General features: G+C 64.9%; 117 protein-coding genes, 2 tRNA genes and 1 pseudogene (1 of these 120 only partly in view). 77 read left to right on the top strand and 43 right to left on the bottom strand.

From position 1 onward, the window contains the following. From ABRZ00_RS13345 to ABRZ00_RS13330, 4 genes are all read left to right on the top strand, one after another. Window positions 1–414 carry a PTS sugar transporter subunit IIA gene (locus ABRZ00_RS13345; protein WP_368641678.1) on the top strand — a complete coding sequence of 138 codons (414 nt, stop codon included), beginning with the start codon at window positions 1–3 and terminating at the stop codon, window positions 412–414. Between the two features lie 12 nt (window positions 415–426). Beyond that, the gene (locus ABRZ00_RS13340; protein ID WP_343835354.1) at window positions 427–696 is read left to right on the top strand and encodes an HPr family phosphocarrier protein; all 270 of its coding nucleotides are present in this window, start codon (window positions 427–429) and stop codon (window positions 694–696) included. A gap of 17 nt (window positions 697–713) precedes the next feature. Beyond that, the gene (gene ptsP, locus ABRZ00_RS13335; RefSeq protein WP_368641679.1) at window positions 714–2,468 is read left to right on the top strand and encodes a phosphoenolpyruvate--protein phosphotransferase; all 1,755 of its coding nucleotides are present in this window, start codon (window positions 714–716) and stop codon (window positions 2,466–2,468) included. A gap of 148 nt (window positions 2,469–2,616) precedes the next feature. Then, window positions 2,617–4,638 carry a diguanylate cyclase domain-containing protein gene (locus tag ABRZ00_RS13330; RefSeq protein ID WP_368644333.1) on the top strand — a complete coding sequence of 674 codons (2,022 nt, stop codon included), beginning with the start codon at window positions 2,617–2,619 and terminating at the stop codon, window positions 4,636–4,638. Here the strand turns inward: ABRZ00_RS13330 and ABRZ00_RS13325 are convergent. Both ABRZ00_RS13325 and ABRZ00_RS13320 read right to left on the bottom strand, forming a co-directional pair. Continuing rightward, window positions 4,626–5,855, bottom strand: coding sequence for an ammonium transporter (locus tag ABRZ00_RS13325; protein ID WP_368641681.1), 1,230 nt, complete (start codon window positions 5,853–5,855; stop codon window positions 4,626–4,628). The two genes, ABRZ00_RS13330 and ABRZ00_RS13325, sit on opposite strands and share 13 nt — an antisense overlap. A gap of 23 nt (window positions 5,856–5,878) precedes the next feature. Continuing rightward, entirely contained in the window at window positions 5,879–6,217 is a 339-nt protein-coding gene (locus tag ABRZ00_RS13320; RefSeq protein WP_343835350.1) for a P-II family nitrogen regulator, read from the bottom strand. A 390-nt stretch (window positions 6,218–6,607) separates the two neighbouring features. On the opposite strand from ABRZ00_RS13320, the gene ABRZ00_RS13315 reads away from it, so the two are divergent. The 9 genes from ABRZ00_RS13315 to ABRZ00_RS13275 all read left to right on the top strand — a co-directional run bounded on the left by ABRZ00_RS13315 (window position 6,608) and on the right by ABRZ00_RS13275 (window position 13,998). Continuing rightward, window positions 6,608–6,982 (top strand): hypothetical protein, encoded by a 375-nt coding sequence (locus ABRZ00_RS13315; RefSeq protein WP_343835349.1) that lies wholly within the window; start codon window positions 6,608–6,610, stop codon window positions 6,980–6,982. 109 nt (window positions 6,983–7,091) lie between these two features. Continuing rightward, window positions 7,092–8,609, top strand: coding sequence for a YifB family Mg chelatase-like AAA ATPase (locus ABRZ00_RS13310; protein ID WP_368641682.1), 1,518 nt, complete (start codon window positions 7,092–7,094; stop codon window positions 8,607–8,609). Between the two features lie 101 nt (window positions 8,610–8,710). After that, window positions 8,711–8,956, top strand: coding sequence for an accessory factor UbiK family protein (locus ABRZ00_RS13305; protein ID WP_368641683.1), 246 nt, complete (start codon window positions 8,711–8,713; stop codon window positions 8,954–8,956). Window positions 8,957–9,146: 190 nt separating this feature from the next. Then, entirely contained in the window at window positions 9,147–9,344 is a 198-nt protein-coding gene (gene rpmI, locus ABRZ00_RS13300; protein WP_343835344.1) for a 50S ribosomal protein L35, read from the top strand. A 13-nt stretch (window positions 9,345–9,357) separates the two neighbouring features. Continuing rightward, complete coding sequence (gene rplT / locus ABRZ00_RS13295) at window positions 9,358–9,717, top strand: 50S ribosomal protein L20 (RefSeq protein WP_343835342.1); 360 nt, start codon at window positions 9,358–9,360, stop codon at window positions 9,715–9,717. Between the two features lie 78 nt (window positions 9,718–9,795). Next, window positions 9,796–10,818, top strand: coding sequence for a phenylalanine--tRNA ligase subunit alpha (gene pheS / locus ABRZ00_RS13290; protein WP_368641684.1), 1,023 nt, complete (start codon window positions 9,796–9,798; stop codon window positions 10,816–10,818). A 34-nt stretch (window positions 10,819–10,852) separates the two neighbouring features. Beyond that, window positions 10,853–13,258: a phenylalanine--tRNA ligase subunit beta gene (gene pheT / locus ABRZ00_RS13285; RefSeq protein ID WP_368644332.1), complete on the top strand. Its 2,406-nt coding sequence runs from the start codon at window positions 10,853–10,855 to the stop codon at window positions 13,256–13,258. 12 nt (window positions 13,259–13,270) lie between these two features. Further along, the gene (locus ABRZ00_RS13280) at window positions 13,271–13,579 is read left to right on the top strand and encodes an integration host factor subunit alpha (protein WP_343835337.1); all 309 of its coding nucleotides are present in this window, start codon (window positions 13,271–13,273) and stop codon (window positions 13,577–13,579) included. Further along, the gene (locus ABRZ00_RS13275) at window positions 13,576–13,998 is read left to right on the top strand and encodes a MerR family transcriptional regulator (protein WP_343835336.1); all 423 of its coding nucleotides are present in this window, start codon (window positions 13,576–13,578) and stop codon (window positions 13,996–13,998) included. The genes ABRZ00_RS13280 and ABRZ00_RS13275 overlap by 4 nt, the downstream gene beginning before the upstream one ends. Before the next feature lie 97 nt (window positions 13,999–14,095). On the opposite strand, the gene ABRZ00_RS13270 is transcribed toward ABRZ00_RS13275, so the two are convergent. Both ABRZ00_RS13270 and ABRZ00_RS13265 read right to left on the bottom strand, forming a co-directional pair. Beyond that, complete coding sequence (locus ABRZ00_RS13270) at window positions 14,096–14,569, bottom strand: hypothetical protein (protein WP_368641686.1); 474 nt, start codon at window positions 14,567–14,569, stop codon at window positions 14,096–14,098. Then, window positions 14,566–15,093, bottom strand: coding sequence for a sigma factor (locus tag ABRZ00_RS13265; protein WP_343835333.1), 528 nt, complete (start codon window positions 15,091–15,093; stop codon window positions 14,566–14,568). The genes ABRZ00_RS13270 and ABRZ00_RS13265 overlap by 4 nt, the downstream gene beginning before the upstream one ends. Before the next feature lie 133 nt (window positions 15,094–15,226). Between ABRZ00_RS13265 and ABRZ00_RS13260 the strand changes: the two genes are divergently transcribed. The 19 genes from ABRZ00_RS13260 (at window position 15,227) to ABRZ00_RS13170 (ending at window position 37,122) form a co-directional block, all read left to right on the top strand. Continuing rightward, window positions 15,227–17,038, top strand: coding sequence for an ABC transporter ATP-binding protein/permease (locus ABRZ00_RS13260; RefSeq protein ID WP_368644331.1), 1,812 nt, complete (start codon window positions 15,227–15,229; stop codon window positions 17,036–17,038). Window positions 17,039–17,155: 117 nt separating this feature from the next. After that, window positions 17,156–17,668, top strand: coding sequence for an SUF system Fe-S cluster assembly regulator (locus ABRZ00_RS13255; protein WP_343835330.1), 513 nt, complete (start codon window positions 17,156–17,158; stop codon window positions 17,666–17,668). Next, entirely contained in the window at window positions 17,665–19,113 is a 1,449-nt protein-coding gene (gene sufB / locus ABRZ00_RS13250; RefSeq protein ID WP_343835328.1) for a Fe-S cluster assembly protein SufB, read from the top strand. The genes ABRZ00_RS13255 and sufB overlap by 4 nt, the downstream gene beginning before the upstream one ends. Window positions 19,114–19,124: 11 nt before the next feature. After that, window positions 19,125–19,910, top strand: a complete 786-nt coding sequence (gene sufC / locus ABRZ00_RS13245) for a Fe-S cluster assembly ATPase SufC (protein WP_368641688.1) — start codon at window positions 19,125–19,127, stop codon at window positions 19,908–19,910. Beyond that, the gene (gene sufD / locus ABRZ00_RS13240; RefSeq protein WP_368644330.1) at window positions 19,907–21,217 is read left to right on the top strand and encodes a Fe-S cluster assembly protein SufD; all 1,311 of its coding nucleotides are present in this window, start codon (window positions 19,907–19,909) and stop codon (window positions 21,215–21,217) included. Before sufC ends, sufD begins: the two co-directional genes overlap by 4 nt. Beyond that, window positions 21,214–22,494, top strand: a complete 1,281-nt coding sequence (locus ABRZ00_RS13235) for a cysteine desulfurase (protein WP_368641690.1) — start codon at window positions 21,214–21,216, stop codon at window positions 22,492–22,494. The genes sufD and ABRZ00_RS13235 overlap by 4 nt, the downstream gene beginning before the upstream one ends. Window positions 22,495–22,497: 3 nt before the next feature. Then, a complete protein-coding gene (sufU, locus tag ABRZ00_RS13230; protein ID WP_368641691.1) occupies window positions 22,498–22,950 on the top strand; it encodes a Fe-S cluster assembly sulfur transfer protein SufU in 453 nt (150 codons plus the stop codon). 23 nt (window positions 22,951–22,973) lie between these two features. Beyond that, the gene (gene sufT, locus ABRZ00_RS13225; RefSeq protein WP_343835321.1) at window positions 22,974–23,531 is read left to right on the top strand and encodes a putative Fe-S cluster assembly protein SufT; all 558 of its coding nucleotides are present in this window, start codon (window positions 22,974–22,976) and stop codon (window positions 23,529–23,531) included. 155 nt (window positions 23,532–23,686) lie between these two features. Then, window positions 23,687–25,543 (top strand): GGDEF domain-containing protein, encoded by a 1,857-nt coding sequence (locus ABRZ00_RS13220; protein WP_368647769.1) that lies wholly within the window; start codon window positions 23,687–23,689, stop codon window positions 25,541–25,543. A gap of 28 nt (window positions 25,544–25,571) precedes the next feature. Continuing rightward, window positions 25,572–25,648 (top strand) — tRNA-Pro (locus ABRZ00_RS13215). Window positions 25,649–25,863: 215 nt separating this feature from the next. Beyond that, complete coding sequence (locus ABRZ00_RS13210) at window positions 25,864–26,538, top strand: DUF3313 domain-containing protein (protein ID WP_368641693.1); 675 nt, start codon at window positions 25,864–25,866, stop codon at window positions 26,536–26,538. A gap of 305 nt (window positions 26,539–26,843) precedes the next feature. After that, a complete protein-coding gene (tehB, locus tag ABRZ00_RS13205; RefSeq protein WP_368641694.1) occupies window positions 26,844–27,407 on the top strand; it encodes a tellurite resistance methyltransferase TehB in 564 nt (187 codons plus the stop codon). A 739-nt stretch (window positions 27,408–28,146) separates the two neighbouring features. Then, entirely contained in the window at window positions 28,147–29,523 is a 1,377-nt protein-coding gene (locus ABRZ00_RS13200; protein ID WP_368640758.1) for a substrate-binding protein, read from the top strand. A 92-nt stretch (window positions 29,524–29,615) separates the two neighbouring features. Then, window positions 29,616–30,470 (top strand): branched-chain amino acid ABC transporter permease, encoded by an 855-nt coding sequence (locus tag ABRZ00_RS13195; protein ID WP_368640759.1) that lies wholly within the window; start codon window positions 29,616–29,618, stop codon window positions 30,468–30,470. Then, a complete protein-coding gene (locus tag ABRZ00_RS13190; protein ID WP_368641695.1) occupies window positions 30,467–32,377 on the top strand; it encodes an ATP-binding cassette domain-containing protein in 1,911 nt (636 codons plus the stop codon). The genes ABRZ00_RS13195 and ABRZ00_RS13190 overlap by 4 nt, the downstream gene beginning before the upstream one ends. Continuing rightward, a complete protein-coding gene (locus ABRZ00_RS13185; protein WP_343835304.1) occupies window positions 32,374–33,078 on the top strand; it encodes an ABC transporter ATP-binding protein in 705 nt (234 codons plus the stop codon). The genes ABRZ00_RS13190 and ABRZ00_RS13185 overlap by 4 nt, the downstream gene beginning before the upstream one ends. Before the next feature lie 77 nt (window positions 33,079–33,155). Beyond that, window positions 33,156–35,135 (top strand): acetate--CoA ligase, encoded by a 1,980-nt coding sequence (gene acs / locus ABRZ00_RS13180; protein ID WP_368644329.1) that lies wholly within the window; start codon window positions 33,156–33,158, stop codon window positions 35,133–35,135. Between the two features lie 99 nt (window positions 35,136–35,234). Beyond that, window positions 35,235–35,984: an AraC family transcriptional regulator gene (locus tag ABRZ00_RS13175; protein WP_368640762.1), complete on the top strand. Its 750-nt coding sequence runs from the start codon at window positions 35,235–35,237 to the stop codon at window positions 35,982–35,984. A gap of 274 nt (window positions 35,985–36,258) precedes the next feature. Then, window positions 36,259–37,122 (top strand): serine hydrolase, encoded by an 864-nt coding sequence (locus ABRZ00_RS13170; protein ID WP_368644328.1) that lies wholly within the window; start codon window positions 36,259–36,261, stop codon window positions 37,120–37,122. 46 nt (window positions 37,123–37,168) lie between these two features. Here the strand turns inward: ABRZ00_RS13170 and ABRZ00_RS13165 are convergent. Further along, window positions 37,169–37,486: pseudogene (locus ABRZ00_RS13165) on the bottom strand (YnfA family protein). After that, complete coding sequence (locus ABRZ00_RS13160) at window positions 37,483–38,454, bottom strand: zinc-binding alcohol dehydrogenase family protein (protein WP_368644327.1); 972 nt, start codon at window positions 38,452–38,454, stop codon at window positions 37,483–37,485. The pseudogene ABRZ00_RS13165 and the gene ABRZ00_RS13160 overlap by 4 nt, the downstream one beginning before the upstream one ends. 111 nt (window positions 38,455–38,565) lie before the next feature. Here ABRZ00_RS13160 and ABRZ00_RS13155 point away from each other — a divergent pair, with 111 nt between their 5' ends. Next, complete coding sequence (locus ABRZ00_RS13155; RefSeq protein ID WP_368641700.1) at window positions 38,566–39,426, top strand: PAS domain S-box protein; 861 nt, start codon at window positions 38,566–38,568, stop codon at window positions 39,424–39,426. A 4-nt stretch (window positions 39,427–39,430) separates the two neighbouring features. On the opposite strand, the gene ABRZ00_RS13150 is transcribed toward ABRZ00_RS13155, so the two are convergent. Genes ABRZ00_RS13150 through ABRZ00_RS13140 form a run of 3 tightly spaced genes read right to left on the bottom strand, consistent with a single transcriptional unit; the run spans window position 39,431 to window position 42,812 of the window. Further along, complete coding sequence (locus tag ABRZ00_RS13150; protein ID WP_368641701.1) at window positions 39,431–40,210, bottom strand: hypothetical protein; 780 nt, start codon at window positions 40,208–40,210, stop codon at window positions 39,431–39,433. A 29-nt stretch (window positions 40,211–40,239) separates the two neighbouring features. After that, the gene (locus ABRZ00_RS13145) at window positions 40,240–41,460 is read right to left on the bottom strand and encodes an ABC transporter substrate-binding protein (protein WP_368641702.1); all 1,221 of its coding nucleotides are present in this window, start codon (window positions 41,458–41,460) and stop codon (window positions 40,240–40,242) included. Between the two features lie 59 nt (window positions 41,461–41,519). After that, window positions 41,520–42,812, bottom strand: coding sequence for a hydroxymethylglutaryl-CoA reductase, degradative (locus tag ABRZ00_RS13140; protein ID WP_368641703.1), 1,293 nt, complete (start codon window positions 42,810–42,812; stop codon window positions 41,520–41,522). Between the two features lie 148 nt (window positions 42,813–42,960). On the opposite strand from ABRZ00_RS13140, the gene ABRZ00_RS13135 reads away from it, so the two are divergent. The 3 genes from ABRZ00_RS13135 (at window position 42,961) to ABRZ00_RS13125 (ending at window position 46,068) form a co-directional block, all read left to right on the top strand. After that, complete coding sequence (locus ABRZ00_RS13135; RefSeq protein WP_368641704.1) at window positions 42,961–45,024, top strand: helix-turn-helix domain-containing protein; 2,064 nt, start codon at window positions 42,961–42,963, stop codon at window positions 45,022–45,024. A 58-nt stretch (window positions 45,025–45,082) separates the two neighbouring features. Beyond that, a complete protein-coding gene (locus tag ABRZ00_RS13130; RefSeq protein WP_368641705.1) occupies window positions 45,083–45,280 on the top strand; it encodes a hypothetical protein in 198 nt (65 codons plus the stop codon). 527 nt (window positions 45,281–45,807) lie between these two features. Continuing rightward, window positions 45,808–46,068 carry a zf-TFIIB domain-containing protein gene (locus tag ABRZ00_RS13125; RefSeq protein ID WP_343835899.1) on the top strand — a complete coding sequence of 87 codons (261 nt, stop codon included), beginning with the start codon at window positions 45,808–45,810 and terminating at the stop codon, window positions 46,066–46,068. Between the two features lie 164 nt (window positions 46,069–46,232). Here the strand turns inward: ABRZ00_RS13125 and ABRZ00_RS13120 are convergent. Further along, a tRNA-Ile gene (locus ABRZ00_RS13120) sits at window positions 46,233–46,309 on the bottom strand. A gap of 293 nt (window positions 46,310–46,602) precedes the next feature. Between ABRZ00_RS13120 and ABRZ00_RS13115 the strand changes: the two genes are divergently transcribed. From ABRZ00_RS13115 to ABRZ00_RS13095, 5 genes are all read left to right on the top strand, one after another. Next, on the top strand, window positions 46,603–52,563 hold the full coding sequence (locus ABRZ00_RS13115; RefSeq protein ID WP_368641706.1) for an alpha-2-macroglobulin: 5,961 nt from the start codon (window positions 46,603–46,605) through the stop codon (window positions 52,561–52,563). Beyond that, window positions 52,563–54,848 carry a penicillin-binding protein 1C gene (gene pbpC, locus ABRZ00_RS13110; protein ID WP_368641707.1) on the top strand — a complete coding sequence of 762 codons (2,286 nt, stop codon included), beginning with the start codon at window positions 52,563–52,565 and terminating at the stop codon, window positions 54,846–54,848. The genes ABRZ00_RS13115 and pbpC overlap by 1 nt, the downstream gene beginning before the upstream one ends. Window positions 54,849–54,903: 55 nt before the next feature. Next, window positions 54,904–55,491 carry a hypothetical protein gene (locus ABRZ00_RS13105; RefSeq protein WP_368641708.1) on the top strand — a complete coding sequence of 196 codons (588 nt, stop codon included), beginning with the start codon at window positions 54,904–54,906 and terminating at the stop codon, window positions 55,489–55,491. Window positions 55,492–55,525: 34 nt separating this feature from the next. Then, window positions 55,526–56,302: a class I SAM-dependent methyltransferase gene (locus tag ABRZ00_RS13100; protein WP_368644326.1), complete on the top strand. Its 777-nt coding sequence runs from the start codon at window positions 55,526–55,528 to the stop codon at window positions 56,300–56,302. Window positions 56,303–56,471: 169 nt separating this feature from the next. After that, complete coding sequence (locus ABRZ00_RS13095) at window positions 56,472–57,764, top strand: aspartate carbamoyltransferase (RefSeq protein WP_343835283.1); 1,293 nt, start codon at window positions 56,472–56,474, stop codon at window positions 57,762–57,764. A 77-nt stretch (window positions 57,765–57,841) separates the two neighbouring features. On the opposite strand, the gene ABRZ00_RS13090 is transcribed toward ABRZ00_RS13095, so the two are convergent. The 6 genes from ABRZ00_RS13090 to ABRZ00_RS13065 form a co-directional block, all read right to left on the bottom strand. Then, window positions 57,842–58,747, bottom strand: coding sequence for a recombination-associated protein RdgC (locus tag ABRZ00_RS13090; RefSeq protein ID WP_343835281.1), 906 nt, complete (start codon window positions 58,745–58,747; stop codon window positions 57,842–57,844). Window positions 58,748–58,817: 70 nt separating this feature from the next. Further along, the gene (gene rfbC / locus ABRZ00_RS13085) at window positions 58,818–59,366 is read right to left on the bottom strand and encodes a dTDP-4-dehydrorhamnose 3,5-epimerase (RefSeq protein ID WP_368641710.1); all 549 of its coding nucleotides are present in this window, start codon (window positions 59,364–59,366) and stop codon (window positions 58,818–58,820) included. Next, window positions 59,363–60,241, bottom strand: coding sequence for a glucose-1-phosphate thymidylyltransferase RfbA (rfbA, locus tag ABRZ00_RS13080; protein ID WP_368641711.1), 879 nt, complete (start codon window positions 60,239–60,241; stop codon window positions 59,363–59,365). Before rfbA ends, rfbC begins: the two co-directional genes overlap by 4 nt. A gap of 196 nt (window positions 60,242–60,437) precedes the next feature. Then, entirely contained in the window at window positions 60,438–62,066 is a 1,629-nt protein-coding gene (locus ABRZ00_RS13075; protein WP_343835898.1) for an MFS transporter, read from the bottom strand. A 50-nt stretch (window positions 62,067–62,116) separates the two neighbouring features. Next, entirely contained in the window at window positions 62,117–63,565 is a 1,449-nt protein-coding gene (locus tag ABRZ00_RS13070) for a sensor histidine kinase N-terminal domain-containing protein (RefSeq protein WP_343835278.1), read from the bottom strand. Between the two features lie 13 nt (window positions 63,566–63,578). Next, on the bottom strand, window positions 63,579–64,280 hold the full coding sequence (locus ABRZ00_RS13065; protein WP_343835277.1) for a response regulator transcription factor: 702 nt from the start codon (window positions 64,278–64,280) through the stop codon (window positions 63,579–63,581). 251 nt (window positions 64,281–64,531) lie between these two features. Between ABRZ00_RS13065 and recA the strand changes: the two genes are divergently transcribed. Beyond that, complete coding sequence (gene recA, locus ABRZ00_RS13060; protein WP_343835276.1) at window positions 64,532–65,593, top strand: recombinase RecA; 1,062 nt, start codon at window positions 64,532–64,534, stop codon at window positions 65,591–65,593. Next, window positions 65,583–66,116, top strand: a complete 534-nt coding sequence (gene recX / locus ABRZ00_RS13055; protein WP_368641712.1) for a recombination regulator RecX — start codon at window positions 65,583–65,585, stop codon at window positions 66,114–66,116. The genes recA and recX overlap by 11 nt, the downstream gene beginning before the upstream one ends. 3 nt (window positions 66,117–66,119) lie before the next feature. Here recX and ABRZ00_RS13050 read toward each other — a convergent pair whose 3' ends face one another. Continuing rightward, the gene (locus tag ABRZ00_RS13050; protein ID WP_368641713.1) at window positions 66,120–67,034 is read right to left on the bottom strand and encodes a LysR substrate-binding domain-containing protein; all 915 of its coding nucleotides are present in this window, start codon (window positions 67,032–67,034) and stop codon (window positions 66,120–66,122) included. Between the two features lie 102 nt (window positions 67,035–67,136). Here ABRZ00_RS13050 and metE point away from each other — a divergent pair, with 102 nt between their 5' ends. From metE to ABRZ00_RS12995, 11 genes are all read left to right on the top strand, one after another. Beyond that, window positions 67,137–69,434 carry a 5-methyltetrahydropteroyltriglutamate--homocysteine S-methyltransferase gene (gene metE, locus ABRZ00_RS13045; protein WP_368641714.1) on the top strand — a complete coding sequence of 766 codons (2,298 nt, stop codon included), beginning with the start codon at window positions 67,137–67,139 and terminating at the stop codon, window positions 69,432–69,434. 107 nt (window positions 69,435–69,541) lie between these two features. Continuing rightward, window positions 69,542–70,111: a DUF2889 domain-containing protein gene (locus ABRZ00_RS13040; RefSeq protein ID WP_368641715.1), complete on the top strand. Its 570-nt coding sequence runs from the start codon at window positions 69,542–69,544 to the stop codon at window positions 70,109–70,111. Window positions 70,112–70,206: 95 nt separating this feature from the next. Then, window positions 70,207–71,367 carry an ADP-forming succinate--CoA ligase subunit beta gene (gene sucC / locus ABRZ00_RS13035; protein WP_343835271.1) on the top strand — a complete coding sequence of 387 codons (1,161 nt, stop codon included), beginning with the start codon at window positions 70,207–70,209 and terminating at the stop codon, window positions 71,365–71,367. Window positions 71,368–71,385: 18 nt separating this feature from the next. Beyond that, the gene (gene sucD / locus ABRZ00_RS13030; RefSeq protein WP_343835270.1) at window positions 71,386–72,267 is read left to right on the top strand and encodes a succinate--CoA ligase subunit alpha; all 882 of its coding nucleotides are present in this window, start codon (window positions 71,386–71,388) and stop codon (window positions 72,265–72,267) included. Window positions 72,268–72,377: 110 nt separating this feature from the next. Next, window positions 72,378–73,088, top strand: coding sequence for a TerC family protein (locus ABRZ00_RS13025; protein WP_368641716.1), 711 nt, complete (start codon window positions 72,378–72,380; stop codon window positions 73,086–73,088). Window positions 73,089–73,176: 88 nt separating this feature from the next. Continuing rightward, window positions 73,177–74,127, top strand: coding sequence for a hydroxymethylbilane synthase (gene hemC / locus ABRZ00_RS13020; protein ID WP_368641717.1), 951 nt, complete (start codon window positions 73,177–73,179; stop codon window positions 74,125–74,127). Window positions 74,128–74,158: 31 nt separating this feature from the next. Next, on the top strand, window positions 74,159–74,902 hold the full coding sequence (locus ABRZ00_RS13015) for a uroporphyrinogen-III synthase (RefSeq protein ID WP_368641718.1): 744 nt from the start codon (window positions 74,159–74,161) through the stop codon (window positions 74,900–74,902). An 18-nt stretch (window positions 74,903–74,920) separates the two neighbouring features. Further along, window positions 74,921–76,174 carry a uroporphyrinogen-III C-methyltransferase gene (locus ABRZ00_RS13010; protein ID WP_368641719.1) on the top strand — a complete coding sequence of 418 codons (1,254 nt, stop codon included), beginning with the start codon at window positions 74,921–74,923 and terminating at the stop codon, window positions 76,172–76,174. Between the two features lie 12 nt (window positions 76,175–76,186). Next, a complete protein-coding gene (locus tag ABRZ00_RS13005) occupies window positions 76,187–77,668 on the top strand; it encodes a heme biosynthesis HemY N-terminal domain-containing protein (RefSeq protein ID WP_368641720.1) in 1,482 nt (493 codons plus the stop codon). Window positions 77,669–77,700: 32 nt separating this feature from the next. Continuing rightward, window positions 77,701–78,240: an inorganic diphosphatase gene (gene ppa / locus ABRZ00_RS13000; protein ID WP_343835263.1), complete on the top strand. Its 540-nt coding sequence runs from the start codon at window positions 77,701–77,703 to the stop codon at window positions 78,238–78,240. Between the two features lie 8 nt (window positions 78,241–78,248). Further along, window positions 78,249–78,947: a fumarylacetoacetate hydrolase family protein gene (locus ABRZ00_RS12995; protein WP_368641721.1), complete on the top strand. Its 699-nt coding sequence runs from the start codon at window positions 78,249–78,251 to the stop codon at window positions 78,945–78,947. A gap of 484 nt (window positions 78,948–79,431) precedes the next feature. Here the strand turns inward: ABRZ00_RS12995 and ABRZ00_RS12990 are convergent, their stop codons facing one another. From ABRZ00_RS12990 to ABRZ00_RS12910, 17 genes are all read right to left on the bottom strand, one after another. Continuing rightward, on the bottom strand, window positions 79,432–80,409 hold the full coding sequence (locus ABRZ00_RS12990) for a tyrosine-type recombinase/integrase (RefSeq protein ID WP_368641722.1): 978 nt from the start codon (window positions 80,407–80,409) through the stop codon (window positions 79,432–79,434). After that, complete coding sequence (locus tag ABRZ00_RS12985) at window positions 80,387–80,638, bottom strand: DUF4224 domain-containing protein (RefSeq protein WP_368641723.1); 252 nt, start codon at window positions 80,636–80,638, stop codon at window positions 80,387–80,389. Before ABRZ00_RS12985 ends, ABRZ00_RS12990 begins: the two co-directional genes overlap by 23 nt. 67 nt (window positions 80,639–80,705) lie before the next feature. Continuing rightward, entirely contained in the window at window positions 80,706–81,089 is a 384-nt protein-coding gene (locus tag ABRZ00_RS12980; protein ID WP_368647768.1) for a hypothetical protein, read from the bottom strand. Window positions 81,090–81,196: 107 nt separating this feature from the next. Beyond that, window positions 81,197–82,327 carry a hypothetical protein gene (locus tag ABRZ00_RS12975; RefSeq protein ID WP_368647767.1) on the bottom strand — a complete coding sequence of 377 codons (1,131 nt, stop codon included), beginning with the start codon at window positions 82,325–82,327 and terminating at the stop codon, window positions 81,197–81,199. 177 nt (window positions 82,328–82,504) lie between these two features. After that, window positions 82,505–82,819, bottom strand: a complete 315-nt coding sequence (locus tag ABRZ00_RS12970) for a hypothetical protein (protein ID WP_368647766.1) — start codon at window positions 82,817–82,819, stop codon at window positions 82,505–82,507. After that, complete coding sequence (locus ABRZ00_RS12965; RefSeq protein WP_368647765.1) at window positions 82,816–83,151, bottom strand: hypothetical protein; 336 nt, start codon at window positions 83,149–83,151, stop codon at window positions 82,816–82,818. Before ABRZ00_RS12965 ends, ABRZ00_RS12970 begins: the two co-directional genes overlap by 4 nt. Further along, entirely contained in the window at window positions 83,148–83,345 is a 198-nt protein-coding gene (locus ABRZ00_RS12960; protein WP_368647764.1) for a hypothetical protein, read from the bottom strand. The genes ABRZ00_RS12965 and ABRZ00_RS12960 overlap by 4 nt, the downstream gene beginning before the upstream one ends. 27 nt (window positions 83,346–83,372) lie before the next feature. Next, window positions 83,373–83,660 (bottom strand): hypothetical protein, encoded by a 288-nt coding sequence (locus ABRZ00_RS12955; RefSeq protein WP_368647763.1) that lies wholly within the window; start codon window positions 83,658–83,660, stop codon window positions 83,373–83,375. Then, entirely contained in the window at window positions 83,657–83,848 is a 192-nt protein-coding gene (locus tag ABRZ00_RS12950) for a helix-turn-helix domain-containing protein (protein WP_368647762.1), read from the bottom strand. Before ABRZ00_RS12950 ends, ABRZ00_RS12955 begins: the two co-directional genes overlap by 4 nt. Then, the gene (locus tag ABRZ00_RS12945; protein WP_368647761.1) at window positions 83,845–84,192 is read right to left on the bottom strand and encodes a hypothetical protein; all 348 of its coding nucleotides are present in this window, start codon (window positions 84,190–84,192) and stop codon (window positions 83,845–83,847) included. Before ABRZ00_RS12945 ends, ABRZ00_RS12950 begins: the two co-directional genes overlap by 4 nt. Before the next feature lie 72 nt (window positions 84,193–84,264). Further along, window positions 84,265–84,591, bottom strand: coding sequence for a hypothetical protein (locus tag ABRZ00_RS12940; RefSeq protein ID WP_368647760.1), 327 nt, complete (start codon window positions 84,589–84,591; stop codon window positions 84,265–84,267). After that, on the bottom strand, window positions 84,588–85,493 hold the full coding sequence (locus ABRZ00_RS12935; RefSeq protein WP_368647759.1) for a recombination-associated protein RdgC: 906 nt from the start codon (window positions 85,491–85,493) through the stop codon (window positions 84,588–84,590). The genes ABRZ00_RS12940 and ABRZ00_RS12935 overlap by 4 nt, the downstream gene beginning before the upstream one ends. A gap of 1 nt (window position 85,494) precedes the next feature. Beyond that, a complete protein-coding gene (locus ABRZ00_RS12930; protein ID WP_368641732.1) occupies window positions 85,495–85,815 on the bottom strand; it encodes a helix-turn-helix domain-containing protein in 321 nt (106 codons plus the stop codon). A gap of 30 nt (window positions 85,816–85,845) precedes the next feature. Then, a complete protein-coding gene (locus ABRZ00_RS12925) occupies window positions 85,846–87,516 on the bottom strand; it encodes a YqaJ viral recombinase family protein (protein ID WP_368647758.1) in 1,671 nt (556 codons plus the stop codon). After that, complete coding sequence (locus ABRZ00_RS12920; RefSeq protein ID WP_368647757.1) at window positions 87,513–88,307, bottom strand: recombinase RecT; 795 nt, start codon at window positions 88,305–88,307, stop codon at window positions 87,513–87,515. The genes ABRZ00_RS12925 and ABRZ00_RS12920 overlap by 4 nt, the downstream gene beginning before the upstream one ends. Next, complete coding sequence (locus ABRZ00_RS12915) at window positions 88,304–88,462, bottom strand: hypothetical protein (RefSeq protein WP_368641735.1); 159 nt, start codon at window positions 88,460–88,462, stop codon at window positions 88,304–88,306. Before ABRZ00_RS12915 ends, ABRZ00_RS12920 begins: the two co-directional genes overlap by 4 nt. Before the next feature lies 1 nt (window position 88,463). Continuing rightward, entirely contained in the window at window positions 88,464–88,691 is a 228-nt protein-coding gene (locus ABRZ00_RS12910) for a hypothetical protein (RefSeq protein ID WP_368647756.1), read from the bottom strand. A gap of 1,171 nt (window positions 88,692–89,862) precedes the next feature. Here ABRZ00_RS12910 and ABRZ00_RS12905 point away from each other — a divergent pair. Both ABRZ00_RS12905 and ABRZ00_RS12900 read left to right on the top strand, forming a co-directional pair. Next, a complete protein-coding gene (locus ABRZ00_RS12905; protein ID WP_368647755.1) occupies window positions 89,863–90,777 on the top strand; it encodes a DNA/RNA non-specific endonuclease in 915 nt (304 codons plus the stop codon). 141 nt (window positions 90,778–90,918) lie between these two features. Then, window positions 90,919–91,179 carry a hypothetical protein gene (locus tag ABRZ00_RS12900; RefSeq protein ID WP_368647754.1) on the top strand — a complete coding sequence of 87 codons (261 nt, stop codon included), beginning with the start codon at window positions 90,919–90,921 and terminating at the stop codon, window positions 91,177–91,179. Window positions 91,180–91,558: 379 nt separating this feature from the next. On the opposite strand, the gene ABRZ00_RS12895 is transcribed toward ABRZ00_RS12900, so the two are convergent. The 5 genes from ABRZ00_RS12895 to ABRZ00_RS12875 form a co-directional block, all read right to left on the bottom strand. Beyond that, complete coding sequence (locus ABRZ00_RS12895) at window positions 91,559–92,527, bottom strand: hypothetical protein (RefSeq protein ID WP_368647753.1); 969 nt, start codon at window positions 92,525–92,527, stop codon at window positions 91,559–91,561. Between the two features lie 123 nt (window positions 92,528–92,650). Then, a complete protein-coding gene (locus ABRZ00_RS12890; protein WP_368647752.1) occupies window positions 92,651–92,827 on the bottom strand; it encodes a hypothetical protein in 177 nt (58 codons plus the stop codon). Window positions 92,828–92,867: 40 nt separating this feature from the next. Next, window positions 92,868–93,005 carry a YHYH domain-containing protein gene (locus ABRZ00_RS12885; RefSeq protein WP_368647751.1) on the bottom strand — a complete coding sequence of 46 codons (138 nt, stop codon included), beginning with the start codon at window positions 93,003–93,005 and terminating at the stop codon, window positions 92,868–92,870. A 107-nt stretch (window positions 93,006–93,112) separates the two neighbouring features. Beyond that, complete coding sequence (locus ABRZ00_RS12880) at window positions 93,113–93,283, bottom strand: hypothetical protein (protein WP_368647750.1); 171 nt, start codon at window positions 93,281–93,283, stop codon at window positions 93,113–93,115. Between the two features lie 50 nt (window positions 93,284–93,333). Continuing rightward, window positions 93,334–94,242 carry an XRE family transcriptional regulator gene (locus tag ABRZ00_RS12875; RefSeq protein WP_368647749.1) on the bottom strand — a complete coding sequence of 303 codons (909 nt, stop codon included), beginning with the start codon at window positions 94,240–94,242 and terminating at the stop codon, window positions 93,334–93,336. An 82-nt stretch (window positions 94,243–94,324) separates the two neighbouring features. Here ABRZ00_RS12875 and ABRZ00_RS12870 point away from each other — a divergent pair, with 82 nt between their 5' ends. Further along, a complete protein-coding gene (locus ABRZ00_RS12870; protein ID WP_368647748.1) occupies window positions 94,325–94,987 on the top strand; it encodes a KilA-N domain-containing protein in 663 nt (220 codons plus the stop codon). Window positions 94,988–95,133: 146 nt separating this feature from the next. Here ABRZ00_RS12870 and ABRZ00_RS12865 read toward each other — a convergent pair whose 3' ends face one another. From ABRZ00_RS12865 to ABRZ00_RS12855, 3 genes are all read right to left on the bottom strand, one after another. After that, on the bottom strand, window positions 95,134–95,604 hold the full coding sequence (locus ABRZ00_RS12865) for a hypothetical protein (protein ID WP_368647747.1): 471 nt from the start codon (window positions 95,602–95,604) through the stop codon (window positions 95,134–95,136). A gap of 276 nt (window positions 95,605–95,880) precedes the next feature. Continuing rightward, window positions 95,881–96,102 carry a hypothetical protein gene (locus ABRZ00_RS12860; protein ID WP_368647746.1) on the bottom strand — a complete coding sequence of 74 codons (222 nt, stop codon included), beginning with the start codon at window positions 96,100–96,102 and terminating at the stop codon, window positions 95,881–95,883. Between the two features lie 127 nt (window positions 96,103–96,229). Continuing rightward, window positions 96,230–96,394 carry a hypothetical protein gene (locus ABRZ00_RS12855; RefSeq protein WP_368641740.1) on the bottom strand — a complete coding sequence of 55 codons (165 nt, stop codon included), beginning with the start codon at window positions 96,392–96,394 and terminating at the stop codon, window positions 96,230–96,232. Between the two features lie 100 nt (window positions 96,395–96,494). On the opposite strand from ABRZ00_RS12855, the gene ABRZ00_RS12850 reads away from it, so the two are divergent. After that, window positions 96,495–97,064: a hypothetical protein gene (locus ABRZ00_RS12850; protein ID WP_368647745.1), complete on the top strand. Its 570-nt coding sequence runs from the start codon at window positions 96,495–96,497 to the stop codon at window positions 97,062–97,064. 2 nt (window positions 97,065–97,066) lie between these two features. Here the strand turns inward: ABRZ00_RS12850 and ABRZ00_RS12845 are convergent, their stop codons facing one another. Further along, window positions 97,067–97,705 carry a DUF4145 domain-containing protein gene (locus ABRZ00_RS12845; RefSeq protein ID WP_368647744.1) on the bottom strand — a complete coding sequence of 213 codons (639 nt, stop codon included), beginning with the start codon at window positions 97,703–97,705 and terminating at the stop codon, window positions 97,067–97,069. On the opposite strand from ABRZ00_RS12845, the gene ABRZ00_RS12840 reads away from it, so the two are divergent. The 19 genes from ABRZ00_RS12840 to ABRZ00_RS12750 form a co-directional block, all read left to right on the top strand. Continuing rightward, window positions 97,704–97,910, top strand: a complete 207-nt coding sequence (locus ABRZ00_RS12840) for a hypothetical protein (protein WP_368647743.1) — start codon at window positions 97,704–97,706, stop codon at window positions 97,908–97,910. The genes ABRZ00_RS12845 and ABRZ00_RS12840 overlap by 2 nt on opposite strands. Beyond that, a complete protein-coding gene (locus ABRZ00_RS12835) occupies window positions 97,903–98,859 on the top strand; it encodes a hypothetical protein (RefSeq protein WP_368647742.1) in 957 nt (318 codons plus the stop codon). The genes ABRZ00_RS12840 and ABRZ00_RS12835 overlap by 8 nt, the downstream gene beginning before the upstream one ends. After that, window positions 98,856–99,539, top strand: a complete 684-nt coding sequence (locus ABRZ00_RS12830) for a hypothetical protein (RefSeq protein ID WP_368647741.1) — start codon at window positions 98,856–98,858, stop codon at window positions 99,537–99,539. The genes ABRZ00_RS12835 and ABRZ00_RS12830 overlap by 4 nt, the downstream gene beginning before the upstream one ends. Beyond that, window positions 99,536–99,784, top strand: coding sequence for a hypothetical protein (locus ABRZ00_RS12825; protein ID WP_368647740.1), 249 nt, complete (start codon window positions 99,536–99,538; stop codon window positions 99,782–99,784). Before ABRZ00_RS12830 ends, ABRZ00_RS12825 begins: the two co-directional genes overlap by 4 nt. Before the next feature lie 101 nt (window positions 99,785–99,885). Then, window positions 99,886–100,395 carry a RusA family crossover junction endodeoxyribonuclease gene (locus tag ABRZ00_RS12820; protein WP_368647739.1) on the top strand — a complete coding sequence of 170 codons (510 nt, stop codon included), beginning with the start codon at window positions 99,886–99,888 and terminating at the stop codon, window positions 100,393–100,395. Further along, window positions 100,392–100,775, top strand: a complete 384-nt coding sequence (locus ABRZ00_RS12815; protein ID WP_368647738.1) for a hypothetical protein — start codon at window positions 100,392–100,394, stop codon at window positions 100,773–100,775. The genes ABRZ00_RS12820 and ABRZ00_RS12815 overlap by 4 nt, the downstream gene beginning before the upstream one ends. Next, window positions 100,772–101,143 carry a hypothetical protein gene (locus tag ABRZ00_RS12810; protein WP_368647737.1) on the top strand — a complete coding sequence of 124 codons (372 nt, stop codon included), beginning with the start codon at window positions 100,772–100,774 and terminating at the stop codon, window positions 101,141–101,143. Before ABRZ00_RS12815 ends, ABRZ00_RS12810 begins: the two co-directional genes overlap by 4 nt. A gap of 338 nt (window positions 101,144–101,481) precedes the next feature. After that, window positions 101,482–101,727, top strand: coding sequence for a hypothetical protein (locus ABRZ00_RS12805; RefSeq protein ID WP_368647736.1), 246 nt, complete (start codon window positions 101,482–101,484; stop codon window positions 101,725–101,727). A gap of 24 nt (window positions 101,728–101,751) precedes the next feature. After that, complete coding sequence (locus ABRZ00_RS12800) at window positions 101,752–102,288, top strand: terminase small subunit (RefSeq protein ID WP_368647735.1); 537 nt, start codon at window positions 101,752–101,754, stop codon at window positions 102,286–102,288. Further along, on the top strand, window positions 102,257–103,633 hold the full coding sequence (locus ABRZ00_RS12795) for a PBSX family phage terminase large subunit (RefSeq protein ID WP_368647734.1): 1,377 nt from the start codon (window positions 102,257–102,259) through the stop codon (window positions 103,631–103,633). Before ABRZ00_RS12800 ends, ABRZ00_RS12795 begins: the two co-directional genes overlap by 32 nt. After that, window positions 103,630–104,961, top strand: coding sequence for a DUF1073 domain-containing protein (locus tag ABRZ00_RS12790; RefSeq protein ID WP_368647733.1), 1,332 nt, complete (start codon window positions 103,630–103,632; stop codon window positions 104,959–104,961). Before ABRZ00_RS12795 ends, ABRZ00_RS12790 begins: the two co-directional genes overlap by 4 nt. Continuing rightward, window positions 104,942–105,721 carry a minor capsid protein gene (locus ABRZ00_RS12785; protein WP_368647732.1) on the top strand — a complete coding sequence of 260 codons (780 nt, stop codon included), beginning with the start codon at window positions 104,942–104,944 and terminating at the stop codon, window positions 105,719–105,721. Before ABRZ00_RS12790 ends, ABRZ00_RS12785 begins: the two co-directional genes overlap by 20 nt. Beyond that, window positions 105,718–106,809, top strand: coding sequence for a DUF2213 domain-containing protein (locus ABRZ00_RS12780; protein WP_368647731.1), 1,092 nt, complete (start codon window positions 105,718–105,720; stop codon window positions 106,807–106,809). Before ABRZ00_RS12785 ends, ABRZ00_RS12780 begins: the two co-directional genes overlap by 4 nt. 4 nt (window positions 106,810–106,813) lie before the next feature. After that, a complete protein-coding gene (locus ABRZ00_RS12775; protein ID WP_368647730.1) occupies window positions 106,814–107,314 on the top strand; it encodes a hypothetical protein in 501 nt (166 codons plus the stop codon). 5 nt (window positions 107,315–107,319) lie between these two features. Further along, a complete protein-coding gene (locus ABRZ00_RS12770; RefSeq protein ID WP_368647729.1) occupies window positions 107,320–108,333 on the top strand; it encodes a DUF2184 domain-containing protein in 1,014 nt (337 codons plus the stop codon). 51 nt (window positions 108,334–108,384) lie between these two features. Then, entirely contained in the window at window positions 108,385–108,705 is a 321-nt protein-coding gene (locus tag ABRZ00_RS12765; RefSeq protein WP_368647728.1) for a hypothetical protein, read from the top strand. After that, a complete protein-coding gene (locus tag ABRZ00_RS12760; protein ID WP_368647727.1) occupies window positions 108,705–109,118 on the top strand; it encodes a DUF4054 domain-containing protein in 414 nt (137 codons plus the stop codon). Before ABRZ00_RS12765 ends, ABRZ00_RS12760 begins: the two co-directional genes overlap by 1 nt. A 5-nt stretch (window positions 109,119–109,123) precedes the next feature. Then, the gene (locus tag ABRZ00_RS12755) at window positions 109,124–109,585 is read left to right on the top strand and encodes a hypothetical protein (protein ID WP_368647726.1); all 462 of its coding nucleotides are present in this window, start codon (window positions 109,124–109,126) and stop codon (window positions 109,583–109,585) included. Next, window positions 109,585–109,817, top strand: partial view of a hypothetical protein gene (locus tag ABRZ00_RS12750; protein ID WP_368647725.1) — the 5' portion only. It continues 160 nt past the right edge of the window; 233 of the gene's 393 nt are visible here — the first part of the coding sequence; the start codon lies at window positions 109,585–109,587; its stop codon lies off the right edge, out of view. Before ABRZ00_RS12755 ends, ABRZ00_RS12750 begins: the two co-directional genes overlap by 1 nt.

The following is a 109,817-nucleotide window of genomic DNA, read 5'->3' as shown; positions in this document are numbered from 1 at the left end:
ATGAGCACCCGCATCGCCCTGGTCATGCACGACCCCCTGGGTGCGGCATTCCAGGCCTGCGCCCGGCACGTGCTGGGCCGCCGGCCGGACTTGACGGTCTTCGATATCGTGCCCGATGCCGATCCGGCGGACCAGGCCGCGCGCATACTCGACTGGGTGCGCGCAGACGGCGCGCAAGAGCCAGTCCTGATGCTGTGCGACCTGTACGGGGCGACGCCGTTCAACATCGCCGTCCAGGCACGGCGCCAGGCGCTGGAAAACGGCTACATGGTGCATTTGCTGACCGGCACCAATGCGTGCATGGTTCTCAAAGCCTTGACAGACCAGCAGGAAAACCCCGAATCTTTCAGCGAACGCGTGCGCCAGGGGGCGTTGCGCGGTATCGTGAATGCAGAACCCCCGTGTGATTGCTAGGAACACATCTTCATGCCTTCCATCGATCTGGTGATTTCGAACAAACTGGGATTGCATGCGCGTGCGGCGGCCAAGCTGACTCAGCTCGCAGGGCGGTATCGCAGCGACATCTTCATTTCGCGGGGGGCTCAGCGCGTCAACGCCAAGAGCATCATGGGCGTGATGATGCTGGCTGCGGGCTTGGGCGTCACTGTCCGGATCGATGCCCAGGGCGAAGACGAAGCCCAGGCCTTGTCCGACATTCGGGCGTTGTTCGAGAGCCGCTTCGGAGAAACCGAGTAAGCCAGGCCGCATCCCGCATGAATCCGCCGGAACCCGCTACGCCCACGCTCTCTTCCACCTTGTGCCTGTACGGGCAGGGCGTGGTGCGCGGCTATGCCATCGGCCGGGCCGTCGTCATGAGCGCGGCCTCGCTGGAGGTCGCTCACTACCGCATTGCCGAAGAAGACATCGAGTCCGAGCAGCAGCGTTTCACGCAGGCTGTGGAGGCCACTGTGCGCGACCTGGGGCAGATGGCCGAGGATCTCCCGGCCGATGCGCCGCGCGAGCTCGGCGTCTTGCTTTCCGTGCACGCCATGCTGCTGCAGGATCCCATGCTGGTGCAGTCGGTCTGCCAGCTCATCGCGGAGCGCCAGTACAACGCCGAGTGGGCGTTGACGGCCCAGGGCCATATATTGGTCGAGCAATTCTCTCTGATGGAGGATGCCTATCTGCGGGAGCGGGGCGCCGATGTGCGCCAGGTGATCGAGCGCGTCCTGCGGGTGCTGTCCGGTTCCGTGCACTGGCTTCCGAATCTCGATGCGGTGGCCGCCGACGGCAGTCTGATCGTGGTGGCGCGCGATATCTCGCCGGCCGATATGATGCGGTTGCGCGGGGGGCGCTTCGGGGCCTTTCTGACCGACCTGGGCGGCGCCACCTCGCATACGGCCATCGTGGCGCGCAGCATGAATGTTCCGGCCGTGGTCGGCATGGGGCTGGTGCGCACGCTGGTGCGCGATGGCGACCAACTGGTCGTCGATGGGCTGAATGGGCACGTCCTGGTGAATCCCTCGGAATCCGTGCTGCGGGAATACCAGACGCGGCAGGCCGCTTTCCTGCGCGAGCGTGACGAGCTCAAGGCGCTGCGTTTCGCGCCGGCCGTGACGCTCGACGGGGTCCGTATCCGCATGGAGGCCAATATCGAGCTGCCGGACGAAGCCGCCGATGCGCTGGCGGCCGGAGCCGAGGGTATCGGGCTGTTCCGCAGTGAATTTCTGTTCATGGGGCGGCCAGACCTGCCCGGCGAGGAAGAGCAGTACCAAGCCTATGCCTCGGTCGTGCGCGCCATGGCGGGCAGGCCGGTGACCATCCGCACACTGGATATCGGCGCCGACAAGACACTGGATGGCGAAGCGACCGTGGCCACCAACCCGGCGCTGGGTCTGCGCGCGATCCGTTATTGTCTGGCCAATCCGGACATGTTCAATACGCAATTGCGGGCGTTGCTGCGCGCCGCCGCGCACGGGCCGATCCGGGTGCTGTTTCCCATGGTGTCCCACATGCACGAGATCCACGCCGCCCGCCGCGCACTGGCGAGGGCCGCCGCCGAACTCAGCGCGGAGGGCCTGCCGCATGATGCCGGCGTGCAGGTGGGCGCCATGGTCGAGATTCCCGCCATCGCCATCGCCATCGAACCTTTTGCCGAGGCGTTGGATTTCCTGTCCATCGGCACCAATGATCTGATCCAGTACGTCCTGGCGATCGACCGGGGGGACAGCGAGGTCGCTTCTCTGTACGATCCCATGCATCCGGCGGTGCTGCGCCTGATTGCGCATACCATCAATGCCGGCGAACGGGTGGGCAAGCCCGTGTCGATCTGCGGCGAGATGGCGGGCGACGTCCGCGTCACCCGCATGCTGCTGGGGCTTGGGTTGACCGGATTCTCCATGCATCCACAGCAGTTGCCGGACGTCAAGAAAGAAATCCGCAAGGCGCATTCCAATGCCCTTCGCGTCAAGGTCGCGTCCGCCCTGAATCGCGCCGAGCGTATCGATTTGTCCACGCTGGACGCCTGAAAAGCCTTTGGAATCTTTCCGGGTATCCGGTCTGGCGGTTCGTTGGTAGAATCATCCGGCGGCAATACCCCGGTTTCCGACCCCGATATTCCCAGGCCTCTCCTTGCGACTCAATCTTCTTCCCCGTACCGTTCGGCAGAAGGCCCTGGTGGCTTTAAGCTTGGTCATCCTGCTGGCCATCGGCAACGTTTCCATCGTTCAGTTCTTGCTGCGGGAAAGCGACGGCACGGCCGCCACGTTGAACGTCGCGGGCAAGATGCGCATGCTCAGCCAGCGTATCAGCCTTGAGGCGCTGGCCGGGCATCGGGATCCGGCGCCGGGGGATTCCGCCACGGAGACCCTGGCGGGGGCCTTCGAAGCGGTGCACGAGGCGCTGCGCCTCGGCGGCCATGTCTTCGATCTGGACATCCCGCCGGTGCCGGCGGCGCTGGCGCCGCAGTTGCAAAACGTGCATCGGGCCTGGGTGAGCCATCGCGGCGCCGTGACGGCTTTGGCCGCGGCTCCGGCAGACGACGGCGCCGCCGTGGCGAGGTTGATGCGGACCGGCGCCGATCTGTTGATGCACGCCGAGGCGTTCATGGACGGACTGGTTTCCGAGGCCCGGCTCAGCCAACAGCGGGCGCTCTACGGCGCCTACGCCTTGTTTCTTCTGGATCTCTTGCTGCTGGCGCTGGCCGGCTGGGTCGTGTCCCGGCAGATTCTGAGGCCCATTCAAGGGCTGGTGCGACAGTGCCGTTCCCTGGCGGTGGGCGACTATGCCGCCCGCTCGGCCTTGCCGCCCGGAGACGAACTGGGCGAACTGGGCCGGGCCTTGAACGATTCGGCGGCGCACATCGAGCAACTGCTGCGGGATATCGAGAAAGAGCATGCGGCGCTGGCCGATGCGCAGTCCATGTTCAAGGGCCTGTCGGACAATACGGTGGCCGGTATTTTCATGCTGGATGAGAACCTGCGTTTCATTCACGCCAATGCGCGGATGGCGGACATGCTGGGGTATTCGCAGGCCGAACTGGTGGGCGGGCTTGCTCTGGATCGGGTCTTTGCCGGCGAAGCCTACGAAACCGTCAAGGCGCGGGTGCAGGACCGGTTCTCGGGATTTGCGGCCCGGGCGCGGCATGAGGCCTCGGCGCAGCGCGGCGACGGTTCCGTGATCGAACTGGAACTATTCGGCTCGCTGATGTCCCTGCACGGCCGCCCGGCGCTCATTGGGCTCATGTTCGACATTACCGAGCGCAAGCGCGCCGAGGCTTCGGCACGGCGGGCCTCGCTGGTCTATGCCAATACCAGCGAGGCCATGGTCGTCACCGACGCCGATGGCGTCATCCAGGACATCAATCCCGCCTTCACGGCGGTGACGGGCTACAGTGCGCAAGAAGTGGTCGGGCGCACCATGAGCGTGCTCAGCTCCGGTCGTCACGGCGAGGACTTCTACCGGGCAATGTGGGCCCGGCTGGTCGAAACCGGCCGCTGGAGCGGCGATATCCACAACCGGCGCAAATCGGGCGAGGAGTACGTCGAACGCCTGTCGATCAATACCTCTTACAACGCGGACGGCACCGTGAATTGCCGCATCGGCCTGTTTTCCGACGTCACGGAAAAGCGGCGCCGCGAGGCCTCGATCTGGCATCAGGCGCATTATGATCTCCTGACCCAACTGCCCAACCGCCAGATGTTCCAGGAAAACCTGCGCCTCAGCATTGAGCAGTCCCGCTCGGGTGGTCTGCCGTTCGGCCTGGTGTTCCTGGATCTGGATTACTTCAAAGAGGTCAACGACACATGGGGCCACGAGGCCGGCGATCAATTGTTGCGCCTGGTCGCCAGGCGGCTGAGCGAGTGTGTGCGCAGTTCGGATCTGGTGGCGCGCCTGGGCGGCGATGAATTCACGCTCATCATCCGAGACATCCAGGATCCGGATGATCTCTTCCCGGTCGCCGATAAAATCCTGGAGTCCCTGTCCCAGCCTTTCGCACTGGGGGATCGCACGGTCCGGATTTCCGCCAGCATGGGAGCGGCCTTCTACCCGCGTGACGGCCAGAGCGACGGCGAACTGTTGCGGGCCGCCGATCTGGCCATGTATGCCGCCAAGGAAGAGGGTCGCAATCATTTCCGGATCTATTCGGCGGGGATGCGCGAGCCCTCGGCGGGAAGCGATGCGCCTCAGTCCGGATAGGCGGTCTCGCCATGCTCCGAGGCGTCCAGGCCCTGGCGTTCTTCGTCAGGCGCGGCCCGCAGTCCAACCAGGAGATCCACCAGCCAGGCGCAGATCACGGCGCTGATCGCAGCCCAGGCCATGCTGACCAGGACGGCCTCGACCTGCAGCCAGGTCTGATGCAGCAGCGCCGCCAGGCCGGCGGGGCCGGGGCCGCCGAGATCGGCGCAATAGAAAACGCCTGTCAGGATCGCGCCGACGATACCGCCCACCGCATGGATGCCGAAGACGTCGAAGGCGTCATCGATGCCCAGACGGCGCTTGAGACTGCCCACGCCGTAGAAGGCGGCCCAGGAAGCCAGCACGCCAATGACGAGCGAGGCGCCCGGGGCGACCAGGCCTGCGGCCGGCGTGATGCCTACCAGCCCCGCGATGGCGCCGGAGGCGGCGCCCAGCAGCGAGGCCCGGCCCTTCAGCATCCGTTCGGCCAGCGCCCAGGCCAATACACCGCTGGCGGCGGCCAGCAGCGTGTTGGCCACGGCCAGGACGGCTTGCTCATTGGCGGCCAGCGCCGATCCGCCGTTGAAGCCAAACCAGCCGATCCACAGCAGCGCGGCGCCGGTCAGGTTCATCGGCAGGCTGTGGGGCAGCATGGCCTCCCGGCCGTAGCCCAGGCGGGGGCCGACCCAGCGCGCGCCCACCAGGCCGGCCACGCCGGCGCTGATGTGAACCACGGTGCCGCCGGCGAAGTCGAGGGCGCCGCGCAGATGCAGCCAGCCGTCGCCGGCCCAGACCATGTGTGCGATCGGCATGTAGCCCAGCGTGAACCACAGGCCGGCGAAGGCCAGCGCCGCACCGAACCGGGTGCGCTCGGCCATGCTGCCGGTGATCAGGCCGCAGGTAATGGCCGCGAACGTCGCCTGGAACAGAGCGAACAGCAATTCGGGGATCGTGCCGAGCAGAGGCAGCGCGCTTTCCGCGCCCGCCTGGTGCAGTCCGGCCAGCCCCAGACGCGTCCACCCGCCCAGTCCGCCGAAGCCTTCGGTGAACACCAGGGAATAGCCGTAGGCGAACCACAGCACGATCACCAGCGTGCAGACGCCCAGCGTCTGGGTCATGACGGACAGCGCATAACGCTTGCGCGCCAGGCCTCCGTAAAACAGTGCCAGGCCGGGCACGCACATCAGCCAGACCAGCAGGGTCGAGGTCATGGTCCAGACCAGATCGCTCTTGTCCATGTCGGGAACTCCTTTTTTGAGGGTCAGAGGGCGGCTTCGCCGGTTTCGCCGGTGCGGATGCGCACGACGTGCTCGAGGGGCGTGACGAAAATCTTGCCGTCGCCGATCTTGCCGGTGCGGGCTGCCTGGCTCAGGCATTCCACGGTCATTTCGACCAGGGCATCCGGCACTGCGACCTGGATCTGCAGCTTGGGCAGGAAGTCGACCTGGTATTCCGCCCCCCGGTAGAGTTCGGTGTGCCCTTTCTGGCGGCCGAATCCCTTGGCTTCCGTGACCGTCATGCCTTGGATGCCGGCCGCTTCCAGGGCGGCATGGGTTTCCTCCAGTTTGAAGGGCTTGATGAGTGCGGTGACGAGCTTCATGAATACTCCTTTGCAGTGTGCAGGCAGGGGAAATAAAGCAAAAGCCATGCCAACTGCGGCAGGAAGGGGTATCGGGCGGGGAGGGAAGCGGGGCGAGGCGGGTGCGGACGGGATGCACCGCGTCGGTGCAGGCATGCCCCGAAAGAGGGCTTTTGTGTCCAGTTGTTGACCGCGCGACGCACGGCAACGCCCCTGTTTGAAGCGGTTTTCCCTGTGGATGGATGAGGGCAGGGGATGAGGATGTCTGTTGTTGCGCGGACATCAGTCATTACATGTCAGGGTTTACCCCCTATCCCAGGCCGCTAGAATTGTAACCAAGCCGGTTGTAACAAGCCGGCCTTCGACAATGATCCGCCATTTCATACAGCGGAATTTTGCATAGGGAAGATCATGAATATGACGCGTAAAACGCTGACTCTGGCCGCCATGGTGGCATCGCTGAGCCTGCTGGCCGCTTGCTCCAAGAGCGATGATGCTTCTGCGCCGCCTCCGGCGGCTCCCGCGCCTTCGACGGCGCCGACCCCGGCTCCCGTGCCTCCCGTCGCACCCGCGCCGCAAGAAGAGCAGAGTGCTCCGGCTGATCAGCAATCCATGCAGGACAAAATCAAGGATTCGGCCGAAGCGGTCAAGGAAAAGGCCGACGAACTGGCCAAGGATGCCGGCGAAGCCGCCGAAAGCGCCCGCGAATCCGTGAAGGAGGGCGCGGCCAAGGCCGACGCCGCCATTCAGGGCGCCATCGGCAACTCGGGTGGCGAGTCGAAGTAAGGCCATTTGATCGGGCTCCGGCGCGTGGGGCGAATTCATCCCGCAAGCCGCCCGCGCGACCTTCTCCGCCCCTATAGTGGGGGCGGAGTAGCGCGCCCGGGAGGAGCCGATGTCGCTTGCCGTTCTGTCCAGCCGGACCTTGTTTGGATTGCAGGTCCGGCCCGTGCAGGTCGAAGTCCACGTGGGCTGCGGCCTGCCTTCTTTTTCCATTGTCGGCTTGCCGGGTGCGGGCGTGCGCGAAAGCCGCGAACGGGTCCGGTCGGCGTTGCTCAGCAGCGGCTTCGAGTTTCCCGCCGGGCGCATCACGGCCAACCTGGCGCCCGCTGATCTTCCGAAGGATTCTGGCCGTTTCGATCTGCCGATCGCGCTGGGCGTGCTGCTGGCCTCGGGCCAGATCGCCGATGCACGGGGGCAGGTGCCCGAGGTGCGGCACTATGTGCTGGCGGGCGAATTATCCCTGACTGGAAGCATCATGCCCGCGGATGCCGCACTGGCGATCGCGCTGTCGGTGGCCCGGGATGACCCGCAGGCCATTCTCATCATGGCGCCGGCGGCGGCCGGTGTTGCCGCCCGGGTGCCCGGCTTGCGGGTGCTGTCGGCCGGAGGGCTGAGCGAAGTCGTGGCGCATTTCACCGATCGGGCGATGCTGCCCAGCGCCACGCCGGCAGGCCATGAGCCGGCGGACGAAGCGCCGGCGCCGTGCCTGTCCGATGTGCGGGGGCAGTCGGCCGCCCGGCGCGCTTTGGAACTGGCGGCCGCCGGTGGGCACGGGCTGCTGCTCAGCGGCTGTCCCGGTGTGGGCAAAAGCATGCTGGCCCGGCGTCTGCCCGGCCTGCTGCCTCCTTTGACCCCCGACCAGGCCTTGGAGGTGGCCGCAGTGCACGGTCTGGCGAGGTCCCGTCCCGCATGGTCCCGGGTGCCGCCATTCCGTGCCCCGCATCATGGGGCATCCATGCCGGCGCTGGTGGGAGGGGGCGCCCGTCCCCGGCCTGGGGAAATCAGCCTGGCACATCACGGGGTGCTGTTTCTGGATGAACTGCCCGAATTCGGCCGACAGGCCCTGGAGGCCCTGCGCGAACCCCTGGAGACCGGCCACGTCACAGTGGCCCGGGCGGCCGGCAGTTGTACCTTTCCCGCCCGTTTCCAATTGGTGGCCGCGATGAATCCGTGTCCTTGCGGCTGGCACGGGCATCCTCATCCGCGTCGCGACTGCCGCTGTTCCCGGGAGGCGGTGGCGCGATACCGGGCGCGGATTTCAGGACCTCTGCTGGACCGGATCGACCTGCATGTCGGTTTGAGCGTGGAATCCGCTTGGCTGGAGGCGCCGCCGGGAGAGCCTTCCGCCCCGGTCCGGGCGCGCGTACTGGCTGCCCGGAACCGGCAACTGTCGCGCCAAGGCTGCTTGAACGCCGAGCTGGACGGCGTCTTCCTGGACCGTCACGGCGAGCCCGATGCCGGTGGCCGTGCGTTGCTGATGCGCGCCGTCGCGACCTGGGGCTGGTCGGCGCGCGCCGCGCGGCGGTCGCTGCGCGTGGCGCGGACGCTGGCCGACCTGGACGGCTGCGACCGGGTCGAAGCCGCCCATATGGCTCAGGCGATCCAGTACCGCCCGGAAGAATCGGCGTGAACCGGGCGTCCCGCAATCCGGTCCGTACCGCGTGCCGGTCCGGGCGCAGCCGATGGGGCGGGTAGAATGATGAATTCACCATTTCATGGCAGGAGGCCGCGATGATCGCTCCCAACCAATTGTTCGACGACTTCCAGAAGAACATGTCGGAGTTCCTGGCCAAGACGCCGGCCGCCGACATCGAACGCAACATGAAAGCCTTCATGATGCAGGCTTTTGCCCGCATGGATCTGGTCACGCGGGAAGAATTCGACATCCAGGCCGATCTTCTGGCCCGTGCGCTGGAACGTGTCGAATCTCTTGAGGCGCGTCTTCAGGCGCTGGAGACGAATCCGGACGGGGAGTAGCCGGCTGGACAAGTCTTGATAATTCGCCCTATAATCAAGGGCTTTTCTCAATGGGGGAAAACCCATTGTGGAATCAGGGTTCGCGCATGCAGGTTGCGCATGCCGGATCCGAACCGTTTTGCAAATACCAGGTTTGACAAGCGCCCGGATCCCGGGCCACCTGGATTTGCCAAGTCAACAGAGTATCGTCATGCCCAAGATGAAGAGCAAAAAAGGCGCCTCCAAGCGCTTTAAGGTGCGCGGCAGTGGTTCCATCAAGCGCGGCCAGGCTTTCAAGCGTCATATCCTGACCAAGAAAACCACGAAAAACAAACGTCAGCTGCGCGGTTCGACTGCTGTCCATGAATCGGATGTCGCCTCGGTGAAGGCGATGCTGCCTTTCGCCTGATCGGAGAATACACATGCCTCGCGTCAAACGCGGCGTCACTGCTCGTGCACGCCATAAAAAAGTCATCAAGGCCGCCAAGGGCTACCGCGGCCGCCGCGGCAACGTCTTCCGGATCGCCAAGCAGGCGGTCATGCGCGCCGGCCAATACGCCTATCGCGACCGCCGCAACAAGAAACGCACCTTCCGCGCCCTGTGGATCACTCGCATCAATGCGGGCTGCCGCGAATTGGGCGTGACCTACAGCGTCTTCATCGCCGGCCTCAAGAAGGCTTCGATCGAACTCGACCGCAAGGTCCTCGCCGACATGGCCGTGCGCGACAAGGCTGGCTTCGCAGCCATCGTGGCCCAGGCGAAATCCGCGCTGGCCGCCTGACCGACACAGTTTCGTTTCCGATTCTGTATCATCGCAAACGGAGCTCCATCGGGCTCCGTTTGCGTTTTGGAATGCACCATGGACTCATCGCTCGACGAATTGATTGCCCAGGCCCGCGACCGCTTCGCCCAGGCCGGGGACGCCGCCACGCTGGAAAACGAAAAAGCCGCTTTCCTCGGCAAGCAGGGTTCCCTGACGGCGCTGCTCAAGGGGCTCGCGTCCCTGCAAGGTGAGGAAAAACGCACGCGCGGCGCGCAGATCAATCTGGCCAAGCAGCAGGTTGAATCCCTGCTGAACGCGCGGCGATCCGAACTGGCCCAGGCCGTGCTGGATCAACGCCTGGCGGCTGAGACCATCGATGTCACCCTGCCGGGCCGGGGGCGCGGCGCGGGCGGCATCCATCCGGTCATCCGCACGTGGCAGCGCGTCGAGCAGATCTTCCGCTCCATCGGCTTCGATGTGGCCGACGGCCCGGAAATCGAAAACGATTGGACCAACTTCACGGCGTTGAACAATCCGGAGAATCACCCGGCGCGCTCCATGCAGGACACGTTCTACGTGGACATGAAGGATGCGGACGGGCTGCCGCTGGTGCTGCGCACCCACACCAGCCCCATGCAGGTGCGCTATGCGCGCATGAACAAGCCTCCCATCAAGGTCATCGCCCCGGGGCGCACCTACCGCGTCGACAGCGATGCCACACATTCGCCGATGTTTCACCAGGTCGAGGGCCTGTGGATCGCCGAGAATATCTCCTTTGCCGACCTCAAGGGCGTCTACACGAATTTCCTGCGGGCCTTCTTCGAGACCGATGACCTGACTCTGCGCTTCCGGCCCTCGTTCTTTCCGTTCACCGAACCCTCGGCCGAGATCGACATGATGTTCACCTCGGGCCCCAATCGGGGCCGCTGGCTCGAAATCTCCGGCTCGGGCCAGGTGCACCCCCAGGTCGTGCGCAATTTCGGGCTGGACCCGGAACGCTACATCGGCTTCGCTTTCGGCTCGGGGCTGGAGCGCCTGACCATGTTGCGCTACGGCGTGAACGACCTGCGCCAGTTCTTCGAGGGCGACCTGCGCTTCCTGCGCCAGTTCAACGACTAGGCCCGCCAGGCCTCAGCGACACGGAATCCGAATCATGCAATTTCCCGAATCATGGCTGCGCGCCTGGGCCGACCCCGACATCGACGGCCAGGAACTCGCCCATCGGCTGACCATGGCCGGCCTCGAAGTCGAGGACGCCGATCCGTACGCGCCGCCGTGCTCCGACGTGGTGGTCGCGCGCATCGAGTCGATCGAGCCGCACCCCAACGCCGACAAGCTGCGCGTCTGCCAGGTCGATGACGGCTCGGGCGAACGGCAGCAGATCGTCTGCGGTGCCCCCAATGCGGCGGCGGGGCTGGTTGTGCCCCTGGCGCGCATCGGCGCCGAACTGCCCGGCGGCCTGCGCATCGGCCCCGTAAAAATGCGCGGCGTCGAGTCGAGCGGCATGCTGTGTTCGGCCCGTGAGCTGGGCCTGTCCCAGGATCATTCCGGCCTGCTCGAACTGGCCGCCGAACTGCAGCCAGGCCAGGATCTGCGCCAGGCGCTGAACCTGGACGACACGATCTATACGCTCAAGCTCACTCCCAATCGGGCCGATTGTCTGTCCATCCTGGGGGTGGCGCGCGAAGTCGCGGCGCTCACCGGCTGCGCGCTGCGCCTCCCGCAGGCGCCCCGGGTGGCGGTGACCATTGACGACCGCCTGCCCGTGAACGTGCAGGCGCCGGATTTGTGCGGCCGTTTCGCCGGTCGCATCGTGCGCGGCGTCAATGCGCGCGCCGCCACGCCCGACTGGATCAAGTCGCGCCTGGAACGCGCCGGTCAGCGGCCCGTGTCGGCGCTGGTGGATATTTCCAACTACGTCATGCTGGAATTGGGCCGCCCCACCCACGTCTTCGATCTCAAGCGGATCGAAGGCGGCCTGACGGTGCGTTGGGCACGGGACGGCGAGTCGCTGACGCTGCTCAACGACCAGACCGTCGAGCTGTCGGCCGATGTCGGCGTGATCGAGGCCGGCGGGACGCTGGAAAGCATGGCCGGCATCATGGGCGGGCAGGCCTCGGCCGTGACGCTGGACACGACCGACGTCTACCTGGAGGCGGCCTTCTGGTGGCCGGAGGCCATCATGGGCCGCCCGCGCCGCTACAAGCTCAATTCCGAGGCGGGCCATCGCTTCGAGCGGGGCGTGGATTTCTCCACCATTCCCGAGCATCTGGACCTCATGACGGCCCTGATTCTGGACATCTGCGGCGGCCGGGCCGGTCCGCTGGACGACCAGATCGTGAACCTGCCCGCGCGCGAACCGGTGCGCATGCGCCTTGAGCGCTGCGCCCGTGTCCTGGGCATCCGTCTGGACAGCGAGGAAGTCGGTGCCGTCTTTGCGCGCCTGGGCTTCGTCTACGAGCGGCAGGGCGACGATTTCATCGTGACGCCGCCCGCCGCCCGCTTCGATCTGATGATCGAGGAAGACCTGATCGAAGAGGTCGCCCGTATCCATGGCTTCGACCGCATTCCCGACCGGCCGCCGCTGGCGCCGGCCCTCATGCGGGTGCCGCCTGAAACGCTGTACGGTCCGCATGCGCTGCGCGCCGCCCTGGCCGCGTGCGATTACCAGGAAGTCATCAATTTTTCCTTCGTCGAGGAAGCCTGGGAACGGGACTACTGCGGCAATGCCGATCCCATCCGCCTGCTCAACCCCATCGCCAGCCAATTGGCGGTGATGCGCTCCAGCCTGATGGGCGGCCTGCTGGCCAACATCGCCCACAATGCCAAGCACCGCCAGACGCGCGTCCGGGTTTTCGAGCTGGGCCGCGTGTTCGCCCGAGATCCTTCGGTGACCGATGGCGGCCTGGCCGTGGCGGGCGTGGACCAGCCGACCCGCCTGGCTGCGGCGGCCTGGGGGCCGGCCTTGGCCGAGCAGTGGGGCGAGCAGACCCGTCCGGTGGATTTCTTCGACGTCAAGCGCGACCTCGAGACTTTGCTGGGCGCCCGCGCGGCCGGCCTGCGTTGCGAGGCCGCCGGGCATCCCGCGCTGCATCCGGGCCGCAGCGCCCGCCTGCGGCTGGACGGCCGCGCGATCGGCTGGCTGGGCGAGATCCATCCGCGTTGGGCCCAGGCCCTCGATCTGCCGCATGCGCCCGTCGTATTCGAACTCGATGCCCAGGCCGTCTCCGAGCGTGTCTTCCCCGCGCCTCAAGAGCAATCCCGCCAGCCCGTGGTGGTGCGGGATCTGGCGATCTGGGTGGACGCGGGCGTGCCCTGGCAGTCGCTGCTTGATACACTGAAACAGCGGATTGCGGCCGATGATGCCCTCTCCGTGGTCAAAGACATTAAACTGTTCGATATCTGGCGCGAAGCCGCGACCGCCCAGCAGCGCAGCTTGGCGTTGCGCCTCTGGTTCCAGGGCCGCGATGCGACGCTGGAAGACCGCCAGGTCGAGCATTGCGTGCAAAGCCTGCTCGACGCCCTGACCCAGGAACACGGCGCGCGCCTGCGCTCATAGGAGAAATCGCCGGTGAATACGGATCGGACGCTCACCAAAGCCCACCTGGCCGAACTGCTGTTCGAGCGCGTGGGTCTGAACAAGCGGGAAGCCAAGGACATCGTGGATACGTTCTTTTCCGAAGTCCGCGACGCCCTGGTCCAGGGCACCGAAGTCAAATTGTCGGGTTTCGGCAGCTTTCAGGTGCGCAACAAGCCGCCGCGGCCGGGCCGCAATCCCAAGACCGGCGAGGTCATTCCCATCGCCGCCCGCCGGGTGGTCACGTTCCATGCCAGCCAGAAGCTCAAGGACGGCGTGGTCGCCGACGGAGGCGCCGCATGACGTCCGCCACGCCTGCGGTGGCGCTGCCGCCGATCCCCGCCAAGCGCTACTTCACCATTGGCGAGGTCTCCGAGCTGTGCGGGGTCAAGCCGCATATCCTGCGCTACTGGGAACAAGAATTCGCCCAGCTCAAGCCGGTCAAGCGGCGGGGCAACCGCCGCTACTACCAGCATCATGAAGTCCTGCTGGTGCGCCGCATCCGCGATCTGCTCTACGAGCAGGGCTTCACCATCGCCGGGGCGCGCAACCGTCTGGGCGACAGCAACGACGCACCGCACGATCAGGATGCCGCCGTGCGCCTGAGCGGCGCCGAACTGCAGGCGTTGCGCGCCGACCTGGTGGCCGCGCGGGATCGCCTGGCGCAGGCGCTGGAGGGCAATCACCAGGCCCATCAGGCGGCGGGGCTGCTGGACCTCTGACGTCGCCCGGGTCTGGCCCGGGATCGCAAAACACCAGGCGCGAGACGCCGGCTTGCATGCCCCGCAGCCGGCGTTTTTCATGTGTCGCCAGCCCCGTTCAGTGACGGTCCAGGTGTACGGGTTGCTGGATGATCGTGCCGGTGGGCGGCGGCTGCAGGCTTGCCCAGAGCGCCAGGGCAGCCAGGCACAACGCCACGCCGATCCCGGCCGCCAGGGCCACTCGCCCGCGTCTGAGCCGTCGCGGGCCCGGCCGGGTCCGGTGGCGCGGCTGATTGTCGGCGGGGTCGGCATGCGGGTTGTCGCCGGCCGGCCGGGCCTCGCTCACGACGGGCGGTTCTTCCGCGTCCATGCCCAGGCTCTGGCGGATGCGGTCCAGCACCGCGTCGGGCGGCGGCTGGACGGGCAGGGCGTCGACGATGCCCAGGAAATAGGCTTCCCACTTCAGGGCGCGCGCCGCCGCCGCGTCATCGTGGGCCAGGCGCGCCTGGATGTCCGCCGTGCGCTCGGGCATGTCCAGCCCCAGCACATAGCGGGCGATCTCGTGGTCGGAGTAGGAGCGGTGTCTGGTCATGCGCACACGGCCTTGTCGATGTGCGCCAGGGCGGCATCCAGAGAGGCTTCGATATCGGGCTCGGAGCGATCCAGGCGGGCGGCGATGCGGGCCGGATCGCCGCCATGCAGGTAGGCCTGCAACAGGGCGTCGAGCTGCGGTCCGGGCAGGCTGGCCAGCGCGCCGGCGACCGAGCCGGGCGGGGCATCCGCCGGCAGGCGCAGTTGCGGCAAAGGCGTGTTTTCCGCCGGATGGCGGCCTTCGGAGCGCATCTGCCGCGCATGGGCCGACGCACGGTAACGCAGGATGCTGTAGAGCCAGGCGCGCGCGGTTCCGATCGCCGGGCTGTAGCCGGCCGCATTGCGCCAGATCAGGACGAATGTTTCGTGCAGCACGGCGTCGGCCGCGCCGGGGTCGTCCAGCATGGCCAGCGCCAGGGCGCGCATGGCGGGGGATTCCTGGCGGTACAGCGCCAGGAAAGCGGCGCGGTCGCCCGCTGCGCAGGCACCCAGCTCCGCCTCGAAATCAAAAACAGAAACAGTCATACAATCTTTTCCGTTCACCGGGTCTCGGGACGCATCGGCCAGGGCGCGCGTCCTCCAGGGATAGCATCATTGTATGCGGACCCGCCGAAATGCTTCCCGGCATTTGCCGCTCGCCTGTTTTCCGGATGTTTCCATGCGCTTCTCTCATACCGGCCCCGCGCCCGCGCGGCGCGACGACTGGCTGACCCTCAAGACCCTGTGGCCGTATGTCTGGGCCTTCCGGGGCCGGGTCACACTGGCCTTTGTGTGCCTGGTCGCGGCCAAGGTCGCCAATGTCGTCACGCCGGTCTGGCTCAAGGATATTGTCGATGCGCTGGGCGTCGCACCGACCGTGCTGGCCGTGCCGCTGGCGGCGCTGTTGGGCTACGGCCTGTCGCGGCTCGCCACATCGATCTTCGGCGAACTGAGGGACGCCTTGTTCGCGCGCGTCACTCAGGGCGCCATCCAGCGGGTCGCCAGCCAGGTCTTCCGCCATTTGCTGGCCCTGTCGCTGCGCTTTCACATGGGGCGGCGCACCGGCGGCCTCACGCGCGACATCGAGCGCGGCACCAAGGGCATTGGGTTTCTGCTCAATTTCATGGTCTTCAACATCGTTCCCACGCTGCTGGAGATCGCCATGGTGACGGGCGTGCTGCTTTGGCGCTACGACTGGATCTTTGCCGCATTGACCCTGGGCACCATCGCCGCCTATGTGCTGTTCACATTGAAGGTCACCGAACGCCGCATGGTGTACCGCCGCACCATGAATTCCCTGGACAGCCAGGCCAATGGCCGGGCGGTCGATGCGCTGCTGAACTATGAAACCGTCAAGTACTTCGGCAACGAAGGGTACGAAAGCCGTCGTTATGACGCCGACATGACGCGCTGGGTGGATTCGGCCGTGCGCAACCAGGTGTCGCTGAACCTGCTGAACATGGGGCAGGGTGTCATCATCACCCTGGGCATGACCGCGCTGCTGTGGCAGTCGGCGCGCGGTGTGGTCCATGGCCAGATGACCGTGGGCGACGTGGTGCTGGTCTCGGCCTATCTGACCCAGTTGTACGCGCCGCTGAATTTCCTGGGCTTCGTGTATCGTGAGATCAAGCACGCCCTGGCCGACATGGAACGCATGTTCGATCTGCTGGCCAACCGCCAGGAAGTGGCTGATCGTCCCGGCGCCATCGAACTGCGGGCGGACCGGGCCAGCGTGGATTTCGAGGCGGTGGATTTCGCCTACCAACCCGATCGCCAGATTCTGCACAAAGTGAGTTTCAGCGTGCCGGCGGGCGGTTCCCTGGCGGTCGTGGGGGCCTCGGGGGCCGGTAAATCGACCTTGTCGCGCCTGTTGTTCCGTTTTTACGACCCGACGGGGGGCGGTATCCGGGTGAACGGCCGCGACATACGCGACTATACCCAGGCCAGCCTGCGCGCTCATATCGGCATCGTGCCGCAGGATACGGTGCTGTTCAACGATACCATTGGCTACAACATCGGCTATGGTCGGCCCGATGCCACCCAGGAAGACATCGAGCAGGCGGCACGGGCCGCCCACATCCACGACTTCATCGCATCGCTGCCGCAGGGCTACGACACGCCGGTCGGCGAGCGTGGGTTAAAATTGTCCGGCGGCGAAAAACAGCGCGTCGCGATTGCCCGCGCGCTGCTCAAGTCGCCCCCGATCCTGGTTTTCGACGAAGCGACCAGCGCGCTGGATACCCGCACCGAACGCGCCATTCAATCGCAACTGGAGCGCATCGCCCAAGGGCGCACCACGCTGATCATCGCGCATCGCCTCTCCACGATCGTTCATGCCGATCTCATCCTGGTGATGGAAGCCGGCAGGGTGGTGGAGCAGGGCACCCATGCGGCGCTCCTGGCTCAAGACGGGCGTTATGCCCGCATGTGGCATCTGCAGCAATCCAGGGCAAGTCCTGACGACGCCATCCAGCCCCCGCGGGCGGACTGATGCCGGGCGAATCCGGGCCCGTCTGTACGCGGCGAGACCAATAAGCAATGCGGGTTTGACCTATATGGTACCAAAGAGGTACTATTTGGTTTTCAACGCCCACCTTTGGAACAGCCGATGCTGCGGATCAGCAAGATCGTCGATTACGGAATCCTCGTGCTCACGCACATGGCTTCCCGTCCGGCGCATGTCTGCAGCGCAGCCGAATTGGCAGGCGACCTGGGCCTGGGCCAGCCCGTGGTCAGCAAAGTCCTGAAGCTGCTTGCCCAGCGGGGCCTGGTCGCCAGCACGCGGGGTGCGCGCGGCGGTTATCGCCTGGGGCGCGATCCGGGGCAGATCAATGTCGCCGAAATCATCGACGCGCTCGAAGAGCAGCCTTTCGGCCTGACCGAATGCACCGCGCTCCCGGGCGCCTGCAGCGTCGAGGACGCCTGTCACATCCGCTCCCACTGGCAACGCATCAATCGTATCGTGCGCCGCACGCTGGAATCCGTCACCGTGGCCGACATGCTCGACGGCGAAGACGCCGGCGCGCCGCGCTCGCCCGCTTCCCCGGTCCTGGTGCCCGCGCCCGAACCCGGCTCCCGCAGGGCCATTCCGAATATCACGAACTGGAGTCTGTCCAAATGAGTACCGTCAACGACAAGCTCGATTCCTTTCTCGACCGCGACTACGAGGCAGGCTTCGTCACGCAGATCGAGTCCGAGACCTTTCCCAAGGGGCTCGACGAGGATGTGATTCGCCGCCTGTCCGCCATCAAGCGCGAGCCCGAATTCATGCTCGAATGGCGCTTGAAAGCGTATCGAGAATGGCTCAAGATGAGTCTGCCCAAATGGGCCAAGGTCCATTATCCGGATCCCGATTTCCAGGACATCAGCTACTACTCGGCGCCCAAGTCCAAGAAGGACGGCCCCAAGAGCCTGGATGAGGTCGACCCCGAGCTCCTGCGCACCTACGAAAAGCTGGGCGTGCCGCTGCACGAGCGCGCCAAGCTGGCCGGGGTGGCCGTGGATGCGGTGTTCGACTCGGTGTCCGTGGCCACCACGTTTCGCAAGCAACTGGCCGACGTCGGCATCATCTTCTGTTCTTTCTCCGAGGCGGTGCGCTCGCATCCGGACCTGGTGCAGAAATACATGGGCACGGTCGTGCCGCCCGGCGACAACTTCTACGCCGCATTGAATTCCGCGGTGTTCTCCGACGGCTCTTTCGTCTACATCCCCAAGGGCGTGAAATGCCCGATGGAGTTGTCCACGTATTTCCGCATCAACAACGCCGATACCGGCCAGTTCGAACGCACCCTGATCATTGCCGACGAAGGCGCCAGCGTCAGCTATCTGGAAGGCTGTACGGCGCCCATGCGCGATGAAAACCAGTTGCACGCCGCCGTGGTGGAGCTGGTCGCGCTGGACGATGCCAAGATCAAGTATTCCACGGTGCAGAACTGGTACCCCGGCGACGAGAACGGCGTGGGGGGCATCTTCAATTTCGTCACCAAGCGCGGCGACTGCCGCGGGGCGCGTTCGCGGATTTCCTGGACCCAGGTGGAGACCGGTTCGGCCATCACCTGGAAATATCCCAGCGTGATCCTGCGCGGCGATGATTCCACCGGCGAGTTCTATTCCGTGGCGCTGTCCAATCACCGCCAGCAGGCCGACACCGGCACCAAGATGATCCACATGGGGCGCAATACGCGCAGCACCATCATCTCCAAGGGGATTTCCGCCGGCCACGGCAGCAACACTTTCCGCAGCCTGGTGCGCATGACGCCCAAGGCCGAGGACGCGCGCAACTACACGCAGTGCGACTCGCTGCTGATCGGCAGCAAGTGCGCCGCGCATACCTTCCCCACCATGGAAGTCCAGCACCCCAGCGCCAGCGTCGAGCACGAGGCCACGGCTTCGCGCATTGCCGAAGACCAGTTGTTCTATGCGATGCAGCGCGGCGTGTCGGCCGAGGATGCGGTATCGATGATCGTCAATGGCTTCTGCAAAGAAGTCTTCAAGGAATTGCCCATGGAGTTCGCCGTCGAAGCACAGAATCTGCTCGGCGTGAGCCTGGAAGGCAGCGTAGGTTAAGGAGCCCTCTCATGCTGAAAATCGACAATCTGTACGCCTCGATCGAGGACAAGGAAATCCTCAAGGGCCTGAGCCTGGACGTCAAGCCGGGCGAGGTTCACGCCATCATGGGGCCCAACGGCGCCGGCAAAAGCACGTTGTCCCAGGTGCTGACCGGCCGCGAGGCCTACAAGGTCACCGCCGGCACCGTCGAGTTCGAGGGCCGCGATCTGCTGGAGCTCAACGTCGAGGAACGCGCCCGCGCCGGCATTTTCCTGGCCTTCCAGTACCCCATCGAAATCCCGGGCGTCTCCAATGCCTACTTCATGCGCGCCTCGGTCAACGCCATGCGTCGCGAACGCGGCCTGCCCGAACTCGACGCCATGGATTTCGTGAAGAAAGCCAAGGCCGAGATGAAGCTCGTCGGCATGCGCGACGAATTCCTGTACCGCTCGGTCAACGAAGGCTTTTCGGGCGGCGAAAAGAAGCGCAATGAAATCCTGCAGATGGCGCTGCTCGAACCCAAGCTGGCCATCCTGGACGAAACCGACTCCGGCTTGGACATCGACGCCCTGAAGACAGTGGCCGATGGCGTCAACCGCCTGCGTTCCCCGGAGCGCTCCATGATCGTCATCACCCACTATCAGCGCTTGCTCGACTACATCGTGCCCGACTACGTGCATGTGCTGGCCCATGGCCGCATCGTCCGTTCGGGCGGGCGCGAGCTCGCTCTGGAGCTCGAAGAAAAGGGCTACGGCTGGATCGAGGGCGCCAGGCCCGCCGGCGCCAAGCCCGCCGCCCGGGGGGCTGCGGCATGAGTGCGGATCTGCAAGCCTGGGCCGATACGTTCGGCCGGCGCGCCGGCGGTCTGCCTGGCGCCGGGGTGCCCTGGCTGGCCGAGGCCCGCCGCCAGGCACTGGACCGCTTCATGAGCGAAGGCTGGCCCACGCCGCGCATCGAAGCCTGGCGCCATACCTCGCTGGCGCCGCTGGCCGCCGCCGCGTTTGAAGACGGCGGCGTCCAATCCGTGGCTGAACGCATCGCCGCGCTCAAAGCTGGCGAAACGGGGCACTGGCTGGTATTCGTCGATGGCGCCTTCGACGCAGACTTGTCCGACGTCGGCGCTTTGCCGGGCGGGGCTACGGTCCTGCCTCTGTCGCAGGCCTGGAGCGAGCACGCCGAGGCCATCCGTTGCGCTTACGGCGATGCGGCCGACGGCCACAGCACCAGCGCCCTGAATCTGGCCCTGGCCAGCGACGGCGCCTGGATCCACCTGGTTCGCGGCGTCGCGGTCGAGCAGCCCATCCATCTGGTCTGCGCGGCGGCTTCGCCGCGCGCGGCGCACTTTCTGCGCCACCTGATTCAGGCCGGGGCCGGGTCCCAGGCGACGGTGGTCGAGCATTACGTCGGCGTGCCTGATGCGGCAAACTTCCGCCATGCGGCCACGCGGCTGCGGCTCGACCGGGACGCGCGCATCACCCACCTGAAACTGCAGCAGGAATCCGGGCAGGCCTGGCACCTGGGCGACATCGACGCCACTCAAGGGCGCGGTTCGATATTCACCTCGCACTCGGTGTCCCTGGGCGCGCGGCTGGCGCGCCACGATATCGCCACGCATTTCGCCGACGAGCGTTGCGAAACCCTGCTGAACGGTTTGTATTATGTGGACCAGCGCCGCCACGTCGACCACCACACGCTGATCGGACACGAAAAACCGCACTGCGTCAGCCATGAATCCTATCGCGGCATCATGGCCGACGCTGCGCACGGCGTCTTCACCGGGCGCATTCTGGTGGCGCCGGGCGCTGACGGCACGGATGCCATCCAGCGCAACGACAGCCTGCTGCTCTCGCGCCTGGCAAAATCCGATGCGCGGCCCGAACTGGAGATCTATGCCGACGACGTGAAGTGCGCCCATGGCGCCACCGTCGGCCGACTCGACGCCGACAGCCTGTTTTATCTGCGCTCGCGCGGCCTGGACGAGGTCCATGCCCGCGACATCCTGATTTATGCCTTCGCCGCCGCCAGCGTGGCAAAGATCGAATCCGAGCCCTTGCGCCGGCGGGTCGAGCTCGCCGTGCGTGCACTGCTGCCGGGCGGCGCCGCCCTGGAGGAAGCCGCATGAATGCGCCGCTGACCTCTCAACACAGCGCCCAATTGGCGGCCGACTCCGGTGGCGATTCTCCCCTGGCTTCGCCTTGGGCCGGCGATTTTCCGATCCTGGCACGGCCTGTGCGCAAGCGCCGTCTGGCCTATCTGGACAATGGCGCCACAACGCAGAAGCCGGGCGCCGTCATCCAGGCGCTGGAAGCGTTCTATGAGCAGTCCAACGCCAACATCCATCGCGGCGTGCATTGGCTGTCCCAGCATGCGACCGACCTGTACGAAGAGGCCCGCGAGCGCGTGCGCGTGCTGCTGAACGCTCCCGACAGCCAGGACGTGGTCTTCACGCGCGGCACCACCGAGGCCATCAATCTGGTCGCTCAGTCCTGGGGCCAGAATGTCTTGCGCGCCGGTGATGAAATCCTGGTGACGGGCATGGAGCACCACTCCAATATCGTGCCCTGGCAGCTCTTGTGCGCGCGCACGGGCGCCGTGCTGCGCCATGCGCGTATCACCGATACCGGCGAGCTGGATCTGGACGACTTTCGCGCCCAGTTGAACCCACGCACGCGCCTGGTGGGCATCGCCCATGTGTCCAATGCCCTGGGCACGGTCAATCCGGTGGCCGAACTGGTGCGCCTGGCGCATGAGGCCGGCGCCCTGGTGCTGGTCGATGGCGCCCAGGCTGTGGCCCATGCCCCAGTGGACGTGCAAGCCCTGGATTGCGATTTCTACGCCTTTTCAGGCCATAAACTCTACGGCCCCACCGGCATCGGCGCCCTCTACGTGCGTGGCGCGATCCTGGCCGGGATGCCGCCCTGGCAGGGCGGCGGCGACATGATCCGCACGGTCAGTTTCGAAGGCAGCACCTGGGCGGCCGGCCCGCAGCGCTTCGAGGCGGGCACGCCCAATATCGGCGGCTCGGTGGCCCTGGGCGCCGCCATCGACTACGTCCTGTCCATCGGCCTGGAGCGCATCGCCGCGCACGAGGCTGCGTTGCTGGCTGAGGCCACCGAGCGCCTGCGGGCGCTGCCGGGTGTGCGCCTGGTCGGCACGGCCGCGCACAAGGCGGGCATTCTGTCGTTCCTGGTGGACGGCATCCATCCGCACGACTTGGGCACGATCCTGGATACCGAGGGTGTGGCCATTCGTGCCGGCCATCATTGCGCCATGCCCCTGATGTCGCATTTCGGCATTCCAGGCACGGCACGCGCATCTTTTGCTCTGTACAACGACGGGCGCGACATCGACGCCTTGGTCGCGGGCGTGCGCAAGGCACAAAAACTGTTTGGGGTATAGCCGATGAGGGACAACGACGACGGCCTGCGCGATCTCTACCAGGAGGTCATCTTCGATCACAACCGCAAGCCGCGCAATTTCCATGCGATGGACGATGCCTCGCATCGCGCCGACGGGCACAACCCGCTGTGCGGCGATCAGTTGACCGTCTATGCCCGTGTCGGCGGCGGCATCGTCCAGGAAGTGAGTTTCATCGGCCATGGCTGTGCCATTTCGACCGCGTCCGCATCGCTGATGACCGAGGCCGTGCGCGGCCAGCCGGTCGAGCAGGTCGAGGCGCTGTTTCGCAACATCCACGCCATGCTGACCGAGGCCCACCCGGATTGCGATCTGGGCAAGCTCGAAGTCTTGTCGGGGGTGCGTGAGTTTCCCTCGCGGGTGAAATGCGCCACGCTGGCCTGGCATACGCTGCATAACGCCATCACCCGGGCGGGCGACACGGCCGTCACCGAATAACGCGATGAATCAAAGGTAACATCATGAGCTTCAATCGTCAGGAAGTGATCGTCAATCGGGACTGCCCGGCGGTCACCGTCCCTTACGGCTCGCCCGTCACCATCGAGGCGGGCTGCGAGGCCGTCATCACCCAGCAGCTAGGGGGCACCTATACCGTTATGGTCGAGGGCAACCTCTATCGCATCGAGGGCAAAGACGGCGACGCCCTGGGCTTCGAGCCGACGGAAGAAGTCAAACACGTCCACGAGGGGCCCGCCACCGCCGAGTCCGTCGAGGATGCCGCCTGGGCCATGCTGTCCACCTGTTACGACCCGGAAATCCCCGTGGACATCGTCAACCTGGGCCTGGTGTACGAATGCAACGTCATGCCGGCCAGCACCCAGGACCGCTTCCGCATCGAGGTCAAGATGACCCTGACGGCGGCCGGCTGCGGCATGGGCACCATGATTGCCGACGAGGCCCGCAACAAGCTGCTCAACATCGAAGGCGTCGATGAAGCCACGGTCGACCTGGTCTGGGATCCGCCCTGGAGCCGTGAGATGATCAGCGAGCCTGCGCGGCTGCAATTGGGCCTTTTGTAGTGTGCCCCACGGCGCAGCCGGGCGAGGGCGGGCGCCGAGCGGCCTGGCAAAGCCCGAAAGCTTGATTTACTGCAGCATGGCCGCGCACGGGGTCATCCTCTTGTCATGAATCTCATTTAAGGTATGGCATTGCCGCGTGCTTTTTGTCGCCTTTCATGTCATTTGACCTGGATCCCGTGTGGTGCGAGCCCCCCATGATCGATCAAGCGCATCCCGAAGGACTGGATGATGTCTCCGAGCTGCTGCTTCGCGCAGAGCTGAGCGCCGTTTTCCAGCCTATCCTCTGGATGCACGACGACATGCTGCTGGGGTACGAGGGGCTTATCAGGGGGCCGCAGGGCAGCCCGTTGCGGACGCCGGACCGCCTGTTCGAGGCCGCCCGCGCCCGCAGCCTGGACATCCAGGTTGAACACCGCGCCTGCCAGGTCGTGATCCAGCGCTTTGCGGCGTTGAATCTGCCGGGCCGCCTGTTTCTGAACGTCAGCCCGATGGCCTTGCTGCATGCGGCCGACGGTGCGCTGGACCTGATTGCGCTGCTGGCCGAAACCGGGCTGAATCCCGATCGCCTGGTGATCGAGATCACCGAGCAGGACCACGGCGGATTCTGGGCCGATCTGCCGCCAGCCGTCACCCGGCTGCGAGCCAAGGGCGTGCAATTCGCCATCGACGACCTGGGATCGGGTTTTTCGAACCTGGGGCGCTGGCTGGATTTGAGACCGGAGTTCATCAAGACCGACAAGATGTTCACTGCCGGCATCCAGGACGACCTTCTGCGCCAGCAGATTTTGCGTTCGATTTGCGACATCGCCATCATTGCCGGCGCCGTCGTCGTCGCCGAAGGCGTCGAAACCCTGGACGAACTGGCCTGTGTCGCCGATCTGGGCGTGGCGTGCGCCCAGGGCTACTACATCGAGCGGCCTGTGGCGCAACCCCATCGGACCCACTGGTCGGAGCTCTCGGCCCGTCTGGCCGAGCGCCGGTTGGCCGATACGCAAGAAGGGCTGGAGCCCGGCGGCGCATGCGACGGAACCGAGGGGCGGGCCTTGCGCCTGTTGCGGCGCACCCCCTGCGTGGCGCCGTCCGTCTCGAACGAGGCGGTATTCGAGCTCTTTCGCCAGCATCCGGAACTGCACACCATTCCGGTCGTGGACGACGATGTTCCGGTGGGCGCGCTGACCCGCTCGAACTTGATCGAGCGCTTTTCCCTCCCGTATCAGCGCGAACTGTATGGCGCCAAGCCTTGCCGCCTGTTCATGAATGCCGCGCCGCTGATCATCGACATGCATACGCCATTGATGACGCTCAGCCGCTGGTTGGCCGAGTCGGAGGGCCATGGACTGGTCCATGACTTCATCATCACAGGGCAGGGGCGGTATTTGGGCATCGGTACCAGCCAGGATCTGTTGCAGGCGCTCAACCTCTTGCAGCAGCGTGCCGCCCAGCATGCGAACCCGCTGACGCAGTTGCCGGGCAATGTGCCCATCGATCGGCAAGTCAAGCGGTTCCTGGCCGATGGCCAGCCGTTTGCCGTTTGCTATGCCGACCTGGACGACTTCAAGCCTTTCAACGACGCGTTCGGCTATCGCCGCGGCGACGACGTCATCCGGCTGCTGGGCCGGACCCTGTCGGCCTATGCCGAGGCTGGTCAGGATTTCCTGGGCCACATCGGTGGAGACGACTTCATCCTGCTGTTCCGCAGTCGCGACTGGCGGGAGCGGTGCCGGCGGATTCTGGATGACTTTTCCAAGGGAATGATCCAATTGCTGGCCGAGCAAGGGCAGGCGGCCGATGGAGGCTACGAAGCCCAGGATCGACGGGGCGAGCGCAGGCGCTACGGCCTGCCGACTCTGTCGCTGGGTGCTGTCCAGGTCGAGCCCGGCGTTTACCAATCACATCACCAGATCGCCCAGGCCGCCAGTGAGGCCAAGGCCCAGGCCAAGAAGCAGGCCGGGCCGTGTTTGTACGTCGAGCGCCGCCAGCCGGAACAGCAGCCAGCAACGCAAGCGGCATGAAAATTTCTATGCTAGAATTTCGTTCTTTCGGGGCGTAGCGCAGCCTGGTAGCGCACTTGCATGGGGTGCAAGGGGTCGCGAGTTCGAATCCCGCCGTCCCGACCACGAAAAAAGCAGTAAAGACAAGGGCCTACATACTTCGGTGTGTGTAGGCCCTTGTCCTTTGTTGCGGAAGTGAATTCATTTTTGCCCCGCTGAGTTTTTTCGCCCTTGCCTTGCTCTGACTCGCGTTGACACCCCTCGGCCTTCCCTTTAAATTTCAATATCTTTTGTCATAAGAATACATATTGGTATAAGAATACATATTGGTGGGGGAAGAGATGATGAAGATGCTTGCCGCAGCGGCATGTTTGGCCCTGCTGACTGCCTGTGCAGCCCCGCAGCCGTCGCGGGCGCCCTCCGAGACGCAGTCGGGTTTTTTGCATGACTACAGCTTGTTGATGCCTGATCCGCAGGAGCCGGGGTTTCGGCACTACACTGCGCCGGATCTCCGTCCGGGGCAGTATCGCAGCTTCCTCGTCGAAGATCTGTCATTCATCATCAATACCGGCCAGGACTACCAGGCGCTCGATACCGCTCGTTTGAGAGAGCTGTCCGACTATTACACGTCTCAAATGACGGCGATGCTGCAAGCTCGGCAGTACAAGATCGTCAAGGCCGCTGGGCCGGGCGTCGCACGCCTGAGGGTGGCCGTAGTGGGGCTGGCTCAGGTGGCGCCGCAGTTCAAGGTGACGGACCTGGTCCCGGCGAAAATGCTGTTCAATGTCGCGCGGATGGCCACTGACACGAGTCCGCACATATTGCGGATGTCGATCGAGGGCGAGGTGCTGGACAGCGTTTCTGGCCGGCTACTGGGAGCGACGATCGATGGCCGTGAAAGCGGCGCGACCGTTGCAGGACGTACCGCCGCGCCCTCCGCCGACCAGGTGCATGAGCTCATCGATTTTTGGGTGTCGCGCTTCGGTGAGCGTCTGGACCGCGTTGCAATGCGTTAAGGAGGCTGGCGCGCCCCCGACGGGGGCGTAGGGGGGGGCTACTGTTCCGACCAGCCTTGCCAAGGGCCTGCAGAGCGCGCTCTGTGGGCCCCTTGTTCTTTTGCGGGGGATCTGTCCCGGCGTTTTCAGGCAGGAGACGAAGCACTGGGACCATGCCGGCCCAAAAGACGGCAGGCGGGGAAATAGGGTCTTTGGAAGTGTTGCCGTCGCAGTTTGCTACCATCGCCGTGTTTATGAAAAGCACCGGGCGCGCCGTCGTGACGGCTCGGTCGCCCAGGGTGTGCGAATCGATGGGATTTCTGCCAATGGAAGATCTGAATAGCCGCTACGGCCTGAACCAGGCCCACAGCGAAGTCGTGAAGGCATGTGAAATCATCGCGCCGTGCGATGCGTTCGACATGGGGTGCTCGAGCGGGCGCAATGCCCTGTATCTCAGCCAGCAGGGTTTCAAGGTTACCGCCGTCGACGCAAATCCCCAGGCCATCGCCACGCTGCAGTCCATCATCCGCCAGGAAGGCATCGGCACGATCACGCCCCGGGTCTACGACATCCAGCAAGCCCGCATCGAAGCGGATTACGGCCTGATCGTCTGCACCGTGACGCTGATGTTCATCGACCCGTCGCGCGTGGAGGCGGTGCTGTCCGACATGCGCCGGCGCACGCTTCCGGGCGGCTACAACCTGATCGTCTGCGCAATGGACACGGCAGATTATCCGTGTCCCATGAATTTCCCGTTCACCTTGGCGTCGGGCGAACTCAGCACGCACTACCGGGATTGGGATCTCGTCAATTACAACGAAGACCTGGGCACCATGCACAATGGGGCGCAACTGCAGTTCGCCACCATGCTGGCGCGCAAGCCTGGATAAGGCAGGGCTCGGGGCAGAAGGGCGGGGTCGATCGGATCGACCGTGGTTTCCGGCCGCGCGGCAGGCTGGGTTTTGTGCCCATGTGGTGCCGTGCGGCGCAGAAGCGGCTGGCTGCCGGGCACGGACACGCGCAAGGGCCGGGTGCGCTCCGTGCCGGCGCCCGAATCCCAGGCGTAGCGCGCCGACCCCCGTTTTGCTGAAAAACGACGCCCGGTCTTTGTTGTAAGTTTGGTGTAAGAAACGAATGCTATCAATAGCAGTGTGGGGTATTTCGACCAGATTTTTTATATATACTTTTTGATTATCTCGCGGGGTTTGCGGCATATTGCCGGAGACCGCCGTATTTCATATGCTTTCCCTTGATCGCGCGCCTCTTTCGGCGGCGCCCGGTATTTCCTTAAGGCTTGCAAGATTTTGTCTTGCAAGCCTTTTTTCTTGCGCCTTTCGCACATTTTGGTGTTTTCCCTAGCCGGCCTCAAAAAGTCATAAACGAGTGTTTTCGTGTCAGAAACGAGGCGGTTTTTAAAAATCCGCTTTGATAATCTACGACTGCATTTTTGAGTTTCAAATAATTAGAATCTCCGGCCCGGAAAATAGAAATAACAGCGGTTTTATTTCTATTTTTTGGTTTCGGAGCAATATGGCGGCTTGTTTGGATATCGAATATTCATATTCGCCATTCATCACGATCCGCACCCTTGTTTTACCCCGCCCATCATAGGAAACAGGAGACATCATCGTGAAACACCAGGATCGACGCATCGAAACGCCATACTCGGCCAAACGCCGCAGTTTTCTCAAGACTTCCGCCGGCGCCGCCGGCGCTCTGGCCGTCCCGGCTTTTTATGGCAAGGCGGCTCTGGCCCAGCAAAAGGATTATCCGAAGCTCGGAAACTATCCGGACGGCGTGGCCGGGGATACCGTGACCGCCGGCCTCACCCTGGATTTGACGGGGCCGTATTCGGCCGAGGGCAATGGCCAGAAACGCGGCTTCGAACTGGCCGCCGAGTTGATCAACAACGGCGATCCGCGCGTGCGCAAGATTTCCCCGTTGACCAAGCAGGGCATCCTGGGCAAGAAACTGGTGCTGGCCATCGGCGATGCCGAAACCAAGCCCAACAGCGCCGTGCAGGCGGCCACGCGTTTCATCCGCCAGGACAAGGCCATGATGATCGCGGGCAGCGTCAGCAGCTCGGTGGCGATTGCGCTGCAGAACACCTGCGACCGCGCCAAGACCTTGTACTTTCCCATCATCAGCGGCTCCAGCGACACGACCGGCAAGGATTGCCGCCGCTACGGCTTTCGCCTGTGCCATCACGCCTACACGGCTTCCAAGGCGATCGCGCCGGTGCTGGCCGAAGCCTACGGCAAGAACATGAAAGCCATCCACCTGGTGCCGGACTACAACTACGGCCACTCCATCCACGAGTTCATGAAGAAATTCACCGAGGAGCAAGGCTGGACGACCATCGATACCCCCCAGATCCATCCCCTGGGGGCGACCGACTACAGCGCCTACATGCTGAACATCGCCAATAGCGGCGCCGACATCCTGATCAATCACGACTACGGGGCGGACGCCGTCAATTCGGCCAAGCAGGCGCACCAGTTCGGCGTGCTCAAGAACATGAAGATGTGCGTGCCCTACATGCCCGCCTACATGCTCGAGGAAGTCGGTCCCGAGATCATGGAGGGGGTCTACGGCACGATGGTGTTCTGGCATGCCTATTCAGAGCAGAACGAAATCGCGCGCGATTTCGTCGAGGCCTACGAGGCGAAGTTCGGCGCCAAACCCCGCGACCCGGAGCACAACGCCTACATGACCACCTTGCTGTGGGCCGATGCCATCGAGCGCGCGGGCACCTTCCACCCGGCCGAAGTCGTCAAGGCGCTCGAGGACAGCATCAACCACAAGCGCCCGTACACCATGGGCGGAGAGGCGTACTTCCGCGCCGAGGATCATGACGGCGCTGCCAACTTCACCATTGTGCGCGGCAAGAAACCTTCGGACATCAAGGACAAGGACGATCTGGTCGACATCGTGGCCATCGCCGACGGGGTCGCGACCCTGCCGCCGGTCGGCTATGCCGGCTGCAAGATGACCGACTACACCTAGGCGCCGTTGCGCGGCACCCAGGCCGGGAAGGCGTGGGTGCCGGCTCCATTCAATTGTGAAAAGGGGGGAATATGCCTGGACTCGGCTTGTTCATGTCTCAGGTCTTCAATGGGCTGGCGCTGGGGATATTGCTCGCCCTGATCGCCGCCGGCCTGACCATCATCTATGGCACTTTGGGCCTGATCAACTTCGCGCATGGCGCGTTGTTCGTCGTCGGCGCGTACGCCGGATTCTCGACGTACCTGGCAACGGAATCCTTCGTCCTGAGCATTGCCGCAGGCGCATTGGCGGCCATGGTCGTGGGGCTGGTGCTCGAACGCGGCCTGATCCGCAAATTCTATAGCCGGCCGGTCGAGGATCAGATCCTCGTGACCTTCGGCATCAGCATCGTCGTGGTCGAGATCATCCGCGCCATCTACGGCGGCATTGGCCAGCGCGTGCCGGTGCCGTCCTGGGGCGAAGGCGTCGTGGACATGGGATTCGTGACCTATCCCCTGTACCGGATCGAGATTCTGCTGATTGCCGCCGTGGCGCTGGGCCTGTGCTGGCTGGTGCTCTACCGCACCCGCCTGGGGCTGATCGTGCGTTCGGGCATCGAGGATGCGCTGATGGTGCGGCTGCTGGGCATCAATATCCAGCGCGCCTTTCTGGTGGTATTCGGCGTGGGGGCGGCGGCGGCCGGCTTCGCCGGCATGATCTATGCGCCGATCGTCTCGATCGTGCCCGACATGGGTTTTCGGGTCCTGATCCAATCCTTCGTGGTGGTGGTGTTGGGCGGTGTCGGTTCGTTTCCGGGCGCGGTGCTGGGCGGCCTGGTGGCGGGCCAGATTCTCAGCCTGACGTCGCTGTTCAATCCCGTTTATTCCGATGTCATGCTGTTCGCGGCCATGGCATTGATCCTGATCGTTCGGCCTCAAGGGCTGCTGGGTGTGGAGGGCAGGGCATGAGCAGGCATGATGATTCCGTGGCGATCCAGCCGGGCGCGGTGGCGACCCAAGACGGCGGGCCGGCCGTGCATCCCGCAGCGGGTGTGCGGCGCCGCTACAAGGCTGAGAGTCTGACCATTGCAGTGCTGGCCGTGGCGCCGTTTCTCGCGCCGCTGGTGGGCGCCGGGCCCGATCTCCTGGGCCGGGTGCTGATCTGGGGCCTGTTCGGCCTGGGGTTCGACCTGTTGTTCGGCTATGCGGGGCTGCTGTCCTTCGGGCAGGCCGCCTTCTACGGCACGGGCGCGTTCGTGACGGCCTACCTGATGACCAGCGGCATCGTCGAGAACATGCTGCTGGCGCTGATCCTGTCGGTGGCGGTGGCCGCCGTGCTGGGCCTGGCGATCGGATACCTCACGCTCAGGCGCAGCGGCATCTATTTCGCGATGAGTACGCTGGCCTTCGCCGAGATGATCTATTTCCTGGAGTTCGGCCCGTTGCGCGACTGGACGGGGGGCGAGAACGGGATTCCGGGGATTCCGGAGGCCTCGATCGACCTGGGCTTCTTCAGCTATGTCATCGCGCCGGGCTGGCCCATGTACACCTTCCTGGCTGTCATGTTCTTCATCGGCTTCGTGCTCGCCCGGCGGATTTCGTTCTCTCCGTTCGGGGTGATTCTGACGGCGATCCGAGACAATCCCCAGCGCGCCATGGCCGTGGGACACAGCATTCAGTCCTACAAGCTGGCGATCTTTGTGGTCGCGGCCGGCTACGGCGGCATTGCCGGCGGCCTGCTCGGGTTGTTCCAGGGGTACATGCCGCCTGACGCCTTCAACATCCATACGTCCGCCGAGGTGGTCATCCAGACTGTGATGGGCGGCGCGGGGACGTTGTTCGGCCCGCTGCTGGGCGCCCTGATCTGGCTGTACCTGTTCGAGGTGCTTCAGTTCGTGGAGGCGGTGGGCTCGTATTGGCGCCTGATCCTGGGGGTGATCTTTGTGGTGCTGGTGACGGTGTTCCGTCGCGGGATCTGCGGCGAGTTCATCGCCTGGCAGGCCCGGCGGGCCGCCCGGCGGGTGGCCGCGGCCGTCGGTTCGACCGGCGCCGCCACCGGGTCGTCCGCGCGCTCGGGCCGCCATCCGTTGCTCATGCGTGAATCGGCGCCCCTGCCCGAAGGCAGGCCGATCCTGCGCGCGGACAACATCGCCAAGCATTACGGCGGCCTGAAGGCGGTCAAGGGCGTATCGATCGAAGTCCAGGAAGGCGAGCTGCGCGGCCTGATCGGTCCCAATGGCGCGGGCAAATCGACGTTCTTCCGCATGCTGGCGGGTGAAATCCAGCCCACCTCCGGTTCCGTATATCTGCGCGAGTCCGAGATCACCGGCGCCGGCGTCACCCGGGTCTGCCAATTGGGCATGAGCAAGTCCTACCAGGTCAATGAGCTGTTCGATGCCCTGACGGTGCGCCAGAACATCCTGATGTCGGTCCTCGGGCAGAAGCGCGGTCCGTTCCGCTTCGATGCGCTGGCGACGATCGAGGGGGTGAAAGGATGCCATGAGCAGGTCGAGGCGGCCATCGAGATGGTCGAGCTCACCGCGCGGGCCGACATCCCCATCCATGAGCTGTCCTATGGGGAAAAGCGCCGCGTCGAGATCGGCCTGGCCCTGGCCACGGGCGCCAATGTGCTGCTGCTCGATGAGCCGCTGGCGGGCATGAGCCCCGAAGAGCGCGTGCATGCGGTGGCCTTGCTCAAGACCATCCGCAAGGGCCGCACGGTGCTCATCGTCGAGCACGACATGGACGCCATGTTCGAACTGGCCGATCGCATCACGGTGCTGTACGACGGCAATTTCCTGGCCGAAGGCACGCCCGAGGAAATCAAGGCCAACACGTCCGTGCAGGACGCCTACCTGGGAGGATTCGGACAATGAGCCTGCTGAGCGCTGAGCGCATCAATACCTACTATGGGGATTCCCACATCCTCTTCGATGTGTCGGTCGAAATCCATGAAAACGAGGTCGTGGCCCTGCTGGGACGCAACGGCGCAGGCAAATCGACCCTGCTCAAGACGCTTGCGGGCGCCTTGAGCCCGAAATCGGGTTCGATCGAGTTCGCGGGTATGCCCATCCACGACAAACCCGCCCACGAGATCGCCCGGCAGGGCCTGCAGCTCGTCCCCGAAGAGCGCCGCGTCATCGGGGGGATCACGGTGCACGAGAACCTCAAGCTCGCCACCATGACGGCCGCCAAGCCGTTGAGCTACGAGGAAATCTACCGCACCTTTCCGCGCCTGTACGAGCGGCGCAACAACAAGGGGCGCGAACTGTCCGGCGGCGAGCAGCAGATGGTGGCGATTGCCAGGGCGATGATCCGCGATGCGCGGCTCATTCTCCTGGACGAGCCTTTCGAGGGGCTGGCGCCTCTGATCGTGCGCGACCTGATGCAGGTCTGCCAGGAACTGGCCAAGCAAGGCCGCACGATTCTGGTGGTCGAGCAGAACGTCGCGGCAGCCTTGTCGATGGCCAGCCGCTGCTACCTGCTCAATACCGGGCATATCGTCTTTGGCGGGACCAGCGAAGAGCTGCGTGCCCGTCCCGAGATCATGAACCGGTATCTGGGGGTCGCCGCCTGAACGGCGCCCCGGCGGGCGTGCCGGAGCCGACGGCCCGGCACGCACCCACTCATGCCTACGATCAAAGGAGGTCGGCAATGTCAGGAGCGATCGATTCCATCCTCGTGGAAAAGCGGGTGTTCGACCCCGCGCCGGAATTCAAGGCCGCAGCGGCGGTTTCGGGCATGGAGGCCTATCAGGCCTTGCGTGAGCGGGCCCGGCGCGACCCGGACGCGTTCTGGGGAGAGGCGGCCCGCGACATGCTGGTATGGCGCAAGCCTTTCACGCGGGTGCTCGATGAATCCGATGCGCCGTTCTACCGCTGGTTCGACGACGGCGAACTGAATGTCTCGGAAAACTGCCTCGATGTCCATTTGAGCAATGGCAATGCGGACAAGCCGGCCATCGTGTTCGAAGCCGACGACGGCCGGGTGCAGACGGTCAGCTTCCGCGAGCTGCATGCGCGCGTCTGCCGCATCGCCAATGGAATCGCGGGCCTGGGCTACCGCAAGGGAGACCGCGCCATTCTCTACATGCCGATGTCCATCGAAGCCATCGCCTGCATGCAGGCGTGCGCCCGACTGGGCATCACGCACTCGGTCGTGTTCGGCGGTTTTTCGACCAAGAGCCTGCATCAGCGCATTGTCGATGTGCAGGCGAGCCTGGTGATCACCGCGGACGAGCAGATGCGCGGGGGGCGGGCCATCCCCTTGAAGGCGGCGGTGGACGAGGCGCTGGCCGGGCCCGATACGGAACGGGTGCGCCAAGTGATCGTCTACCGCCGCAGCGGCGGGCGCGTGGACTGGCGCGACGGCCGCGACCACTGGCTGCACGAGATCGAGGACGGCCAGGCCGACACCTGCGCGCCGGTATCGGTGGAGGCCGAGCACCCCTTGTTCATCCTCTACACCTCGGGCTCCACGGGCAAACCCAAGGGGGTCCAGCACAGCTCGGCGGGCTATCTGCTGTGGGCGAAAATGAGCGCGCAATGGGTGTTCGACGCCAAGCCCGATGATGTGTTCTGGTGCACGGCGGACATCGGCTGGGTGACCGGCCACAGCTACATCGTCTATGGCACCATGGCGGCTGGCCTGACGCAGATCGTCTTCGAGGGCGTGCCCACCTATCCGGATGCCGGGCGGTTCTGGGACATGATCCAGCGCCACAAGGTCACGATTTTCTATACGGCGCCGACCGCCATTCGTTCACTGATCAAGGCCTCCAGCGCGGCGCCGGAGACGGCGCCGGCGAACTACGACTTGTCCAGCCTGCGGCTGCTGGGTTCGGTGGGAGAGCCCATCAACCCCGAGGCCTGGGTCTGGTACCACCAGCAAGTCGGCGGCGGGCGCTGCCCGGTGGTCGATACCTGGTGGCAGACCGAGACCGGTGGGCATATCCTCGCTCCGCTGCCCGGCGCGACGCCGCTCAAGCCGGGTTCCTGCACCTTGCCGCTGCCGGGCATCGAGATCGACGTGGTCGATGAGGCCGGTCGCGGTCTGCCCGAAGGCAAGGGCGGCTATCTGGTCATCACCCGTCCCTGGCCCGCCATGATCCGCACGGTATGGGGCGACGCTGAGCGCTACGTCAAGAGCTATTTTCCGCCGGAACTCGGCGGTGCCTACCTGTCGGGAGACAGCGCCCAGCTCGACTCCGACGGCTATTGCTGGATCATGGGACGCACCGACGATGTGTTGAGCGTGTCGGGGCATCGCCTGGGAGGCACCGAGATCGAATCCACCCTGGTGGCCCATGAAGCGGTCGCGGAGGCGGCGGTGGTGGGACGGCCCGATCCGGTCACCGGCGAGGCCGTGGTGGCCTTCGTGGTGCCCAAGGACGAGTTGCCCGGCGAGGCCGATGCGCCCGCTCTGGCGGGGGCTTTGAGAGACTGGGTCATGCGCGAGGTCGGGCCGATCGCCAAGCCGCGCGAGATCTGGTTCGGCCATGCCATGCCCAAAACGCGATCAGGAAAGATCATGCGGCGTTTGTTGCGCATCGTCGCTGAAAACGGGGAGATCACGCAAGATACGTCAACGCTGGAAAACCCCGACGCTTTAAATCGCCTGCATGGGCCATACTGAGCTCAGGCAGTTCCGTTCAAGGTGGGATGCACGCCGCATTCGCGGCGCCGATTTTACGTTGAGGGCTGTGCCATGCGATTCGATCCAGGTGCTCATTTCATGTTGAGTAGTGCCGTCCAGACCTTTCCGGATGCGGCCGTGGTCACCGACCCGGAGTGCGGCCGCTCGCGCCTGATCTTCCCGGTCACCGGCGTCCTGCTGGCGTCCGGGGCGGACGGCCATTGGGTGGTGTCTTCGTCGTGCGCCCTCTGGCTGGCGGGCGGCGGTCGCCGCCACCATATCCGCGCTCTGGGCAACGTGCGGATGAAATCCTTCGAGTTCGAGGCGCATGGCCCTCTCAATCTGCCCGAACGCAGTTGCATGCTGCACGTCACGCCGCTGCTGCGCGAGGTCATGCGTTCACTGACGCGCTATGGCCCACAGCCTCCCGCCAGCCGCAAGGTCGCCCTGCTCAAGGAATTGCTGCTTGAAAAGATCATCGACCGCCCGGATGTGCCGATCGAGTTGCCCGAACCCCGCGATCGGCGCCTGGCCGCCATTTGCGCGCATATCCAGTTGCATCCGGATGACGCCACCACGCTGGGCCAGTTCGCAGCCGAGATGGGGTGCAGCGAGCGCACGCTGCATCGCCTGTTCCTGCAGGAAACAGGTATCAGCTTCACGGTCTGGCGCCATCATGCCAAGCTGCGCCTGGCGCTCGCGTGGCTCGAGCAAGGCCGCTCGATCCTGGACATCGCCCTGGACCTCGGCTACCAGAACCAGGGGGCTTTCACCGCGATGTTCCGCAAATACCTCGGGGTGGCGCCCAGCCAGTACGCCCGGCCGGCGCTCGAACCCCTGGCCGTCTGAGCGGGCGGCAGGGTACGGGCGGTCCTTGAAGCATGAAAAGTCTTGCGCGGTCTGTGTACAAAAGGCACACTTGAGCAGCATTCCTTTACATCCGGCCCGCCGCTGATCGGGCGCGGCGGGCAGTGAGCTTTTTGCGCCAGGGGACCGGATCATGCGATGGCGGCACTTGTGGGGGGCATTCGGCGTTGCGGCGATTGTCCTTGCGGGCGTTGGCGGGCCGTCTCGCGCACCTGCCCAGACGGCCAATTTCCATCCCTGCAATGCCCAACCGGCCTTGCCGATCTGCCAGCATGGCTACGGGCGGCGCGTCGCGGCGGCACGCTGGGGAGCGGCGCCCGCGCCGCTGGATCCGGATGCCTCCGCCCAAGCGCCGCTGGTCACGCGGGATCCGGCCAAGGAAATCGAGAAGCTCAAGTCCGCCGCAATTTTCGTGAAAGACATGGATACGTCAGACGTCCTCTTCGCCCGGGGCGAGGATGTCGTGCGGCCGATCGCCTCCATCGTCAAGTTGATGACGGCGCTGGTGGTGGTCGACGCGGGCCTGACCATGGACGAGCTGATCGCCATCGATGCCGGCGACGTCGACGTGCCCAGCGAACTGCCATCGCGCCTGGCCGTTGGCGCACGCTTGAGCCGGGCCGACCTGCTGCACCTGGCGCTGACCTCGTCCGAGAACAGCGCGGCCCATGCGTTGGGGCGCACCTACCCGGGCGGCATGGAAGCGTTCGTCGAGGCGATGAATGCGCAGGCGAAGGCGCTGGGCATGGAGGATTCCCGCTTCGTCGAGCCTATCGGCTTGTCCAATGAGAATGTTTCGTCGGCCCGGGATCTGGCCCGGTTGATTCATGCGGCGTCCGGGCGGGCGCTGATCCGGGCGTTCACCACCGATGCCCGGTACAGTATCGAGGGCCGGACGTTTCGCAACACCAACATGCTGGTGGGCAGGCCTCACTGGGAGATTCTGGCTTCCAAGACGGGCACGACGCGCGAGGCCGGCGACTGCCTGGTGATGATGGTCCGGCTCGGCGGCCGCAACCTGGCCATGGTGCTGCTCGATGCGCAGGGCATGAGCGGTGCGCGCTTCGGCGATGCGGTGCGCCTGCGGCGCGTCCTTGATAGCCGGATGGCGGCGAAATAGGGCGGCCGGTGCGGCGGTATCGGTCAGCGCCCGGCGTGCCGGCCCGCTACCGGGGCTGGAATGCGATCAGGCCCATGCCGGCCAGTGTGACGGCGGCGCCGCCGATGTCTCAGGCGGTGGGTCGTACGCCATCCACCATCCACAGCCAGAGAATGGCGGCGCCGATGTACACCCCGCCGTAGGCGGCATAGACGCGGCCTGAAGCGGCTTCGTGCAACGTCAGCAACCAGGCGAAGGCCGCCAGACAGAGGGCGGCGGGCAGCAATAGCCAGGCCGAACCGCCCTGGCGCAGCCAAAGCCACGGCAGGTAGCAGCCCGCGATTTCCGCGAATGCCGTGGCCAGATAGAGCAGAAAGGTCTTCATGCCTCGCCCGCCACGATCTTGCCCAACTGTTCGTTCGATTCCATGCGGGCAATGGCGTCCTGCAGTTCGTCGAAGGGGTATGTCCGGTCGATTGCGGGCGTCAGCCTGCCGCTGGCATACAGCGGCAGGATCCGGTCGGCGACGCCCTGGACGATGCGCCGGCGCTGTTCCGGCCCGTAGCCCTTGCTGGAAACACCGAAGATCATCAGGCGCCTGGCGTGTAGGGCGGCGAGGTCGAGCCGGGCCTCCCGCACGCCGTCCAGAGCGCCGACCGCCGCCAGGCGGCCTTCGAAGGCCAATGAACGGAGGCATTCGCCGAAGACCGATCCGCCGGCGATGTCGACGATCAGGTCGGCGCCGCGGCCGCCGGTTGCGGCCATGACGGCCTCGTGGAAGTCGGGCGCCCGGGTGTGCAGCCCCGCATCCAGGCCGAGCCGCTCCAGCGCCGCCAGTTTCCGCGTGGAGCCCGAGGTGCCGATGACCCGTGCGCCCAAAGTCTTGGCCAATTGCAAGGCGGTCACGCCCACCCCCGAGGAAATCCCCGTGATCAGCAGCCATTCTCCGGCGGCCAGGCGGCCCTGGCCGATCAGCATGTCGTAGACAACCATGGCGGCGATGGGAAGCGCGGCGGCCTGCGGCCAGGACAGGCGCTCGGGGACTGCCATGGCGTCGTGCGCGTCCAGCAGCGCATAGTCGGCAAAGGCGGCGCGGCAGCGTCCCATGACCCGGTCGCCTGCCCGAAAGGGCCGGGCATCGGCTCCGGCCCGGACGACTTCTCCGGCCGCCTCGATGCCGAGAACAACCGGCTCTCCGGGCAGCTGCTGGCGCAGCGACAGGATTTCGCCCCGGTTCAGGCCGGCGGCGTGTACGCGAACCAGCAGTTGCCCGGGCCCCGGCTCGGGCAGGGGGATGTCCTGCGTCTCGATCAGGATGCGGTCATCAACGAGCCGGGCTGTGTGGGCGCGCATGCGGGCAGTCTTGCAAAGTGGGAGAGGAGAATACGGTAGCATGCGCGGCGCGCGGCTTCATGCCGTCCGTGCCTTCGTGCGCTACAGTGGTGCCTGTGGAGGGGTATCTGCATGACGGGTAAAACGATCAATATCGCATTCACATCCGACGACTGGCGCGGGGTGGCGCTGTCCAATTTCAGCCTGTCGCCGTTTCGGTTGGATGGGGTGACACTGGCGTCCGTAGAGGGTTTCATCCAGGGCATCAAATTTCCGCCCGCGCATCCGGCCCGGGGCCGCGCCTTCGAGTCGTGGGCCTGGGAGGCCAAGCAATGCGGCCAGGGAGCGGACAAGCGCTGGGCCTACTGGGGTGAAACCCGCATCGAGTTCGGCTCTCCGGACCATCACCGTCTGGTCGAACGGGCCCTCCGGGCGCGTTTCGCCCAGAATGAAGGGCTGCGCGGCGTGCTGCGCGCCACGCGGGGATTCGATCTCGTGCATCGGACGGGCGAAGGGCCTGAGCCCGAGCGCACGTCGCTGCCGGCGGCTCTGTTCTGCCGCATCCTGAGCGATATCCGCGATATGCCCGCCGCGCCGGATCTGGCTGAGCGGATCATCGAGCAAACGACCGATGCCCTCATCTACGCGGACCGGACTGGCCGGATCGTGCGTTGGAACCAGGCGGCCGGCCGCTTGTTCGGCTTTTCCGGAGACGAGGCGCTGGGCGCCAGCCTGGATCTGATCATTCCCGAGCATTTGCGCACCGCCCATTGGGCCGGCTACGATGCCGCGCTGGCCAGCGGCCGCACGAAACTCGAAGGCCGCCCGACCCTGACGCGGGGCGTGAAGAAGGACGGCGGCAAATGCTATGTGGAAATGACCTTTGCGCTGGTCAAGGACGAGACTGGCGCGGCCATCGGCTCGGTCGCCATGGCGCGCGACGTGACGGCGCGGGTCGAGGCAGAGCGCGCGCGGCGCGCCGGCGCGCAATGAACGTTCAGCCCGGGGGCCTGGGTTCGCCCGCGAACACCATGGCCTTGCATGCCAGGTGCACCATCTCCAGGCCGTCCAGCCTGAAAAAGCCCGCCTCCCAGGGGTTCTTGAGCACGAAGGCGGTGCGGACCTGCTCATAGACCGGCGAGGCCGGCGGAACCCTGTGCGCCCGGGTTTCCAGAATGGTGTAGTTCCACTCGATGGCTTGCTCGAAGGTGAACTTGGCGCGTTCGTCGATGATGAAGAAGCAGCGCGGATCGCGCTGAAGCAACTGCATCTTGAATGTGTCGGGCGTCGAAATGACGAAGACGTCGTCCGCCTCCGTGTTCAGGAAGGCCAACACCGTGGTGTGGGGCTGGTCCCGGGCCATCGTGGTGAGGATGCCGACCTTGTTGTGGTGCTCTTTTTCCTGGATCGGACCGAGCTGCTCGAGCGGGGAGTCCGGCAGGCGGACGGCCGCACGCGTGTCGGAGGGGAATTCGTAGCCGGGTGCGCGCCGCTCGTCCACGACCCTGCTGCCGTGGATGAGCATGTATTCGATGGGTTCGAGGGTGATCCAGCTTTCGTCGCTGTGGATGACCCTGCCTTTGTAGGATGTCCGGTACACGCGCAGGTCGGCGTCGATTTCGTCCACGCCGGTGCGGTTGTCCAGGTGCAGCGTCACCCGCGAACCGGGCCCCAGCGTGTGGCCCTTGGGAATGAAGACCTGCAACTGGTCGCCCCGGCGCGGATAGACGACGCCGATATGGTGGACGATGCCTTTGGGCTGATCGGGCGCTTCCATTGGGGGAGGCGTCCCGGCCCGGTGCCTGATCAGCCGGCCTTTTTCATGAGCGGGCAGGTCGAGTCTTGAGGACGGGTGAAGGCCTCCTCGCCGGGAATCGTGGCGACCGTTTTCATGTAATCCCAGGGGCCTTTGGACTCCTCGGGCGTCTTCACCTGCATCAGGTACATGTCGTGCACGTAGCGGCCGTCCGCGCGGATGAAGCCTTTGCTGTACATGTCATCGAGCTTCATGCTCTTGAGCTGCGCCATGACCTTGTCGGCGTCGGTCGTTCCAGCCGCCTGCACCGCCTTCAGGTAGGTGGTCGTGGCCGAGTAGGCCGCTGCCTGGTGCGTACTCGGCATTTTGTGCATGGCCTGCTCGAAACGCCGGGCAAAGGCGCGGGTGGCGTCGTTCTTGTCCCAATACCAACTGTCGGTCATCAGCAGCTTCTGGGCGACGGGCAGGCCCAGGCCGTGGATGTCATTGATGGTCATCAGCAGGCCGACCAGTTTCATCTTGTCCGCCAGGCCGAAGTCGTTGGCGGCCTTGATCGAGTTGATGGTGTCGGCTCCGGCATTCGCCAGACCCAGAACCTGGGCGCCCGAAGAAGCCGCCTGCAAGATGTAGGAGGACATGTCGGGCGAGGTGGGCGGATGCTTGACCGAACCGATCACGGTGCCGCCGTTCGCTTTGATGACCGCGCTGGTGTCGGCTTCCAGGGAATGGCCGAAGGCGTAGTCCGCCACGAGGAAATACCAGGATTTCCCGCCCTGTTTGACCACGGCGGATCCGGTGCCCTTGGCCAGGGCGACGGTGTCGTATTCGTAATGGACCGTATAGGGGGTGCAATCTTCGTTGGTGAGCCGCGCGGTGGCCGCGCCGATATTGATGTAGGGGACGCGCTTTTCGTTGATGATCCCGTTCATCGCCAGGCCGGCAGCCGAGTTGACGCCGCCGATCAGCATGGAAAGGCTCTGCTGGTCGATCCATTCCCGGGCGCGCGCGGAGGCGATTTCGGGTTTGTTCTGGTGGTCGGCCGAGAGGATTTCGATTTTCTTTCCGAGGATGGTGCCGCCGGCGTCCTGCACGGCCATGCGGATGGCTTCGAGACCGCCGGGGCCGTCCGTGTCGGCGTAGGGGCCGGACATGTCGGTGATGAAGCCGATGCGGACGACGTCCGGATCGGTCGCCGCCTGGGCCGCACCGGCAGCGATCAGGCCGAGCAGGGCGGTGGCGATGAGCGTGTGGCGGGGAATGCCTGTTTTCATGAGTCGTCTCCTGGTTGATGGTATGCCCGGCTCGCCGGCCGGTTGTGTTGTTGTGATGATCAATCGGCCGGGGCGGAGGCGCGCCGTTCCTGCAGCAATTTGCGGGCGAGGTCCGCGCGCACGTCGCCGGCCTCGACCATCCGGGCGCTCACCCAGGCGATCTCATCGCCTCGGGCGCCCGCGTTCAAAGCGATGTTGCGGGCATGCAGGGACATATGGCCGCGTTGAATGCCCTCGGTCGCAAGGGCGCGCAGCGCCGCCATATTCTGCGCCAGACCCACGGCGACGATGATTTCTCCCAATGCCTGGGCCGTGCGCACGCCCAGAATCCTGAGCGAAAGCTGGGCGAGCGGATGGGTCTTGGTGGCGCCGCCGACCAGGCCGACGGGCATGGGCATCTCGAGCGTGCCGACCAGGTCGCCGTTGGCGGCGATCTCCCAGTTCGACAATGAGGTGTAGCGCCCCTGGCGGCAGGCGTAGGCATGCGCGCCGGCTTCGACGGCGCGCCAATCGTTTCCCGTGGCCACGACGACCGGATCGATGCCGTTCATGATGCCTTTGTTGTGCGTGGCCGCCCGGTAGGAATCGACGGCGGCGAATTCGCACGCGTCGACGATCCCCTCGACCACATCCTTGCCCGGCTGGCCGGGGCGCTCGAACGCCAGGGCGGGGATCCGTACGCTGGCGCGGGAAAGGCGCAGGTCGGCCAGGTTCGACAGGATGCGTAGCCGGACCTGGCCGCCGCTGATCCGTTCAATGCGGCTCGCGACGGCCTCGGCCATGGTGTTGACGGTATTGGCCCCCATGGCGTCGCGCACGTCCACCAGCAGATGGACGATGACCATGGCGCCGCGCGCCGTGTCCGGGAATACGTGCACTTCGATGTCCTTGCAGCCGCCGCCCAGCCCCGTCAGGATGTAGTCGCGGCTGTTGGCGTGATCGATGATCTCCTGGCGATGCTGCAGGATGGCGTGGCGCGCGCCGTAGGGATCGGAGACTCCCAGGACCTGAACCTGCGCCCGCATGATGGGCCCTGTGCTGGAGGTCTGAAAGCCGCCGTGCCCTCGTGCGATCTTGGCCATGTGCGAGGCCGCCGCCACGACGGAGGGCTCCTCGACCGCCATGGGGACGAGCACGTCCGCGCCATTGACCTGGAAATAGCCCGCGACCGCGTAGGGCAGTTCGAAGGTTCCGAGCACGTTCTCGATCATGCCGTCGGCGGTTTCGAGGGGCAGGGCGCCCGGCCGGGCCAGACGGTGGACATCGCCGGCGTCCAGGCCGGCCTTGAGGGCCACGGCCTCCAGGCGCTGCGCCGGAGTGAATGAACGGAAATCGGGAATCTGGGAATCCATGCCGCTGTGTCCTGGAAGGGGGCGATGAAGGCCGGCGGGGGAAAAAGCCGGGGCGATGAAAGAAGTGTATAGACCAGCGGACAGTCGATATATAGTTGAATAAAACATTTATGGATTTAATTCATGTTCTGTTCGTCCACTTCATTTCATGATGGATAGTACGGCCGAGCGATCCGCCGGCGCCCGCGAGGCGGGCGCCGGGGCGCGCTCCGAGCCCGGTGATCCGCGCGCGCTCGAAGGCGAGGTGGTCCGCCTTCTGCATCGGGATGCAGAGCGCCAGGCGCTGGAGGCTTTGCGCGATCGTCTGACCGGGATGCCGGACGGGGCGGACAAGGTCCGCGCGTCGGAGACCTTGTCCATGGGGTTGACGGTCAAGGACCGTCTCGAGCAGCACCAGCAGCGCGAGCGCGGCCTGATGGCGGTCATCGAGACCGCGCAGGATCTGACCCGGATCGTCGATATCGATGAGGTATTGCGGGTCATCGTGAGGCGGGCCAGGGCCTTGCTGGGGTGCGACGTCGGCTACTTGTCCGTCTACGATCCGGAACGCCGTGATTTTTACGTGCGGGCCACCGATGGTGCGTTTTCCGAACGGTTTTGCACGATCCGCGTCGGCCTGGATACCGGTGTGTGCGGCTATGTGGCGCGGCACCGCAGCCCTTATTCTTCCTCGGATTATGCGGGCGATGGCCGCTTCAACCATTCCAGATTCATCGACGACGCCATGCGCGGCGAGAACATCGCCTCGATCCTGGGCGTGCCGCTGCTGAGCGCCGACGAAGTTTCCGGCGTGCTGTTCGTGGGCGACCGCTATGTGCGTGCGTACACGGCCTGGGAAATCTCGATCTTGTCGACCCTGGGCGCCCAGGCCTGCGTGGCCATCGGCAATGCGCGCCTGTTCGAGCAGGCGCGGGATGCGCTGGCGCGGGCCGAAGAAACCAACGAGCGGTTGTCCCAGCAGACGGCCAATACGCGTGCGGCTGCCGAGGCCCATGAACAACTGACCGCGCTCGTGGCGCGTGGCGGGGATCTGTCGGATCTCTGCGAAATGCTGGCGCGCCGCCTGGGAGGCAGGGTCGCCGTCTGCGATGAGGGAGGCCGGGAAATCGTGGCGGCCCATGCCGAGCGGGGCGTCGAGGCGCCGGCGCCGGAGGGGCGCTGGATCGAGGATGCGGCGTATGCCGCCTTGGGGGAAAGCCGGCGCACCGGGCGCTCGGTGACGTACCGGAAGCTGCGCACTGTCTGCGCCATCGTCGGCGGCGAGGGGCCGCTGGGCGGGCTGGTGCTGCACACGCCCCGGCCCCTGAGCGAGGTGGCCGCCCGCATCTTCGAGCGCGGCGCCATGGTGACAGGCGTCGTGCTGCTGCTCAAGGCGCAGCGTACCCTGTCCCTGATGTCCGACGCGCCGGCCGTGCTGCACGGCTTGGTCCACGAGCCTCGAGGCCGGTCCGAGCGGTTTGCGCAGCAAGCGGAAAAGTACGGTGTCGACATCCACCGGCCGATGACCCTGCTGCTGGTCCGGACGGGAAAGGACGGTTGCGCCTCTTTATGCCGGCAGTTGACGGACCGCCTGGGGACGTCGAGCGCCTTGTTCGACGAGGCCGGGGACTCTCTCATCGTGCTGGCCAACACCTTGCGGATGGAGCCGGTCCGGGCGGCGCTTCAGGCTTGCCTGCGCCGTCATCGCGAGACGTTCGTGGGAGTCGTGGGCGATGCCGTCGGGCACGCCGACGGTCTGCCGAAGTCGTTCGAGCGCGCGCAGTGCTGCCTGGACCTGCTCGATGCGCTGGGCCGGCGCGGCGAACTCTTCGACGAAAGCCGGCTCGCCTTGTACGTCCCGCTCTTCAATCGCGCCGATGCAGCCGCCATCGAAGGGTTTTTCACGGCCACGCTGGGAAAGTTGTATGCCGGCCCGGCCACGCACGACACGCGCCGCACGATATTGGCCGGCACGCTGCTGGCTTACCTGGATTGCGGCTATAACGCGGCCGAAGCCGCGAGAAGCCTTTCCCTGCACATCAATACGCTGCGCCAGCGCCTGGAGGCGATCCATGCGCTGTTGGCGGATTGGCGCGAGGCGGGGCGTGCATTGGAGATCCACGTGGCTTTGCGCCTGTGGCGGCTGCGCGATCCACAGCGGTTCGCCGCCCTGGACACCCAGGCTGTGAAGGAGCGGGAGCCTTTCGACAAGCACGCCGCGCCCGGCAGGTAGGCGGCGGGGCGCTTTGCCTTTCTGGCATACTGGTGTCGTTCACAAAACGGAGGCTCGCATGTCGGAAGCTCTGGACAGAATCAAAGAAAGCAGACTCAGCAAGAAGCATCGTGCGCGCGCGGCAAACGTCGTCGGGCAGTTTCTCGCGATCAGGGACGGCCTGAAGGCAGCCGAGGCGGAGGGCGGCAAGATCGACGACCTGGATGAGGTTGCCGCCCAGCTCACCGTCGCCGCTTTCAAACCCGCAAAGCGATAGGGAAGGGCCGAATCCGGTTCTTGTCGGCCCCGTTTTGAAACCTCCGTTGTAGGAGGCGGCAGCGTTCAGACCCAGTGTGGTTTTCTACCTCGGTCAGAAAGGCGCCTTCAAATTTTTCGGTGATGCCGGACAGCTTGTTGAATGTGGCGCCGATACCGGCCGTTGTCCCGAATCTGACACGCTTGACAACGCCTCCCCCTTCAAAACCTCCGCCATTCCAGCAGGTGTATTGAACAGCGGATGATCATGTCGCCTCTTGAGGGTGCATTGAAACGGGCCGCACAGGCCCAGGCCGGCACAGGCGGGGATGCGCCGATCGGCGGCGCGTGCGCCCCGACGCCTGAAGCCCGCGATGGATCCAAGGTAATCCTCATGATCCGCCCCATCAATCCGGGTTTCTCAGAAGCCAGAGCCGGCCTCGCAAGCGGAGCGGCCCGGGCGGTTACAAATCTCGTCCGAAACCACGGAACTAAAAATGAGGCTTGGCGGTCAACCTTACTTCTACCTGAACAGCAGAAGGATGACCTATGAAGTGCCCTGTATGCAAAGACATGGATCTGACAATGTCATCGCGTCAGAACATCGAGATCGATTATTGTCCTCAGTGTCGCGGGGTGTGGCTGGACCGTGGGGAACTCGATAAGTTGATCGAGCGTAGCGCCCAAGAAGTCTCGCCGGCGCCCCAACCTCAGCAGCCGTCATACCCGGCTCGCGACTACGACAGATCCTATTCCGGTTACGACAAACGGTACAAAAAGAAATCGTTCTGGCATGAAATCTTTGATTGACGCAAGCGCCCGGTGAGCGATCCGGGCGGCCGATGGCCCACATGCAGGTCAACGGGCCCCGCATCATCAACCGTGTCTGGTGAATGCCCGTCCCCCGTTTGTGGGGTAGAGCCCACCGTACTTGATGAGTGCCCTTCCCCCGATTATGGGGAAGAGCCCAAAGATGGTGGGCCCAGCAGGACTTGAACCTGCAACCAACGGATTATGAGTCCGCTGCTCTAACCAATTGAGCTATAGGCCCTTTTTGCTTTTTTGATGGGGCGGAAGGGTGGCCGCCCCGCTCAATTCTGCCTCGCCGATCTGGCCTCGATCAGTGGATTATGAGTCCACTGCTCTAACCAGGCATGAGCTAGAGGCCCGCTTCGGGCACGGGCATGTGGTCGCCTGGCGCCGGAAGACCCGGATTATCGCATAGCGCGCTTCACATGGGCACGGTGCCGGTCCGCACCCCGGGCGGCATGATGGTCGCGTCTGCGCGTGAATGGTAATCTGGCTCCCGGGCATCACAACAGCCATGATCCGGGGGGATTCTTCATGCGGTCTCGTCTCTTGCGCATCGCCACAGCGGCGCTGGTTCTGTGCGGCCCGACGGCTGCATCGGCCTTGTCGGTGACGCATTTTTCCCCTGAAGGCATGATGGCCCGGATCGCCCGGGTGCAGGCGGATTTCGATGTCCCCGCCGTGGCGCTGGGCGATGGGGCGGCCGATCCCTTCCTGATCGCTTGCGAGGGCGGGACGGCCAAGGGCTCGGGCCGCTGGACCGACCCGCAACACTGGGTCTATACCTTCGACAAACCTCTGTCCGGGGCCGTGTCGTGCCAAGCGCAGCCCAATCCGGATTTTCGCGATCTGCAGGGCCAGCCTCTGGTTGGCGATGTGCGCCGTTTCGCCACCGGCGGGCCGCGTGCCCGGCTGGTCCGGCCCTGGAGCCGCACCATTTCCGAAGATCAGGTCTTCGTGCTGCGCTTCAACGCTTCGCCGGATACGCAATCCTTGCTGGACCATGCTCATTGCGAGATCGAAGGCCTGGGCGAGGCTGTGCCTGTTCGCCTGGTGACCGGCCCGGACCGTGCGCAGATTCTCAAGGCGGTGGCTGGCGTCAACGAGGCGGATGGCTGGGACGATGCCCGTCTGTTGCAATGCAAGCGGTTGCTGCCGCCCAAGGCGCGCGTGCGGCTGGTGGTGTCGCCCGGCGTGCGCTCCGCAGGGCAGGCGGGCCGGCCAGGCGTGCCATCGTCCGTGGGCTTGGCCGAAGACTTCGAAGTCCGCACGGCGTTCAACGCGGTCATGAGCTGCACGCGCACGCACGCTCAAGCGCCGTGCTCGCCCTTGTTTCCCATCCTGGTCGCGTTTTCCCGGCCCGTTCCCCGGGATCTGGCGGCGCGCGTCACGCTGGAGTCTTCCCAGGGGCTGCGCACGGCCCGGCAGTTCGGGCCCGAGGCGGATGATCCGTCGGGCGATGCGATCGAGACCTTGCAATTCGACCCGCCCTTTGATGAGCGATCGGCGCTGACGCTGTCCTTTCCTGAAACGCTGCGCGACGATATGGGGCTGCCGCTGGCCAACGCGGATCGTTTTCCCTTGACGATCCAGATGGATGCCATGCCGCCGCTGGTGAAGTTCGCCTCTGGCGAATTCGGCATCGTCGAGCGTTTTGCCGAGGGCGCCCCCGGCGAGGATCGGCCCGTCCTCGCACCGCTTGCCTTGCGGCGGGTCGAGCCCGGATTGCAGACCCGGGATCTCGTGCTGTCCGCCGGACGGGTCCGCGACCAGGTGATCACGGACGATGTCCAGGCGCTTCAGTGGTATGCGCGCGTGCGCAACCTTCAGGAAGGGTCGTTGACGGCCGGGCAGTTCGCTGATCGGCTGGCGCTGCGTGCGCCGCGTGAGGCCCGGGAAGGCGAGCCGCGCATCGACGTGCGGTCGCGTTCCGTGTTCGGGCCCGAGGATCCGGTCCGGATGCTGGATCTGCCCGGGCTTCAGGATACAGAGGGTCAGCATATCGAGATGGTCGGGATTCCCCTGGACGAGCCCGGCCTGCATGTGCTGGAAGTCGCCTCGCCCCGGCTGGGGGCTGCCCTGCTGAAGCGCGCCGGCGCGACGGCGGACGAGCAGGTCATGCATGTGCGGTCGGCGGTGCTGGTCACGAATCTGGCGGTTCATCTGAAGGCCGGGCGCGACGATACCCTGGTCTGGGTGACGACGCTGGACCGGGGCGTGCCGGTGGCCGGCGCCCGGGTGTCGGTGCTCGATTGCAACGGCCGGCGCCTGCTGGGCGGTGAAACCGACGCGCAGGGTCTGTGGCATGCGGATACGCCCGTGCCCACGGATGCGTACTGCGAGGGCGTGGAGCAGTCGGGCGTGTTCGTCACGGCGCGGATCGCCGCCGATCACGCCTTGGCCCATGGAAAGGCGGATTTCTCCTTTGCATGGTCCAGTTGGAGCCGGGGCATCGAGCCTTGGCGTTTCGATGTGCCGGCAAGCCGGTCCCGGGATCCCGATCTGGCGGCTCACGCCGTGCTGGACCGCACGCTGCTGCGGGTGGGAGAGACGGTCTCCATGAAGTTGTTTCTGCGCCGCCTGAGCCGCCACGGTGTGGAAAACCTGCCTGCCGACCGCTTGCCCGCCCAGGTGCGTCTGTCGCATGACGGCTCGGGAGAAGCGCAGACCCTGCCTCTGGCATGGAGGACCACCCCCAGCGGAGGGCAGTACGCCTTGCTTGACTACACGATACCGCGCAAGGCCCGCCTTGGCCGGTATTCGATCGAGTTGCAGCCGGTGGGGGGCGCGGAAGATGACTGGGCCCCCTGGCTGTACGCCGGCGATTTCCGGGTCGAATCCTTCAAGCTGCCGCTGTTGGCCGGATCGTTGAAGATTGCCGCCGATGGGGCGCCGGCCGCCGGCCCCTTGGTGGCGCCGCAGGGGGTGCAGGCCGACCTGCAGTTGTCCTGGATTTCGGGCGGTCCGGCGCGCGATCTGCCCGCCACGCTCTCGGCGGTGGCGCGGCCCCTGACGCCCAGTTTTTCCGCCTACGGGGATTTCAGCTTCGGTCTCCAGGGCGTGACCGATGAGAGTCCGCAGTCCGGTGAGGCCGAATCCGCCGGACTGCGGCGGCTGATTCTGGACCGGCACGCCTTGCGCCTGGATGCGCACGGCGGGGCGCGGGTGAACCTGAGCGATCTGCCGCGCCCGTCAGAGCCCCAATCATGGCTGTTTGAGGCTTCCTTTGCCGATCCCGCCGGCGAAATTCAGACCCTGGCCCAGACGGCGCAGGTCTGGCCCGCGGCGGTGGTGGTGGGCCTGCGCACGGGGCGCTGGATGTCGCGCGGCGAGCAGTCGACGGTCACGTTGCTGGCGCTGGATACGGCCGGGCGGCCGCAGGCGGGCGTGCCGGTTCAGTTGGATGGGCGCGTGCGCACGACCTACAGTACCCGCAAGCGCCTGGTGGGCGGGTTCTACGCCTACGATTCTCATGAGCAGGTGGCCTCTCTGGGCACGCTGTGCCAGGGCGAAACCGATGCCGAAGGCATGCTGGAGTGCACGGTCAGCCTCGATCGGGACGGCCAGATCGAATGGTTCGCGCAAGCCTGGGATGCCCAGGCGCGTGTGTCGCGCGCTTCGGCCTCGATCTGGGTCTGGGGGGATGAAGCCTGGTTCGGCGAGGGCAACGACGACCGGATCGACGTGATTCCCGCCAAAGCCGATTACAAACCCGGTGAAACCGCCGAATTCACGGTGCGCATGCCGTTTCGCCAGGCCCGTGCGCTGGTGGCGGTGGAGCGCGAGGGTGTGCTGGAGACGCACGTGGTCGAGTTGGATGGCGACGAGCCTGTCGTGCGTCTGCCTGTGCAAGCGGGGTGGGGGCCGAACGTCTACGTCTCGGTGCTGGCCGTGCGCGGCCGGATTCGCCAGGTGCCCTGGACTTCGTTCTTCGATTGGGGCTGGCGCCATCCGCTGAACTGGGTCAAGGCGCGCGCCGTGCAGTCCGGCGAGGCTCCGACGCCTTCCGGGCGGGTGGATCTGGCCAAGCCGGCATTCCGCTTTGGCTTGGCGAGAATCCGGGTGCAGAGCGAAGCCGACCGGCTGCAGGTCCGGGTCGAGGCTGACCGGGATACGTATCAGGTGCGCCAGCACGCCCGGGTCCGTATCCAGGCGGCGTTGCCCGACGGGCGGCCCGCGGCCGGCGCCGGGGTGGCCTTTATCGCTGTGGATGAGGCCTTGCTGGAGCTGCGCGACAACGACAGTTGGGATCTGTTGCGGGCCATGCGGATGGAGCGCGACTACGGCGTGGAGACCGCCACCGGCCAGGGCGAGGTCGTCGGCCGGCGGCATTATGGCCGCAAGGCCGTGGCGGCAGGCGGTGGCGGCGGCTTCAACGCCACGCGGGAATTGTTCGACACGCGCTTGTTGTGGCGTGGAGACCTGACGCTGGATGCGCAGGGCCAGGCCACGCTGGAGGTGCCGTTGAACGACTCCTTGACGCGCTTTCGCCTGGTGGCCGTGGTTGACCAGGGCGAGGGGCGCTTCGGCACGGGCTTTGCCAGCATCGTCAGTACCCAGGACTTGCAAGTGGTGTCGGGACTGCCGCTCGTGGCGCGCGAAGGGGACCGCTATGAGGCCCGGGCGACCGTGCGCAACCGCACATCCCGGCCGATGGTGCTGTCCTTGTCGGCCGGCGTGACTGCAGCCGATGGCGCCAGGGTGTCTTTGCCTGGGCAGGCGTTGCTGCTGGAGCCAGGCGCGGCGCACACGGCCGCCTGGCCGGTGAGCGTGCCGCTCTTGTCCGGCGGGGCGGACACCGAGACGCTGCGCTGGCATTTCGAGGCGCGGACGACCGAAGGCGAGGCGGCTTCGGACCGGATCGCTGTGGAACAGACGCTGCTGCCCGCCGTGCCGATCACGGTGCGCCAGGCGACGCTGCTGCAGGTTCCGGACGGCGTGCCGCAACGCGTGCCGGTGGACGCCTCGGCGCGGGCGTTGCTCGATGCCGAGGGCGTGCCGCGAGGCGGAGTGCGGGTCAGCCTGCAGTCCAGCCTGGCGGGTTCCCTGCCGGGCGTCAGCGCCTGGCTGCAGGCCTATCCCTATACCTGCATCGAGCAGCTCAGCGCCAAGGCGCTGGGAGGACGCGATCCCGTCGCGTGGCAGGCCCTGATGCACCGCCTGCCCGACTACCAGGCCGAGTCCGGGCTGTTGTCCTATTTCCCGGGCGGGCGCGGCAGCGTGGCCCTGACGGCGCATTTGCTGGAAATTTCCGTGCGCTCGCAAGAGGCCGGCGCAGGCTACGCCCTGCCGGGCGAACCCCGTGAACGGATGCTGGCGGCGCTGCAGGACTACGTCTTCGGGCGCCTGACCGAGGATGGCTGGGCGCCTGTGCGGGATGAGTTCTGGCGCAAGCTGATCGCGATCGATGCGCTGGCGCTGGCGGGCGCCTGGCAGCCAGGCATGCTGGACAGCTTTGCGCAGGATGTCAGCGATTGGCCGACGCCCGCAGTGGTGACCTGGTTGTCGATCCTGCGGCATGCCCCCGGCCTGGCCGATCGGGAAGCCTTGTCGGGCCAGGCCGAGGCCGTCTTGCGTGCCCGGCTGTCCCGGCAGGGCGCCTCTCTGACGCTGGCCGACGATACGGTCGATTCAGGCTGGTGGTTGATGAGCAGCCCCGCGACCGCCCAGGCCCGCCTGTTGATGACGGTATTGGATCGGCCCGCTTGGCGCGCCGACCTGCCGCGCCTGTTGGCCGGCCTGCTGTCGATGCAGCGGGACGGCGCCTGGCCCACGACCACGGCCAATGTTCTGGGCGTGCTGGCGGTGGACCGGTTCGCCCGCCGGGCCGAAGCCCACGCGGGCGAAGGCGCAGTGCGCATCGCATTGCCGCCGGAAGCGCCGGCCGAGCTGCGCTGGGCCGGCATGCCGCAAACCGGCGATGGCGTCCATCGCGAGGTCCTGGATCTGCCCTGGCCGCGCGGCCGCCAGGGCGTGCTGGAAATCGCCCAGCAGGGGCGGGGCGGCGGCTGGGCCACGGTCGCTGCGCGTGCCGCCGTGCCGGCGCTGCGCGCCGTCGACGCCGGCCTGCAGGTCGAACGCACGGTGATTCCGGTTTTCCAGGCATACGCCGACCGCTGGTCGGCAGGCGATGTCTATCGCGTCCGCTTGCGCATCCGGGCGCGGGAAACGCTGGCCTGGTCCGTGGTCAGCGATCCGGTGCCGGCGGGGGCTTCGATCCTGGGAGGCGGCCTGGGCCGGGATTCCAGCTTGGCCGCATCGGGCGGGAATCAGGAAGCGTGGTGGCATCAGCCCAGTTTCGTCGAGCGCCGCGCGGGCCTGTTCCGGGCGTACTACGAGGTCATGGAGCCGGGCGAGCGGACGTTGGAATACACAGTGCGGCTGAATGTGCCGGGGGATTATCAGTTGCCGCCGACGCGCGCCGAGGCTTTGTACCAGCCAGACGTGTTCGGTGAGGCGCCCAACCGGCCCTTGCGCGTGGAGCCGCTGCCCTGATGGCGATTGCGGGCCGATGCCTCGGGGGCGCCGTGCTGGCGGCGGGGCTGTGGCTGGCCCCGGCGGCCTGCGCGCAGTCTGCCGCCGATGTGAGCGGCCACACCTTGGCATCCGTGGGCTTTCCGCCGGAGTATGCGGCTGTCAGGGCGGCCTGGCGCCCTTCGGATGTGCGCGTGCTGGCCGCGGACGGGCAGGAGCTGCAGCGTCTGCGCGCGGATTTTTCCGCGCGGCGCGGTGACTGGCTGCCTCTGGCCGAGGTGTCGGCGGCCTTGCAACGGGCCGTGGTGATGTCGGAGGACCGGCGCTTCTATGCGCATGACGGGATCGACTGGCTGGCGAGCGCCTCGGCGGCCTGGGCGTCCGTCTGGAACCCCGGGGCCCGACGGGGCGCTTCCACGCTGAGCATGCAACTGGCGGCCTTGCTGGACCCGGCGCTCAGGCGCGGGCCGGGCGGGCGCGGCATCCTGCAGAAGTTCGACCAGATGCAGGCGGCCCGGGCGCTCGAAGCCCGCTGGAGCAAATCCGAGATTCTGGAAGCCTATCTGAACCTGGCCGCCTGGCGCGGCGAACTGGTCGGGGTCGATGCGTTGTCGCGCGTGCTGTTCCAGAAGCACGCCTCGGGCCTGACGCTGCGCGAGGCCGCCCTGGCCGCCGTGTTGCTGCGCGGGCCGAATGCGCCGGTGCCGGCGCTGGTCCAGCGCGGCTGCGCCCTGCTGCAGGCGCTGGGCCGGCCCGGTGAGTGCCAGGGCCTGCGCGATTTCACGCAAGCGGCGCTGTCGCGCACCCGGGAAGTGCGTTTCGATGCGCCGGCGTTGGCGCCTCATTGGGCGCGTGTGTTGTGGGATGCGGGCCTGGCCGATGGACATGGCGAGATCCGTTCGACGGTGGATCGCGGATTGCAGGAGGCGACGGTGCGTGCCGTGCGGCGTCGTCTGAGCGAATTGCGCGGCACGGGCGTGACCGATGCGGCCGTGGTGGTGCTGGACAATCGCAGCGGCGCCGTGCTGGCCTACGTGGGATCATCCGGCGTCTTGTCCGAAGCCGCCGACGTGGATCACGCGCGCGCCCTGCGCCAGGCGGGTTCGACGCTCAAACCCTTTCTGTACGGTCTGGCGCTGGATCAGCGGCGCCTGACGGCCGGTTCGCTGCTGGACGACAGCCCGGTGGACCTGGACGGGGGGGGCGGGCTCTATGTGCCCGACAACTATGATCACCGGTTTGGCGGTTGGGTCAGCGCCCGTACGGCGCTTGCGTCCTCCTTGAATGTGCCCGCGGTGCGCACCCTGATGCTGGTCGGCACCGATGCGTTCGCCAGCCGGCTGGTCGAGCTGGGCCTGCCCTTGACCCAGGGCGGGGATTACTATGGCTACAGTCTGGCGCTGGGCTCGGCGGACGTGACGCTGCTGTCCCTGAGCAATGCTTATCGGGCGCTGGCGCGCGGCGGTGATTACGCGCCGGTCAATCTGCGCGCGCAGCCGGGCGCTCCGGCCCAGGCAGGCACTCGCGCGTATTCGTCCGGAGCCGCCTGGATCGTGGGCGACATGCTGGCCGACCGTCCGGCGCGCGCCCGGACTTTCGGCCTGGACAGCCCGCTGACCACGCGTTTCTGGACGGCGGTTAAGACCGGCACCAGCCGCGATATGCGCGACAACTGGTGCGTGGGCTGGTCGGCCGACTATACGGTGGGCGTCTGGGTGGGCAACAGCGCCGGCGCCAGCATGCGGCACGTTTCGGGCGTCAGCGGCGCCGGCCCCATCTGGCACGATGTTTTCGATTGGCTGTACCGGAACCATGCCCCCGCGTCGCCGCCCAGGCCTGCCGAGGTCGAGGCGCGGACGGTCGTTTTCGGCGATGGGCTGGAGCCGGCCCGGACCGAATATTTTCTGGGCGACACGGCTCAGGCGCGCTTCTCGCCGCCCGATGCCCGGGCGGATCCGGGCCGGCCGCGCATCGCCGAGCCCGTGGACGGCACCGTTTTGGCCCTGGATCCCGACATCCCGCAGGGCCGGCAGCGCCTGCGTCTGCGTGCGGTGGATGCCGGCGGCCGGATGGTCCTCGACGCGCGCTGGTTTCTGGATGGTCGGCCCTACGATGCGGGCGGCGAGCCGGATTGGGCTCCCGAGCCGGGCGCGCACGTGTTCGAATTGCGTGACGCCCAGGGCGTGGCGCTGGATCGGGTCAGGGTCATCGTCCAGGCGGGACGGTTCGTTGCCGGGGAGGCGGGGCCCGGCGCTTCCGCTGGCCCGAAGGGCGGGAACCATCCTGTTCCTCAGGGTCAACATTGATTACCTGGAAATGTGCCATCATTCAGGCATGAGTGGGAAGAAAAGGAGTCGGTGCATGCGCAAACCGAACTTTCAAATCAATATCCGGATGAAGGCCCTGACAGGGGCCGCGCTGATGGTTCTGGCGGGTTGCCAGGCCGTGCCCGGGGCAAAAAATGCGGGAAACGAGACGGCCGCCGCCGCACCTGAACGGCCGCAAATGCAGACCACCCATCCCCGGCATGTCATCGCCGAAAATCGGCAAGCGCTGGATCTGCGGCTGTTTCTGGCCGATACGCAGCCCCGGCCGGGCTGGACGCCCGTCAGCCTCAAGCCGTCCGGCATGCTGTATGTGCGGCCCGACGAGGTAATCGGCCGCGACGATCTGATCGGCATCCAGGCGGCGACCGACCAGAAGGGCGAGGGCATCCTGGTCCTGATCCTGGGCGACGAGGGCTTGCGCAAGCTGCGTGCGGCCACGGCGGCCAATCCGGGGCTGCGTCTGGCCCTGGTCGTGGGCCACACCATGCTGGCCGCGCCCGGCTATGCCGCGCCGATTTCTCAGCAGCAGCTTGCCTTCGGCGTGGGTTCGGCGCGCAACGCCGAGCTGGCCGCCCGCTCGGTGGCGGGGGTGGATGCCGCGCCGCCTGCGGGCGGGTTCTGAACTGCCGGTCCGCACTTCCTGACGGCCGTTCGCCATGTTCAAGCCTCCAGCGGCATCCTTCGGGGCGGCGGCGCCCCGCAACTGGTTCGATCAGGGCGGTAAGGCCTACGCACGCTTTCGTCCGGAATATCCGCCGGAGCTGGCGCAGTTCCTGGCGTCCGCGGCGCCGGGCACGGCGTTGGCGGTCGACGCGGGCTGTGGCAATGGCCAACTGACCGTCCATTTGGCCGCGCATTTCCACCGGGTACAGGGGGCGGACCCCAGCGCGGACCAGATTGCCCACGCCGTGGCGCACCCCCGCGTGGCATACGCCTGCGCCCCGGCGGAAGCACTGCCCGTCGCCGATCATGAGGCCCAGCTCATCACGGCCGCCCAGGCCGCGCACTGGTTCGATCTGCCGCGCTTCTACGCGGAGGTGCGCCGCATCGGTGCGCCGCGCGCCGTGCTGGCGCTGATCAGCTACGGCGTCCCGCAACTGGATCCGGCGCTCAATCCGCGTTTCAGCCGTTTCTACTGCGATGAAATCGGCCCTTTCTGGCCTGCGGAACGCGCGCTCGTCGATACGGGCTATGCAGATCTGCCGTTCCCTTTTGAAGAACAGAGCGTACCGGCCCTGGGCATTTGCAAGACGTGGAATCTGGAGGCGCTGCTGGGCTATCTGTCCACCTGGTCCGCCGTGCGCAGCGTGCGCGAGGCGGCGCGCGAAGACATTCTGCAGTGCTTCGCCGCCGACCTGACGGCGCTGTGGGGCGATCCGGCGCAAAGCCGGGAGATACGCTGGCCCATCAACATGCGCGTGGGAACCTTGTGAGCCGGCGCCATTCATGCGGTCTTCGCGCCCGGCTGACCCGGGGGCGGCCGCGCTTTCAGAGAGGGGGCCCCAGTGCCTGTGGCGAGAATGTCGCGAAACGGCATGTTTTTCTTGCACGGTGGGCGCTGAATCAGTAAAAATATGCGCATTGCGTATATTGGATCTGCTCATGGCGATTTCCCAACAAGTCTTCCTGCGCGACGCGATGCGTCGCCTGAACCTGACCCGCGATGTGTTTGCGGCCCGCATCGGCGTCAAACGTCGCGCGTTGGATACGTGGCTGCTTCCCGAGGGCTCCCAGGAAGCCCGCTCGATGCCGGAAGTTGTTTCCCGTTTCGTCACTGAGATCGTGGAAAACAGCACGCTGATGGAAAAATATGCGCAAAGCGCACAATCCGGCCCCTTGCGCGACCGAATCGCGGCCGACAATAAACATCAGCTCTTGTCCGTGGATCAGTTCACGCGTGAGTCCGTGGAGGAATTGTTTCGCGTGGCCGACCAGATGCAACCTATTGCTCGCCGGCAGAAAGTGTCCCGCGTCCTGGAAGGTGCGGTGTTGGGCAACCTGTTCTTCGAAGCCAGCACCCGCACACGGGTCAGCTTCGGCGCGGCCTTCTGCCGCCTGGGCGGTTCGGTGTGCGACACCACCGGCTTCACTTTTTCGTCCATGGCCAAAGGCGAATCCATCTACGACACCAGCCGCGTGATGAGCGGCTACGTGGATGCCATGGTGATCCGCCATCCCGAAAAAGGTTCCGTGGCCGAATTCGCGGCGGCGACCAATATTCCCGTGGTCAACGGCGGCGATGGCGCGGGCGAGCATCCCAGCCAGGCGCTGCTGGATCTCTACACCATTCTGACGGAGTTCTCGCGCCTGGGCAAACTCTTGGATGGTGCGCACATCGTCATGGCCGGCGACTTGAAATACGGCCGCACGGTGCATTCGCTGATCAAGCTGCTGGCCTTGTATCGCGGCATGAAATTCACCTTGGTATCCCCGCCGGGTCTGGAAATGCCGGACTACCTGCTGGAGCAGGCCAGCCGCAACGGCCACGTCATCGAGCAGACCCACGACCTGGCGGCGGGTCTGAAAGGCGCCGACGTGGTCTACGCCACCCGGGTGCAGAAAGAACGTTTCTCAGGCGAAAACCTGGAGGGGTATACGGCCGATTTCCAGGTCAACCGCGCCATCGTCGATGCCTGCTGCGGCCCGGACACGATCGTGATGCACCCGCTGCCGCGCGACAGCCGCGAAGGCGCCAATGATCTCAGTACCGATCTGAATCACGATCCCCGTCTGGCGATCTTCCGCCAGACGGACAACGGCATTCCGGTGCGCATGGCGATCTTTGCCGTGCTGATGGGCGTCGAGAGTCTGGTGCAGCATTCGCTGCGCGACGTCACCTGGATGCCGCCATCCCATATCGGGCCGGACGACAGCGTGTTTCACGGGATCGACTGAGGCGCCTTCCGTCTTCCGCTTCGCGGCGCGCAAGCCGCCCGGAGCGCGCCGGCGCCGAGCCGTCCGCGGGCGGCAGGCTACTTGGTGTCCGAGCGCATCCCGCCCAGCGCGGCGACCAGGTCGTCGAGCATGCGCGCCAGTTCGCCCGCCATCAGGGCGAAGTCGGCCTCGAACTGCTCGGCCTCGTTGGCGGCCTGGGCGTCCTGGTGCTCTTTGAGCACATCCAGCGGCGCGACGCGCTTGATGTCCAGGTTGTCGGTCAGCACGAAGGACACGCGGTCATTCCAGGTCATGGCCAGGCGCGTGCACTGCTTGCCCGCCTGGATGTGGCGGCGGACTTCGTCCAGTTCGACCGTCTGGCGCACGTAGCGCACGGTGGCGCGCGACTCCCCGGTGGAGCGCAGCTCGGTGTCCTGGTCGATCGTGAAACCGGCGGGGGCCTCGTCTTCCGACAGCCACAGCGTCATGGCGGCGGCGGGCGACATCTCCACGTGCAGCGGCACGATGGGAAAGGGCGTAAGCGTCTTGGCGAGCAGGCCCAGAACCTCGTCGCTGCGCGCGGCGGCCGCGGCGTCGATCGCCACCCAGCGGTTCACGGTGTCGATCCAGACGCGCGTGTCGTGGGCGATGACGAAGGCGCGCGGCAGCAGCTCCATCGTCATCTGCTCCTTGATCTCCTTCATCTGCTTGCGGCCGGGCTTGTAGCCCTGCTGCTCCTCCATCTGCAGGGCGCGCGCGCGGCTGGCCTGGTTGACGACCGTGGCCGGCAACAGTTTCTTCTCCGTTTGCAGGCGCAGCAGGATCTGGCCGTGCTGCGCGTAGGCCAGGCCGCTGTCCTCGCGCGGCGGCAGCCATCCCGACACCTGGCTGTCCTGGCTGCCGCCGGGCTGGAAGGCGAGGGGCTCCAGGGCCGCTTCAAGGTCGGCGGCGGTCAGAGAGGCGTTAGGGGCGAGACGATAGAGTTTGAGATTCTTGAACCACATGGTCTTGTCAGGCGGGCCGGCGACGGCGGTGAAAAAGGGATTTGATTGTACGCGGTAAAAATTCGATCGCTCAGCGCGCCTGTGCCCGCGCCCATTCCCGCAGTCCCGGGTGTCTCCGGTCTTTGTCCGACAGGATGGGGGCTTCGATCGGCCAGGGGATCGCCAGTTCAGGGCAGTTCCAGGCCAGGCCGCCCTCATCGGCGGGATCGTAGTAGTCGGTGCATTTGTACTGGAAAATCGCGGTGTCGCTGGTGACGCAGAAGCCGTGCGCGTAACCGGGCGGAATCCAGATCTGGCGATGGTTGTCGGCCGACAGTTCCACCGCCACGTGTTGCCCGAAGGTGGCGGATTGGGGATCGATGTCCACCGCCACGTCGAAGACCGCGCCTTCGACCACCTGTATCAGCTTGCCTTGCGGGCGCGTGCGCTGGAAATGCAGGCCGCGCAGCACGCCGCGCGCGGAACGGGAGACGTTGTCCTGAACGAAATCGGATTCGATGCCGGCCGCTTCACGGTAACGGCGGGCGCTGAACGATTCCAGGAAAAAGCCGCGCGCGTCGCCGAAGACCTGCGGCTCGATGATGCGTACGCCCGGCAGGGCGGTGTCGATGACCTTCATGACCTGCCGTCTTCGCCGGCCAGGGCCAGCAGATAGCGCCCGTAGTCGGTCTTGGCCAGCCGCATGCCGCGCGTTTCGAGTTCGGCGCGATCCAGCCAGCCGTTGTTGAAGGCGATTTCCTCCAGGCAGGCGACTTTCTGCCCCTGGCGATGTTCGATAGTCTGCACGTAGGTGCCGGCCTCCAGCAGGCTTGCGTGCGTGCCGGTGTCCAGCCAGGCGAAACCCCGGCCCAAGCGCTGGACGTGCAGGTCGTTGCGTTGCAGGTAGGCGTTGTTCACGTCGGTGATTTCCAGTTCGCCGCGCGCCGAGGGGCGCACCCGGCGCGCGATGTCCACCACGTCGTTGTCGTAGAAGTACAGGCCGGTGACGGCGTAGGGGGATTTGGGGTGCGCCGGCTTTTCTTCGATGGAGACGGCACGCCCGGCGGCGTCGAATTCCACCACGCCGAAGCGTTGCGGATCGGCCACCCGGTAGCCGAAGATCGTAGCGCCCGAGGATCGCTGGGCCGCCTCGCGCAGCATGCCGCTGAAGCCGTAGCCGTAGAAGATATTGTCTCCCAGCACCAGGCAGACGCGGTCGTCGCCGATGAAGTGCTCGCCGATCAGGAAAGCCTGGGCCAGGCCGTCGGGCGAGGGCTGCTCGGCGTAGGACAGCGCGATGCCGAAATCGGATCCATCGCCCAGCAGGCGCCGGAAGCCTGGCAGATCATCGGGCGTGGAGATCACCAGCACGTCGCGGATGCCGGCCAGCATCAGCACCGACAGCGGGTAGTAGATCATCGGCTTATCGTAGATGGGCAGCAGTTGCTTGGACACGCCGCGCGTGATGGGGTGCAGCCGCGTACCCGAGCCGCCGGCAAGGATGATGCCTTTCATGGATGACGGGGAAGGACTTGGACAGACGCCAGTGTAGCGGGGAACGCGGGGATGCGATGCGGAGAGCTGGCGGCGGTTTCCGGGAGACGGGACGGATCGGCGGCCGCCGTCGCGGGGCACGCTCAGGCTTTCCGGGCCGGGAGGGTGATGGATCAGGAAGCGCAGGATGTCCCCCGCGCCCTGCCCGGCATGGGGGTCAGGGCGCGTCCAGATCGTTGTGCCGGGTTTCCTTGACGAACAGCAGGCCGATGACCAGCGTCATCGCGCATACCGCGATCGGATACCACAGGCCATCGTACATGTTGCCGGTGGTGGCGACCGTGGCGAAGGCCACCGGGGGCAGGAAACCGCCGAACCAGCCGTTGCCGATGTGGTAAGGCACGCTCATGGAGGTGTAGCGGATGCGTGTCGGGAACATTTCCACCAGCATGGCGGCGATTGGGCCGTAGACCATGGTCACCTGGAAGACCAGGAAGAACAGCAGCAGGAGCACCATGGTGAAATTGATCTGGGACGGATCGGCATAGGCGGGATAGCCGTGGTCCCGCACCGCCTGGCGCAGCGCGTCCTGCAGCGCGGCGTTGCGGTGGGCGAATTCGGCGCGTGGCAGCGCCGTGCCGTCGAAGGAATCGATGCGTTGATCGCCCACCAGCGCGTAGGCCACGATGCCTTCGGGCGCGGGCTGGTTGGTGTAATGGACCGAATGGCTCGCCATGAACGCCTTGAGCAGGTCGCAGGCGCTGGTAAAGGATGCAATGCCCACCGGGTTGAACTGCAGCGAACAATCGTTCGGGTTGGAGACGACGTAGACGGGAGCCTGGGTCTGGGCGCGTTCCAGCGCCGGGTTGGCGTAGTGGGTCAGGCCTTTGAAGACGGGAAAATAGCTCAGGGCGGCGATCAGGCAGCCGGCCATGATGATGGGCTTGCGGCCGATCCGGTCCGAGAGCGCGCCGAACACCAGGAAGAAGGGGCAGGCCAGCAGCAGGGCCAGGGCCACCAGGATGTTGGCGATATTGGCTTCGACCCCCAGGGTTTCGGTCAAGAAATACAGGGCATAGAACTGGCCGGTGTACCAGACTACGGCCTGGCCGGCCGTCAGGCCGATCAGGGCCAGCAGGATCAAGCGCAGGTTCTTCCAGCGGCCGAATGCTTCCTTGATGGGGGCGCGCGAGATCAGGCCCTCGCTTTTCATGCGTGTGAAGGCGGGCGATTCATGCAGGCGCAGACGGATCCAGACCGAGATCACCAGCAGCAGCACGGAGATCAGGAAAGGCACCCGCCAGCCCCAGGCGTCGAAGGCCTCCTGGCCCAGCGTGGCGCGGGTGCCCAGGACGACGACCAGCGACAGGAACATGCCGGTGGTGGCGGTGGTCTGGATCCAACTGGTGAAGAAGCCGCGCCGGCCTTGCGGCGCATGCTCGGCCACGTAGACGGCGGCGCCGCCGTATTCGCCGCCCAGGGCCAGGCCCTGCAGCAGGCGCAACAGCAGCAGGATCATGGGCGCGGCCGTGCCGATCGAAGCCGAGGACGGCAGCACGCCCACCAGGAAAGTGGACAATCCCATCACCAGGATTGAAATCACGAAGGCGTACTTGCGGCCGACCATGTCGCCGAGCCGGCCGAACACCAGGGCGCCGAAAGGCCGCACGGCGAAACCCGCCGCAAAAGTCAGCAGGGCGAAGATGAAGCCGGCCGTGGGGTTCAGGCCGGAGAAAAAATGCTGGGCGATGACGGCCGCCAGGGAGCCGTAGATGTAGAAGTCATACCATTCGAAGACGGTGCCCATGGAAGACGCCAGAATGACGCGGCGCTCTTCGTGAGTCATGGGACGGTGGGCTTCGTCCATCGGATCGTGCGGCATGGGTCGGGCTCGGTTCATGAACGGGTCCTCGGCGCATCGTCGCGGGGGAATGAAACACGCAGCCGGGTGCCGGCGCTGACCGGGTCCCGGTGGTTGCCGGGCGGCAGGAACGCAATGGTGGCGTGGTGGTGCTCGGCCACCTCGCGTACGATCGCCAGGCCCAGGCCGCTGCCCTCGGCGCCATGGCCAAGGATCCGGTAAAAGCGGTCGAACACGCGGGATTGTTCCTCGGGGGGGATGCCTGGGCCGGAATCCTGGACTTCCAGGCAGACCCGGTCGCCCTCGGGCAGGGCGCGCACGGTGACCCGGCCGCCCCGGGGCGTGTAGAGCAGCGCATTGTCGATCAGGTTGTTCAACAGTTCGCGGACCATCACCGCATTGCCGAAGATCGGCAATGCTTCGCCGGGCGACTCAAAGCCCAGGTCGATGTGTCGTTGCAGGGCGGTTTCGACCCATTCGAGGGTACAGGACTCGGCCAGGCGCAACAGATCCAGCAGCTCGGTGGTGCGGGACTGGGTGGGATCGAGAGACTCCGCCTGAGCCAGCAACAGCAACTGGTTGACCAGACGGGTGGCGCGCTGGGAGCCAGTGATGAGCTGCTGCAGGCTGTCGCGCATGCGTTCGGGCTCTTGTTCGCGCAAGGCCAGCTCGCATTGCGTGCGGATGCCGGCCAGCGGGGTTTTGAGCTGGTGGGCGGCGTTGGCGACAAAGCGCCGCTGAGATTCGATGGAGTCGGACAGGCGCTGCAGCACGTTGTTCATGGACGCGATCAGCGGCACGATTTCGGCCGGGGCGAGGTCGTCGCGCAGGGGGGACAGATCGCTGGGCTTTCGGCGGCGCATGTGCTCCTGGAGCAGGCTGAGGGGCTCGAGGCCCTGGGTCAGGCCCAGTCCGGCCAGCATCGCGGCCAGGGGCAGGATGATGAGTTGGGGCGTCAGCATGCCGGTCAGGATCTCCTGCTGCAGCGTGGCGCGCGCCTCGGCGGGTTCGGCCACGACCGTCAGGAAGCCGGTGCCATCCTGATCGCGTCCGCCCCAGACGTAGGCCATGCGGATGGCCTGATGATCCAGGGATGCGTTGCGAAAGCGGATCTGATCGATGTCGTAGCCCCAGTTTTCCGGCGTGGGGATGCTGGGGTCGCCAGCCAGCAGATTGCCGTTCGCATCCAGGATCTGCCAACTGGTGGAGGGCTCGTCCGCGCTGCCCGCCAGCACCGTGCGAGCGGATTCGGACAGCGCCACGCTGCTGGCCAGCCGCTGTTGCTCGACCTCGTGGCGCAGCAGGCGCAGGTGGCTTGCCAGTGTCCGGTCGTAGGGCGAATTGGCGATGTTGAGAGAAATGAAGTAGGTGATGACGATGCCGATCGACCACAGGACGAACAGCGGCACGATCATCCACAGCAGGATGCGGCCCAGCAGGGTTGCGCGGCGGCGGGCTCTGCGCGGGGCCGGATTCGAGAACATGTCTGGCGAGCCGTCAGCCAACGGCGGCCGTATCGGCGGACATGGCGCGACTATCGGGTTCCAGGCAGTATCCCAGGCCGCGCACGGTCAGGATGTGGACGCCCGCGGGCTCGATCTTTTTGCGCAGCCGGTGGATGTAGACTTCGATGGCGTTGGTGGTGACCTCTTCGCCCCATTCGCACAGCAGGTCGACCAACTGATGCTTGCTGATCATGCGGCCGCTGCGCGACAGGAAGATTTCCAGCAGGCTGGTTTCGCGGGCGGACAGTTCGACGGTGGCTTCGTCGATGGAGGCGACCCGTCCGTTGAGATCGAAGGAGAGGCGGCCATGATGCAGCACGGATGCGCGGCCGCCGCCGTGCCGGCGGATCAGGGCGCGCACGCGGGCCTCCAGTTCGCTGAGGGCGAACGGCTTGGACATGTAGTCGTCGGCGCCCAGATCCAGGCCTTCGACGCGCTGTTCGACGGAGTCGGCGGCGGTCAGGATCAGGACGGGCAGCGGTGTGCCGCGCTGGCGAAGCTTGCGCAGCACGGACAGGCCATCAAGGCGCGGCAGGCCCAGATCCAGGATCAGGAGGTCGAAGGTCTGCAGTTGCAGGGCGGAATCGGCGCTGGAGCCGTCACTCACGACATCCACGGCATAGCCTTCGTAGCGCAGTGATCGGGACAGCCCGTCCGCGAGAATGCTGTCGTCCTCGGCAATCAGGATACGCATGGCGGAATTGACGTTCAGGAGGAAGCGGGCGCCGGAGCGCCCGGACTGCTGCCATTGTGGCACGCGCGCCCTGGCCCGGTCATTTAGGGTAAACGATGGGCGAGGCAGGGTCGGCTGCGATGGAATCAACACATCTGTATTTTCATACAGTATAATTTAATGCCATAATTTCTCGAATCCCGCCGCAGGCGGCCCGGCCGACCCGCGGCCGCGGTCCCGACGGCTCATCAATCACGATAGGAACTTCCCCCATGGATGAACGCTCCGGCAAGGCCAACCCCGAACGCGCCAAGGCGCTGGCTGCCGCGCTGTCTCAGATCGAAAAGCAGTTCGGCAAGGGTTCCGTCATGCGCTATGGCGACAACCAGATCGAACACGACATCCAGGTCGTCTCCACCGGTTCGCTGGGGCTGGACATCGCCCTGGGCGTCGGCGGCCTGCCGCGCGGCCGGGTGGTCGAAGTCTACGGGCCCGAATCCTCCGGCAAGACCACGCTCACGCTGCAGGTCATCGCCGAAATGCAGAAAATTGGCGGCACCTGCGCCTTCATTGACGCCGAGCATGCGCTCGACGTCCAGTACGCCTCGCGCCTGGGGGTCAACCTCGAAGACCTGCTGATCTCCCAGCCCGATACGGGCGAGCAGGCCCTGGAAATCACCGATGCCCTGGTGCGCTCGGGGTCGGTCGACCTGATCGTCATCGACTCGGTCGCCGCGCTGGTGCCCAAGGCTGAAATCGAAGGCGACATGGGCGATTCGCTGCCCGGCCTGCAAGCCCGCCTCATGAGCCAGGCCTTGCGCAAGCTCACCGCTACGATCAAGCGCGCCAACTGCATGGTGATCTTCATCAATCAGATCCGCATGAAGATCGGCGTCATGTTCGGCAACCCCGAGACCACCACGGGCGGCAACGCGCTCAAGTTCTATTCCTCCGTGCGCCTGGACATCCGCCGCATCGGCTCGATCAAGAAGGGCGACGAGGTCGTCGGCAATGAAACCCGGGTCAAGATCGTCAAGAACAAAGTCGCGCCGCCGTTCAAGCAGGTCGAATTCGACATCATGTACGGCGCCGGCATTTCCCGCGAGGGTGAAATCATCGATCTGGGCGTCCAGGCCGGCGTGGTCGACAAATCCGGCGCCTGGTACAGCTACAACGGCGAGCGCATCGGCCAGGGCAAGGACAACGTCCGCGAGTACCTGAAAGAACATCAGGACATGGCCTTCGAGATCGAGAACCGCGTGCGCGAGCAACTGGGCATCACCGCCCGGGCCGTACCCGCCGCTTCGGCCGCCCCCGCTGCCGATGGGGAATGACGCCGCCGACGCGACCGATCCGCCGTCCGGCGGCAACGGCCCGTCCGGGCGCAGGCCCGGCCTCAGCCTGAAGGCCCGGGCCGTCGCTTATCTGTCCAGGCGCGAACATTCCCGCCAGGAACTGCGCCGCAAGCTCTCGGCCTGGTGCGATGATCCCGCCACCATCGAGGCGGTGCTCGATGACCTGGCGCGAGAGCACTGGCAATCCGACCAGCGCTATGCCCAGGCGTACGCCCATCGCGCTGCGAGCCGCCAGGGCGCGCAACGCATTCTCGGCGCCCTGCGCCAGCAGGGGCTGGCCGATGAACAACTGGCCGATCTGCGGGAAACCCTGCGCGCCACTGAAGCGGATCGTGCGCTCGCCGTCTGGCAGCGCAAGTTCGGCCGTCCTCCCGCCGACCCGCGCGACTACGCGCGGCAGTATCGTTTCATGGCGGGCAGGGGGTTTTCCGCTGACTGCATCCGGCGGCTATTGAGCGCGCGGACGGATGCCGGGGACGCATCGACGCCCGATTCCGAATAGCGCCTACCCTGGGGCGCGGATGCCCGGCAGGGCTTCGAAGCAGGTGCGCCGGGCCTGCTCCAGGAACGCCTGCACGTAGGCGGTTTCAGCATCTTCGGCACGGATGCCGGCTTGCAGCGTGCGCCAGATTCCCACTCCCAACCGGCAGATTCTCAGCCCCGGCAGGTTCTTGTACTCATCCAGCGCCCAACTGGGCAGTGCCGCCACGCCCCGACCGCTGGCGACCAGTTGCACGATCATGGGGGTCAGCTCCGCCGTGCGCACGGCGACGGGTTCCACGCCGGCCGGATCCAGGAACGCGGTGTAGACGTCCAGCCGGGCCCGGTCGACGGGGTAGGTAATCAGAACCTGATCGGCCAGGTCTTCCGGCTGGATCGGGCCGGCGGCGCCGAGCGGTCCCCGGCTGGCCACCGCCAGGACCAGTTCGTAGGCAAACAGCGGGGTGTAGCGCACCGTTTCCAATGGTTCGGGATCCGATGTGATGACCACATCCAGGTCGCCGCGGGCCAGGGCGGGCAGGGGGGCGAAGGAAAAAGCCGCTGTCAGATCCAGGGAGACTTCCGGCCAATCTTTGCGGAATGCGTCCAGCGTCGGCATCAGCCACTGGAAGCAGGAATGACAGTCGATGGCGACGTGCAGGCGGCCGGCGCGGCCGGCCGCCAGGCGGCGCAGTTCCTGTTCCGCCGCGCGCACGCGCGGCAATACGTCTTCGGCCAGCGCCACCAGACGCAGGCCCGCCGTCGTCAAGCGCGCGGGCCGGGTGCGACGGTTCAGCAGCGGGGTCTTCAACCGTACTTCCAGGTCGCGAAGCTGGTGCGAGAGGGCCGACTGCGTCAGATGCAGGCGTTCGGCGGCTTCCTGCAGGCTGCCGCCTTCGCGGATGGCCAGCAAGGTTTCCAGGTGGCGTAACTCAATCATGAATTTTTCTCATATTATGGGTGCAGGATTTGATTTTTTATTTCTGTTTCTCCCAGGCAGAATGTCGTTCATTGAATAATTTTAATGTTATCAGGATTAATCATGACGATCATTCATAATTTGGGATTCCCCCGGATCGGCGCGGATCGCGAACTGAAGCGGGCCCAGGAAGCCTATTGGGCCGGCAAGAACAGTCTGGACGGCCTGCTGGCGACGGGCCAAGCGTTGCGGGCCAGGCATTGGGCGATCCAGGCCGAAGCCGGCGCGCACTGGGTGCCGGTCGGCGATTTTGCCTGGTATGACCATATCCTGGAATGGACCACGCTGCTGGGCGCCGTGCCCGCGCGTTTCGGCCAGGCTGAGGATGCCCCGGTCGAACTGGATACGCTGTTTCGCATGGCCCGTGGCCGAGCTCCGTCGGGCACGCCGGCGGCGGCTTGCGAAATGACCAAGTGGTTCGATACCAACTATCACTACATCGTGCCCGAACTCCACCCCGGCCAGACTTACCGGATTGCGCGGGAATCACTGTTCGAGCAGGTGGCCGAGGCCCAGGCGCTGGGTCACCGCGCCCGGCCGGTGATCCCCGGACCGCTGACTTGGCTGTGGCTGGGCAAGGGAGACGCCTATACGGGCGGTGCAGCCGACGCAGCCAAGCTGGATCTGCTGCCCGGCCTGCTGGCGGTCTATGAGCAGGTGCTGCAACGTCTGGCCGCGCAAGGCGTGGAATGGGTGCAGATCGACGAACCCATCCTGGTGCTGGATTTGCCGCCGGCGTGGCGTGAGGCGCTGGCCGGCGTTTACGCCCGGCTGGCGGAGCAGGGGCTCAAAGTGCTGCTGGCCACGTACTTCGGCGGCGTCGAGCACCATCTGGACGAGATCCGGCGCCTGCCGGTTCAGGGGTTGCACGTGGACCTGGTGCGTGCGCCCGGCCAGCAGGCGGCCGTGTTGGCTGCGTTGCGCGACGATCAGGTGCTGTCCCTGGGCGTGATCGATGGGCGCAACGTATGGCGCGCCGATCTGGATCGTGTGCATGAGCAGGTGCGCGCGGCTGCCCAGCGCCTGGGCGGGCGGCTGTGGCTGGCGCCTTCGTGCTCGTTATTGCATGTGCCCATCGACCTCGGCTTGGAAACCGACTTGGATAATGAACTGCGTAGCTGGCTGTCGTTTGCCGTACAGAAGCTCGACGAGTTGCGCCTGCTCCGGGCCCTGGCGGATGACAAGGCGGATGAGGCCGATCAGCGCGCCTTGGCCGCGGCCCGCCAGGCCGTGCGCAGCCGCGCCGCGTCGAGCCGCATCCATCGCCGCGACGTGGCCGAGCGCTTGACGCTCTCGGATGCGGTGCGCCGCGAACGCACGCCGTTTGGCGAGCGCATCGCCGCCCAGCAGGCGCGCTTGGGGTTGCCGCGCTATCCCACCACCACCATCGGTTCTTTTCCGCAGACGCCGGAGATCCGCGCCTTGCGCCACGACTGGCGCACCGGGGCGCTGGGGGATGCCGCCTACGAAAAGGCGATTCGCCAGGAAATCGAGCGTGTCGTGCGCTTCCAGGAGGAAGTCGGACTGGACGTGCTGGTGCACGGCGAGCCCGAGCGCAACGATATGGTCGAGTATTTCGGCGAACTGCTGGCTGGCTTCGCCTTCACCGCGTACGGTTGGGTGCAGAGCTACGGTTCGCGTTGCGTCAAGCCGCCCCTGATCTACGGCGACGTGGCGCGCCTGGCCCCCATGACCGTGGCTTGGTCGTCCTATGCGCAGTCCCTGACGGACAGGCCGGTCAAGGGCATGCTGACCGGACCGGTGACGATTCTGCAGTGGTCGTTCGTGCGCGATGATCAACCGCGCGAGCAGACCTGCCGCCAGATCGCCCTGGCCTTGCGCGACGAGGTCCAGGATCTGGAGCAGGCCGGCGTGACTGTGATCCAGATCGACGAGCCTGCCTTTCGCGAAGGCCTGCCGCTGCGGCGCGGCGACTGGGCCGCCTATCTGGACTGGGCGGTGGACAGTTTCCGCCTGTCCACTGGCGGGGTGCGAGACGATACGCAGATCCACACCCACATGTGCTATTCGGAATTCAACGATATCATCGAGGCGATCGCGGCGATGGATGCGGACGTGATCACCATCGAGACCTCGCGCTCCAATATGGAACTGCTGGGCGCCTTCGAAGCCTTCTCCTATCCGAACGACATCGGCCCGGGCGTCTACGACATCCATTCGCCCAATGTGCCGCGCGAAGATTGGATGGTGGATCTGATGCGGTGCGCTGCCACGCGCCTGCCAGCGGAGCGGCTCTGGGTGAACCCGGACTGCGGCCTGAAGACCCGCGGCTGGCCCGAAACCCGCGCCGCGCTGCAATCCATGGTGCAAGCGGCCCGGGTGCTGCGAGAAGCCGCCTGACCGCCGGAGGCGGACCGCAGAGGGGTATAAGCCGCCGATATAATCGGGGGCTTATACACGGTATATAATCGAAAGGTTTCACGAATTCCGGCCTTTCCGTCCCCCTCATGCCTTTGTCCGATCCGGCGAGTCCACGCCGTCCCGTTCACACGCGCTCCATTCGCGTCGAATCCTATGCTCGGGATGACGGGCTATGGGATCTCGAGGCCGAACTCGTCGACACCAAGGCGTATGACTTTCCGATTCGCGGGGGCGGGCATCATCCGGCGGGCGCGCCGGTGCATCACATGCGGCTGCGCGTCACCATCGACGACCGCTTCAACATCACGGCCTCCGAGGCCGTCTACGAGGCCGCCCCCTATGGCGAGTTTTGCAGCGCCATCGCGCCTGAATACGGCCGGCTGGCAGGCCTGAATCTGCTCAATCAATTCCGCAGACATGTGCGCGAACGTTTCGGCCGCACGGCCGGCTGCACTCATGTGACGGAACTGACCAACGTATTGCCCACCGTGGCGATCCAGACCATGGCTGGTCGCCAGGCCCAGACCCAGTCCGGCCACGGCGAGCGGCCGTTTCAACTGGATGGCTGCCATGCCCTGCGCGTGGACGGCCCCGTGGTGCGTGCGCATTATTCACCCTGGTATGTCCCCGCCGAGGCGTCCGCCAATGAAAGCTAGCGCTCTTCGGACCGCCGGCCGGATGGCGGCTCCCGGGCAGGCTCGTCGAAACGGCAGGCCGGCGGCTTTCTTTTTCCTTCACTGACAGGTAACTCATGAAAATTCACGAATATCAAGGCAAGGAATTGCTGAAGAAGTTTGGCGTGACTGTCCCGCGCGGCATTCCCGCGTTCTCGGTCGAAGAGGCCGTGGCGGCAGCCGAAAAACTGGGGGGTCCTGTCTGGGTCGTCAAGGCGCAGATCCACGCTGGCGGGCGCGGCAAGGGCGGCGGCGTGAAAGTCGCCAAGTCGCTGGACGACGTCAAGGCGCTGGCCGGCCAGATCCTGGGCATGCAACTGGTCACGCATCAGACCGGCCCCGAAGGCCAGAAGGTGCGCCGCCTGTACATCGAAGACGGCGCCGACATCCAGAAGGAATACTACCTGTCCGTCGTGACTGACCGCGCCACGCAGAAAGTGGCTTTCATCGCGTCAAGCGAAGGCGGCATGGACATCGAGGAAGTCGCCCATTCGACGCCCGAAAAAATCATCACCGTGCAGATTGACCCCCTCAAGGGATTTTCCCAGGCCGACGGCGAGACGCTGGCCAAGGGTGTGGCCATGCCGGCGGATTCCGTGGCCCAGTTCATCGACGTGTGCCAGAAGCTGTATACCTGCTACATGGAAACCGACGCCTCGCTGGTCGAGATCAACCCCCTGAACCGGGACAGCAAGGGCAATATCGTCGCCCTGGACGCGAAGTTCAACTTCGATTCCAACGCACTGTTCCGCCACCCCGAAATCGTCGCCTACCGCGACCTGGATGAAGAAGATCCCGCTGAAATCGAAGCCAGCAAGTTCGACCTGGCCTACATCCAGCTCGACGGCAACATCGGCTGCCTGGTGAACGGCGCCGGTCTGGCCATGGCGACGATGGACACCATCAAGCTGTTTGGCGGCGAACCGGCCAACTTCCTGGACGTCGGCGGCGGCGCCACCGCGGAAAAGGTCACCGAAGCCTTCAAGATCATGCTCAAGAACGACGGCGTGAAGGCCATTCTGGTCAACATCTTCGGCGGCATCATGCGCTGCGACGTGATTGCCGAAGGCGTGATCGCCGCCTGCAAGGCCGTCAACCTCAGCGTGCCGCTGGTGGTCCGCATGCGCGGCACCAACGAAGCACAGGGCAAGCAGATGCTGGCGGCCTCGGGCCTGCCCATCATCAGCGCCGACACCATGGCCGAGGCCGCGACCGCCGCCGTCGCCGCCGCGAAATAAGCATCTCAGGGAATAAACATGTCGATTCTGATCAATAAGGACACCAAGGTCATCACCCAGGGGATCACCGGCAAGACCGGTCAATTCCACACCCGCATGTGCCGCGAATACGCCAATGGCCAGGCCGCCTTCGTCGCCGGGGTGCATCCGAAGAAAGCCGGCCAGGATTTCGAAGGCATTCCCATCTACGCCTCCGTCAAAGAGGCCAAGGAGGCGACCGGCGCCACCGTGTCGGTGATCTATGTGCCGCCCGCAGGCGCGGCCGCCGCCATCTGGGAGGCCGTCGAGGCCGAGGTGGACCTGGCCATCTGCATCACCGAAGGCATCCCCGTGCGCGATATGCTCGAAGTCCGCAACCGCATGCGCGCCGAAAACCGCAAGACTTTGCTGCTGGGCCCCAACTGCCCGGGCCTGATCACGCCGGATGAAATCAAGATCGGCATCATGCCGGGGCATATCCACCGCAAGGGCCGCATCGGCGTGGTCAGCCGCTCCGGCACCCTGACCTACGAAGCCGTGGCGCAAGTCACGGAACTGGGCCTGGGCCAGTCCAGCGCGGTCGGTATCGGCGGCGATCCGATCAACGGCCTGAAGCACATCGATGTGCTGAAGATGTTCAATGACGATCCCGACACCGACGCCGTCATCATGATCGGCGAGATCGGCGGCCCCGACGAAGTCAACGCCGCGCAGTGGGCCAAGGACAACATGAAAAAGCCGGTGGTCGGCTTCATCGCCGGCGTCACCGCCCCGGCGGGCAAGCGCATGGGTCATGCGGGCGCCCTGATCTCGGGCGGCGCCGACACGGCCGACGCCAAGCTGGAAATCATGGAAGCCTGCGGGATTCGCACCACGCGCAATCCTTCGGAAATGGGCAAGCTGCTCAAAACCGTGCTGTAATGACTGACCGGCGCGGGGGTCGCACCTGCGCGCCGCTCGGCCAGGCCCCCGGCGTGGGGGTTTTTTTTCGTTTTTTCGTTTCGCTGCATTGATCGGGGGGTAGGCGCGGCATGTTCGAATGGCTCGGACAGATGCATTGGGGCGCGGTCTTCCAGATCGTCCTGATCGACATTCTGCTGGGCGGCGACAACGCCGTCGTCATCGCGCTGGCCTGCCGCCGGCTGGAGCGCCGCCGGCGCCTGCAGGGCATCCTGTGGGGTACGGCGGGCGCCATCGCCATGCGGGTGATCCTGATCGCCTTCGCGCTGACGCTGCTGACCTTTCCCGGGCTGAAAATCGTCGGCGCGCTGCTGCTGCTGTGGATCGGCATCAAACTGCTGTTGCCCGAAAAAGGCGCGCAAGACGAAATCCAGAGCGCCAGATCCGTGTGGGCCGCCGTGCGCACCATCATCATTGCCGATTTCGTCATGAGCCTGGACAATGTCATCGCCATTGCGGGTGCGGCCCAGAACACCATCCCCGATCACCGGCTGGCCTATGTCGTCTTCGGGCTGCTGCTGAGCGTGCCCATCATCATCTGGGGCAGCACACTGGTGCTGAAACTGATCGATCGCTATCCCCTGGTCGTGACGCTGGGCGCAGGCCTGCTGGGATGGATCGCCGGAGGGATGCTGGTCACCGACGCCGCCCTGGCCGCCTGGCTGGGCGCTTTGCCCGAATCCGTCCGCCTGTTTGCCGAGATCTTCGGCGCGCTGTTCGTCATGGGCCTGGGCACCTGGCTGGGCCGCCGCGCATCGACCGACACACGGACCATGCCATGAAATTGAAACGTCCCACCCTGCTGCAAGGCCTGGCCATTCTGGCTGCACTGGGCCTGTTGCTTCGCCTGTTGCTATCGAGGTATACCGCATGACCGCCGCTTCGGCTCCCCAACACCTTGTGATCGCCACCCGGGCCAGCCGCCTGGCGTTGTGGCAGGCGCGCCACGTGCAGTCGCGCCTCCAGGCCCTGTATCCCGGCTGCCGCGTGGAACTGCTGGAAATGACCACGCGCGGCGACCAGATCCTCGATCGCACGCTGTCCAAGGTCGGCGGCAAGGGGCTGTTCGTCAAAGAACTCGAAACGGCGCTGCTGGACGGCCGTGCGGATTTCGCCGTGCATTCTCTCAAGGATGTGCCGGTTGATCTTACACGGCCATTCGCCTTGTCCACCATCCTGGAGCGGGCCGATCCCTGCGACGCCCTGGTGTCCAACGAGGCGGCCTCGCTGGACGAACTGGCCGCCGGCGCCGTCGTCGGTACTTCCAGCCTGCGCCGCGAGGCCCAGTTGCGCGCCCGCTATCCCCATCTGGTGATCAAGCCCTTGCGCGGCAATCTGGACACCCGCTTGTCCAAACTCGACCGAGGCGACTACGCCGCCATCGTGCTGGCCGCCGCCGGTCTGCGCCGCCTGGATCTGGCCGCGCGAATTCGCGCCGTCCTGCCGGCGGAGCTCAGCCTGCCGGCAGCGGGGCAGGGCGCCCTGGGCATCGAGATCCTCGCCGACCGGACTGAACTGCGCGACTGGCTGGCCCCGCTGGCCTGCGCTGAAACCACCGCCTGCGCGCTGGCCGAACGCGCCGTATCGCGTGCGCTCGGGGGGTCTTGCCAGGTTCCCCTGGCGGCGTATGCGATTCAGAAAAACGGCGTGCTGAGTCTGCGCGCCCTGGTGGCCGAACCGGACGGTAGCCGCATCCTGCGCGCGCATGCCGAAGGCGGATCCGAGGCGGCCGAGGCGCTGGGGGCTGCCGTGGCCCAGGATCTGCTCGGCCAGGGCGCGGATGCGATCCTGGCCCGGTTGTCCGATCCCGCCGCTTCCTGACGCCCTGCGGATGGACCCGCGGACTCCGGTCATGCTCACGCGCCCTGCGGGGCGCAATGAGTCCCTGGCCCGCGCCTTGCGCGCGGCCGGTCTGGCCGTGATCGAGGCGCCGGCCCTGGCGATCGAGCGCCTGGACGCCGCCGTTCCCGCCCTCCAGGCGGGCGACCTCTGCGTCTTCGTCAGCCGCCAGGCGGTGGAGGCCTATTTTTCCGGCTCCCCGGCCGCCTCATGGCCGGCCGCCGTTCATGCGGCGGCCGTGGGGGCGGCGACCGCCCGGGCGTTGCGCGCGCACGTGCCGGCGGACTGGATCCTGTCGCCGGCCGACGGCCAGCCCCCTGATTCCGAATCCTTGCTGGCCGTCATCGAAGCCGCGAATCTGGCGCCGGGCCGTGCACATGTTTTCCGGGCGCAGCGCGGCCGGGACTGGCTCGCGCGGCAACTCCAGGCGCGCGGCTGGCGCGTCGCCTGCCATGCCGTCTATCGGCGCGGTCCCATCGTCTGGGATCGCGACACGTGCGCCTTCCTGGCCGGCTCGTCCGCCTGCACAGTGCTGCTGACCAGCCTGGAAGCCGTCGACGCCGTGGATGACAGCCTGCGCCTGCACGCGCTGGATTGGCCGGAGGTCCTGCGGGCCGTCACACTGCACGAACGGATCGCGCGACGTTTACAATACATCTACGCCGACCGGCCCGAAGGAGCGCTCGCCGTGCGCTTGAGCGCGCCCGATGAGGACGCCTTGTTTCAGGCTATATTGGCATCTGCGAGATCAGCCTAGAAGGACCCGTACGCCACCATGACCGATATCGACCACAGTTCGTCCGCCCCGGCTCCAGAATCGGCGACGCCCGCTTCGGCGCTGGCCTCGGCCCAGGCAGGATCAGAGCGGTCGCGGTCGCGGGGGCCGGTTCTTGCGGTCGTCCTGCTGGTTCTGCTCGCCCTGGTCCTTGCGGGGGCGCTGTATTATCAGAACCGCCAGTATCGCGCCATGCGCGCCGATTTGCAGCAACAGCATGCGCAAAGCGTCCAGTTGGTCCAGGAAACCCGTGCCCAGGCCGGCCAGGCCCTGGCGCTGATCCAGGAGCAGGCCGCCCGCCTCGATGAACTGAAAGGCGCCCTGGATGCCACCTCCGCCCAGCTCCAGGAGCTCGACCAGGCATTGCAGATGATGACCGACAGCGGCTCGGATCTGCTCTTGCTCAACGATATCGACCATCTGGTCACCATCGCCCAGCAGCAGCTCGCATTGGGCGGCAACGTCGCCAACGCCATCATTTCCCTCGAAGCCGCGCAGGCCCAGTTGGCACGCGCCAATCGCCCCGGGCTGGCGGCCCTGCAGCAATCGATCAATGGCGACCTGGATCGCCTGCGCGCCGTGGCGACCATCGACATGACGGCCTTGTCGGCGCGTGTCGACCGCCTGTCCGACCTGGTCGGAACCGCTCCGCTGCTGGTGCCGGATGCCGCCGCGCAACACCCGCTCGATCAGCCTGCGGCCTCGCCGGCCGCCCAGGCTTCGTCCACGCATCGGGCGCCGGCGGCGACGGCGCCCGAAGGCTGGCGCGCTGCGGCTGACGAGGCCTGGCAATGGGCGCGCGACGCGGCGGGCCTGGTGTTGCAGGATCTGCGCAGCCTGTTCGACGTGCGCCGGGTGGACGATGCCGCTGCGTTGCTGATGTCGCCCGACCAGGCCCTGCGCTTTCGCGAAGTGCTCAAGCAGCGGGCCGTGACGGCCCAGTTGGCCCTGATGATGCGCCAGTCGCGCATCTGGCGGGCCGAACTCGATCAACTGTCCCAGGCCATCGACCAGCGCTACGACATGCGCGCGGAGTCCTCCCGCGAGGCGCTCAGGATCGCTCGCGAGCTGCGCGACACCCCGATCGAGGTCGCGCTGCCGACAGTGGCCAACAGCCTGTCGGCGATCGCGGCGGCCCGGGATGCCGCCGCCGAGGAAGACGCGCAGGATGACGGGATGCCCGGCGATTCCGGCCCGGATCTCCCCCCGGCGGTGCAGTCTCCCGTCGCGGCCCCCGCCGCCGGTTCGGTCTAAGGAGAGCGCGCGATGCGATCCTGGATCTGGACCCTGGTTTTATTCGTTGCCGCCGTGGCGCTGGCCCTGGTGTTGCGTGAACATGGCGGCAACGTCCTCATCATCGCCCAGCCGTGGCGCATCGAGCTGTCCCTGTCGCTGGCCGTCGTGCTCGCGCTCGTGGCATTTCTGGCTCTGCACTGGCTGCTGCGCGCGCTGAACTGGCTCGGAAGCAGTCCTGGCCGGCTGCGGGCCTGGCGCGGACGCCGCGCCCAGCGGCGCGACGTCGAACTGCTCGAACGCGGCTGGATCAACGTCCTCGAGGGGCATTACGTCCAGGCTGAAAAAGACCTGTCCAACCTGATGTCGCGCACCCGGTCGGCCGATCGCAAGGTGCTCGCCGGGCTCAGCGCCGCGCGCGCCTTGCATCTCCTGGGGGAAACCGCGCGGCGCGACCAGGCGCTGCGGCTAGCCCAGGAAGGCGCCGGCCAGGATGCCCGTCTGCGCCAGGCCGTCGATACCGTGACGGCGGAAATGTATCTGGACCAGAACCGCGCCGAGGAAGCCCTGGCGTTGCTCGAACCGTTGCAGGACGCCTCGGCGCGCTTTCTGCATGGCACCCGCCTGTTGCTGCGCGCCCACCGCCAGTTGGGCCACGCGGATCGCGTATACGAACTCACGCGCCTGTTGCTGCGTCGCGGCGCGCTCGACGAAACCCAGGCCCGCCAGTTCATCCGCGAGTCCACGGCGCAGCGCCTGGCGCAAGTCGAGGAATCCGGCTGGAATGCCGTCTGGGGCGATCTCAGCGCCGATGAACGGCTTGATTCGGATGTGGCGCTGGCCGGCGCCCAGGCGCGGGCCCGCCTGGGCCAACCGGCCGAGTCCGCGCGCATCCTGGAGGCCTCTCTCGGCCGCCGGCTGGACGACCGCTTGTTGCGTCTCTATGCCCAGTGCGATGCGGCGCAGGCTGGCCAGCGCCTCGGTCATGCCGAACTCTGGCTGAAATCCAACCCCGACCATCCGGGCCTGCTGGCCGCACTGGGTCAGATCTGCCTGGCCGCCCAACTCTGGGGGCAGGGCGAGCACTACCTGGAGCGCAGCCTGGCTCTGCGCGCCGATACCCACATCCATGCCTTGCTGGGCAACTTGCACGATGCGCTGGGGCATCCCGATCAAGCACTGCGCAATTGGCGATTGGCCTGTCAGGCGGCGGACACCGACGTCCCCGTGATCAGTCGCCTGCTGCCGGCGGCCGACACGCGCGGCGATCCCCGTTTCGAGGAAACCGATGCGGTGGATGAGCCGGCGCCGCCTTCCGCACCCCATGCCGTGAGCGGCGTCTACGTCCAGGGCGAGACCGATGCCGACGCCATACCCGTCGCCGCCCCGGCTCCCGAACCGCCCGCCTCCACACCGCTCGCATCCGGCTCCGCATCCGCCGAGGATGACTACTTCGACACCGCCCCCATTCCCGGGGTGGACATGTCCCAGACCTCGGATCACGGCGCGCGCTAAGATTTTTCTGTCTGACCTATCCAAGGAACTCCATGAGCCTAGATCGAGTGCCGGCCGGCGACAAGCTGCCCGAAGAATTCAATGTTGTGATCGAGATCCCGATGAATGCGGATCCGGTCAAGTACGAAGTCGACAAGGCCAGCGGCGCCGTGTTCGTGGACCGCTTCATGCTGACCGCCATGCATTACCCCTGCAACTACGGCTACATTCCCCAGACCTTGTCGGAAGACGGCGATCCGGTGGATGTGCTGGTCGTCGCGCCGTTCCCTGTGCAGGTCGGCTCGGTCATCCGCTGCCGCGCGTTGGGCGTCATGAACATGGAGGATGAGGCCGGCAAGGATGCCAAGCTGCTGGCCCGCCCGGTCGACAAACTCTATCCGCCGTATCGTCAGATCGAGTCCACGGCAGACCTGCCGGCCGAAGAACTGCAGCGCATCCAGCACTTCTTCGAGCACTACAAAGACCTGGAACGAGGCAAGTGGGTCAAGGTTCAGGGCTGGTCGGGCCTGGATGCCGCCAAGCAAGAGATCCGCTCCTCCGTCGAGCGCTACGAGCAGACCAAGAAGGCCTAGGCACTGTGATGGATGAGACCGTGATTCCCCGCCCGGAGGCGGCCAGCGTAGCCGTGCGGGGCACTTCGGCCCGCTTTCCCGTGCGGCGCATCTACTGCGTCGGGCGCAACTACGCGGAACACGCGCGGGAAATGGGCGACACGGGGCGTGAGCCGCCGTTCTTCTTCGCCAAGCCCGCCGACGCCGTCCTGAGCGTGGCCGAGGGTGACGAGGGCGTGTTGCCGTACCCGCCGCTCACTCAGAACCTGCACCACGAGGTCGAACTCGTCGCCGCGCTGGGTTCGGGCGGCCGCGACCTGACGTCCGAGCAGGCGGCCGCCTGCGTCTGGGGTTATGCCATCGGCCTGGACATGACGCGCCGCGATTTGCAGGGCGCCGCCAAAAAAGCCGGGCGCCCCTGGGAAACCGGCAAGGCCTTCGATCACAGCGCGCCCATCGGGCCGCTGCGCCCGGCAGCCTCCACCGGCGCGATGGCGAAGGGGGCGATCACCTTGGCGGTCAACGGGCAGCCGCGCCAGTCGGGCGATCTGTCGGACATGATCTGGCCGGTGCCGGAAGCCATCGCCTACCTGTCCACGCTGTTCGAATTGCGCGCCGGAGATCTGATCTATACCGGCACGCCGGCCGGCGTCGGGGCTGTCGTGCCCGGCGATCGGCTCGAGGCCGCCATCGAAGGGCTGGGTACACTGCGCCTGCGCATCGGCTGAACGGCCGGGCCGCTGGCTCAGCCGGGCAACGGTCGCCGCCTTTTCGCAGGGCCAACCGTGCTTGCGCGTAGGCATCGCCCCGGTGCGGGATTTCGCCTGGCTGTCCGTGGGCAGGCGAGACACTTCGGGCCAGGACGGGAAGTGCGAATAGGCGGACGGGCGGAGGCGGGGCACACTGGGCTCCACCTACGTTCCGGAGCCCGCCATGTCCGCCTTCCTTCGCCTGCCTCGCCGCGTCCGTCCACGGGCTCCTTTCGGCCATCTCCGCCGGGTCTTTCCGGGAGCCCCTTCCGTGGGCGCCGTGCGCGCACCGAATGCCACCGGCACGCCGGTCATGCCGATGCGCCTGCCGCCACGGCCGGATTCCGCTGTCCGGGCCCGCCAGCGTGGCCAGGCCATGGTCGATTACATCATCGTTTTGGAAAGCCTTTATTCATGCGGGTTTCCAGAGGTCGTGAAGTCGATTTCTATTGGACGTCCAAAACTACGCCGACTTTTTGCCGGGCTTCGACGGCCCGCTGACTGTCTTTGGCGCCTTGTCGCGCAGGTAGATCCTGGTTGTGTGGGCGTCGGTATGACCCAGCAACTCGGTCGCGTTCTTGCCCTCGCGGTCGGCCTCGGTGCCCGACATGGCCCGAAGATCGTGTAGCGTCACATCGTCCACACCGGCCGCGCGTGTTGCTTGCTTGAAATAGCGCCAGACGTTGTTGCGAAAGCGCTTTGTTCCGGCGCGTCCAGCCACCACGTACCGGACCGATTTCACGCTGTATTTCAACTTCTTCGCCCGAGCAACAACGGCCCGCAATTCGGGCGTCCATGCGACGATCAGCTTCTTGCCGGTCTTCTCTTGCTCGAAGAAGATGCCGTTGTCCTGCAGGTGTCCGTACTCAATCTTGAGCACGTCACCGATGCGCTGGCCGGTCAGGTAGCACAGATCCATGATGACCTGCAGCCAGTCCGGCGCCTGGGCGTAGATCGCCTGGTATTCCGCCCAGGTAATCAGCCGATCACGCTGGCCAGTCGGCAGCCGCTTGACCGACAGGGTGGGGTTTGCCGCCACGATTTCTCGATCCATGGCCCACTGGAAAATCAGCTTGAGCGTGGTCAGCAGGTGGTTCCCGGTTGCCGCGCGCTCGCGCCACATGTCTTGCATCTGCACGATCGCGCCGTGCGTGACTTGCTCCGGCCGAAATTCCGCGAAGGTTTCTTTCAAGATGCCGGCGCATCGAGTGTAGATCCGAGCGGTCGACGCCGACACATCCCGAGTGATGTGCGGCAGGGCTTTGTCGACCAGGGCAGGGAAGCCGTTTTCCGGCACGGCCACGATGCTGGCGTATTCCAGCAGTGCGGTGTGCAGGTCGACGCCCAGGCGCATCCACTTGCCCTTGCTGACGTAGTAGAACGCGCCGTGGCGCTGGTACACGCACGCCGGCAGATGCCTATCCTTTTTGCGTGGCCTCATGGCCAGATCCTCTCAATGCAGCAGGCCGGCGAAGCTGAGGGGCTGGTGTGCCGCGGCTGACCACTTTAACGCCCAACATCGTCTCCACGACGGCGACGGCCACAAGAGGGCTGCCGTCCGTACTGCGGGCCATATGCGGGATGCCCATCTCGCGCAGGGCCCTGAGCTGCGCCTTGTATTTCGTCTTGCCGGTGATCTGCTCGACATCTTCTGGGGTGCATATCAGCATACTGCCTCCTGCAATTTCCAAGCCCGCCGCGTCGTCTCGATCATGCGGGCGATGACGTCTTTCATGATCATTCCTCGCTCAAAGTCTTCTCGACCCGCGCCAGCCCTCGCTGTCGCAAATCTGTCATAGGGTTTTCCACTAGGTTATCCACGGGGGATGTGGGTAAGTCCGGCGCCGGCGGCAAGGGCATCCAGTGCGAATACGCTCCGTCTGGGCGTGTTTCGTGAATGAGGCATCCGCACACTATTTCCGGCACGCCATCAATGTGCATCGCATAGACCCAGGTTTCGTCGTCTGGCGGCAGCCGATCCTCGACGCTGATCCACTGCTGTTGCTGGTACGCTTCGATGGCCGCGCGTTCGATGGCGCGGGCGAATAGCGGGGCCAAGGTGGCGTCACGGATTTCACGGATCTGCTGGTCCGTCAGCACTGGGGTGTAGGTGTCAGCCATGGTCGGCCCCCCCCTTCGCAGCACGGGCACGGCCGCCGGTCCCGTCGCACCACGGACACTGCTCATATGGTCCAAGCCAGCCGGTGCCGCCGCAGTGCTTGCAGATGCTACGCATGGTCGTCCCCCTTCGCCGCACTGTCGTCGCAGGCGCGGTATACGTCCACGCGCTCGTTGACCTTCGCCTGATCGCCGCCGTAGCTCAGGACGATGCTATGCAGCGTTTCAGAGTTGTCGTCGAGTGCGGTTGCCCACCGATACCGCTCCGCATCCGCCCGATCCTGGGCGCTGGCCAACTCTCCGGAATTTCCGGATGGTTCGGCCAGTTCTCCGGAAATTCCGGATGACTGCGCCTGGGCCGCATCACACAGCGCGGCATACAGCGCGTCTTCATCGCCATAGACATCGTTTTCGTTCCGCAAGACGGCCCGCATGGCTTCGGTCAGTGGGGGCATTGCGGGCTGCGCATGGATGGTTCCCATCAGCGCCCGACAGACTGGGCAGTCTGGATCTCGGGCGTCATGACCTTCAATATTGTCTGGGCACTCGCCCTCGTTTACGTGTTTTATGCGGCCCTCGGCGTAGGCGATCAGCGTCTGCACATCGGGCTGCGCCTGGGCGGCAACGGGGGCGGCGTAGCGTCGCAATGCGGTTTCCACATCGTCCAACAAGGCGGCTGCGTTGCAAAGCGTCTGCGACATATGCATGTTGGCCTCCAGATTGATGTCCTGCTGCGCGTCCAGCACTCGCTCGATCAGATCATCGATGTCGGTCGCCACGGGCTCCTGCGCTACAGGGGCGGCACCGCCCCCGTTGCGGAATGGATGGGCACAGTAGTAATACGGACCGGCTCCGCAATGCGGGCACGACACGCTGATGCTGCTGCGGGTCAATTCCTGCGCCACCGGCTCCGCGCTCGCGGCAGGCTGGCCGCTGCTGTAGCGGGACAGCATGGCACGGGCGAAGCGCAATATGGATTCGTCAGTCGTGAACCTGGGTTCTTCGCCGGTTGCGTCCGTTGAGTCGCAGTACTCCGAAGCCAGTTGCAGCAATTCATCGTCGCTCGGCATCATCTTCGCGGCGCCGCGAAGATGATCCTGGCGGTCGGCTTCGACTGCGGCGCGGGCATAGGCATCCATATCATCGATGCCGTACCCGTAGGCAATTTTCGTATCCTGCGCCTGCGGCATGATTCGCGGCTGCGGCAGAGACGGCAGTTTGATTTCAGTCTTGGTTGTCATGTGAATAGCTCCTGTTGGACAGGCGCAGCACGCGACGGCGTTGTTTCCGCCCAGGCCTTGTCCCAATAAGTCGTTTCTTTATCTGTATCGTGTAGGCCGAACAGTGCGCCGCCATTCCAGACTGCTATCCGCGCCTGATCCCATCGCTCGAAGACGTGCCGGGAAAATATCCGACCGTCAGGGTGTCCCGAATACGCGACTATCGCCATCGCTGCCTCCCTGTTCCTGTGCGAGTGCGGCGCGGGCATCCCGCAACCAGGGATCGCTGGCTTCCATGGCATCCAAGGGATCGCACTGGCCGCCCAGGTCCAGGATTCGATCCCGGCCGCAATCCAGCAGCCGAACGTAGGCGTGGATCATGCTGCCCAGAGACTGGCGCAGCGCATTGTTCTGCCGGTCCAGATGTTCGATCTGGACTTTGGCTTCGGCTATCTCCGCTTGCAGTGCATCGCAGCAGCGACGCAGGTCTTCGGCTTGTTGATTACCGATCATTTGGGGTCTCCTTCAGGCTTCAGGGCGGCGCGGGCCACTCCACGGAAATAATCCCGCACGCCGTTGCTGCCGTAGGCGACTGACATGGGCACCGCTTCGCCGCGCGACTCGACCAGCGGGATTTCCCATTGCTCAATGGCGGTCAGCACCTCCCGCAGCCGCGCTATCTCCGCTGCCTGAGCGTCGAGCGCCTGCTCAAGGTCTCCGCGCGTCCGCTGGTAGTTCGCCAGGGCCGTTTGTGCTTGCGCCCTCGTGCCCTGATCTGACGCCCATCCATGAGCCTGAGCGGCGGTGTCGAAAAGGTTCAGCAGCTTCTGTGTGTCGATGGTCATTTCAAAGCCTCGTCAATTTGAGCCAGCACGGTGTTCAGATCAGCCACGCCGGCTAGGCCAAGTACGTCGTTGGCCGGTATCACGCCGCCGATACCGTGACACTCGATCAGATCGTCACGCTCAGCGGCGATCTGAGCGCGGGCGAGTTTCAGGGCCGTGCGCAGGCTGGTAATCGTGCCAGCGGCTTCACGCATCAGATCGGCGGTGGCGTGATTGCTTGCTCATGATTTCCCCTCGGCCCTGTTGAGCGCCGCGCCCGACAAATCCATCACGCGCCCCCACTTGGCCCCGGTTATGTCCTCGGCATGCGGCGGGCACTTTGATAGATACGCGCGGACTTCGATCAGCGCCTCAAGCAGATCTGGCGCGGCGGCGATCAGGTCGCCATTTGCCGGGCTGTAGTCCCCGTCTGCCGATCGCGCAACACGAGCGATGGTCAGGCTCTCGCGGTCGGCGGCGAAGATTCGGCCGTTTCGGTGCGCCCACGGTCCAGGTGTTGGTGCGCTCATGTCTGCTCCCTGGCATCTTTCAGGACGCCATAAACATAAGTTCTCGATACGCCCAACCGATGCGCAATTTCGCGCTGGCTTGTACCCGTGCGGGTGAGGCGGGCGATCTCAGAGCGCAGGGCATCGCCCTTGGGGCGGTTGGCTCGGGCGCGCTGCATCTGGGCGACCATGGCGGTGATGGCGTTCATGACGCCTCCGGCTTGGCGGGCTCATCCAGATACCCCGCAATCTGCGCCCGCAGCGCACGCTCTTGCTGCCCAAGGGTCCGCGCTTTGGCTTCCAGCCGCATTTCGGCGATGCGCAGCATGTCGGGCAGGAATTCATCCAGCACGGCAAAAAACGTGTCTCTGGCCAGCTCGTCTGTGTCGTATCGCCAATGTTGCAACATCGTTGCAATCAGGTCCGCCGCAGATTCGCGCGGATCAGCGTTCCGTCGCTCCGCAAGCGTCTTGGCTGCGCTCGTGACTCTCTCTTTGTCGCTACGCAGGCCGCCCGCGCGGCGACTGATGGCATTCAGTTCGTCCAGGGTCATGTCAATCTCCAATGGTGGGCAGCCAGCAGCGCAGGAATGGGGGGCCGCTACTGGCTTTGGGTGCCCGTTGATCTACAGCAGGCCGCGAAACGCCTGCTCAATGGCAGATTCGACGCGCTTGATGCGGTCCGTGGCTTGGTCGTCCTCATCCAGCTTGAGTGGCAGATCGTCTCTGTCCAGGCCGCCGATGATGGCTTGCATGTCCTGCAGGACGCTGTGATGGACAACGCACATGCCCAGACGGGACAATTCGGCGACGAAGTCCTTGTAGATGTCAGGCGTCCAGCCGGTCTCTTCGTACCCGGCGATGACGTCGGCCATCGACTCCAAGCGCTCGATGTCGGATTTCTTCGACTCGATGGATCGCAGGATTTCGGATTTGATCCAGCCCATGCTCATGACTCGCCCCTCCGCTCCCCACCCAGCGCCGCCACCAGATCGTCCAGCATGCGCGCCAGTTCGCCCGCCATCAGGGCGAAGTCGGCCTCGAACTGCTCGGCCTCGTTGGCGGCCTGGGCGTCCTGGCGTTCTTTCAGCACGTCCAGGGGCGCGACGCGCTTGATGTCCAGGTTTTCGGTCAGCACGAAGGACACGCGGTCGTTCCAGGTCATGGCCAGGCGCGTGCACTGCTTGCCCGCTCTGACGTGCTTTGTCGCTTCGTCATGATCAACCGACTGCCGGACGTAGCGCACCATCGCGCGGGATCCGCCCGTGGATTGCAGTTCAGTCTCCTGGTCGATGGTGAATCCTGCTGGGGCTTCGTCTTCCGTCAGCCATAGGGTCATGGCGGCGCCCGGCGACATCTCCACGTGCAGCGGCACGATGGGGAAGGGGGTGAGGGTCTTGGCCAGCAGGCCCAGGACTTCGTCAGCCCGCGCGGCCGCCGATGCGTCGATCACGAACCATCCGTTTTTCGTGTCGATCCAGACGTTGGTATCCGACTGCGTAACGAAGGCCTTGGGCAGCAGATCCATCGTGACCTGCTCTTTGATCTCCTTCATCTGCTTGCGGCCGGGCTTGTAGCCCTGCTGTTCCTCGATCTGCAGGGCGCGTTCACGGGCGGCCTGGTTGATGACCGTGGCCGGCAGCAGGCGCTTTTCTGTGCACAGGGTGATCAGGATTTGGCCGTTGCTGGCGTAGGCCAGGCCGCTGTCCTCGCGGGGGAAAACCCAGCCGCTGGATTGGCTGTCTTGGCTACCGCAGGGCCTGAACGCCAGGGGCGCCAAGGCCGCCTCAAGATCGGCGGCGGTCAGGCCGTGATTCGGTGCTAGCCGGTAGAGTTTCAGGTTTTTGAACCACATATCAGTCCTTTGTGATGTTTTGCCGTCCAGGCGACCCAGGCCCGCTCAAGCCGTTCTCCCGTCGATATTTCGTGACGGTCGAATAGGCGACCCCGACGGCCCGGGCGATCTGGTTGCAAGACAGCGTCGGGTCTTCGGCAAGCCGCTTGATCTGCGCCCATTTCTCATCAGGCATCGGCGGCCTGCCTGGGAATGGGCGCTTGGGCTTGGGCTCCGGTTTCACGCGCGGCGGCTTGGGCGGCCTGAATTTGGTTCTCCGGATCCGCCGGGCGATCTGTGGGTTGAGCGTCAGCGTCACGAGTTGGGCGATTGCTTGTGACATGAGACCTCCGTGATGCCGACGCCCTGGCCGTCAGGCGGTTTCCATCGTTCTCGCTTCGCTGATGCGCTGGATCAGCGCCGCGCAAATCCGCTGAAAATCGCTCTCGCGGTACAGCTTGGCGGCTTTGTCGGTGGCGGCGTGCGTGATGCCAAGGTCAGCCAGGCCCTGGGCGGACAGGCTGATGGGTGCCAGACGCTCATTGATCTGGCCCAGGCGCAGCGTGGCCGGTTCGTCTGCGTCAGGCGTCGGGGCCGCTGCCGGTTGTCCCTGGGCTGTATGGGCAACCTCGCCATGCGCCCCATGTAGCGGAGCTGGCTGAGCGACGGGCGCAGCATGGGCGTGCGGCGGTGCTACTGTTGCCGCTGCTGCCTTCGCCTTGGCCTCATCCTCGATTTGCTGACGGCGCTCGTCGTCGATCTTCTTCTGCTGATCGACACGCGCCACGACCGCCGCCTCAAAATGATTCGGCGCCATCGTCACCAAGTCATCCAGATCGCGGAACAGGCCGTGATATTCGTCAGGCACCAGATCATCAAACTTCGTCAGTTTGGCCCGGATGTCGGCCGCGTATTCATTGGCCTCGATCTTGGCATTGGCCAGGGCTGTGCCGACGGCATCTTTGATGCTGGACAGCGTTTTCAGACCTTTGATGGCTCCAGCAAAGTTCGGCATACCGATTTGCAGGCGGACCCGGGTTTCGCCCTGCAGGCCGGCCAGGAACGCGCTGAACTGCTGGCGGGCCGTCGTGACAATCTCGGTGCGGATGGCTTCCTTGCGGGCCTTGACCAGTTTTTCACTGGCCAGCCGCGTTTGGCGGGCCAGGTCTTTCAGCGTGGCGACCGTGCGGCGCATCTGCTCAACATTGGTCAGGCTGGCCAGGGCCGAATCCTCGGCTGCCGCCAGCTTTTCCTCGGCCGTCTTCAGCGTCTTGCAGGCGGCTTCCGTGTCCGCAAAGTCCTGATCGGTTTCCGGCTCCTTCGGGATGCGCTCCACGAAGGCGCGCAGGGCCTCGCCGAACATGTCCAGGTTGGACGTGACCGACAGCGACCCGGTTACCTGGGCGAAGACGGCCGGCAGCGCCTCTTGAGCCTGGGCCGTGACCGGCGCCGCGGCAGGCTCGGGCGTGTAATTGGCCAGGTCTTCGTCAAACTGCTTCCAACCGGCCACGATCCACCGCTGATACTCGGAATCAGGATAGACGTCCATCATGACCATGTTTTCTTCGGTGCCGTCCGAAACGACGAACTTCAGCACATTCGCGCCAGTGATGAGCAATTGCTGCTGAGTCTGGGGCTTGTGCTCTTCGGGCAGCACGCCGGCACGCACCGATTCGGCCAGGGCCTCATTCCACTGCTTGTGCTCGAAAACGGTATCGCCCAGCATCGTCAGGCCGTCGCAGGACGCCGACAGGTTGCCGCCCTCGTCTTCGTTCGAGCAGGTGGCCGGGTACAGATCCTCGCCAATCATGCGCTCGACAATCGGACGCGCCAGGGCCTCGACCTCATGGCCGTAGTCCAGGATGTTGAGCTGGACCCAGTCGCTGAATTCTTGCGGCAGGCCGGTGGCTTTCATATGCAGCAGTTCGGATCGTTTGACCTTCGTCGACACGCCCAGCATTGCGGCGGCTTCGCTGGCGCCATGCTTTGTCAGCCGGAACGCCAGCCATTCAGGACTTCCCTGGATCAGATTGTGGATTTTCATTGGTCTTGCTCCTGTTCAGCGCGTTCCATGTCGGCTACGAAAGCGTCCTTTTCTGGCTCGAGTGGCTCCAGATTGCGGATGGCCTGTTTCTGGCTGTCGGTCAGGGTGTATTTGCTGCTGACCATGCTGATGATTCGCTCGGCCCTGGTTTTGCCTGCCTGAATTGCTTCGCGCCAGGCGGCCTTGTTTTCCTGCATCTGAGCCTCGGTGTAGTCGGGCAAGGCGGCGGGCGCCTTCTGGGCCGGCTGATGCCTGGGCGTGATGTCGCGCTCGGCGGGGGTATCCATGACCTCCTCGGCGATGGGCATGCCGCGCAGCACATCGGGGAACACGTCGCGCAGCGCAAACGCCCGCGCCCGCATCTGGCGCATACGTTTCGGGTACTGGGTCCACGGCCCGGACTTTCCTTGCAGGCCAGCCTTTTGCGCATCTTCCATGCTGAACGTGCGTATCTGCTCTTCTTCGCCGCGCCGCTTGACGCGGATGGTTGCCGTGCTGCCATCGTCCGATTCGTAGATGTATTCGCACAAAGGAGAACTGCGCACCAGGGCGATTACGGCATCCCCCCATAGGGCAGGCCGCCCGTTGATGACGGCGATGTTCTGCATGGCCTGCATGGGCTGTAGGCCCAGCTCCATGCCCCACTGGATGGCGACCAGGATGTTGCCGGGGTTGCGGGCGAAGTCCTTCGGCACGATGGTCGATTCAGACAGGATCTCCGCAAAGCGCATGGCTTCGTCGAGGGATTGCGGGGTCAGGCTGAAGCGTTCGCCCGTCGTCAGTTCATTCATGATTTCTCCCTGCTGCGCAGCCACGCATCCTCGGCTTTGTCGGCCAGGTCGTCGCGCTGCTGTTGTTGTTCGTAAAATTGGTCTTCGGCCAGATCCTCGAGCCGCTCGTCGTCTGGCGGCTCTGCGCTGGGTCCGCCCAGATGCTGCCAGCCCATGTCAGTACCCCGCAGCCGCGCCGACGAACGGCACGACGACGAAAAACAGGGCCAGCACAGCCAGGGCGCCGATCCAGGCCTTGGCCGGGATCATTTCGTCGGGGTCCAGGTCGCGCCAGCCGAAGCGGGGCGCCAGGGCAGGGCGGATCTTGCTCACCCACAGCGCGTCGCCAGCGGCAGCAAATGAGACGGCCGCCAGCCACATGAAAAGCGAATCCACTGCGCTCATGTCAGTCTCCAAAAAAGGTCGAGGGTCTGCTTGCGTCCCCCGCCGTCACGCACGGTCCGGACCGTCCGGTATTGGCGGGTTCAGGAGTTCAGCCCTCGGCAGACAGCACGACGCCCCCGGATATGGCACCGGTTGCGCACGTACTCAGCAGAATGGGAAAGGAGACAAGCCGCCGACGCTTGCCGCGCCGTGCTGTCTGCGGAAGGCTGATGGGAATGGGCCTATGCGCCTGCAGGCTGGCGTTTGAGTACAAATGTGTGACAATGACAGGCTTTACCTAAACTTGAGGAAGATTTCCATGGGCAATAAGATCGTTACTGAAGCCGACCGTAAGCGCACTCCCCGTCCCGTTCTCCCAAAAGGCGTGACCCTTACCACTCGAAGCAGCAAACATGTGAGTAAAGAGCGTGGCCCGAATATCCATCACAAGAAAAATCCCGGCAAACGTCACCGCTAGGGTTAATCTCTGGGGTCAGTTCGTCAGCCTGTGCGATGGCCCCGGCTTGACGCAACCGGGCGCGGCCTGGACCCGGCTACTGCTCAGATTCCGGTCATGCAGGCGTTGAAATCATCCAGCAGCCGACTCGATGAATCGGCTCTCGGATAACTCCGCGCCCGGCAAGATGCCGCGATGCCTGGGCGCAGATTGCTGACTTGCACAGCGCTCCCCGGTTGGGCCGGGGAATCGTCTCCCTGATTACGACGCCATCAGGGCAGTGTGTGGGCGCGGCTTTCGCCGTCCCCGGTTCCTGTCTGCGTACTGCGGCCCACTCTTGGGCCTGGCTGACTCTCGCCGGATTTCATCCCTTTTCCTCCTGCCGGGATGCGGTATTGGGCAGCCAGCCACACCGCTGACCGTATAGGGCAGGGGGCTGGTGTTCATCGGATTCGGTTGTAAAAGAGCGGGTCTTGCTGCATCCCTGTCGCTGGCCCTGGGGCCTAGGCGTTTCGTGATGCGATGGAGAGACTTTAGCAAAACTTTGCTAAAGGCGCAAGCAAAACTTTGATAGTGGTTCAGCTTTAGGGCAAACCCCAACAAAAGGGATCTGGGTAACGCCAGATCGACCGCCCACAAAAAAGCCGCCCTGGGGCGGCTGTGGCCAGGAAGCGCGCGTAGGACTGAAACCGCCTGCAGATGGAAGGCAGAATAGGTTTCCTATAATCGGCGGCCATGGCAACAAAGAAACAGGCGGGCCGCCGTACCGCAAAGCGCAGGTCGGCCCCACGCAAGAAGCAGGTAGGCGGCGGCTTCGCAAAGCTCCTCAAGACGGCATTTCTCTCGGCGGCGGTGTCCTTCGCCGCCATGCTGTGGGCGCTGCATCCGCAGCTACTCGACCAGATCGGCGTCGACCGGATCCTGGCGAATCTGGAGCAGCCGCGGCAGGACGTCGCCAGCACTCGTCAGGCCGCGCCGGCGGCGCATGACGGGCACATCCAGACGTCTTTCGCGCAGTGCCGCGAATTTTTCCCCCATCAGACGCCGCCCGTCGTGCCGGCCCGGCCGACCCAGCGCGAGCTATGCTTCTCGTCCTTTGCCATTCTGTACAGCGGCCAGCGGAAAACCCCGGTGCTGGTTGCCGAGCGCCTGAACCGACAAACGCTGACCGCCGCCCAGGGCATTGCGCGCACCGACAGCTTCTACGAAGAGGCGCGCCTGCCGGCGTCCGAGCGGGCAGGGCTGGACGACTACAGGGGATCGGGCTTTGATCGCGGCCACATGGCTCCGGCCGGCGACATGCCCGACGACCAGGCGATGGCGCAGAGCTTCAGCTTGGCCAACATGATCCCGCAGGCCCCGCAGGCGAATCGCGGCGCCTGGAACAAGATCGAGCAGGACACGCGCAAGTATGTAATGCGCGCCAAGGGCGACGTGTATGTGATCTCGGGCCCGGTCTACGGCGACCATCCCCAGACAATCGGGACCGCGAGGGTCGCGGTGCCCGACTACACGTTCAAGGTCGTCTTCGACGCCACGACAGGCCGTTCCTGGGTGCACTGGTTGGCCAACAGCCCAGATGCGCGGCCCGGCGCACCCATCAGCTACGAGGAGTTCGTCAAGCGGACGGGTCTGCGGGTGCTGGGTTAGGACACAAAAAAGCCGCTCTAGGCGGCTGGTGGGGGGGGGGCGGGCTTGACGTAGATTCCTATGGCCGCATATAAGCAGTAGGGCATTTTTTTGGCGTTTGTTTCCGGCAGTGCGCCTAGACAGCCAAGGTAGAATAAAGCTATGGAATTCGTACACTACGTCGCGCCGTCCTACAAGCAGGACGAGCTTTTCGCCAAGGCCAATGAGGTCTATGGTGAGGGCGCGGTGTTCCCGTACGCAAATGGCTTTTTTGTTGCGACGGACGACCCGACGTCTGAGGTTTCCACCAAGATCGGCATCCGCGATGGATCAGTAGGGTCTGGTGTCGTACTGCGCGTCACAACCTACAACGGGCGGGCGCCGGCCGATCTGTGGGAATGGCTTGCCAAGGGGTTGGCATGAGCAGGAAGGGGCAGGATTTCTACCAAGAGGGGCCTCCTCGTCAAAGAGAGACCAATCCGAGGGACATCCCATCTCCGGCAATGCCATCCGATATGCAGCCGTTCATCTGGCAGCAACTTGGGGACATTCAGCGCTGCCTTGGTCGAATTGAGGAGGGGCAGGCTCGCATTAAGGAGCGCCTCTCGAACGTCGAAGAAAAAACAACAAAGACAGCAGAGAAGCTGAGTCGCGTCCTGTGGATTTCTGCTGGCGCAGGCGCAGTGATTGGAGTCTTGGTAAGCATAGCGACCAGCTTGCTGAAGTACCTCCCGAAGTAACCGCCGCCCCTCAGGCATGAAAAAGCCCTCCGGGGAGGGCTGGCAGATCGTGATGGGGCAGGCTATGGGTTTTTGTTGTCTGGAACCTCTGGCGCAAGGATGTCTGTTACCCATGCGCCCTTTACCACATCCCCCACCCGCTTTATTTGTACCTCCAGCGAAACTCTGGCGTTGTGTTGGGCCGCGCTCCATAAGAGGTCCAACTGTTCGTTGGTAAAAGACTCCGCGTCTAGTACAACAGTAAGTTCGCTATCGGCGCCTATGATGGTGAATTTTGACACCCCATCATCTTGACGCTTGAACCCAACCACACGAAAAGGCTCGATGATTGGTTCTGTTGTGGGGGCCTCGCGAACTGCGCGCGCATTGATTTCCCTGATCTGATGCGCCCCCAGTTGCTCTTCTCCGATCCTCAACGAGTCGGCATCAGGCACAGACTTGGCTACGCTTTTTGCGCCATTGCGTGCAGCTTCCCTCCAGCGCGAGAAATCCGGAACAGCCCTAGCGGCTCGCGCTATAACCTCGAATTGATTTGTTCTTTCCTGCTCCATTTCTATGCGTTCGTGTGCATCGATGTAGTTGTTGGCCACATACGTCAAACCAACCCCCGAAGTGATTACGAGAGCCACCCCGAGTATGACAATCGTTTTGTGGTTGTCATCCATAGCCAAGTAGCCCTCCTTGAGGGCATTTATCACCCACTTTACAGAAGCGGTCAGGATGGTGCTGCCGTCTCGAACTTCGAACTGTAATTTCCAGTCTTCGGGGATCTTTCCTAGCCGACGTTTGTCATCAACGCCGGTCAGCGTGTACGCGAGTGCGCGGTAGACTTCTTGCTGTAAATCCCATAGCCCATGCGCCAGATCTCCAGAGACAGTCCCATGATAGCGATCACCTTTGATCTCTATTGTAATGGTCGTCAGATCGTCTGACAGCCCTATCTGCTCATAATTAATCCCTGGCTCTTTATCCAAAAGCCTGCGTATGAGGTCTACGACCTGATCGAGAGTTGCTACTGTTATTCTTTCCAAGCGGTTCTCCTTCACATTTATACATTGCTGCAGAATTTTGTTACGAGCGCACCCAAAGCCGCCTCGCGTTGGCGGCGCTCAATTAGGGTTTCCTACCCCCAACCCCACACCAGAAGGCGCGGTCTACCTGCCCTCAGGCGGCCTGATGTTCCCGTTGACGCGCTTCAGTTCCACTAGGATCGCATCCAGCCGCCTCTTGATCCCGAACACAGCAAAGGGCAGGGCGATCCACAAGACCGCGATCACAGCCACCAGGATCATCATGAGAGGGCCTACGCTCTGCCCGAAGTTCTGCATCATCGTCTTCTCCTGTACTCCAAGCCTGCACCAGGGCTCGCCATCAATGGCAATGTCTTGTCCCCGCCTTCCGGTCCATGTGGCATCCGTTCTTGTCGGTGCGCCCGCCATGTGCCCAGGCCGGTGCTACGGCGGTGATACCAAAGATGGCCAACGCGGCGGCTGCGATGATCTTTTTCATGGTTCTCCTCACATATCCACATTAATAATAAGGTTTTGTTACTTCCAGGCCCAAAGTAATCCTCTCATCCGCGCTCATCAATCAGGGTTTCTCAGAGGCCGAAGCCGCTACCCGCGAAGCGCGGGCCACTTGGAAAACGCGAACACCCAAAGCGCGATCAGGTTCACCACGGGAATGAATGCCAAGATCACCCAGGCCTTGCTGTACCCGGCCTTTCCCAGAATGACCGCTGCCGGGATCCCGATCAGTACGAGATAGCCGACAAGCGGCAATAACATTCCTGAGCCATTCATCATTTGCGGTACCCCCTCATCAGTGTTTGCTGGGCCTACAGGCCGAAGCCGCACCAGAAGGCGCGGCCCACAATCCTGGCCGCCGGATCGTCAATCAGGATGTCGGGATAGTCGGCTGCGCGGGCGGCATTGTGTGACCTGGCCCACCACATACCGTCCTTTTTCACCAGTTCCTTGACGTACAGCTTCCCATTGATCCAGACGACATAGACCCGCTTCGATAGCGGGTCCGTGCGCCGACGGTTTGCCAGCACCACCGATCCATCGATGATGTGCAAGTCAGCCATGGAGTCGCCGGCCACCTCGAAGCCTATGGTCTGGTCCGGCTTGGCGTCGTTCTTTGCCAGCCAGTCGCGGCGAAACATCAAGATCTTGGTGATGTCGTCGGAAAAGACGATTTCTCCCTTGCCGGCTGATGCCTTGGCGTCTACCAGGCGGATGGGGGCGTGGTCTTCGTCGTTGGCGGCTTCAGAATAAACCATGACGGGCGCGGACGCCTTCATGTCCAAAGATAGAATTTCCGGCAGCGAGACGTTGAGCGCGGTGGCTATAGCCTCTACCTCGGTCAGCTTTGCGGACGGCACCTTGCCGGTCTTGCTTGGTTGCCGTCGATCCGGGTTCAAGTAGAGGCTGATGGTTGTTTGCGCCACACCTGACCGCTTCGACAGCGCGGTCTGCACCACGCCCTGCTTTTTCATCAAGGCGTCGATGTTTCTGGCGAGTATTTCGTTGGTGGTGGGCCTGCTCATATAGTGAGTTTGCAATGCATTGCTAGCAAAGTGTTGCTTGTGCAAATAGCAAAGTTTTGCTATTGTTTGGTCATGAGCACAAAATTCACCGACCAAATCAGGACCGCGCTGCTGGCACGCCGTGGGTGTTGGCGAGAAGTCGCAGACAAGTCCGGCGTCAGCTACTCGTGGATTTCCAAATTCATGAACGGCCATATTCCGAATCCTGGTACTCGGACCCTGACGAGGTTGCAAGAGGGCATTCGTGGGGTGAAGCCCGTCGCCAAAGAGGCTACTCATGTCTGATCTCGTCATCATTGCCGACACCAAGATCCGCCAGGACAGCAAGGGCAGGTACAGCCTGAACGATCTGCATCGGGCGGCCGGGGGTGAACAGAAACATCGGCCCAAGTACTGGCTGTCGAACGAGCAGGCCAAGGAACTTGTGGCGGAAATCGAGAAAGGCGGAATTCCGCCTATCGTTGCAAAACAAGGGCTTGGCACCTTCGTCTGCAAGGAATTGGTCTACGCCTATGCGATGTGGATCAGCGCCGCGTTTCATCTGAAAGTCATCCGCACCTTTGATGATGCCGTCAATGGGCGCATCGACTGGAAATTCCAGCGCTCGGCTGCGGCGTCCACGACGAAGGTCGCCAATGACATCCTGAGGCTGGTTCGCCAGGAATCCGGGAAGGAAACGCAGCATTTCCACTACTCCAATGAGGCCCGCATGATCAATTCGATCCTGTCGGGAGAATGCAAGGGCTTGAACCGCGACAGCCTGGACGCCGATCAGCTGGCGCTGCTGGCCCACCTGCAGGAGCGCAACGCCGTCTTGATCGGGCGGGGCCTGTCGTATCAGCAGCGCAAAGATCTGCTGCCGCAGTACGCCATGGACTTCCGTGTGTCCCGCAGCCTGCGCCTGAACCGGGAGCCCGCCCAAGAGGCCGAGCATGCGTGAATCCACCCTCCTCCAGCGCGCCGTGGTCATCTCCATGGTCGCCTTCACCCCGTTCGGCATCACGCTGATCGCCGATGACCTGACTTCGACGTCCCTGGTCATCCCGCTGTGTGACGGCTGGGTAGGGGAGTTCGCCCGCATCGAACCTACGTCGCCAGTGTTTGCATTGCGGACAGTACGGTCGGCCACTGAGCAAGACCGGCGTCGATCAGTTTGTGGACTAGATGCTTTGTGGCATCGGCCGGAATTCCGCGAAGTTGATCGAGCCATTTCCGCTTTTCTTCCTCTGGCGCGTCCGAACCCTGTATTCGAGCCTCCAGCAGCAACCGGATCTGATCGTCATGAAGCCTGATCGTCACCACCCCCAGGATGGCCGACAGGCCGCCGTCGTCGGCCAGGAAGTCCAGGCCCTTATGGGTGATGTACACCGACACGCCGCCCATGCCATGGTCCCAGGTCAACAAGCCGTGTGCGTCGAGGTACAGACAGTTCGCACGGAATTGCTCGTCTCCGTATTCGAGTACCAGCCGCTCCCAATCTGCGTGACCCATGCTGGCTGGGTATGTCTTTTCCAGCGTCTTCAGTATCTCGCGCTGCAGGTCTCGGTCCAGCTTCATTTCATCGGTTCCTTATTCAAAAACAGGGGGCCCGCCCGTGTCTGAAGCCACCATCATCCTGATCGGGGCCGTCGCGTTCGGTGCTGGCTACGTCGTCGGGCACATTCACGCGCTGCTGAGCTATATCAAGCGGGGAGGGCGGTGACATGCGTAAGGACATGACCGTGCACTTCTGCGACTTTTGCGGCAAATCCTCGTTGGATTGCGAGGTAACGGTGGCCGCTTCGAATGGGGGCGCCATCTGCTCTTGCTGCGTGAAGATCGCTCAGGATGTCATCAATGCTTGGCGGCAAGAAGCTCAGACAGAAGATCGATCGCCCTTTGTATCGACTTACGGTGAAGTTCCCCAACCGTTGTGTCCTTCTCAAGAAAGGACTTGATCGGTATGTCGATTGCAATCTTCTCTCCCGTATCGAACTCGAACTCCTTGACGGTGCGCGACGGCCTGGTTCGCGTTGCGAGTTCGATGTCCGTCTTCAAGTCAACTAGTTTGCTCATGGTCGGTTCCTCCCGGAAATGTTTGGTTGTTGGCACTCCCAAGCATACCCGGGTGGATCCGGCCGCCCAACACCCCTGGCGCCCCGATCCTGCTGACGACCGCATCCCCATCGGGCCGCCGGACACCTCAGTGCACTGTCACCGCGCCGTCGGCCGGCAGGCCCCAGCGCCAGTGCAGCGCCAGCCTCTCGAAGACCGCCTCGATGTGCTCGACCTCGGCGTTCTCGCCGAAGGCGTCGATCGCCAGGCGCTCGGCCTCGTCCATCAGTTCGTGTCGCGTTTCCGTGTCCATGCCGGCGGCGTCAGCCGGCGCGCGCAGCGCGTCCATTCGTACTTCCCGTCCCTGTCGTTTTTGTCATGGCGCCATTGTGCTGGCGCCGGGAGTTGCTGTCATGCGTAGTCTGTCGCAGACCACAATCGGGATCCTCCGCGAGGAGATCGCCGAATACCGCCGCGCCAACCGCCTGTCGCGCGAGTCCGTCGCCGCTGGCGTCGTCGAGGCTCATGAGGCACTGGGTGCCGACGCCTCGACCGGCATTCGGTTCGAACCCAAGACGCTGGACGCCTTCGAGCGCACCAAGGTCAACGCCGATCGGATCTTTCGCTGGCTGGACGATAGCACCAAGGACGCCAACTTGCTGCCGGCCAATTTCCTGGTGTCGCTGCTTGCCGGCCTGCCCGAGGAGGTCCGGCGACGGGCCCTGGATCGCATCCTGCTGCCGCTGGGCTTTGCCGCCCGGGCGCTGGGCGAAGGCAGGGGTGCCGCGCCGGTTTCGGCTGGCGGCGTTGCCGCCCTGATCCGTGAGCAAAGCGAAGCCGCGGCAGCCGTCACCGGCCTGCTGGGCGAACACGGGCCGGGCGCCCTGGCCGAGGCGCGCCGTGAAGTCGCTGAGGCCGTGGACATGGGCCAGCGCGTGCTGGAGCGGATCGAGGCGCAGATGGCGGCGGAGGCTCAGGGATGAATTCAGCTGCTGTTCTCCCGGGCTTTGCGCGCTTCCGCGACCTGGGCTGGAAGGGTGTACAGGTAGATCAGGATGAAGCGGGTCAGCATATGAGTCTGTGTCGCTTCATCTTGGGTGATGCCGTCGATTTCGTGGACGGCATCATTACCTATAAGCCGGAGGCCATGCGCCCATTCCTTCAGCGATTCGGTCAACAGTCTCTCAGCGGCCAGTTTTTCGATGCGCTGATACAGACCAAGCTTGGCATGGGTGGGCGCAATCTCCTTTGTGGCGATTTCAAGTGCCCGACGGTCCATGGCGCCGGCCGCCTCCCAGTGCTGTCGTTTGATGGCGTCCTCTGCTTGAACAAAGGCGCGAGTAATCGCGCTCGGGATATGAGGCGGAGCGAGTGTTGCCTGCGATTTAGGAAAAAATTTCAGCTCGTTTACTTCCGGGAGTCTGGCGAAATTTCCGACCATTTGGCTTGGCATGGCTCCGTTGGTATTTCCTGCCATAACAGCTACTGGCATAAAGCAGCAGTTGCATTGGAAGAACGCTTGGCATTGGTAAGGTTCATTAGGAACTCTTGTTTCGCCGACAAGCGTGAACCCCGCGTTCTCAGTTCCGCAGTGCGGGCAGTTATGCACAAGGGTGACGGCCATGCCTGATCCTGAAAATATCGTTTACCAAGACTCACAGATTACTCAGATTCTGGAGTTCCACAAGGGGGCAGCAGCGCCCGTGCTGTTTGAGCGGTATCGAATGGCTGGCGCCAACCAGGAAGCCTTTGTAGCGGCCCTAATCGGGCGGCTGTGTGTGCTGGAAGGCCGACAGACGCTCGATGCGGGAAGGAGGCCAAATGGCTGAATCCTGGGTCCGCCTTTGGGCAGACATGACCACTGATCCGAAGTGGCAGACCATCGCCCGCAAATCCGGCAAACCGCGCTACCTGGTGATTGCCCTGTTTGCGCACCTGATGCTGGAGGCAAACGCCGCCGAGGATAGGGGCAGCGTCGATGCAGTCGTCGTTGAGGATGTTGCGTCCGCCCTGGATTGCGACGAAGCCGACGTGATGGCCATCATGGATGCCATGCAAGGCAGGGTCATCGTGGACGGCCGTCTTGCTGGCTGGGAGCGACGACAGCCGAAGCGTGAAGATGTCGGCAACCCCACAACGGGGGCCAAATCCAGCACCGAAAGAAGCCGGGAGCACCGAAAAAGAAAACGTGATGCAGCGCACGGCAACGCATGCAACGACGTTGCAACGCAAGGCAACGCACCAGAAGCAGAAGCAGAAGCAGAAGAAAGAACCGGAGGTGCTAAAGCAGCAGCATCTACTCCTGCTACAGCTCAGCCCGAGGCTGGCGATTTGCCGCCGCTTGGCCCGCCAGCCGCCGATCCGCCTGCCGACCCCCCGCCGGATCCGCCGCGCCGCGACCCTATCCAAGCCCGGGCCGTGGAGATCACACACCTGCTGCGCGCCAAGGGCTGCGCCCTGCAGCCCAGTGATCCGCGGGTCCAGGCCTGGGCCAATGCTGGCCGCTCCGACGCCGAGCTGCTGACCGCGCTGGAGACAGCCGAACGGCGCCGGGCAGACGCCGGCAACCCGCAGCCCGTCAACGCTGGCTACCTCGACTCGATCCTGGCCGATGTCGCTGGGCCCGGCCGATCCCGCGACAGCCCCGAGGGCGGCAAGAGCAACCGCCGCGACCGCTACGCGAAGGATGCCGAGCAAATCCAGGCCATGGCCCGATGGGCCGACGAGCAACTGCGCCAAGGCAACCCCGACGCGCAATTTCCGAGGATCGAGGAATGACGACGACAGCACCGGTACCACTGCCACTGACCTGGGCGACCAAGCTGATCGAGCGCCTGCACCTGCTCTACGGCACGCGGTTCTCGCAGGCCTGGGAGGGCATCGACAAGGCGCAATTGGCGCAGGCCTGGGCCGAGGAACTGGCCGGCTTTACCGGCGAAGAACTGGCCACCGGCCTGGCTGCTTGCAAGGCTCGCCCGTGGCCGCCCACGCTGCCCGAGTTCATCGTGCTGTGCCGCCCGCCGATCCAGCCTGAGGTGGCGTTCCACGAAGCCGTGCAGGGCCTGCTGGCCCGCCAGCGCGGAGAGCGTGGCGCTTGGAGCCATCCGGCGATCTTCCACGCCGCTGTGGCCGTCGGCGCCCACGACATGCTGCATGCGACCTACGGCCAGTTGCAGGCCCGATGGGGCAGGGCGCTCGCCGACATTCTGGCCCGAGGCTCCTGGGAGCCGATCCCTGACGCCCACCAGGCGCTGACCGCGCCGCGCAAGACCGAGGCCGGCGACCGTGAGGCCGCAAACGCCCTGCGGGCCATCGGCGCCGGACATGTGCTCAAGCCCGGGAATCGTGACCCCAGAGACTGGGCTCGCCGGATCCTGGCCAACCCCAAGGGGCGCACGCAGGCCATCGTGGAAATGGCAAAGCGTGCGCTTGAGCAGCATCAGGAAGTCGTCGCATGACCCCGTCCCCCGTCCAGTGCATCGACTGCACCCGGTTTTCCCTGCGCGGGCACGCCGGCATGGCCAGCCAAGGTTACGGCCGGTGCGCCCTGGCCAGCGGCGCCGGGCATTTCGAGAGCGCGACATTCGAGCGCCATTGCCCGGACTTCGATCGTGTCGGTATCGAAATCTCCGAAGCCCGCCGGGCCTGGCTCGAAGACCGCCGCGCGCAATTCAATCAATCCATCGACAAGGTGACACCGTGACTTTTCATGACCCGCTGCCAAGCATGCAAGACCTGGCGTTCCCGCGATCCGCTGATGCCCGTCTGGCTGAAATCCAGGCCCGTGGCGGCGATAAAACTGGAATGGTGGTACCAGCACAAGGCTATGACCAGAAAGTCGCTCAAACGGGCGGAAATTTCGATACCCGAGCGATACAGGCCGGCGTCCATTTCTTCGTCCCCGGTAAGCCCCAGGGCAAGGGCCGGCCCCGTGCCGTGGCGCGCGGCAAGTTCGTGCGGATGTATACGCCGGAGAAGACCGCCAGCTACGAGTCCACGGTGGCGCTGGCGGCATCGCAGGCCATGGCAGGCCGAGCGCTATTCGCTGGCGCCGTGTCCGTAGTCATGCAGATCGCGCTGCCCATTCCGGCGTCCTGGTCGAAGAAGAAGCAGGCCCAGGCCGCGGCCGACCAACTGCTGCCCACCACGAAACCGGATGCCGACAACACCGTGAAGGCCGTCTTCGACGCTATCAACGGCGTGGTCTGGGGCGACGACGCCCAAGTGGTTGATCTGCTGGTGCGCAAGCGCTACCGCGCCCGGCCCGGCGTGTCGGTCATCGTCGCTCCAATCGCCGCGCAGGAGGTCCGTTGATGCCCTACGCCCCCGCCCAGCGCCAGGCGCTGAACGAAGCCAAGGCCAACATCGCCCGAGCCCTGACCGACGCCGGTATACCCAGCATGCCCTGGGACACCGCAGCAACGCTGCTGGAGCGCGCCAAGAAGGTGTTTGCGCCGCCCGTGCCCGGCGAGTATGCCATCGACTATTTCAACCGCGTGTCCGGCCTGCAGCCGCGCGCGAAATCGGTGGCCACCGGCCAGCGCGTGCCGGCGCGCACCCATGAGCCGCTGCGGTCCAGGCCGTGGGCGCCGCCCAAGCACCCGCGCGCCGCCGAGATCGACGCACTGCCCCGGCCCGTCAGCATGAGCGGGCGGGTGACGAATTACGTTGGGTTCGAGGAGAGGGGCCGATGACCGTAGAGGACCGCCCGCTGACCGGCCACGACCTGCTCTGGAACTGGGCGCGCTGGTGCTGGACCGGCGAGACACCGGGCAACATGGCCCGCTACGTGCCGCAGGAAGACGACCACCGGCCCATCATGGTCGACCACGCCCTGGCGGTGCAGGTGCTGTACGAGCGCCTGCCGCGTCACGAGATGATGATCATCCAGGCCGAGTACACGAGGAAGAACAGTTGGTTCGGCAGCCTGTCGGCTGACGGCCGGCGCACGATGGCCAGGCGCTGGATTCAGGAAGTCACGGGCGCTGTGCTGCGCCAGGAGGATTATGTGCGGCTGCTGGAGCGGTTTCAGCGGCGGGTGGAGACGGAGGTGTTGCGGTGAAGTATGCGAAGGAGGTGATTGATCTGCTGGCAGCATATCCGGGGCGGCGGTTCAAGATGCGGCAGATTCTGAATCATGTGCACGATGGCGCCGCAGCGACGGCCGGCAAAAGGCATGCGTCACGGATTGGTGTCTACAGGGTGTTGCAGCATCTCATCGCATCAGGCCAGGTGGAGCAACACAAGGCAGGAGAGACATCGGCGGCGTACTGCTGGCGGCAATTGATACATGAGGGTGGTGAGAACTGCTACCGAAACTGTCACAATACGGGCAGGAGCATTGCGCCCTGATCAAACAGACCCGCCCACCGAGGCGGGTTTTTCATTGGAGCGCCGCCCGTGTTCTTCTGCCTGTCTTTCTCCGACACAGAGAACCGCGTGATCCTGGATGACATGGACCACGGCACCGTGCTGGCGATCATTAACGCCGACTCATGGGCCGAAGCGCGCGATGCGGCGGAGGCCAGCCCGGCAATGGACCCATTCAATTATCGAGCCGGGGTAGGCTGGATTCAGCTCTGCCCCAGCAAACCGCCTGTCTCCTCGCAGCCGCTGCTGCTTTTCGCGCCCCGCCAGTCCCTGTGATTTGCGGGGCGCGGTTTATTTGCTATGGCAAAAATCACCCCCAAACAGGCCCGCTTCGTCGAGGAATACCTCAAGGACCTGAACGCCACGCAAGCCGCGATCCGCGCCGGCTACAGCCAGAGGTCCGCGAAGCAGCGTGCCGCCGAGCTGCTGGCGTTGCCGCATGTTCAGGCTGCCGTATCCGAAGCCCAGGCCGCCCGCTCCAAGCGCACCGAGATTGACCAGGATTACGTCCTGGCCCGCATGGTCGAGATCGATCAGATGGACGTCCTGGACATCATGACCGACGACATGGCGCTCAAGCCTGTCAGCGAGTGGCCCCGGGCTTGGCGGCAGTATCTGAGCGGCTTTGACCTGGCCGAGATGTTCGAGGGCCGTGGCGACGAACGCGAGATAGTCGGCATCCTGAAAAAGATCAAGTGGCCCGACAAGACCAAGAACCTGGAGCTGCTCGGGCGGCACCTGGGGATGTTCAGGGACAAGCTCGATGTGACCGTAACCGAGGTGCCGTCTGGGCTTTCGCATTTCTATGGAGACGACGACACCAAAGCCGACGCTTAATCCGGCGCTCAGGGAGTTCTGGCGCACACCTGCCCGCAATCGCGTTCTGTACGGCGGCCGGTCATCCTCGAAGTCCTGGGACGCCGCCGGGTTCGCCACGTTCCTGGCCAGCAATTACAAGCTGCGCATCCTGTGCGCACGCCAGCTCCAGAACAAGATCGAGGAATCGGTCTACACGCTGCTGAAATCGCAGATCGAGCGGTTCGGCCTCAAGAGCAAGTTCCGCGTCCTGGACAACAAGATCATCGGTGCTGAGACCGGCTCCGAGTTCATGTTTTACGGCCTGTGGCGCCACATCGACGAAATCAAGTCGCTGGAAGGCATCGACATCCTCTGGATCGAGGAGGCCCACAACCTGACGCAGGAGCAGTGGGAAATCCTGGAGCCGACCATCCGCAAGGAAGGCTCCCAGATCTGGATCATCTTCAACCCGCGCCTGGCGACAGATTTTGCGTACAAGCGGTTCGTCCTGGACCCGCCGCCGAACACCGTCGTCCGGAAGATCAACTACGACGAGAATCCGTTCCTGTCGGACACGATCCTGGCCGTCATCGAGGCGCTCAAGGAAGAGGACTACGAGGAATTCCAGCACGTCTATCTGGGCGTGCCGCGCGACTCGGACGACGGCGCCGTCATCAAGCGCGCCTGGATTCAGTCCGCGCTCGACGCCCACCTGAGCGTCGAGGCCGACTGGACGGGCCGCAAATGCGTGGGCTACGACGTGGCCGACGACGGCGACGACAAGAATGCCAATGCCGGCATAGATGGCTCAATCCTGTGCCTGCTCGACGAATGGAAGGGCGGCGAGGATGAGCTGCGCGAATCGGCGGCACGGACAAAGCAGAACGCCGAGAAGATCGAGGCCGACGTGATCGGCTACGACAGCATCGGCGTGGGGGCGGGCACGGGCTCGCACCTGAATTCGATGGGCTGGCGACGCCATTTCAAGTTCAACGCCGGCGCCAAGGTGGAAAAGCCGGAGAAGAACTACGGCGACACCAAGATCAAGAACAAGGACTTCTTCGCGAACCTCAAGGCGCAGGCGTGGTGGCTTCTGGCGGATCGCTTTCGCAACACTCACCTGGCCGTCACCAAGGGCCGCAAGTTCCGCGCCGACGAAATGATCAGCATCGACAGTTCGAAGATCGATTCGAAGCTGCTGGACCGCCTCACGGACGAACTGGCCACGCCGCTGCGCGACTACGACAACACCGGGAAGGTGAAGGTTGAGAGCAAGAAAGACCTCGCCAAGCGCGACGTCAAGTCCCCGAATCTGGCCGACGCCGTGGTGATCGCCGCGTTTCGCGGGATGCTGGCCCGCGTCTCGATTATCGACATGCTATGACCCAAAAACCACGATACAAGCTGACGACCGACGGGCTGGTGAACATCGTGTCGGGCCTGGGCACCGGCAAGGGCAAGCGCGACTACAACCGCTTCGTGGCCGACCAACTGCTGGGCTACCAGGAACTGGAAGCCGCCTACCAGACGAACTGGATCGCCCGTCAGATCGTGGACATCCCGGCCGACGACATGACGCGGGAATGGCGCACGATCAAGTGTCAGGCCGCCGACGAAATCCGCATGGAAGAGGACCGGCTGAACCTCCAGTCAGTCGTCAACGAGGCACTGTCCTGGTCGCGGCTGTACGGTGGTGCGGCCATCCTGCCGCTGACCAATCAGGACATGGAGCGGCCGTTCCAGCCCGAGGCAATCGGGCGCGGCGGCGTGCAGCGCCTGATGGTGTTCGACCGCTGGGATCTGATCCCGCACGCCATCAACACCTGGGACGTGCTGGCCGAGAATTACTTGCAGCCCGAGTTCTACACGCTCTACCAGGGCAGCCAGAAGATCCACTGGACGCACTTCATCCGCTTTGTCGGGTCGAAGCTTCCGCGCCGCCAGCGTGTCTTGTTGCAAGGGTGGGGTGACTCTCAGCTTCGTAGGTGCCTCGAGGACATCAAGGACACAGTCGCGGCCAAGGACGGCATCGCCGAGCTGATGCAGTCGGCCAACATTGATGTCATCACCCGCGAGGGCCTGTCTGAGGAGCTGTCCACGGACCAAGAGGGCGAGATTATCGCCCGGTACACGCTGTTTGATCAGATGAAGTCGATCATCAACACGGCGCTGCTCGATGGCGATGAGAAATACGACCGCGTGACGCTGAACCTGTCGGGCGTGGCCCCCGTCATCGACACGCTGATGGTCTGGATCGCTGGTGCCGCCGACATCCCGGTCACGCGCCTGTTTGGCACGTCGGCCAAGGGCTTGAACGCGACCGGCGAAGGCGACCTCAAGAACTACTACGACAGCATCCGCAGCCAGCAAACCAGCCAGCTTGACCGGCCTATGGCGATGCTCGATGCCATCATGGTGCGCAGCGCCCTGGGCAACATGCCCGCCGACTACAACTACGACTGGAACCGCCTGGCGCAGCCCAACCGCAAGGACGAGGCCGAGGCGCGCAAGATCGAGGCCGAGACGGATGTGATCCTGCTGGATGCCGGCGCCGTGGGTCGCGCGCAGGTCATGCGCCGCCTGGAGGCCGACGAGGTCTATCAGTACCAGGATGGCGTGATCGACGGGATCGAGGCCAGCGAGGACTTGAGCCTGGGGCCGGTCGAAAAGCCGGAGGGTGAGGGCGACGACGATGAGCAGCCCGCGATCTGAAATCCAATACAACCAGGTCTTGCAGCGCCTAGTCAACGCCGTGCGGCAGGACGTCGATGCGCAACTGCTGCCGGTCATCGAGGCCCAGGTCCCCGAGTACGTGCAGGACGCATGGGGCGACAACGTCCAGGCGGCCATTGATCGGCTGGTGGAGAAATACCGCTCGGACGGCTTTCTGCAGCTCGCCCAGCGCATGGCCTCCGGCTTCGTTGGCGTCACCCTGCAGGTCATCGACCGCAAGAACAAGCGGTCCTTCGGCATCGACGTGCTGCAAGCCTCGCCCAAGCTGCGATTCTCCATGCAGGCCGCCGCCATCCAGAACGCCGGACTGATCAAGTCGATTCCCGAGCAGTACCTGCGCGACGTGGCCAACACGGTGTTCTCGAACATGCGCATCGGCCTGCTGCCGCGCGAGATCGCCAAGCGCCTCGAGGATGACTATGGCGTCGCCCAGCGCCGCGCCCGGTTCATTGCCCGCGACCAGACGGCAAAGGTCAACGGAGAACTCACGAAGCAAAGGCAGATTGATGCCGGCTATGAGTACTTCAAATGGCTCGACTCGGACGATGAGCGGGTGAGGGCGCGGCATCGAAAGATCGCCGAGGCTGATGTCGGCTACGGGCCCGGCGTGTACCGCTGGGATGACTTGCCAAAGAGCGATGACGGGCAGCCGATCCAGCCAGGATCCGACTACCAATGTCGATGCACGAGCCGGCCCGTGCGCAATTCTAAGGTTGAGCGACACAGGAAAGCCGCATGAAGAAGATATTCGTTCAAGACAAAGCGACATTCAAAACCACAGCCCGCACCTACACAGATGCGGGCTTTTTGATGGTCCCGGGCCGCGTCTCGAAGACGGGCACGCAGAAGTACTTGCGCAAGGAGCTGGGGCTCGACGGCGATCCGAACGCTCCTGTCACCGTCTACCGGCCCGCTGACGAGGTTTTCAATGCCGACTCGCTGGCCTCGTTCGATGGGGCCGATGTGACGGTGCTTCACCCGGGGGAACTCGTCAACGCCAAGAACTACCGCAAAACGTCGGTGGGGCTCATCCGCGGCGCCGGCCGTCCGGATGGTGACTTCGTGGTGGCTGACCTGATCGTAAAAGACGCCGACGCCATCAAGATGATCGAAGAGCGCGGCTTTGTCGAGCTATCAGCCGGCTACACCGCCGAGTACGAGCCAGCGAAAGGCACTACTGACGACGGCACCGAATATGACTACATCCAACGCAACATCCGCATCAACCATCCAGCACTTTTGCCCGCAGGGGCAGCACGAGCAGGGCGCCAAGCCCGGATTTTTGACAACCAACCGAAAGGGAACACCATGACCAAAGTCACTCTGGACAATGGGCGCTCGGTGGAGATCCAGGACGAGGCCACCGCCGCGCTCGTGTCGGACCACATCGACCGCCTTATCAAGCAAATTGCCGACGCCCAGGCGGAACTGGACAAGCGCCAGGCCACCATCGACGGCCAGGCCGAGCAGATCACCAAGCTGCAGGCCGCCACCGCCGATGATCAGATCACGGCACGCCTAAAGGCGGTGACCGACGCGCGCGCCCGCGCCGAGAAGGTGGCCCCGGGCGTCACGTTCGACTCCATCGACCCGGTGGAAATCCAGCGCCAGGCCCTGGCCAAGGCCCGCCCGACCACTGACTGGGTGGGCAAGTCCGAGGCCTATGTGCAGGCCGCCTTCGACATGGCTTTCGACCAGGCCGAAACCACGGACGCCCACGCTGAACAGAAACGCAAGTTGGCCGAGGACGGCGCCAAGGCCATCAAAGAGCAACCCAAACCCGCGTACGACTCGTACGCGGCCCGCTTCACCCAAGCCAAGGAGTAACACCATGCCCATTACCGGCGGATACACCCTGAACCACGGCGACCGCTATGCCGGCATGGTCGTCGATGCGGAGCTCAACAATTCTGTGTCGAAGCTCAACAAATCCGGCGCCACTGTGCCCTGGGGCGTCTTCGTGGCGCGCGACGGCGACGACGGCTTCGCCCCGGTGGATGACACCACCACGGCGGCCAACATCATCGGCGTGCTGCGCCGGGAACTTAATCGCGCACAGATGGACGGTTCGACCGGCGGCGCGCCCGACGATCGTGACGCCACGATCCTGACGGCCGGCACCATCTATGTACCCACGCTGGGCGCCGTCACGGCCGGCCAGGCCGTGTACGCGGTCATTGGCACCGATGTGGCGCCCGCAGCCAACCCGGGCATTGCGAACAACGCCGCAGGAACCGGCGCCACCACTGGCGTGCAGATCGCCGGCGCCAAGTTCATCGAGACCACGACCGGCGCCGGTCTGGCCGCTGTTTCCCTGGTCATTGGAGGTTAATCAAAATGGCGAAAATCACTATCACCCTTGACCAGGACATCCCGCACCTGGGGCTGTCCGCCGGTCAAACCGTTGTGTATGACGATGCGATCCGCACCGCCGACGACGGCCTCGGGTTCTACATCTCGCAGTTGGCGGCCGTCGAGCCGCGCATCTACGAGACCAAGTACCCCAACATCAACTTCCAGGAACTGATCCCGGTCAACTCAAGCATCCCCGAATGGGCCGACAGCGTGCCGTACATCAGCTACGACGCCGTGACCCTGGGCAAGTTCATCGGTGCGAACGCAGACGACCTGCCCAACGTCGCCATGAAGGCCAAGAAGGATAACGTGCCGGTCGGCTACGCCGGCAACTCGTTCGAATACAGCCTGGACGAACTGCGCAAGTCCCAACAGTTGCGCATGCCGATCGACATCACGCTGGCCACTGCGGCTCGGCGCGGCGCCGAAGAGCACATGCAGCGGGTGGCGTACTTCGGTGACGCAGACCGCAACATGTACGGCCTGTTCAACCATCCGAACGTGACGGTGGACGCCACCAGCACATTGGACTGGAAGGGCAGCGGCGTGACCGGCAAGAAGATCCTGGACGAGATCAACGGCTGGATTGGCGACGTGTGGAACCAATCCAAGGGCGTACACGTGCCCAACACCATGGTACTTGCCGCAAATCGCTGGACGTTCCTGGCCACCACCATGGCGACGGAATACGCGCCCGACAAGACGCTGCTGGAGATCCTGCAGGCCCAGAACATGTACACGCGCATGACCGGCCAGCCCATGACCATCGTGCCGCGCTTCCAACTCGATGGCGCAGGCACCAGCGGCAAGGATCGCGTCCTGATCTACGAAAAGAACGCGGACAACCTGGTCATGTACATCCCGATGTTCTGGCGGTCCACGGCCCCCCAGCCGCGCAATCTGAAGATCAAGGTGCCGGCCGAATACAAGGTGTCGGGCACCGAGTTCCGGTATCCCATGAGCGCCGCGTATTTCGACCTGGCGGCGATGAGCTGATCAGACTGGGGGCTTCGGCCCCCTTCTTTTTTCCAGACAAGGGAAACCGACATGAAAGTGAAGAACACCTCCAAGCGCGTCATCAAGCTGCTGAACGGCAAGGACAAAGTCACACTCATCCCGGGCACCGATGACGCCTATGACGTCAGCGACAGCGCCGACGTCCAGGCCATGATCGAGGCCGGCGAACTGGCCGAGGTCTACGGCAAGCCCGGGCGCAAGCCGAAGGCCGAGGGCGACGAAAAGACCCTGACTGTCCCCCGGATCAAGGCCGCCCTCGAAGAGAAGGGCATCGAGATTCCGGAGGGCGTGACCAAGCGCGATGACCTGCTGGCCCTGCTGGACGCCGCCGGCGAACAGGACCCCGAGTAATGGACATCACCCCGGCCATCGTCGCGGACTTTCGCGGCGCCTTCAACGGTCAGTTCGGCGACGTCGAAAAGTGGTCCGACGGCATCATCGCGGACGTGTTGTGCGAGGCCGATTCGGAGACCGGAGGTAGCGGCTGGGGTCCATTTTCGCTGGACTGTCACAACTTCAAGCGCCGCGGCATGTACTTGTTCGCCGCGCACTGGCTGACGTTCTTCTATGGCGACGACCCGGCAGGCGGCATCGGTGGCATCGCCCGGCTGAACACGCAATCGAAGTCCGTGGGCGACGAGTCCATTTCCTACCGCGTGGCCTCAATGATGGATGCCGGCAATGATGCCCTGACCTATACGGTGTACGGCCAGCAGTTCTATCGCCTGCGCCGACGGGCCGGGATGGGCGCGAGGGTGATCTGATGCGCATGAAAATCACCGGCCTGCAGGAGGTCCAGAGGGCACTCAAGAAGGAAATGGACAAGCTGCGCACGCCTCACTACGCGCTGGTCGGCATCCATGAGTCCGCGGGTGCCACCAAAGACGGGCAGATGACTGTGGCCACCCTGGGCGCTATCCAGCACTTTGGCAATGACCGAATCCCGGCCAGACGCTGGCTGGACACCGGCGCCGAGTCCGGCGCCCAGGAGTATCTCGACACCATCCGCGAGGGCATCGAGGACGGGCTGGATAGCAGGCGGATCATGACCCGCGTCGGACTCGAGGCCGAGGGTGCGATCAAGGACTACATCACCGACCTGGATACCCCCCCAAACAGGCCGTCCACGATCCGGCGGAAGGGGTCGAGCAACCCGCTGATCGATACCGGCAACATGCGCGACTCGGTGACATCCACGGTCGTGCGCAAGAAACCGAAAGAGGGGCTGTGATGGGCGGACCACTGGATATGGGCGGCCACATCGACGGCGTGTTTGCCTCGCCGCCCGTGACCGTCAAGGCCTTCACCCAGGGCGGCTACGACGACGAGGGCATCTGGGTGCCTGGCACACCGGTCGAGGAGACCTACGCCGCTACCATCCAGCCGTTGAGTGACCGCGAGACGGACAACCTGATGCGCGCGGGCGTGCGGCTGCTGGACCCGCGTCGGGTGTACATCAACTC

Source organism: Castellaniella ginsengisoli, assembly GCF_040955415.1.
In the GTDB taxonomy this organism is placed as follows: domain Bacteria; phylum Pseudomonadota; class Gammaproteobacteria; order Burkholderiales; family Burkholderiaceae_B; genus Castellaniella; species Castellaniella ginsengisoli.
Note: the sequence above shows the minus strand (reverse complement) of the source record. Positions and strands in the feature narration are given on the sequence as shown.

Excerpts from the sequence above, each read along its gene's own strand:
- ABRZ00_RS13345 (WP_368641678.1), top strand. The coding sequence starts at position 1 with ATGAGCACCCGCATCGCCCTGGTCATGCACGACCCCCTGGGTGCGGCA.
- ABRZ00_RS13340 (WP_343835354.1), top strand. The coding sequence starts at position 427 with ATGCCTTCCATCGATCTGGTGATTTCGAACAAACTGGGATTGCATGCG.
- ptsP (WP_368641679.1), top strand. The coding sequence starts at position 714 with ATGAATCCGCCGGAACCCGCTACGCCCACGCTCTCTTCCACCTTGTGC.
- ABRZ00_RS13325 (WP_368641681.1), bottom strand. The coding sequence starts at position 5,855 with ATGGACAAGAGCGATCTGGTCTGGACCATGACCTCGACCCTGCTGGTC.
- ABRZ00_RS13320 (WP_343835350.1), bottom strand. The coding sequence starts at position 6,217 with ATGAAGCTCGTCACCGCACTCATCAAGCCCTTCAAACTGGAGGAAACC.
- ABRZ00_RS13315 (WP_343835349.1), top strand. The coding sequence starts at position 6,608 with ATGAATATGACGCGTAAAACGCTGACTCTGGCCGCCATGGTGGCATCG.
- ABRZ00_RS13310 (WP_368641682.1), top strand. The coding sequence starts at position 7,092 with ATGTCGCTTGCCGTTCTGTCCAGCCGGACCTTGTTTGGATTGCAGGTC.
- ABRZ00_RS13305 (WP_368641683.1), top strand. The coding sequence starts at position 8,711 with ATGATCGCTCCCAACCAATTGTTCGACGACTTCCAGAAGAACATGTCG.
- rpmI (WP_343835344.1), top strand. The coding sequence starts at position 9,147 with ATGCCCAAGATGAAGAGCAAAAAAGGCGCCTCCAAGCGCTTTAAGGTG.
- rplT (WP_343835342.1), top strand. The coding sequence starts at position 9,358 with ATGCCTCGCGTCAAACGCGGCGTCACTGCTCGTGCACGCCATAAAAAA.
- pheS (WP_368641684.1), top strand. The coding sequence starts at position 9,796 with ATGGACTCATCGCTCGACGAATTGATTGCCCAGGCCCGCGACCGCTTC.
- pheT (WP_368644332.1), top strand. The coding sequence starts at position 10,853 with ATGCAATTTCCCGAATCATGGCTGCGCGCCTGGGCCGACCCCGACATC.
- ABRZ00_RS13275 (WP_343835336.1), top strand. The coding sequence starts at position 13,576 with ATGACGTCCGCCACGCCTGCGGTGGCGCTGCCGCCGATCCCCGCCAAG.
- ABRZ00_RS13270 (WP_368641686.1), bottom strand. The coding sequence starts at position 14,569 with ATGACCAGACACCGCTCCTACTCCGACCACGAGATCGCCCGCTATGTG.
- ABRZ00_RS13265 (WP_343835333.1), bottom strand. The coding sequence starts at position 15,093 with ATGACTGTTTCTGTTTTTGATTTCGAGGCGGAGCTGGGTGCCTGCGCA.
- ABRZ00_RS13260 (WP_368644331.1), top strand. The coding sequence starts at position 15,227 with ATGCGCTTCTCTCATACCGGCCCCGCGCCCGCGCGGCGCGACGACTGG.
- ABRZ00_RS13255 (WP_343835330.1), top strand. The coding sequence starts at position 17,156 with ATGCTGCGGATCAGCAAGATCGTCGATTACGGAATCCTCGTGCTCACG.
- sufB (WP_343835328.1), top strand. The coding sequence starts at position 17,665 with ATGAGTACCGTCAACGACAAGCTCGATTCCTTTCTCGACCGCGACTAC.
- sufC (WP_368641688.1), top strand. The coding sequence starts at position 19,125 with ATGCTGAAAATCGACAATCTGTACGCCTCGATCGAGGACAAGGAAATC.
- sufD (WP_368644330.1), top strand. The coding sequence starts at position 19,907 with ATGAGTGCGGATCTGCAAGCCTGGGCCGATACGTTCGGCCGGCGCGCC.
- ABRZ00_RS13235 (WP_368641690.1), top strand. The coding sequence starts at position 21,214 with ATGAATGCGCCGCTGACCTCTCAACACAGCGCCCAATTGGCGGCCGAC.
- sufU (WP_368641691.1), top strand. The coding sequence starts at position 22,498 with ATGAGGGACAACGACGACGGCCTGCGCGATCTCTACCAGGAGGTCATC.
- sufT (WP_343835321.1), top strand. The coding sequence starts at position 22,974 with ATGAGCTTCAATCGTCAGGAAGTGATCGTCAATCGGGACTGCCCGGCG.
- ABRZ00_RS13220 (WP_368647769.1), top strand. The coding sequence starts at position 23,687 with ATGTCATTTGACCTGGATCCCGTGTGGTGCGAGCCCCCCATGATCGAT.
- ABRZ00_RS13210 (WP_368641693.1), top strand. The coding sequence starts at position 25,864 with ATGATGAAGATGCTTGCCGCAGCGGCATGTTTGGCCCTGCTGACTGCC.
- tehB (WP_368641694.1), top strand. The coding sequence starts at position 26,844 with ATGGAAGATCTGAATAGCCGCTACGGCCTGAACCAGGCCCACAGCGAA.
- ABRZ00_RS13195 (WP_368640759.1), top strand. The coding sequence starts at position 29,616 with ATGTCTCAGGTCTTCAATGGGCTGGCGCTGGGGATATTGCTCGCCCTG.
- ABRZ00_RS13190 (WP_368641695.1), top strand. The coding sequence starts at position 30,467 with ATGAGCAGGCATGATGATTCCGTGGCGATCCAGCCGGGCGCGGTGGCG.
- ABRZ00_RS13185 (WP_343835304.1), top strand. The coding sequence starts at position 32,374 with ATGAGCCTGCTGAGCGCTGAGCGCATCAATACCTACTATGGGGATTCC.
- acs (WP_368644329.1), top strand. The coding sequence starts at position 33,156 with ATGTCAGGAGCGATCGATTCCATCCTCGTGGAAAAGCGGGTGTTCGAC.
- ABRZ00_RS13175 (WP_368640762.1), top strand. The coding sequence starts at position 35,235 with ATGTTGAGTAGTGCCGTCCAGACCTTTCCGGATGCGGCCGTGGTCACC.
- ABRZ00_RS13160 (WP_368644327.1), bottom strand. The coding sequence starts at position 38,454 with ATGCGCGCCCACACAGCCCGGCTCGTTGATGACCGCATCCTGATCGAG.
- ABRZ00_RS13155 (WP_368641700.1), top strand. The coding sequence starts at position 38,566 with ATGACGGGTAAAACGATCAATATCGCATTCACATCCGACGACTGGCGC.
- ABRZ00_RS13150 (WP_368641701.1), bottom strand. The coding sequence starts at position 40,210 with ATGGAAGCGCCCGATCAGCCCAAAGGCATCGTCCACCATATCGGCGTC.
- ABRZ00_RS13145 (WP_368641702.1), bottom strand. The coding sequence starts at position 41,460 with ATGAAAACAGGCATTCCCCGCCACACGCTCATCGCCACCGCCCTGCTC.
- ABRZ00_RS13140 (WP_368641703.1), bottom strand. The coding sequence starts at position 42,812 with ATGGATTCCCAGATTCCCGATTTCCGTTCATTCACTCCGGCGCAGCGC.
- ABRZ00_RS13135 (WP_368641704.1), top strand. The coding sequence starts at position 42,961 with ATGATGGATAGTACGGCCGAGCGATCCGCCGGCGCCCGCGAGGCGGGC.
- ABRZ00_RS13130 (WP_368641705.1), top strand. The coding sequence starts at position 45,083 with ATGTCGGAAGCTCTGGACAGAATCAAAGAAAGCAGACTCAGCAAGAAG.
- ABRZ00_RS13125 (WP_343835899.1), top strand. The coding sequence starts at position 45,808 with ATGAAGTGCCCTGTATGCAAAGACATGGATCTGACAATGTCATCGCGT.
- ABRZ00_RS13115 (WP_368641706.1), top strand. The coding sequence starts at position 46,603 with ATGCGGTCTCGTCTCTTGCGCATCGCCACAGCGGCGCTGGTTCTGTGC.
- pbpC (WP_368641707.1), top strand. The coding sequence starts at position 52,563 with ATGGCGATTGCGGGCCGATGCCTCGGGGGCGCCGTGCTGGCGGCGGGG.
- ABRZ00_RS13105 (WP_368641708.1), top strand. The coding sequence starts at position 54,904 with ATGCGCAAACCGAACTTTCAAATCAATATCCGGATGAAGGCCCTGACA.
- ABRZ00_RS13100 (WP_368644326.1), top strand. The coding sequence starts at position 55,526 with ATGTTCAAGCCTCCAGCGGCATCCTTCGGGGCGGCGGCGCCCCGCAAC.
- ABRZ00_RS13095 (WP_343835283.1), top strand. The coding sequence starts at position 56,472 with ATGGCGATTTCCCAACAAGTCTTCCTGCGCGACGCGATGCGTCGCCTG.
- ABRZ00_RS13090 (WP_343835281.1), bottom strand. The coding sequence starts at position 58,747 with ATGTGGTTCAAGAATCTCAAACTCTATCGTCTCGCCCCTAACGCCTCT.
- rfbC (WP_368641710.1), bottom strand. The coding sequence starts at position 59,366 with ATGAAGGTCATCGACACCGCCCTGCCGGGCGTACGCATCATCGAGCCG.
- rfbA (WP_368641711.1), bottom strand. The coding sequence starts at position 60,241 with ATGAAAGGCATCATCCTTGCCGGCGGCTCGGGTACGCGGCTGCACCCC.
- ABRZ00_RS13075 (WP_343835898.1), bottom strand. The coding sequence starts at position 62,066 with ATGACTCACGAAGAGCGCCGCGTCATTCTGGCGTCTTCCATGGGCACC.
- ABRZ00_RS13070 (WP_343835278.1), bottom strand. The coding sequence starts at position 63,565 with ATGTTCTCGAATCCGGCCCCGCGCAGAGCCCGCCGCCGCGCAACCCTG.
- ABRZ00_RS13065 (WP_343835277.1), bottom strand. The coding sequence starts at position 64,280 with ATGCGTATCCTGATTGCCGAGGACGACAGCATTCTCGCGGACGGGCTG.
- recA (WP_343835276.1), top strand. The coding sequence starts at position 64,532 with ATGGATGAACGCTCCGGCAAGGCCAACCCCGAACGCGCCAAGGCGCTG.
- recX (WP_368641712.1), top strand. The coding sequence starts at position 65,583 with ATGGGGAATGACGCCGCCGACGCGACCGATCCGCCGTCCGGCGGCAAC.
- ABRZ00_RS13050 (WP_368641713.1), bottom strand. The coding sequence starts at position 67,034 with ATGATTGAGTTACGCCACCTGGAAACCTTGCTGGCCATCCGCGAAGGC.
- metE (WP_368641714.1), top strand. The coding sequence starts at position 67,137 with ATGACGATCATTCATAATTTGGGATTCCCCCGGATCGGCGCGGATCGC.
- ABRZ00_RS13040 (WP_368641715.1), top strand. The coding sequence starts at position 69,542 with ATGCCTTTGTCCGATCCGGCGAGTCCACGCCGTCCCGTTCACACGCGC.
- sucC (WP_343835271.1), top strand. The coding sequence starts at position 70,207 with ATGAAAATTCACGAATATCAAGGCAAGGAATTGCTGAAGAAGTTTGGC.
- sucD (WP_343835270.1), top strand. The coding sequence starts at position 71,386 with ATGTCGATTCTGATCAATAAGGACACCAAGGTCATCACCCAGGGGATC.
- ABRZ00_RS13025 (WP_368641716.1), top strand. The coding sequence starts at position 72,378 with ATGTTCGAATGGCTCGGACAGATGCATTGGGGCGCGGTCTTCCAGATC.
- hemC (WP_368641717.1), top strand. The coding sequence starts at position 73,177 with ATGACCGCCGCTTCGGCTCCCCAACACCTTGTGATCGCCACCCGGGCC.
- ABRZ00_RS13015 (WP_368641718.1), top strand. The coding sequence starts at position 74,159 with ATGCTCACGCGCCCTGCGGGGCGCAATGAGTCCCTGGCCCGCGCCTTG.
- ABRZ00_RS13010 (WP_368641719.1), top strand. The coding sequence starts at position 74,921 with ATGACCGATATCGACCACAGTTCGTCCGCCCCGGCTCCAGAATCGGCG.
- ABRZ00_RS13005 (WP_368641720.1), top strand. The coding sequence starts at position 76,187 with ATGCGATCCTGGATCTGGACCCTGGTTTTATTCGTTGCCGCCGTGGCG.
- ppa (WP_343835263.1), top strand. The coding sequence starts at position 77,701 with ATGAGCCTAGATCGAGTGCCGGCCGGCGACAAGCTGCCCGAAGAATTC.
- ABRZ00_RS12995 (WP_368641721.1), top strand. The coding sequence starts at position 78,249 with ATGGATGAGACCGTGATTCCCCGCCCGGAGGCGGCCAGCGTAGCCGTG.
- ABRZ00_RS12990 (WP_368641722.1), bottom strand. The coding sequence starts at position 80,409 with ATGAGGCCACGCAAAAAGGATAGGCATCTGCCGGCGTGCGTGTACCAG.
- ABRZ00_RS12985 (WP_368641723.1), bottom strand. The coding sequence starts at position 80,638 with ATGCTGATATGCACCCCAGAAGATGTCGAGCAGATCACCGGCAAGACG.
- ABRZ00_RS12980 (WP_368647768.1), bottom strand. The coding sequence starts at position 81,089 with ATGGCTGACACCTACACCCCAGTGCTGACGGACCAGCAGATCCGTGAA.
- ABRZ00_RS12975 (WP_368647767.1), bottom strand. The coding sequence starts at position 82,327 with ATGACAACCAAGACTGAAATCAAACTGCCGTCTCTGCCGCAGCCGCGA.
- ABRZ00_RS12970 (WP_368647766.1), bottom strand. The coding sequence starts at position 82,819 with ATGATCGGTAATCAACAAGCCGAAGACCTGCGTCGCTGCTGCGATGCA.
- ABRZ00_RS12965 (WP_368647765.1), bottom strand. The coding sequence starts at position 83,151 with ATGACCATCGACACACAGAAGCTGCTGAACCTTTTCGACACCGCCGCT.
- ABRZ00_RS12960 (WP_368647764.1), bottom strand. The coding sequence starts at position 83,345 with ATGCGTGAAGCCGCTGGCACGATTACCAGCCTGCGCACGGCCCTGAAA.
- ABRZ00_RS12955 (WP_368647763.1), bottom strand. The coding sequence starts at position 83,660 with ATGAGCGCACCAACACCTGGACCGTGGGCGCACCGAAACGGCCGAATC.
- ABRZ00_RS12950 (WP_368647762.1), bottom strand. The coding sequence starts at position 83,848 with ATGAACGCCATCACCGCCATGGTCGCCCAGATGCAGCGCGCCCGAGCC.
- ABRZ00_RS12945 (WP_368647761.1), bottom strand. The coding sequence starts at position 84,192 with ATGACCCTGGACGAACTGAATGCCATCAGTCGCCGCGCGGGCGGCCTG.
- ABRZ00_RS12940 (WP_368647760.1), bottom strand. The coding sequence starts at position 84,591 with ATGAGCATGGGCTGGATCAAATCCGAAATCCTGCGATCCATCGAGTCG.
- ABRZ00_RS12935 (WP_368647759.1), bottom strand. The coding sequence starts at position 85,493 with ATGTGGTTCAAAAACCTGAAACTCTACCGGCTAGCACCGAATCACGGC.
- ABRZ00_RS12930 (WP_368641732.1), bottom strand. The coding sequence starts at position 85,815 with ATGTCACAAGCAATCGCCCAACTCGTGACGCTGACGCTCAACCCACAG.
- ABRZ00_RS12925 (WP_368647758.1), bottom strand. The coding sequence starts at position 87,516 with ATGAAAATCCACAATCTGATCCAGGGAAGTCCTGAATGGCTGGCGTTC.
- ABRZ00_RS12920 (WP_368647757.1), bottom strand. The coding sequence starts at position 88,307 with ATGAATGAACTGACGACGGGCGAACGCTTCAGCCTGACCCCGCAATCC.
- ABRZ00_RS12915 (WP_368641735.1), bottom strand. The coding sequence starts at position 88,462 with ATGGGCTGGCAGCATCTGGGCGGACCCAGCGCAGAGCCGCCAGACGAC.
- ABRZ00_RS12910 (WP_368647756.1), bottom strand. The coding sequence starts at position 88,691 with ATGAGCGCAGTGGATTCGCTTTTCATGTGGCTGGCGGCCGTCTCATTT.
- ABRZ00_RS12905 (WP_368647755.1), top strand. The coding sequence starts at position 89,863 with ATGGCAACAAAGAAACAGGCGGGCCGCCGTACCGCAAAGCGCAGGTCG.
- ABRZ00_RS12900 (WP_368647754.1), top strand. The coding sequence starts at position 90,919 with ATGGAATTCGTACACTACGTCGCGCCGTCCTACAAGCAGGACGAGCTT.
- ABRZ00_RS12890 (WP_368647752.1), bottom strand. The coding sequence starts at position 92,827 with ATGATGCAGAACTTCGGGCAGAGCGTAGGCCCTCTCATGATGATCCTG.
- ABRZ00_RS12885 (WP_368647751.1), bottom strand. The coding sequence starts at position 93,005 with ATGAAAAAGATCATCGCAGCCGCCGCGTTGGCCATCTTTGGTATCACC.
- ABRZ00_RS12880 (WP_368647750.1), bottom strand. The coding sequence starts at position 93,283 with ATGTTATTGCCGCTTGTCGGCTATCTCGTACTGATCGGGATCCCGGCA.
- ABRZ00_RS12875 (WP_368647749.1), bottom strand. The coding sequence starts at position 94,242 with ATGGCCGTTCATGAATTTGGAAATCCACGAGTAGCTGACGCCGGACTT.
- ABRZ00_RS12870 (WP_368647748.1), top strand. The coding sequence starts at position 94,325 with ATGTCTGATCTCGTCATCATTGCCGACACCAAGATCCGCCAGGACAGC.
- ABRZ00_RS12865 (WP_368647747.1), bottom strand. The coding sequence starts at position 95,604 with ATGAAGCTGGACCGAGACCTGCAGCGCGAGATACTGAAGACGCTGGAA.
- ABRZ00_RS12860 (WP_368647746.1), bottom strand. The coding sequence starts at position 96,102 with ATGAGCAAACTAGTTGACTTGAAGACGGACATCGAACTCGCAACGCGA.
- ABRZ00_RS12855 (WP_368641740.1), bottom strand. The coding sequence starts at position 96,394 with ATGGACACGGAAACGCGACACGAACTGATGGACGAGGCCGAGCGCCTG.
- ABRZ00_RS12850 (WP_368647745.1), top strand. The coding sequence starts at position 96,495 with ATGCGTAGTCTGTCGCAGACCACAATCGGGATCCTCCGCGAGGAGATC.
- ABRZ00_RS12840 (WP_368647743.1), top strand. The coding sequence starts at position 97,704 with ATGCCTGATCCTGAAAATATCGTTTACCAAGACTCACAGATTACTCAG.
- ABRZ00_RS12845 (WP_368647744.1), bottom strand. The coding sequence starts at position 97,705 with ATGGCCGTCACCCTTGTGCATAACTGCCCGCACTGCGGAACTGAGAAC.
- ABRZ00_RS12835 (WP_368647742.1), top strand. The coding sequence starts at position 97,903 with ATGGCTGAATCCTGGGTCCGCCTTTGGGCAGACATGACCACTGATCCG.
- ABRZ00_RS12830 (WP_368647741.1), top strand. The coding sequence starts at position 98,856 with ATGACGACGACAGCACCGGTACCACTGCCACTGACCTGGGCGACCAAG.
- ABRZ00_RS12825 (WP_368647740.1), top strand. The coding sequence starts at position 99,536 with ATGACCCCGTCCCCCGTCCAGTGCATCGACTGCACCCGGTTTTCCCTG.
- ABRZ00_RS12820 (WP_368647739.1), top strand. The coding sequence starts at position 99,886 with ATGGTGGTACCAGCACAAGGCTATGACCAGAAAGTCGCTCAAACGGGC.
- ABRZ00_RS12810 (WP_368647737.1), top strand. The coding sequence starts at position 100,772 with ATGACCGTAGAGGACCGCCCGCTGACCGGCCACGACCTGCTCTGGAAC.
- ABRZ00_RS12800 (WP_368647735.1), top strand. The coding sequence starts at position 101,752 with ATGGCAAAAATCACCCCCAAACAGGCCCGCTTCGTCGAGGAATACCTC.
- ABRZ00_RS12795 (WP_368647734.1), top strand. The coding sequence starts at position 102,257 with ATGGAGACGACGACACCAAAGCCGACGCTTAATCCGGCGCTCAGGGAG.
- ABRZ00_RS12790 (WP_368647733.1), top strand. The coding sequence starts at position 103,630 with ATGACCCAAAAACCACGATACAAGCTGACGACCGACGGGCTGGTGAAC.
- ABRZ00_RS12785 (WP_368647732.1), top strand. The coding sequence starts at position 104,942 with ATGAGCAGCCCGCGATCTGAAATCCAATACAACCAGGTCTTGCAGCGC.
- ABRZ00_RS12780 (WP_368647731.1), top strand. The coding sequence starts at position 105,718 with ATGAAGAAGATATTCGTTCAAGACAAAGCGACATTCAAAACCACAGCC.
- ABRZ00_RS12775 (WP_368647730.1), top strand. The coding sequence starts at position 106,814 with ATGCCCATTACCGGCGGATACACCCTGAACCACGGCGACCGCTATGCC.
- ABRZ00_RS12770 (WP_368647729.1), top strand. The coding sequence starts at position 107,320 with ATGGCGAAAATCACTATCACCCTTGACCAGGACATCCCGCACCTGGGG.
- ABRZ00_RS12765 (WP_368647728.1), top strand. The coding sequence starts at position 108,385 with ATGAAAGTGAAGAACACCTCCAAGCGCGTCATCAAGCTGCTGAACGGC.
- ABRZ00_RS12760 (WP_368647727.1), top strand. The coding sequence starts at position 108,705 with ATGGACATCACCCCGGCCATCGTCGCGGACTTTCGCGGCGCCTTCAAC.
- ABRZ00_RS12755 (WP_368647726.1), top strand. The coding sequence starts at position 109,124 with ATGAAAATCACCGGCCTGCAGGAGGTCCAGAGGGCACTCAAGAAGGAA.